A 115,343-nucleotide genomic window follows, 5' to 3' on the forward strand; every position below is an offset into this window, starting at 1 on the left:
ATCGGGTAATATTCATCTAAGTTGAAGGTGATTACATTTTTGAAGCTTAATCCTTCTTCCTTATGCATTCGGATTAACTCTTGATACACCTTTTTAGGGGAGGAACCCGTAGCTAATCCTAAGACAGCAGGTTTCTTTTCTTTGGCTCTTTCACGAATCAGTGAGGCGATTTCCTGCGCTACGGCTTTGGAAGCTTTTTCTGAATCTGAATAAATACGTGTGGGTACTCTTTCAAAACTTATGGCCTGTTCCATGGTTAAAAAATTAAGGTTTAGAGGCTATGACGATTAAATCTAGTTCCAGTATGTCAAACAAACGGAGAATGGTTTTGATGGCGGGATTTCCTTTTCCCAATTCGATGGAATGTATTGTTTTAATGGCTACACCGCTTTTTTCACTCAATTCGTCTTGGTTCAGTCGAAGTGCGCTTCTTTTTTCTCGGATGATTTCGCCAAAAATTTTCAAGTCCATCGATTTTTCTCTTGATTGTGATGTAAAAGTAGTACAAAAAATTAAAATAAAAATTAATCGGTAATAAGTTACTGATTAAATATAAAAAAATTAAATATGTCGATTATTCAGATTATCAGTTTTTTGAAACTTTCTTATCACATATTGGGTTTATCTTTGTGCTCATTATCATACTCAAGTGTTCAATCATCTAATTCAATGAAATTTCGACATCTCATTATCATCATATTTAGTCTGTGTTATACGACTTTATATGCTCAAAAAGCTACTTTAAGCGGTTATATCAAAGATAGTTCCAATGGTGAAGGATTGATCGGAGCCAACGTGTTTGTTAAAGAGCTAAAAGTTGGAAATCAAAGTAATACTTACGGATTTTACAGTTTGACCCTAGCTCCAGGAGAATATACTTTAGTTTTTTCCTACACAGGTTATGAGCGAGTAGAGAAGAAAATTCAATTTTCAAGTCAGGCTCAGCAATTTTCAGTGGAATTGAAACCTGCCGACAGTGAATTAGCCGAGGTTCGTGTAACAGCCAAGGCGGTGGATGAGAATGTCAAGAGTATCGAAATGTCGGTCAATAAGATTGATATAAAAACGATCAAACGAATTCCTGCCTTATTAGGTGAAGTGGATTTAGTCAGAGCTATACAGCTATTGCCAGGGGTTAGTACAGTCGGAGAAGGAGCCTCAGGATTCAATGTTCGAGGGGGAGGAGTAGATCAAAACTTGGTTTTGATGGATGATGCCCCGGTATATAACTCTTCCCACTTATTTGGTTTTTTCTCAGTCTTTAATCCAGATGCAGTAAAAGACGTAAAGCTTTTTAAAGGAGGTATTCCTGCTCAATACGGTGGTCGAGTTTCGTCTATTCTGGATGTGAAAATGAAAGAAGGAAACACGAAAAAGTTAGAAATTAATGGTGGAATTGGTGTTATATTTTCCCGACTTTCCATTGAAGCACCCTTGATTAAAGATAAAGCTTCTTTTATTGTGGCGGCTCGTAGATCCTATATTGATATTTTGGCCAAGCCATTTCTAACAGGTAATAATGCCAATGCCCAATTTAATTTTTATGATTTAACGGCCAAAGTTAATTACAATATCAATTCAAAAAATACCGTGTTTTTGTCTGGTTATTTTGGGCGAGATGTATTTGGTACGGGATTTGGATTTAATTGGGGTAACGGTACTTTATCAGCAAGATGGAACCATGTATTTTCTAATAAATTGTTTTTAAATGCGACCAGTTTCTACAGTAATTATGATTATTTGTTGGACTCTGATCTAGAAAATAAAAGACCGAATGATTCCTTTCGGTGGACGTCCAACATTGTTAATTTAAGTTTTAAACCAGATTTCACCTATTATATTACTCCCGATAATACCTTAACCTTTGGAGGTCAAATTCTATCTTATGAATTTAAACCAGGGAAAGCAGTTGCTTCGTCCATAGGTGAAAAGAGAGAGTTTGGTCAAGCCAATAAAAGAGGATTAGAAACCTCTTTTTATGTGGGAAATGAATTGAAATTTTCTCCGCAATTTTCAGCACAATACGGATTACGCTACTCTCATTATGATTATCAAAGTCTTGATGGAGAATATTATAATCGAATTTCCGTACCGATGTCGGCGCAAAATCCATCTGGATATGTTTTGCAGATTAATAAGGTAAATCCAGATCAAATTATTGCGTCCTATGGAAATTTTGAGCCACGTTTGGCTTTGAATTGGACTTTGAATGAAGCCTCATCGTTAAAAGCTAGCTTCAATCGATTATCACAATATGTTCATTTAATGTCAAACACAGCTGCATCCACCCCATTGGATGTATGGACAAGTTCAACGAACAATATCAAACCTCAAATTGCTGATCAAGTAGCCTTGGGATTTTTTAAGAATTATGGAGAGAGTGGAAATGATTATGAGGCATCTGTAGAAGTATATTACAAAAAGATGCAAAACCAAATCGATTATTCAGATCGGGCAAATTTGTTTTTAAACCCTTATTTTGAAAAGGACTTATTATTTGGTGATGGACGGGCTTATGGATTAGAGATCTTTGTGAAAAAGAATGTAGGTAAACTGACAGGATGGCTGAGCTATACATTAGCAAGAACAGAGCGTAAAATCGATGGTATTAATAATAATGAGTGGTATACAAGTCGATACGATAGAACACATACCCTAAATTTAATAGGACAATATGCTTTAAATGAAAAGTGGTCATTTGGAGCCAATTTTGCCTACATCACAGGAGTGCCTTATTCTATCCCCGTACAAAAGTATGTTTATGAAGGCATTGCCTATCCGCAAACAATACCTGGAACACGTGGCAATATTCGTGTGCCAGATTACCATCGATTGGATATTTCAGCTACTAAGAAAAACAAAAAGGGCCTATTTGGTAAAGGAAGCTCAGAATGGGTATTCTCCGTGTATAATTTATACAATAGAAAAAATCCTTTTTCAGTTTATACTCGTCCAAATGAAACAAATTCAGCTCAAACTGAAGCGGTACAATTATCAATTATTGGTTCATTCGTTCCAGCAGTAACTTATAATTTCTCGTTCTAATATGAAAATCAAAGCTATTTATATCTTAAGTATTCTTCTCACGGTAGCATTAAGCTCATGCGAAGATATTGTTCAGTTGGATAGTCCAAAGTCCAACAATTATTTAGTGGTTGAAGCTACTTTGACCAATTTGCCTGGTCCACAAAAAATCATGCTGACTAAATCTCAAGCCTATTTTGACAATTCAGCTGTTCCCCAAATTAGTGGTGCTGAAGTCAAAGTTCGTGACAATATGGGTCAAGAATATGTTTTTGTGGAAGAAAAAGATCAGGCTGGAATCTATATTTGGCAACCTAAAACAGCGACAGACATATTAGGTAAAATGGGTATGACTTATCAATTATCTATCAACTGGTCCAACGAGCAATTTAGCGCCTCTGCAACCATGAGGAGAGTTCCTACCATTGATTCCTTATTATATCAATTTGATGAGGCTTCTGGTCGACAGAGAGGAGATGAAAAGCCAAAAAATGGTTATGATGCTCAATTCTTTGCCAAAGATTTTTTAGGTTTAGGGGATTGTTATCGAGTTAAAACCTATAAAAATGGTAAATTATACAATAATCCTTCCAATATATCAGTCATTTATGATGGTGCATTTCAGCAAGGAGCAGCTTCTGATGGATTAACCTTTAACTTACCTATCCGCCGATCAATTTCTCCAGAATTGTATTTGGAAAATGATTTGATTAAGGTAGAGTTATATTCTATTTCTCAAGATCAATTCAATTTTTATTCTCAAGCTCGACTGGAATTAAATAATGCGGGTCTATTTTCAAGACCAGCAGCTAATATCCCAACTAATATTCAAAATTTGAATAGCAATTCATCCATACAGGGAGCAGGATGGTTTGGAGTTTCAGCCCTTAGTGTTTTTGAAACGAAAGTTGACCCGAAGCTGGCTAGAAAAGGCTTGAAGTAATTATTCGAAATTAATGTACAGCGTAACATTGTGGGTATTAATCCGACTCACTTTGAAATAAGGATTAGTGTTGACAGAAGGTGCTGAATATAGATTGGCTATGCCATGTGAAAATCTAATTTCAGGAGTGAATTTGAAATATTTAAAAAATCCTTCAAATCCGAAACCATATTCTAAAGCAAAATCAACTGTTTGTGCACTCAGTGCAGCACTATTTTTCTTTACATTCGCCTCTACGCCAAATTTCGAACCTGCTAAAACATACATCCGATGGTTCATGCGTCGGATGGATTTAAATTTCAATAAAACAGGGATTTCAAACCAAGTAGATTCCCTAGCTATATTGATATCTTCCGCCGGTTTAGGTTGGATAAAAGTGATATCTCGATCATAAAGAGCTATGTTAACCCCAGATTTTAATTCTAAAAACCGATTAAAGGAATAATTTGCCAATCCCCCAATTTGAAATCCAAAATTTCTAGGTGATATACTTGGTTCGAGCTTTGGATCAGCCTCCATGCTAAAATTGCTAGAGCTTAAGCCAAAAAGGAATCCAAAGTGAACCCTTTTATCGTCATAATATTCATTATTGATGCGAATGTATTTATTCCCCTGAGCTAAAGAACAAAAGCCCATCAGACTGAAAACAATAAGAGCCAATAGCTTTTTCAAATTCCTATTTTGATTTTTGGCCCAGATAAATAGAACAAATACCTCCAGTCATGGGAATCCATTGCGTATTTACATAACCTACTTGGTGAAAAATAGCTAAGAAATTTTGACCATCTGGAAAGGCTTGTACTGATTCGGGTAAATAAGTATATGCAGCTGGATCCTTGGAAATCAATTTTCCCAATAAAGGAAGAATGAATTTGGAATAAAAGGCATACAAATGTTTCATTGGGAATTTTCTTGGATTCGAAAATTCAAGAATCAAGCAATATCCACCCGGTTTCAGCACACGCAACATATCGTTCAAGCCTTTTTCTAGGTTTTCGTAATTCCTAACGCCAAAGCTTACGGTAATAGCATCAAAGCTTTGGTCTGAAAAAGGTAGTTTTTCTGAATCACCTAATTGCAAGTGTATTTTATCTTCTAAGCCAAGTTTTTTGATTTTCTCGATACCGAAATCTAACATACCTTGCGAAATATCCACACCAATAATTTTTTCTGGCTGAATCTTTAAAGCTTCTATTGCAAAATCACCTGTTCCTGTAGCAATATCAAGCAAGGATTTAATACCCTTGTTCTTCAATAAATTAATCGCTTTTTTTCTCCAGATAATGTCGATTCCTCCACTAAGTAAATGATTTAAGAAATCATACTTAGGTGAAATGGAATTGAACATTTCTGCTACTTGTTCCTTTTTTCCTTGCGATTGATTTTTGTAGGGTACTACCATTGTCGATTGTTTGCTTTATTCCCAAACGTAAATTAGGGGCATTTGTTTCTGCAAATTACCAAAATTATTTGGTTAGGCGGTAGCCATTTGGAATACTCCTACCAATATCCACATGAGAGCAAAGCTTATTAACATGGAAAAATTAACCAATGCACCTGCAATGGAGGTATCAAAGTTTAGTTCATCAGAATAGGTGATGAGCGTCATCCCTACCGGTAAAATGATGCAGATAAGCATCATGTTTCTAAAATAGGTATCAAAGGGAAGGCTATAATATAGAAATAAGCCAATTGCCAAACCCAATAGATAACGAATGCCAAGTACTTGAAATACCTTTATGATGGACTTTTTAGGCAAACGCACACTAAAATATATTCCCATTAAGAGTAAAACCAAGGGTTTATTTCCTTGTGCGATGGTATCCACAATGCTCGTTAGAAATAGGGGTAAAGGAACTTCCAGTAAATTTACGATTAATCCAATCACCATGGCCTGAAAGGGAAAAAGTGACATGATTCGCTTGAACACATGCTTCCACATATTGCCTTTTTTGGTTTGAGCCGATAAATAATTCCCCATACCATAGGTCAAAATGAAGTTGATAAAAGAATTACCAATGTCAAACATGGCTGCATAAGTTAATCCTTTCCAACCCCAAATACCTTCAATTAAAGGGTAAGCAAATAAACCTAAATTATATCCTGAGCATCCCATGGTTAGGATTCCTCGATATTCTGAGCCCTCTTTTTTGAAAATATGAAAACCTACAAATGAACAAAGTAAGGCAAACAAGATGCAAATTAAAGGTAGCCACAATAATTCAGTGGAGAATTCGACCTTAATCATGGTACTAAACACCAAAGCCGGAAAAGTGGTATGCATCAAGAATTTCGAAATATTTTTAGCATCATGAGTTGTTACATAACCTAGGCTTTTTAGGATGTAACCAATGGAAATGACAACAAGAGCTGAACCAAAAACAAAATTGGGGGAATTCATGCGTGAATGGGTGGCTTAGGCAAGGAAATACGGAAAGTACTCCCTTTGTTTATTTCAGTAGATTTTAAAATGAGTTTACCCTCATGATAATTTTCAACGATCCTTTTTGCTAAAGTAAGCCCTAATCCCCATCCTCTTTTTTTGGTGCTAAATCCCGGAGAAAATATTTTGGACATATTTTTATTGGATATCCCCTTTCCTGTATCAGAAATATCAATGTATATGAGATTATTTTTCCCTTCTGATAGGACAATTTGGATATTCCCACTACCACTCATTGCATCCACTCCATTTTTACAAATGTTTTCAATGACCCATTCGAACAGGTAACGATTGACTTTCGCCTCTTGGTCTGGGGCCAATAGGCTAATGACTTCTATGTGAACTTTGCTGGAAATTCGATTCTTCAAATACTGTAAAAAGGTACTGATTAACTCTTCTAGATTCTCTTCTTTTAGAATAGGGGCAGAGCCGATGTTGGAAAACCTCGTGGTAATGGTCTCTAGGCGTTGAATATCCTTGCTTAATTCGATAACTATATTCGGATCAATACTAGGTTCATTTCGGAGGATCTCAACCCATGCAGTCAAGGAAGAAAGCGGAGTTCCTAATTGATGGGCCGTTTCTTTGGCTAATCCTACCCAGACACGATTCTGTTCAGCGCGTCTGGAATATGAGAAAAAGATATACCCAAGGAAGCCGATAATCAAGACAACAAGAAGCTGAGAAAGTGGATAGTACCTTAGTAATTTCAATAATTTAGAATTCCCATAATAGATGTATTCTTTTTGGAATCCCATATCCATTTCAATGGGCTTGTTGTTTTCTGAAATAATTTCAGTCAGCTTTTGATTGAGAATTGATTGCTTTGCCTCGGTCGAAAGCTGGCTGGGCATGGGGATATTGATGGAATTTAAATGCCCAGAGCCATCTTTCCATATCACTGGAATAGTATTGTTTTCATTGATTTTTTTAATCCTTTCAAAAAAGAAATTAATATCGGCATTTTCATCACTCGTCATAACGTAGCGTATGGTCTCTGCATATAATTCAATTTGTTGCTTTTCTCTTTCCTCTAATTTAGTCACTAAACCATCTGTAAAGTAGAGCGAAAAGCCTGCCATGAAAATACAAACCGCAAAAAAAGCCACCTTAAGCCATGTGTCGCGGTTGTAAAAGGCTAGAGGTAAGGAGACTTCTTTGAACATGGGGATATTTTTCGAACCTAAAAAAGGCTATTCATCACAAAATAGTCACCGTTTATCCAAAAATCAAAAAAAAGTTTCTAAGGTACTATGTAATGCAAAGTACCTTACGTAGTTTTGTATCACATTAAAACACAGAAACCGATGGATATTGAAAATGCCAAGGTACAGATGAGGAAAGGAATTTTGGAATTCTGTATTCTGCAGATTATTTCGCGAGGCGAGGTTTACGCATCCAACATGTTGGAAGAATTAACCTCTGCAAAAATCATGGTCGTGGAGGGAACCTTATACCCTCTTTTAACCCGCCTTAAAAATGCTGGGTTTTTAGATTACAAATGGGTGGAATCTTCCTCAGGCCCACCACGTAAGTATTACGTATTAACAGAAAAAGGAGGAGAATTTTTAAAAGAACTTCATTTAACATGGGATGAGTTACAAGGCTCTGTACTTCAAATAACGAATCCCACCACCCCCAATTCATAAATCTATCATTGTATGAAAAAGACCCTTTCAATTAATATCGCAGGGATTATCTTCCACATCGAGGAGGATGCGTTTGCCACATTGGATGCATACATCAAATCCATCCATGCTTACTTCGAGAATTTCGAAGGTTCAAAAGAGATTATTGCTGACATTGAAGCAAGAATTGCCGAGAAATTCTGGGGCATTCGGGAAGACGAAAAAACAGAGGCCATTTCATTAGAACATGTAAATGCCTTAATCGCTTCTCTAGGAACAGTAGCTGATTTTCAAGCTTTAGAAAGCGAAGAAGATAAGAAGGAAAGTAATTCATCTCAGACTCATTCCACGCATTCAGAAAAGTCTGCTCCCCATCAAAAAGTATTTAGACGTGATTTGTCGAGGAAAATGATTGGTGGTGTGGCTTCAGGTTTGGCACGTTATATACATGCTGATCCAATCTGGGTACGTTTATGTATGATTGTTGGATTCTTTGGATTGATTCCATTGTTCCACGTAGCCAATGTCATCTTCTGGGCTTATGTCATCTGTTGGATTGCCATCCCTGGAGAAATCAATTTAGAGGAAGATAAATCCTTCCGTAAATTTTATCGTGATCCTGAAAAGAAAGTCATTGGTGGAGTGATCTCCGGATTTTCTGCCTACACAGGATGGGATTTAGGTCTATTGCGTGTGTTAGCTGTACTCTCTGTACTGTTTTTTGGAACAGGAATTGTAGCCTACCTGGTGATATTAATCATAGCACCAGAGGCTAAAACCCTGACCGATAAAATGGAAATGACAGGAGAACCAATCACACTTGAAAATATTGAAAACAACATTAAGAAGAACTTCCAAAAGGAAGGGGAAGCTGAAGAAAGTGCTTTAACTCGTATCTTATTGGTACCTTTTCGACTAATTGCTGCTTTCTTTGGCGCATTTAAAGGCTTTTTTATAGCTCTTCGTTGGATTGTTCAAATAGCATTTGGTATCATTTTAACCGTTATTGGTTTAAGTAGTATCATCGCCTTAATAACGGTTTGTTCAGTAGGATTCTCAGGATTAGATCATGGTCAAGTTCAAATTGCCTTTGGTGAAGCAATCCCCTTATATTTGTTAGCTAATGATTTGCCATCGTGGACTTATTTAGCTTTCATTGCAGCCATTCTACCTATTTTGGTTTCCATTATTATCTCAGGAGTTTCTTTATTAGCTAACCGTAAATTCTATAATAGAACCTATAAATACATCGCTACTACCTTATGCATCATTGGTTGGATTGGTTTATTTGTGGCCTTACCAACCGTGGGAAGAAATTTTTCTAGAACAGCTTCTATCAATCAAGTAAAAGACATTAGTGTTCCAGCAAAGCCATTTGTATTTGATATCAAAAAAGAATCGCAAGAGTCGATTTGGGAAAAAATGTTGGGTAGTAGAGAATTGGTTGATGAAATCTTAGATGATGAGGATATGCATGATTATAACCGTGAAGGATTTACGCGGACTCAAATCACCATTGAAGGGTATTCAGGTACAACGATTCAGGTCATTGAATTTTCAAAGTCAAATGGAAGAGACCGTTTGGATGCTGAGAAAAATGCAAGAAGCATTAAGTACGATTACTCCGTTCAAAATGATAAAATCATATTTGACAGTCATTTTGGAATCACGAATCAAAAGTTTAGAAACCAACGTATGCGTGTGAAGGTGTTGATTCCATTTGGCCAAAGCTTTGGTATGACGCGTGATTTTGCTTCTTATATTGAAAATGAAATTCATGGAGGGTATTTTAACGAGAGCACTGGCGACTTATTTGTTGGTTCCATGTGGAATTTTACTCCAGAAAAAGGATTGACATGTATTAATCGTGAACCGATTGAAGAAAAGGAAGAGTCTTTCCATGAAGATCGTTCTTCTTCTGATGAAGTAGGTGTAAACTTCTCTATCAGTAAGGATTTGGAAAACTTTCAAAGCATTGAAGCCTTAAATACAGAAGGAGCTAGCATTCGAATCGTACCTGGAGATAAATATATCATCCGATTCGAAGGAAATGATAAACCAAGTTTTGTGACGGAAGCCAAAGTGGTGAACGGTGTATTGAAATTGGACAAAGTACAATCAGGTGTTCAGATAGAAATACAATCTCCTAAGCTTTCTAAAGTAGAATTGGGAGGAAACGCCAGAACGGAGATCAAAGGATTTAATCAGGCTAAATTGGAAGTGGTCTTACATAATTTCCATAGTGTCAATATCGATGGAAATACGGAATTATTAATCGCTTCATCCGATCAAAATGCGGAGCTTATCGCCCCTAATTTGGTTGTTCAAAAGGCTATTGTATCCTTGAAGGATCAATCTAAAATGGATTTGCAAGTGATTAAGAGTATTACTGGAAACAAATCCATGGATGCTGATTTAAGTTATCAAACCATGTCTAATTTACAAGTAAACATTAAAACCCAAAAATAATAGGTAGATGATGCAACCTTTTGTTCATTCGTTTCATCTTCTCTACATTCCAAAAATATAACAATCATGAAAACAAAATTCAATTTATTCATTTTCCTGGGAGCTTTATTGATGTCCATCGTGGCATGCGCATCTCCAGAAGATTATTCAAAAAAGTTTAAAGTATCCGGTTTTCAAAATTTAGACATAGGTCAAGCTTTTGAAATTAAAGTGAGCAAAGGAAGTTCTTTTTCTATGGCAGCTTATGGACGTCAAGAAGACGTTGATGATTTAGAAGTGGACATCGATGGTAATACCTTGAAGGTATCTTATAAAGATCGCAATTGGGGTTTCAACTGGGGTAAAAATCGTAAAAGAGTACGTTTAGTTATCACCATGCCTCGTCTAGCTAATGCCGATTTTTCAGGTGCCTGCCGTGTTGATGTGGATGGGTTCGCCAATGAAGAACAAATGAATTTTGTGTTTAGTGGAGCATCTAAAGGTCAATTAAATCAAATTAGTGCCGATAAATTAAATGTGGAATTATCAGGAGCTTCTCATTTGAATATCAGTGGACATGCTGGGAAATTAAATGTGGATGCTTCAGGTGCGAGTCACTTAGATGGTTCTAATTTGATGGCCCGTGACACGGATGTAGAGGCAAGTGGAGCAAGTCATGTTAGCGTGCAAAGTCAAAAGACATTACGCGTTGATGCTTCTGGTGCATCCAAAGTATCTTATAAAGGAGTACCTACTATCAGCAAAGATCTGTCAGGTGCTGCTTCCATAAACCAAGTAAACTAGTTTTTTTCCCCAGCGGGTATGCTAAAGTTTAATAGGTTACTCGCTGGCGGAACTGGACAAGCATATTCCGGATTGTAAGCACAAAAAGGAAAGTAAGCTAAATTAAAATCCGCCTTAAGTTTTTTACCGTTTAGATTTATTAGGGGTATATCTAAGTACCTACCGCCTCCATAGGTTTCTGTGGGGGCGGTTTTGTCTTTAAATGGGAGGAAGAAATCCCCATTGTCATGTTGATATAACTTTAAACGTAGCTCTTGTCCATTGATTTGAGCTTTAATATCTCCAATATATAGTATGTCTTCTTTTGTACCATCACTCATGGGCATAGCGATTTTATCTACTTTCGAATTTTTCTCTAATTCAAATTCTATTTGCCAAGCACTTGAAAAAGGAAAATAGTGCAAGCCCTTAAAATTTTCTTTATTCTTGATGGGTGAATCTTCCTGCTCTTTCATCGAAATGTCTTTTTCTTTTCGATGTTTTATGACTGCTAAAGAATCTTCTTGCGTTTTCCTTAGGCTAACAGAATTGTTTTTTGGTAGACTAATAATCACCAAGGAGATAGCACCAAGAATAAGAATCAAAATCCATTTATTGAATTTCATAAGATTGGGTGTAATTTTGAATTTAGGCAAAAATATAAAATTTAATTCGATGTTTACAGGCATTGTGGAGGCCATGGGCACCTTAGAGAATAGATTAGTTCAAGGAACAAATATCGACTTTTGGTTTAGTTCCCCTTTTACCCATGAATTAAAGATAGATCAATCTTTGGCGCATAATGGTGTTTGTTTAACCATTGTCGAAATTAAGGATAAACAATACCGAGTAACTGCCATTGAAGAAACCCTCAATAAGACCAATTTAGGAGCGCTAAAACTGGGTCAAAAAGTAAATTTAGAACGTTGTCTAGCGGCTACAGGTCGATTCGATGGACATATCGTTCAAGGGCATGTTGATACCACAGGAGTTTGTACACAAATTATAGCTCATGAAGGTTCGTGGGAATATTATTTTGAATATCCACTTTCTAAAGAACACATAACTGTGACAAAAGGCTCTATCTGTGTTAATGGAACCAGTCTAACGGTTGTTCATTCTGGCCAACATGATTTCTCCGTAGCCATTATTCCATATACCTATGAACATACAGTCTTTCACCAATTGAAGGTCGGAGATACTGTTAATGTAGAATTTGATATCGTTGGAAAATATGTCCAAAAAATGCTAGCTAGCAATTAATTGAGCAATGGCTTGATTAACCTTTTCAAAACCAAATCGTTGAAAAGCAATGTCTTTTTGCGATTGGATTTGATCTAAACCTAAATTTCCAATACTTCCTAAATGGGTATGATTCAGGTTTCTTTGACTTCCATCAAACTGTTTATCTTCAATCATTTTACCAATTTGTTGATAAGCTTCCCGAAATGGAACACCCTGAACTACGAGTCGATTCACCTCTTCTACACTGAACAGTAAATCATATTTCTCCTGATTTAATAAATCAGATTTTACTTTCATGTGTTCTACTAGGTAGTGAGTAATTTCCAAACCATCTAAAATTTCCTCAATGGCTGGCATTAACAGTTCTTTGGTTAGTTGGAACTCGCGATGGTAGCCTGATGGTAAATTGCTGGTTAATAAGTGTAATTGATTCGGTAGGGCTTTGAGTTTATTGGCTTTGCCTCGTAATAATTCAGCTACATCAGGATTCTTTTTATGAGGCATGATGGAGCTCCCAGTGGTAAGAGCATCAGGTAATTCAATGAACCCAAAATTTTGAGAGTTGTATAGACAAACATCCATGGCCAATTTGCTCAAGGTACTAGCAATCTGGCTGATAGCTGTTAATACATAAAACTCCGTTTTTCCACGGGATAGTTGGGCATTGACCACATTGACATGCGGGCTTTCAAAGCCTAATAAATCCGTGGTTAATTGACGATCCAAGGGGAAGGAAGATCCATATCCAGCACCTGATCCAAGTGGGTTTTTATTGGCTAAGCGAAAAGCGGCTTCTAATAATTCTACATCTTCTACCAAACTTTCAGCGTAGGCACCAAACCATAATCCAAAAGAAGAGGGCATGGCGATTTGCAAGTGGGTATAGCCAGGAAGTAAATCTTTTTTATGAGCCTCACTTTTGCTTAGTAATAAATTGAAAAGTTTTTCAACAGCTTCCGCAATTTCTTGAATTTCTGCGCGCATGAATAATTTCAAATCCACTAAAACTTGGTCGTTTCTTGAACGGCCCGCATGAATCTTCTTTCCTAAATCACCAAGTTTTTGAGTTAGCAAATATTCGATTTGAGAATGAACATCCTCCATGCCAGGTTCAATTTCAAATTCACCAGCATCAATGGAGGCTAAAATAACCTTCAATTCTAGGCATAAAGGACTAAGTTCTTCTTTTTTTAATAGGCCAACTTCTGCCAACATGGTAATATGGGCTAAGGAACCCAATACATCGTAACGGGCCAATTGTAAATCATAGATGGGATCATTTCCAATCGTAAATTTTTCAATTTTAGCATCTGTAGTCTGATTCGCTTTTTGCCAAAGTTTTGCCACGTTTCTTATGATTTATGTTGGTATTGAATAATTGTTTGAGTTAATAATTGTTGGTAGGTTTGAATTCCTTGTTTGATTTCATCTAAGTAGATAAATTCATCGGCTGTATGGGACCTACCTGAATGCCCTGGGCCAATTTTAACGGAGGGGCAAGTTAATAAGGATTGATCAGAAAGGGTAGGAGACCCAAACGTACTTATTCCTAAAGCCTTGGCTGCTTGACAAATCACATGATTTTCATCGATACGGCTTGGCTGTAATCGGATGGACCTAGGATTTAAGTCAGAGCTTAGTTCGTGTTTTAATATATCAAGGATTTCTTCCAAGGTATAACATTCGTTCACTCGGCAATCAATGCTGTATTCACAGATATCGGGTATTACATTGTGTTGTTTACCCGCATGAATGATAGTGACTGTCGTTTTAACAGGTCCTAAAACAGGAGATATTTTTTCAAATTGAAAGTTTTCGATTTTTTGAATATCCTTCATCGCGACGTAAATCGCATTTATTCCTTCATTTCTTGCTGCATGCCCAGCTTTTCCATGAGCTACAGCATCTATAACCATGAGCCCTTTTTCTGCAATGGCTAATTGGCAGTCGGTAGGTTCTCCCACCATAGCCCAATCAATTTTGGGAAAATTGGGGGCATTGATTAAGGCTTCAATGCCATTTTTCCCTGAGATTTCTTCTTCTGCCGTAGCAGCTAACACGATATTGAAAGGTAAGTTTTCCTGATGATAGAAAGAACAAAATGTTTGTATCAGACAAACCAAACTAGCTCCAGCGTCATTGGAGCCTAGGCCAATGAGTTTTCCATCCATTTCCGTAGCTACCCATGGGTCAAAAGTCCATGAAGCATTAGCTTTGACAGTATCGTGATGCGAATTTAAAAGTATACTGGGTTTATTGGGGTCAAAATGAGCATTTTTTGCCCAAATATTATGTAAATATTGCTCGGATTGTACGCCCTTATTGCTTAGGAAATCTTGAATAATTTTAGCTGTACCCGCTTCTTCTTTACTCAAGGATGGACAAGCGATCAATTGAGAAAGTAAAGAGCGAGCTTCTAAAAAATCAGATTCTTTATGCATTATGCGGTTATTCTGGTGCCACCTTCTTGGATTAATACTTGACTCGCATGACAGAGTTTAACGGTATTAACACCTTGAGAAATGGCTTTTATGGCATTTTCTAATTTAGGGATCATTCCTGCAGTGACAATTCCATTTTCTTTCAAAGCTATAAATGAAGCTTGATTGATGTGTGGAATGACAGAATGATCGTCATCGGGATTATTTAAAACCCCATTTTTTTCGAAGCAATACGTCAAGGTAACTTCGAAAAACTCACTTAATGCGATTGCGATGGCTTGTGCCATGGTATCTGCATTGGTATTTAATAAATGACCTTCTTTATCGGCAGTGATCGGTGCAAAAATGGGGTAATACCCTTGGTTGATGAATCCACTTAATGCTTCCCCATTGACTTCTTCAATATCTCCTACCCAGCCATAATCAATGGGCGATGGATTTCTTTTTTTACTGATGACCAAACCAGCATCTGGTCCTGTAAAACCGATTGCATTTTTCTGTTTGGATTGCAGCTGGGCTACCATGGTTTTGTTAATCCAACCTGCATAAACCATGGTTACAATACGTAAACTAGCCGTATCGGTAACTCGGCGTCCTTCGATCATTTGACTTGTAATACCTAGCTCTTTCGCCATTTCTGTGGCTATTTTACCACCTCCATGGACAAGAACAAAGGGTTCTTTTATGCTAGCAATATCATGTAAAAATGCCTCCAACAAAGGAGGATTGTCGATGACATTTCCACCAATTTTAATGACCTGAAGCTTAGGCAGATTTACACGCATATTTTTAGAATAAGTAAGGACTTTCTTTTTTGGCAAGTGATAATAACATCTCCTTTAGCACAGTTTGGGCTGCCCAAACACGATTTCCAGCTTGTTGAACGACGATGGAATGATCAGAATCTAATACTGCGTCTTCTACTACTACATTCCTGCGTACGGGTAAGCAGTGCATGAATTTGGCAGTATTTGTCAACTTCATTTTGTCCATAGTAACCATCCATGCAGGATCAGAGTTTAGTATTTTACCATAATCTTGGTAGGATGACCAGTTTTTGGCATAGATAAAATCAGCTCCTTCAAAGGCTTCCTTAGGGTCGTAACAGATGTTCGCATTTCCACTAAATTCTGGAGCTAGTTCATAACCTTTGGGATGTGCAATAGTAAAATCCACCTCGGAGTGATTCATCCATTCTGCAAAGGAATTGGGTACACATTGAGGTAGGGCCTTAACGTGAGGAGCCCAAGTTAAAACTACTTTAGGACGGGCCGTTTTTTTATGTTCTTGGATGGTGATCAAATCCGTTAAAGACTGTAAGGGGTGTCTGGTAGCAGATTCTAAACTTAAAATGGGTCTACCAGTATATTTCATGAATTGATTTAGTACCAATTCTGAATAATCATCCTCGCGATTCACTAAACTTGGGAAACTTCGAAGCCCAACAATATCGCAATATTGCCCAATGACGGCAGCGGCTTCAGACACGTGCTCTGCTTTATCGCCATTCATAATGACACCTTCATTCATTTCTAATTGCCAAGAATCGGCACCTACATTCATGACCATGACATTCATTCCCAGATTTTGAGCTGCCTTTTGGGTAGATAATCGGGTACGTAAACTGGAATTAAAGAACAACAATCCTATGGTTTTATTTTTACCAATGAAACAATCGGAATAAGGAGCTCTTTTCATTAAAAGGGCTTCATTGACCAACTGAGGGATGTTGTAAGCGTCATGGATGGAAGTGAAATGATGCATATGATTGGGTCCTTAGGGACTTTAGGCATTTATAATTCAGTAAAATTACCGAAAATTGCTCGAAAGGAAATAAAATCCCAGAATTAAGTTCTTTTGGATTGGATTGGACGTTTCCAAGTAAACACTTCCATGCCTTCGGGTTGTTGTAATATTTTTTGTCCCGTTTGAATGAATCCATTCTTGGTAAGGACAGATTGGGAAGCTAGATTTTCGATGGGTGTTTCGGCAACTAAATAGTGTAGATCTTGATCTTGACTAGCCCATTCTATTAGGTATTGCAAAGCCTCGCTGGCATAACCATGTCCTCTGAATTTTTTGTCTAAGCAATATCCTATTTCGGTAGAACCTTGGTCATTGGGTAAACCTGCCAGCCCTATTCCCCCTATAGAACAGGACTTTTCTGTTAGGATTATTTCCCAACTTGTATACCAAATAAAATCGAAGGGAAATTTTTTTGTCATAGGAAGCCAAAAGTCAAGTAAGGCCATTTGCGTTTCTTCTTGAAAAAATGCTTCTATTTCCCAAGTATTATGTTGTAAGCCCAGTTGGATTTCTAGGGCATCACGTCCTTGATCTGCCCAAGTCCTCAATAATGAATGGTCCAGTGGTATTAATTGTAAACGTGGTGTTTTGATAGAAATCATGTTTTATTGACGTTTTGCATCTTTGAAATTGACCTACAAATTATGACTATTGGTCGCAAAAAAGAAATTACTCATTAGAATTACAACAGTTTTGCATTCGATTTTAATATAAAATCAATTTGCCAATTTTAAAATAACTATGAAAAAATTATTCGCTCTTATTGCCTTAGTAGTATGCACCATGCAAATGAACGCTCAGGTTCCTAGTGGAGCAGGTGCACCCGCACGAAGAGAAGCTGCAGCCCCAGTTGTAGCAGCCCCTAAAGGTTCAGCCAAAATTGTTGGTTATGCGCTAGATTCCACAGATAATAAGCCTGTTGAATTTGCTTCTGTTGCTTTAATTAACAAAGCAACTAATCGCCCAGTGGATGGAACGTCTGCTGATCAGGTAGGAAAGTTTACCATGAACAAAGTGGCAATAGGAAGTTATAAAATTGTTATATCATTCATAGGCTACGAAAGTAAAACTATTTTCATTGATATCACAGATAAAAAAGATAACCATGATTTAGGGGTTATTAAAATGCAATCTTCGGCCAAGATGTTACAAGAAGTAACGGTAGAGGGTCAAAGAGCCATGATTGAAGAAAGAGTGGATCGTACTGTTTACAATGCAGAACGTGATCAAACCAATCGTGGTGGTGATGCAACAGATGTTTTAAAGAAGGTGCCCATGTTATCTGTTGATTTAGATGGTAATCCTTCGCTCCGTGGTTCTACTAATATTAGAGTATTGATTAACAATAAGCCATCATCCATTATGGCATCCAATGTGGCTGATGCCTTGAAGCAAATTCCTGCTGACATGATTAAGACCGTGGAGGTGATTACTTCTCCTTCTGCTAAATATGATGCAGAGGGTTCAGCGGGTATCATTAACATTGTCACGAAGAAAAACACCCTGCAAGGTTTGACCTTGGGTTTTGATTCAAGTGTAGGTGTTAGAGGTTCAAACTTATCTTTGAATGGTAATTTCCGTAATAAGACTTGGGGTATGTCCTTAGGTGGTTTTGGCCGTTCTCAGTACAACGTAACGGGTAAATACGAAAATACACAAACTACAAGAAGCCAAGGTGTAGAAACGGTTAACTTCCAAACTGCGGAGAGTAGAACCAGTAATTTATTTGGTAACTATCAAATAGGTTTTGATTGGGATATTAACAAATATAATTCCATTACTGCATCATCAAGATTTGGAGTAAGAAATGGAAATAACTACCAAGATAACTTACAACAGATTCGTAATGGCTTGCTTACTAGTTTACGAAACACTAATTCTTCTGATGTTTCAGGCAATGTTGATTTGAATTTTGATTATTCTCATACCTATGATACGCCTCAAAAAGAGTTCAGTATCTTGTCAATGTATAGCCGCAGTAACCGTACAAGTGATTTCTACAATGATATCATGAATCCGAACGCGACAATGAGCCAAATATTGAGTTCAATTAAAAATGAGAACTTGGCGTATAATGAAGAAGCTACTTTCCAATTGGATTATCAGACGCCTATTTTGAAAAACCAAATGTTGGAGTTTGGAGGAAAAGGAATTTTAAGAAATGCATCCTCTGATTACAAGTCATTTATAAACCCAACTGGAAATAATGCAGCGGGTTACAATCAAGTTAATTTAGCTACTTTACCAACCAACGTTTTTGATTACAATCAAAATATTTGGGGAACCTATGCATCATATACCTTGACCACTAAAAATAAATGGAGCGTAAAAGCGGGTGCTCGTTATGAGCACACGGACATTTCTGCTAGTTTCTTGAAGAAAGAAGGCCAAAATTTGACCATCCCTCCGTATGGAGTCATTGTTCCAAGTTTTAATATGTCCAAAACATTCAAATCAGGAACTTGGAGATTTAGTTATAATAAGCGTATTCAGCGTCCATCCGTTCAATTCTTGAATCCTAACGTGAATTCGACGAATCCATTGAACATCTCTACAGGTAATCCAAATTTAGCGCCAGAGTATACGAATAACTTTGAAGTTGGATACAGTAAGTACATTAAGTCGTTCTACATATCTTCAGCTGTATTTGTTAGAAATACGACAGGTGCGATTAACCAAATTCGTGAAGTGATTGGTGATACGGTAAAGACTCGTTCAGTGAATATTGGAAATGAGGATGCTTATGGTATGAACTTGAATATCAATGCCAATTTGACGAATCGTTTGATGATCGGTGGTGGTGCGGATTTCTCTTATTTGAAATTGGCTAATAATGTACCTGATCCTTTGTTGAATGCGAAAAACGAAGGCTTGGTTTCTAACTTCCGTATTTTTGGTAACTATAATTTAGGCGGAGGCTGGGGAGCTCAATTGTTCTCTTTCTACCGTGCTAACGAGATTCAGTTGCAAGGAAAGCGTGGAGGATTTGGAATCTATAGTTTAAGTTTCAAGAAGGATTTCAATAATAAGAAAGGAAGTATTGGATTTGGAGCGGAGAACTTCTTCACTTCCGAAATGATAATACGTAGTGAAACAGTTACCCCAATCATTACTCAAGTAGGGTACAATACCATGCGTAATATGAACTTCAAGATTAATTTCTCTTACCGAATTGGTAAAATGAGTTTTACAGGAACGAAGAAAAAGAAATCAGTTAACAACGATGATCAAAAGGATAGTGGAGGAGATGCTACACCTCAACCAGTTCAAGCTCAACCGATGGGAATGCCAGGTGGTGGTGGAAGACAAGGTGGTTCTGGTGGTGGCGGAATGGGAGGCGGCCGTCCAAGATAGATTTTGTTTTAAAGTAGTTTAGTGCTTAAAGCTGGAAACCGATGGTTTCCAGCTTTTTTTGTGCTCGCGAAAATAAGATAATTTATCGAAAGAGGCTATTTATTTCTTTCGATGGTATATCCTAGTAAATCGTGAAGCGAGTTACGGTAGGTAGATTCGGGAAATTTATTTAGGATTTCTCGGGCCTCCTGAGCATACTCATGCATCCGTTGAGTGGCATATTCTAGTCCACCTGTATTTTTGACAAATTCGATAACTTCACGTACACTTTGGGGATTATCAGAATCATTTTTAATCAAATGAATGATTCTCTTTTTCGTGCTAGAGCTAGTATGTTGTAAGGAGTAAATCAAAGGCAAAGTCATTTTTTTCTCTTTGATATCTATGCCCAATGGCTTACCAATTTCGGCATCACCATAATCAAAAAGGTCATCTTTGATTTGGAAGGCTACCCCAACTCGATCGCCAAATTCTCTTGCAATTTGTACATATTCTTCACTAGCGCCCACAGATTGAACACCAACGGCACAGCATGCTGAAATCAGTGTAGCCGTTTTTTTGCGGATGATATCAAAATAGATGTCTTCGGTGATGTCGAGCTTACGCGCTTTTTCTATTTGGAGTAATTCGCCTTCCGACATTTCTCTAACTGCTGTAGAAACTGATTTTAGCAAATCAAAGTCGTCGTTTTCAATGGAAAGTAAAAGTCCTTTTGATAATAAATAATCGCCGACTAAAACAGCAATTTTGTTTTTCCAAATGGCATTAATGGAGAAGAAACCTCGGCGGTAATTGGAGTCATCGACCACATCATCGTGAACGAGGGTTGCTGTATGTAATAATTCTATCAGTGCAGCGCCACGGTGAGTTTTTTCGTTAATTTCACCCATTACCCCAGCAGAAAGGAATACGAACATCGGTCGCATTTGTTTTCCTTTGCGTTGAATGATATAATTCATGATGGTATCCAACAGCATTACTTTGGAGCGCATGAATTGGCGAAACTTCCCTTCAAATGCTTTCATCGGTTCCGCAATGGGCAATTGAATGGATGAAAGCGAATAGGACATAATATTGATAGTAGAAGCTTTAGGCTTATTAATTTTGTAAATTTAAGACAATTTGGGACAAATAGTCCTTTCAATATTCAAATTTATGAGTAAGATATTGGCATTATCTGGAGGCTCGGTTAAAGGAGCTTTTCAAGCGGGAGTCATTCGAGCATTATTTGAAAGGGGCTATGAACCCGATTTGATTTATGGGATTTCTGCGGGTAGTTTAAATGCAGCCTATTTAGTGAATCAATTGGGCCGACAAAAATTGAATGGGGAGCTCTTGAATTTTCCACAGGCTGGACAGGATTTATGGGATTTTTGGGAAACGAGAATCACGCATCCCGAATGTTTGTCAAAGCCGTTGAGTTTATGGGAATTAGGCTGGACAGCATTGACAAAGAATTTTAGAGGTTTAGTTAGCACCAAGCCTTTGAGGGATTTGGTGGAAGGTGTCTTAGACATTCGGAATTTACAAGCCAGTCCTGTTGAGATGCGTATAGGGGCAGTCAACATCATGGAAGGAGGTATCCATTATGTGGATCCCAGTTATGACCATTTTTACGACTATTTATTAGCATCCTCGGCTATTCCCATTTTGATGCCTGTGGTTCGAATTAATCAGGAAAAGCGGCGTAGTTTTTTGGATGGAGGCTTAAGGGATGTTGCACCTTTACAGAAAGCGATTAAAGATGGAGGAAAACACATCGTTTGTATTAGTTGCCATACCCAAACCATAGAAGGTGGGATTTTCGAACCTGGGGATTTGTTGGCCTTAGTAGACCGTGTCATGGACATTGCAGTTAATGAGATATTAAATGCAGATTTGAAGGAGGCCTTGTTGATTCAAAACCAACGGAGTGATTTGGCAATTTATTCCATTCGACCTATTCAGCCTTTATCGATTGATATCCAACATTTTAATAAATTGGATATTCGTAGAATGTTGGAAATTGGCTATGCTATGGGTAAAGCTGAGGAGTATTTTTAAATCGAGGTAATTTGATGGATCAAAGGGTATAAAAAAAGCCGATCGTGCAGATCAGCTTTTTTATCTTATTGGGCATAGAATTAAACCGACATGATATCTTTTTCTTTGTCTAAAAAGATTTGATCAATTTTAGACACAAAAGCATCCGTTAATTTTTGAATTCTATCTTCTGAAGCTTTAATATCATCCTCTGCAACACCTTCACCTTTTAGTTTTTTGATACTATTGTTTGCATCTTGGCGAGCATTACGAATGTTAATTTTTGCTGTTTCTATTTCTTGTTTTACGCGTTTCACTAAATCTCTTCTACGCTCTTCTGTCAAAGGAGGAATGGATAAACGGATTAATTCACCGTCATTCATTGGATTTAAGCCTAGGTTTGAATTACGAATTGATTTTTCAATTTCTCCAAAAATACCTTTTTCAAAAGGTTTGATGGCAATAGTTCTGGCGTCTGGTGTTGTAATCGATGCTGCTCCAGTTATAGGTGTAGGCACACCATAGTACTCAATCATTAATCCATCCAACATACTAGTGCTGGCTTTTCCTGCTCTAATTTTTGAAAGTTCAATGTTCAAGTGCTTGATAGCGCCTTCCATCGTTTCCTGTCCGGCTTCAATATAAAATTCTAACTCCTCCATTTAATATAATTGCTGATTAACTAATTAATGTTCCTACATCTTTCCCAGAAACTAAATCACATAAGTTTCCGTTTTTGTTCATGTTAAATACAATGATCGGTAATTTATTCTCTTGGCATAAGGTAAATGCTGTGGTATCCATGATTTTCAATCCTTTACCAATTGCTTCTGAAAAACTCAGATGGGTATAACGAGTAGCACTTGGGTCTTTTTCCGGATCTGCTGTATAGACGCCATCAACACGTGTGCCTTTCAATACTACATCTGCTTCAATTTCAATGGCACGAAGTGAGGCGGTAGAATCTGTTGTGAAATAAGGGTTACCTGTACCTGCACCAAAAATAACGATTCTACCTTTTTCTAAGTGACGCATGGCTCTTCTTCTGATGAATGGCTCGCAGACGGCTTCTACTTTAATCGCTGTCATCATGCGGGTATACAATCCATGTTTTTCTAAAGAGGCTTGTACTGCCATACCATTAATGACTGTGGCTAACATGCCCATATAATCACCTTGTACACGATCAATGCCTGCTTTTGCCGCGCTGGCACCGCGGAAAATATTTCCTCCTCCAATTACGATGGCTACCTCAACTCCCAAATCATGGACTTTTTTAATTTCTGTTGCGTATTGATCTAAAATACTGGGATCAATAATTTCCGTAGGCGTGGAAAGGGCTTCTCCAGAAAGTTTTAATAAAATTCGCTTGTATTTGGGTTCTGACATTGGAATGTGATGGGACGATTATGTGCGTTGCAAATTTAGAAAAAATATTCATCTATCTGCTAGAAATTTGGCTGTTTTGCTCCTTTGCCTCGGCTAATTTCCACCAAGGTAAATAGGGTTTATCGTGATGTTCAAAATGATAGCCAAAATTATAGCAGGAAAGAAATGCCCAAAGATGATTTTTTTGTTGGCTTCTAGATTGGTGCTTGTTGCCTGGCTCATGCTCCCCTCGGTGAGGTAAGTAAGTGCCAAAATAAAATAATTGAAGTGTGGCTAGTATAGCGGGCAGTTCCCAAAGAAGTATGATATTCTCCATGGGAAACCAAATTTTTAATAGGTTGTACGTGATGGCCATGGCCAAAATTTGGGTCCAGTGCACATATTGAAACATGAACTTAAACCACCAGATAAAGAAGTTGCCTTGGTGTACATCAGGGTCTTCTGATGTGTTGACATAGGCGTGATGATGGTGATGCTTTTTTCGTAATATCGTATAATTATTGAAGGCAAAAAGGGTAGCACAGAATCGCCCTATCGCATGGTTTAGGTGAGGATATTCTTTCGATACAACACCATGAATAGCGTCATGCGAACTAATGAATAAACCTGTATATAAATGAGTTTGGATTAGAATGGCCAAATACAAAAATGGATTTTTCCAATCCAGAGGCATTTGAATCCAAAAGGCTAGATGAAGCATCCAGAGTAATATGATTATCCCTGCACTGAATATACCGGTATATTTTTTCATAGGGGATTAACGTGTTATTGTCTTTGTAAAATTGGTATTTTTATCGGGATCAATGTGTATTTTGGACAATAATTTCACTTTGAAAGAATGAAAACTACTTACCTAACTTGGATTTTTGCCATTTGTTTGGCTATGAGCTCTGGAGATATTTCGGCTCAAAATACCTATTGTAATCCCATGAACCTGGATTATGGATTTACACCTATACCCAATTTTTCAGAAGCAGGTCGACATAGGGCTACAGCTGATCCCGTCATCAGCTATTTTAAGAATAAGTATTACTTATTTTCGACCAATCAGTGGGGTTATTGGTGGAGTCAGGATATGTTAAACTGGAATTTTGTTTCTCGACGCTTTCTACAACCTTACCATAAAGTATATGATGAACTATGTGCTCCTGCGACCTTTGTGATGGGTGATAGCTTGTATGTTATTGGCTCAACCTATGCTAAGGATTTCACACTCTGGTCTAGTCATTCGCCAGAAACAGATACTTGGAGAGAGTCGGTACATGCTTTTACTGCTGGGGCTTGGGATCCAGCCTTTTTTTTAGATGATGACGGTCGACTGTATTTGTATCATGGATCCAGTAATTTTTATCCGATGTATGGTCAGGAAATTGATCGCAAGACCTTGCAACCCATAGGTGAAAGAAAGGATTTAATTCGACTGAATGATGACTTGCATGGTTGGGAGCGTTTTGGGGAATATCAGGACAATACCTTTCTAAAACCCTTTATGGAAGGTGCTTGGATGAACAAATATAAGGGCAAGTATTATCTCCAATATGGTGCTCCTGGAACGGAGTTTTCGGCTTATGGAGATGGGGTTTATACCGCGGATAAACCTATGGGCCCATTTACTTATCAAGCCCACAATCCATTTTCATTTAAACCAGGTGGATTTACACGTGGAGCTGGACATGGTGCCACTTTTGAAGGTCAATATGGGAATTGGTGGCATGTTTCAACCATTACGATAGCGGTTAAAAACAGTTTTGAGCGTCGATTGGGATTATGGCCCAGTACATTTGATCAGGATGGGATTTTGTATACGGAGACGGCTTATGGTGATTATCCATATCGTATGCCGACATCTAAATTTGACAAGCCAGCTGAATTATTTACGGGTTGGATGCTGCTTAATTATAATAAACCCGTGAAAGTTTCCTCGAGTTTGGCCGGATATGGTGCTAATTATGTAGTTGATGAGCAAATGAAAACTTATTGGTCAGCTAAAACATCAAATAAAGGCGAATTTATTCAATCGGATTTAGGGGAATTATCGACCATAAATGCTGTTCAAATTAATTATGCTGATCAGGATGTAGACTCTAGTTTTTTAGGAAAAATACCTGGGATATATCATCAGTATCAAGTATTTGGTAGTAAGGATGGGAAAAATTGGCAGTTAATCATCGATAAATCAAAGAATAAAAAGGATGTTCCTCATGACTATGTAGAATTGGTTAAGCCAGTGGAGGCAAGGTATATTAAATTGGTCAATGAACATATGGCCGCAGGAAAATTTGCCATCAGTGGATTACGGGTATTTGGCAAAGGACATGGTCCATTGGCAAATGAGGTTAAGAATTTTTTGGTGCTTCGTGGTGAACATGATAAACGATCAGCTTGGTTGAAATGGCGACATGAGCCATTGGCTACAGGTTATGTGATTTACGCTGGCATTGCCCCAGATAAATTGTACACATCTATTCAAGTTTTTGGTGCCAATGAGTATTATTTTAAATCCATGGACAAGGATAAGACGTATTATTTTCAAATTGAGGCATTCAATGAAAATGGTATAAGTAAGCGAGGGCCAGTCTTAAAATCAGAGTAAGATGTGCTTGCCAACTTGACAATTGAGGCATTTTTTTGTTTGACAGTAATTTTTGTACCAGTGTAAACAAGCTTGGGAATCATGAGCATTTTTGATTTCTAAACCTATTTGGGTATAAACTCGAGAAATTACATTGTTTTCTGCATCCATTTCAAAAAGCCATCGATAGGCTTTGTCTGCATATTTTGTTTCTCCTTTACAGTGCGCATAGGCCAACAATACAGGAATTAAGGTGTTGATGCACAATGAATAAAAGGTGGATTTACCTAATTGCCCCAGAGGTTTATGGCTAATTTTACCAAAGTGGTAATGCTTTTGCCAATAGTTGGAAGGATTAATTTCAAAGAGCGTTTGTATGACTTTGAGTTCTTGGATTTCTAATAAAATGGAGAGCAAAGAGCAATTATTTCGAATGACTTCGGCAAATTGTGCCATGCGAATGGTAGGGAAGTTGGCCGGTCTTAAACGGAGAAATTTCCAGTCGGACATCTGTAAATAGGCATTTTCCCATTGATGTTTTTTTCTTAGGTGGATAAATTCTCTTCTTAATTCCCATTGGTATTCATCTTTGATAGGCTCTTCTAACATGCCAGCTAGCCCCATCATGGCAGCTTCAATGCCTAAGGGGCGATCTCTATTTCTTAAAATGAGTTTAAGTGGGATCGCTTGGGTCAGTCGGAGCATGGGTTCGGCATTGAGTCCAAATCCAAAACTTTTACCCAAGGATTGGTAAAATGTTTCATCCCAGTCCTGCTTATTTTTATTCCATAAGTTGATGATGGATTCATATTTGATTTGCATTCTTTGTTCAGCACATAAGGTCAACATTTGTGTTTTGATCTCATGGGGTATTTCCTGAAAAAAGGATTGACAAGCTAGTGAGTTACTGGATGGAGAATTCGAATCTAGGAAATTAATTTCTTGAACGCGATGGCAAAGTTCGAGTGTGGGAATTTCTCGCCCATCTTGGTAATATATGGGTAGATCAGCTTTCCAAACTACATGTAAAATCACATTTTCAAAGGAGGTATCTTCATGGTGAGCGTGTCGCAGCCAGTCAGAGGCCAATACGTGTAGTTCTACGGATCCAATCCAAGCAAAATCACTAATCAGGATGTGAGCTTCTTGAAAATCTGCCCCGGCATGTTTATTTAAGAAACCAGGATGAATGATTTGAAGATATTCACCTTGTTGGCTACGTAAGCTTTTATGATCAAAAAGCTGTTTACTCCAAATTCGACTTAGGATTTGTTCGTTCATAGGTAGGAGATTTAGACCTATTTAAAGTTCTAAGCAATCTACCATCCATTCTTAAAAGTTATTTGATAATCTCTAATAGGACTTTGGAGATTCAAATTTTATCAAGATTTTGAATTGTTAACTTGGTATACTCCCCAAAGTAAGATGAACATAAATACGATTTGCGACCAATAAATGGTTTCTCCATCAAAAAGCCCCCATGCGACAGCCACAATTGGGATTAAGTAGGTAACTGAACTAGCCACAATGGCACTTGTCCATTTGATTAATTGATTAAATAGGACCATCGCCAAGGCAGAACCAAATAGACCCAAGGCAATGGCAGCTACTAATGGCCACATTTGAGCGTGATCAGACCAAGGGCGATTGAAGAAACCTGAATAGGCTAAAAGCCCTAGCGCCAGTGGTCCAATCATCATAAATACCCCAGCGGTGGACGTAAGAGGGTGTAGGTCAGCAAATTTTGATTTGACTGTATGTAAATTTATGCCGTACAAAAAGGTTGCTAAAATCACCCAAAGTGCATGGTAGTTGAATTGAAAAGAAAAGCTTTTACCAGCAACCAATAAGCCTATACAGCCAATTAATCCTAAAATAATACCACCTGTTTGCTTTAGAACAAACTTTTGATGAAATAATGCGACTCCGATAATCAATGTAAAAAGAGGTGTAAAAGCATTTAACATCCCAGAAAGGGCACTTGGGAGATGTTCTCCAGCGATGGAAAATAGAATGGCTGGAAACAAATTTCCTGTTAAACCTGCCAGTAGGAATGATGGCCAGTGTTGTTTTTGGATGTATTTTCTCCTTTTAAAAAAGAATGGACAAAAGAAAAGTGCAGCTGAAGCGATACGCAAGGCACCTACTTCCATAGCAGAATAAGTGCTCAGGCTTTTTTTTACCAAAATAAAAGAGCTACCCCAGATTAATGAAATGGCCGCTATGGCCAGAATAATCCAAAGTGCAGGTGTTTTCTGTGTTGATGTCATGAGTTATGCCTGTAAAATTCCTTGATAATGCTCGGCAATTTCCTGTAAAATTTGATTGATTTCCTCGTAAGATAGTGATGTAACTAATCGGCTTCTAAATGGTTTGAAATGATCCATGCCACGGAAATAATTGGCATAATGACGGCGCATTTCAACGATTCCCCCGTGATTTCCTTTCCATTTGATGGAAAAGTCCAAGTGACTTTGACAAACACGGATACGTTCTTCTAAAGTAGGAGGAGTTAAATGTTTTCCAGTTTGAATAAAATGTTTGATTTCATTGAAAATCCATGGATAGCCGATGGTGGCTCTACCAATCATTACACCATCAACCCCGTATCTGTTTCTATATTCCAAGGCTTTTTCGGGTGTATCAATATCGCCATTTCCAAAAATAGGTATTTTGATGCGGGGGTTATTTTTGACTTTGGCAATTAATTCCCAGTTGGCTTCTCCTTTGTACATCTGTACTCGAGTTCGCCCATGTATGCTTAATGCCTGAATTCCAATATCTTGCAGTCTCTCAGCTACATCTTCAATGTTTTTGGTAGACTCATCCCATCCTAATCTCGTTTTGACAGTCACGGGTAAATGAGTGGCATTGACTACGGCTTTGGTCATAGCAACCATTTTGGGAATATCTTGTAAAAGAGCCGCTCCAGCACCTTTGCAGGCGACTTGTTTTACGGGGCAGCCATAATTGATATCAATTAAATCGGGGCCAGCTTGTGTGGCAATTTCAGTACAAGAAGCCATGGTTTCTATGGATGATCCAAAAAGTTGAATTCCAATGGGGCGCTCATATTCAAAAATGTCTAATTTCTGGACACTTTTAGCAGCATCTCTAATTAGACCTTCGGATGAGATAAATTCAGTATACATCAAGTCTGCTCCATTTTCTTTGCATACTGCACGAAAAGGAGGGTCGGATACATCTTCCATGGGAGCTAAAAGCAGAGGGAAAGAGCCTAATTCGATGTTGCCTATTTTTACCATTCTCATTAAAAATTCAGTAAATTTACGACCATTATGGAAGAAAACTACATTTCTGAACCCGCGCGTTGGTTTGGTCTTTTTTCGAAGTTGCTTAGTTTATTTGGATTTTTTCTGCTTGGAAGCTTTTTAGGGCAGTTTTTGGGTCTAATAGCGGTCGTTTTAATCATGGAATTTCCTTCGACAAATGTGGCGGAATTTCAAAAATTACTTTTGGATTTTATGGCTAATCCCGAAAAATACCATGGAGCATTTAAGGGAATGATGGCTTTGCAGTGGTTTGTTTCTTTGTTTACGTTTTTAGGAGGCTCATGGGCTTATTTAAAATTTATGGAGAAACGTACTTTATACGAGTTAAGTCCTCTAGAAGCTCCCTCTTGGCGGATTTTTTCTTGGGCTATCATCGCATTATTGGTTTCCATTCCCTTGATGGAATACATCATTCAGTGGAATCAATCCATTGTACTGCCAGCAGGATATGAAGAAGTGGAGGCTTGGATGAGAACTTCGGAAGATAGTATGGCTCGATTAACCAAGTTTTTATTGCATTTCGAAACACCCTTGGATTTTTTGACGGCATTGGCTGTGATAGCAGGCATGGCAGCCATAGGAGAAGAATTGTTTTTCCGTGGGGTATTGCAAAATTTGTTTGAAAGGTATTTAGTCAATGTTCATGTGGCTGTTTGGTTATCTGCGGCTATATTTAGTTTTATCCATTTTCAATTTTATGGATTTCTTCCTAGGATGTTATTGGGAGCCTTTTTTGGGTATTTATATATTTGGTTTAGGAATATTTGGGTACCCATTTTAGCTCATTTTTTTAATAATGCATGGACATTAACATTGAGCTATTTGCATCAAGAAAAGGTAATTGATATAGATCCAGAGCAAGTTGGTGAGATGATTCCATGGTGGTCTGCAGCTATTTCATTGCTGTTCCTTATATATTATATTCGTTTAATGTATCAACAAAAAGAGGAAATATGATTCAGGATTGGACTTTATTAGGTAGTTCTCAGCAAGGTATTGATTTGGAAATTCAAAAATCGATGCTTATTGAAAGGTATGAAATACCTGCAGTTGTGATTAATAAGAAAATAAGTCCTTATGACTTAGGTGTATTTGAATTGTATGTGCATCAAGATAATTTTGAGAAAGCGAAGTTAGCTATCATCGAATTCAAGAATTAAAATCAAACTATGGGATTATCCAATTTGAGTAATTTATGGCAAAGGGTCATTGCAGCATTGATTGCTATTCCATTTTTGTTATTCTGTATCAATTTTAATGACTATACTTTTTTGGGCTTATTTCTGTTGATTGGCGTTTTAGCCCAATTGGAATTTTATAAGTTAGTGGGGAGTTTAGAAGGTAATTTACCTTTAACTTTTTATGGGACTTTTTGTGGTGTGATACTTCATTTGCTCACTTTTTTTATTGAAAAGGGAATGATAGGATACCATAATTATTATATTTTGTCGCCATTATTAACCATCATCTTTTTTATTAAGTTGTATAAATCAAAAGATGGTAAACCATTTCAAAATATCGCCTTTACATTTTTAGGTATTATCTATGTGGCACTCCCATTTGCCTTGTTGACCGTATTAGCTTTCATGAGGTCAGGCTCTTATGATGCGAACATTATCATGGGTTGTTTGTTTTTATTGTGGGCTAGTGATTCTGGAGCTTATTTTGCTGGAACCTATTTTGGAAAAACAAAATTATTTGAGAGAGTATCGCCCAAAAAATCATGGGAAGGATTGATGGGGGGCTTATTTAGTGCTATGATTGCGGCCTATATTATTTCGAGGTATTTTACTAATTATGAAGTATGGGAATGGTTTGCCATTGGAGTGATTATCGTGGTAGCAGGTACCTACGGAGATTTGGTAGAATCGTTGTTTAAAAGGAGTATAAATATTAAGGATTCGGCAAATACCATTCCTGGCCATGGAGGATTTTTAGATCGTTTTGATGGCTTACTTTTGTCCATTCCTTTTATTATTACATTTTTGAAATTATTTTAATTTTCATTCGTTTAACGAAAAGCAGAATCAATTTATTTAAAAAAAACATTATTTGCAGCTCAATGAAAATTTGCAAACGAGTCATATTGGGACTTTTCTTTTTAGTTGCATGTATGAGCCAAGATTTATTGGCTCAAGGGCAGGATAAAACAGTATTATTTCTTGGAAGGGTCGTTACTGCGACAAAAGCAGAAGATTTACCTTTGGCATATGTATATAATCCAAAGGCGGGTAGAGGGGCATTGAGTGATAATTTTGGAATGGTAGAGATGTATGTCTTTCCAGGAGATAGTTTGGTGTTTACCTATGTAGGCTATCAGAAAAAATATTACATTATTCCTAAAAATACAGATCAGGTTCATCGTGCTATTATTTCTTTATCAGAAGAATCGAAAATGTTGTCTGAGGTAAAAGTCTTTCCCCACAGTTCTGAGGAAGAGTTTAAACAGGCATTCTTAAATATGCGACTACGCGATGAAAAGCAAAGGGGGATATTGGCCAATAATTTGGAGCAGTCCAAGCTCAATGTTTTTGCATTACAAGCAGGTATGGGAGCGTCTTCTAATTTTAGGAATTTTTCAGATCAAATGGTTTCAGCTCAAGCAAACAAAACATTTTATGCGAGTCCTATTTTATCTTTAACGAATCCTTTTGCTTGGATCAACTTCATTCAATCCATTAAAAATGGAGAATTAAAGAAGAAAGAATGGAAGAAAGCGTATGAATTTTTGCCTAAAGAAAACATTTCTCGACAACAGTTTTTAAGGGAGTCTAACGCTAATAAATAGGATTACCATCTCAGTTGTAAACCTATGTAAATCACTCGTTTTTGAAAATATTCTTGAAAGGATTGTTGATAGTCCCTAGTGTAATTGATGGATTTGACATTATCTCGGTTCAATAAATTGCTTATGGATATATAGGTAATCCAAGAGACTTTATTTGATTTATGGATCATTTTACTAAGCATAGCATCTATTCTCATATATGGAGACAAGGTTTTACTAGCATTTGGTTCAAACTGAGGAATATATAATTGTATTTCGGAGGAATAGGTAGATGAATTTAATGGTCTGTAATAATTCCCTGTTCTCCATATACTACTCAAACTTAGGTCAAAATATTTCCATTTCCATTGTGAGTTTGATCGTAAGAAAAAAGGAATTTGATAAGGAGAGTTTTGGGTGAATTGTCCGTTCTTCAATTGACTCCAATGGCTTCCGATACTCCATTCATGTTTAGATTTAGATTTGATAAGACTCAAATTAAACTCTGCTCCATATGCTTCTCCTGTATTCACCATGGAATTTTCCAATTTATAGAATACTTGAAAACTCCATTTTTGTAGTTCTTGTTCCTGAACTAAATCAAAGGATACTTGCTGATTATTGACCTGTAGGTAACCATTTTCTGGGGAAAATAGACTAGCTATTTGTTTACTCCAAGCAAGATTAACATATGTTTCGGAATCTTTTAGATACCATCGAGAATGAATTTGATGAGTAAAATGAAAATCATTTAGCTCTGGAAAATGTATCAATTTTAAGCCAAATCCAATTCTGAATGGCTTGAAAAGCGTATAATTATTGGAAAAAAATAATTCCTGCTGTGATATGGACGTCATGTTTGAAAACAGAATATATTGGGATTTTGGGCGGTAGTCATAGTAATACGAGGGTTTACGAATATGATAAGATGTTTGAGTTTGAAACCATTGATACCCCGTTTTTATTGTCCAGTTTTCCTTTGGAAATAATTGTAAGTCAATCCCACTAAATAGTTGATATGATTTAGGGTGATATGCATAATTTCCTGTGCTATCGTGTTGGGTGGATTCATGGTATCCAAACTTAATAGTCCATTGAGCATGTTCCACTAGTTTGGATAAATTGATGGTTTGAATGTGTCTATATTTTTGATAATCAAACGGGCCTTCAAAGGAAGGGTGCCTAAATTGGCTAGTATATTTTTCATTCATAAACAGGCAAAATAACTTCAAGCGCCATAAATTTTTTGTTTGAAAATAGCCATTTACACCCCAGTCGCTTTCGCTAAAATGAGGTAAATCACTTAATGAGTTTGGGTTAAAGAATTTAAGTATTGGACTGAATTGATGGTGTCCAAATATGCTGATTCCGTTTTTTTCTTTAGCCCAAGGTGTCCAATGTATACCAGCTTGTCCAAGGCTAGCATCAATTTCCAGATTTTGCTTTTGGAATGATTCATTGCTCTGAATTTGGACTACTCCAGTACTGGCATTCAATAGCTCTATTGGAGGGTTACTTGGGAAGACAAGTAAATCCTTGATGGTGTTGATGGGGATAAGACTGAAGGTTCCCAAACTGGACATTTGGGTAAATTTAATGGGTTCAGGAATGGGTATATCGTTGATGTATATTTGAGTCAACTGTGGATTGCTTCCTCTAAAACTAATGGAGGCGGATTCTCCAAACGGACTAGCTGAAGAGCTGGATTGAACGGCCAAAAGCGGGTCAGCTTTGGAAGAAGCGTTTACAACTATGTCCAAGAAGTTGATTTTTTGATTGACAAAATCCTCCGACATAGGTACACTTGCTTTAACTTTTACTTCTGCCAAGGCACTGGGTTTATCTAAGGATAATTGGATATCCTGAGTATGGTATTCTCTTATTGGAATATATTGTTTTTTGTAACCTAATATGGATACGATTAACGTATCAGGAAGCCCTTTGGTTAATTTTTGAAAATGAAATGAGCCTGTAGAATCACTTCGTTCAAGTAGTTTATGTTGAACTAAATAGAGGCTAACGTTTTCTAATTTTATTTGATGATAAGCATCCATAACACGTCCTTTTAGGCTAGATTGAGCCATCGATCTAGTTGATAGGAATAAGAAAAATAGGAAGAGGCTAGTTCTAATCATGGTATGAAACGAATGAAATATGGGAGAATAATCCACAGTGCCATCAAGCAGTAATAAGCTGATATAAAGCAATAACTCATCAAGATATAGCCAACAAACAGGTAATCTTTGGGCTTAAGAGTATTTACATTCAATTGAAATAGGGCTGATTTGAATTTTTTTATAGATCGGCTTGCCTCATGAAAAAGTGCTGGTTCATGTAAATACTCTGAAAGGAGAAAATAGCCATCTGTACCTGGGATAAATGGAATTGCATTAAAGATGATTCGGAATGCAATAAAGCATTGCAAAAATTGCCAATGTGATAGCCATATTTTCTCCATCTCCCAATCCATGAGGATATTAATACCTAGGACCAATGACATGTCTAAGAAAATCCCTGCAAATATGACTTCAACTCGATGTCTTTGATTATCCCAAAAATGAAGTGAATTGGTATTGATATGGACAAATGGAATGAAGCCTAAAACGAAAGAAAACCCCAAATCAGCCACTAAACCTCCATGTTTCAAATAAATCAAGTAATGAGCAAATTCATGTAAAAAAGTAGAAACAAGTAGTCCACTAATCAAGAAAGGGAGAAGAATGGGACTATTTATAAATTCAAAATCTTGCCATTGTTTTATGAATTGTGGATTATATATAATTTGACCTATTCCTATGATCATAAGTAAAATGACCAAAATTTGAAATAATTTTTGTGCAATTTGTTTTTTTGCCCAAGATTCCATCCAAGTTTTTTCAAGGGGGATTTTGGCAACTTTATAAAAACGAAGATTTCCTCTACCTATAAATTCAATAGGTATGGATACATAGGAAAGCAATTGACTTATGACTAATTTCCAATTCGATAGACTTTGGTTTTGAAATAAAGATTTCTGTTTTTGGTGCGCTTCTAATGCATCCTCAAATAAAATCAATTCGGTTTCAAGTGAATATTGAATTAATTGATTAAGGATACTGCGGTCTGCATCATAGCTTTGCATTAGGTAAATAAGGGTTTTGTTTTCATCTTGATTCTTCACCAAATGACTTAGAATATTCCATTCGCATTGACTGATTTGGATAAGCGTATCTTTCCAAGTGTGTTTGAAATAGAGTTCTTCTGTACTCTCTTTCGCATAGATTAATTTATAATCTGGATTGAATATGTAATTCATTTTATTTACCTAAGGCTAGAGCTAAGAGGGTAATCTGACTTGGATTCTGGAAATTGATTAATCGCGCGAGCGCCTCATCATTGAATCCACCAATGGCACAAATGCTCAATTCTAATCCTGCACTAGCTAAGTACATAGAATGGACAATTTCCCCAGCTTCTAACATCGCCCACCGGATACCTCTATCTAAATATTTAAAGCAGGATCGTTCTAATTCGGCACCCAATACCATAAATACACTAGCATTTATATATTCGATATCATTTTTTTGCTCTGCAAATAATGTTCTATTGAGAACTACTTTTAATTCCTCTCGATTTTTGAATGCATGAATTAACTTGAGTTTATTCGTAAAGAGATCATAGATAAAGACTCCTAAAGGGAGCTCAGGGATATGTTGATTAATGACATAAACATCGATGGGGTATAATCCACCACCCGAAGCAATATTTCTACGAGGAGGAATGAATAAGGCGGGATCAAACCTTTGGGTGATGGAATAGCTTAACTGGAGAAAGCGAGATAAATCTTGAAATGAAATAACCTCATCTGAATCATAATTTCTTTGGCTATTTCTTTCTTGGTTTAATTGATTTAAGGCTTCAGCCAAAGGAGGTAACTGGTCAATAGTTAATAAGTCATATTCATCACAAAACCCTAATTCAATGCTGTGCTGACTTATGTTTTTCATGAAATAGTCGCTAGACATGACCGCATTGAGACGTTCACTGTATTCTTTAGCTTGGTAGCTATATAATTTACTCTGTTCAAGAAAATCAAAGGAAATATCCGAGATGCAGGGTTCAAATAATAGATTTCTCGTCTTAGCCATGGAATTAGAGTTTATATTGAATAAAAGTGAGATTCTCAGGGAATTTTATTTTAGCCTCTTGTAAATACTGATGAGCTTTGTTTCTTTGATTTTCTTCTTTAAAAAATCGAATTAGAAATAAGTAGGATTCGGATATGCCCCAATTTGGTTCTTTGGAATTTTCGGATATTATGGTGGATAAAGAAATAGCTTTAACCAAGTTGGATTCAACCACTTTTCTACCTCCATACATTTTTGGGGTATAAAAATCATAAATGGCTAAAGCATAATAGGCACGGGGATTTTTAGGGTTTAAATCAATCGCTCTTTCGGCTAGTTTGCCTACTTTCCCCGCTTTGATTGGCAAAAGGAAAACATTCGTAAAGTTGAGTTTGAGTCCATCTATCAGTGATTGTAATGCTAAGGTTTCCGAATTTGGCTTGGTGATTTTGCTTAGGATTTTGGATGCTTGGTCTAAACAATTTTTCGCTTTTTTCTCTTCAGATGGGATAGATAATTTGTAATTGAAGTATTCCATATAATGGGCATAGGCATTCCAATACAAATAGTGATAATCGTTAATGGGGTGATTATTCATATAATTGATGATTTTTTGCAAACTATCCTTGGGTGTTTTCCAAGTGATTTTTTGTGCTTCATGTAGGATATTTTCCATACTTCCTTGTGCCCTAATGAGGGTAGGTAAAAGAAGGGTAGCCAATAAAAGAATTAGATTTTTTTTCATGATTTATGGGAAAGGATGTGGATATGAAAGAAATAAATTTTCACTCGATTGAGCCTTTAGGTATTTTAAGAAGGGCTGGGAATGTACTCCTGTAAGTAAATTCCAATAGGGTACAATCACTCGGACTACTTCAAATCCTTGTGATTGTACATCTTCCGTACTTATTGGCACGACTAAAATTTGGCCTATATTTAATTGATTTATTTCATCCCAAGAATGAATCTTATCGGGGCATATTTCTTGGTTTGGAAAATAGGATTCTTGGCTTAAAGCTGCCTGGAGAATAGGTGATTTTTTTCTCCATTGAGGAAATCGATTGTAGAATGCAAAATGCTTGTCAAAACTATTGATATTTTCAAACCTTGGCATATTTTGGATCCAGTCTTCTGGTTTTTGACTAAGACCAATGGCATATTCAACTCCTTGATAAGCTTCCAAGCAAGCTTTAATGATGGAGTCTTCTTTCGAGAATCGACTAGCGCAACCCATGGATTGGAAAAGTTGTCCTTTATATGGAAAAAAGAGTATTACCACATGTGTTTCTATGGGGCTTAGAGCGGATAAATCAAAAAGCATTATTTGAACTCGGTTATTTTCAAATAATTGCTTGATTTTAGGATGATTGTTGGAAGAAAGTACATCTTTTTGGTTCAACATGGGAATTCGTTTTATCCAATGATCTTGGCGGTACCAGAACTCCGCAAAAGCATTTCTTTCGGCACATTCTAAAAAGCCTCCAACCGAGGCATCGTGAATGTTTTTCCCAGCTGCAATGCCTGTTGAGGTTTGAAGAACATAATTCTTTTTTTGATCCCATTCCGTATTATGGGGTAAATGAACAGTAAATGCAGGTACCCAAACAGATTCTTGATTGAGTATGTTTTTACTTTCTATCCAACTTATTACATCCTCTTTTTGCCATGTTTGATAGGGAAAATTTGAGTCATATTGCTCTTGAATAAATGGGATACATGTTTCAATTGGCAAGAAAACTTTACCTTGGTTTCTCATGTCGGTTTCACTTGCAAAAATGAAATCCTTGAGATTCTGATGTGATGCCGCATATCTTTCTATCCATTCGCCTATGGCCGAATTATCGGCCTCTATTTGGCTGAATCCTATTCCGGAACCTTGAATCATATGGGTATTGGAAGCTAAGATGTCTAGGTGTGCGGCCTCTACATAGCTTTGGTATAAACCCAGCGGTAAACACCTTCTTGTAGGAATCTGATATCGATTTCCGTGGATTAAATCATGTTTTAATGGAACCATGGGTTACTATTTATATATTGAATGTCATGGATTGATTCCTTTGGCTGCAAATAGGGCAATGGGGAACTTTAAGGATTTTGAATTTTTGTACTTCAATAGGACTGCCTGTCATCACAAAACTTTGGCCTATTAATGGGGAATACGTAAAACCCGATAAAATATATTGGTGTAATTCTTCGTGAATGAAATTGGCCAATGCGGTGAAATACTTCTTATTCTTGACTAGGGGAGTATAGATATACTCTTGATTTTGTTTTTTTTGTAGAATTGAAAAGGCTTTTGGATTTTTCAATTGTACTTGTTTTCGATCTGCATAGCAGTTCAAGCAAGGGCTTAATAATTCAGGAGAAAAAATAGGCCCAAGGGTAAAGGATGAGCTATCTATGTCAACGTATAATAGGGGTATTTTAGCTTCATAACTTAGCTGGGCAAGTTCTTTTATACTATTACGGTGAGTAAATAAGGAACCCCAAAAGAGTATTAAATCCGCCGCCTTTACATTGTCCTCTAGGGTGTATTCTATCGATTTTTGGCTTACTTCATTCAGTGAGCTAATGAGGGAAGGAGATTGATCTGAAAACTTAGCGTCAATGAGGACATGAATTTTTATTGTTTGAGAATTTTTAGATTGTAGGATTACTTGTTTTTCCTTCATCCAAGAAATTAATTCTTGAAATGTTTCATTATCATGCCCAAACTCTGCTTGATGACTTTGGTAAATACTTTCCAAAGAAACTTTTTGGTGTATCCCTTTCAGTATTTCTTTAATCAATGGAGTAGATTCACCATGAATCTCAATCAGGTTCTGATCTCCATTTACAATGTATAGCGTATCTGGACCACAAAATATGGCTTGGTGGGGTATTGTCGTTTTCATATGTGGGTAGGTATTTTTGTAAAATGGGTAGAGAATCTCTCTACCCATTTATCCAATTAGGCTGTTGCTTCCGCTGGAGCATCATTGTTTGATTTGCAGCAGGTACAAGTACAAGTGCATGTCGAACCAGCTAGGGCGACCTCGTTTGATCCTCCGAAAGAAGCATCTCTGTTTTCTAAAACAGTCAGGGTTAATTTTAACTTTTTCATTGTAATTAGGGTTAGGGTGATTGAATTATTTCGAAGGCAATTTCAAAAAAATGTCCTAATTACAAAAGGAAAGTCAATAGCCTAAGATTACATTATCAGTTTGTAGATAATTTGTAGAAATAAATGGGCATAAGAGCTCTATAGGGACGTATATTTGATTTATTTCAAGTTTTGAGATTCCAAATACTTGATTAATAATTAGGATTTAAATCCAACAAAAGCTAACATTCTACCCGTCAAACCTTGCTCTTTTCTATGGGAGAAAAAATGTTCATTGTGCTCAACTGTGCACCAAGGTGAAATTTCTATTTGAGAAATACCTAATTCAGCTAACTGCAAAGCTTGGTATTGCTTTAAATCCACATGCCATTTATCAGAAAACTTTTGTTTACAAGTCTCCGGAAACTGAGCTGCTACTTCATCTCCCACTTCAAAATGTTGTAGACTAATGCAAGGGCCTATATAGGCCAATAGATTTTTGGCTTGACTTTGGTATTTGCTGAGTAATAAATTGGCTGTTTTGGGAACGATTCCTAATAAGGAACCTTTCCATCCCGCATGAATGGCTGCGGTAATTTTTTGCTCAGGATCCACTAGAATAACGGGGCAGCAATCGGCTATGCCTACTGCTGAATAAATATTTGCTTGCGAACTGATGATGGCATCATATCCACTTTGATAATCAGGTTGTTGGCATTCCCAAATAAGATCTTGATGGGTCTGAAAAGACCTAGCTAAATACTGGGGCTTTATGCCTAATGATTGGCATAAAAGAGTAATATTTTCTAGAATGATTTCTGTTTGGTCGTCTGTATGTACTCCTAGGTTTAGGGAATGATAAGGAGCTTGACTTTTTCCTCCGTGGCGGGTACTGACACCCGCCACTAATTGAGGAATATGTTTGAAAATGTCCGGTTTAAGGTATAAATCGGAGTGTTTAATCATCGTAAGATAAACCGTATTGCTTTAAAACTTCATCAGGAACACCTTTCCAATCGTTGGGTGTATTTCCTTTATAAGCTAAATCATCTAAACCAATTCTGGAGGTATAGAAACCTGTAGCAGTTAAATTTCTCATCAAAGTGAAGAAATTAACTCCTTGGGAAAACTGAGGTTTTACTTTTTCAGGATAAGCAATGTCTTCTACAATTTCGATGCGTTGTTTGGGAGTAATTTCGGTAAATAATTTACTGAAACGACGCTTGGATTCTCCGTCTAACCATCTTAGACCACCACGCATAGGTGTTTTAAATTCTGGTTTATCTTTAACAATAAACTCAATGAATTTAGTGACCCCAGCTTGTGAAGCACTTCCCGATTTACCATCCGTAGGAATGATGATATCAGACAAGACGGTAATGGTAGCCAATTCATGTACGTTTAAGAACTTTTCTGCCATCAATTTGGCATCACGTTCTGCTTCATCCATGGTTCTACCATTGGGAACTTTTAACGGAGCTACTTTTTTTGGATCGAGTGCTCCTTCTAAAGCCTCCATGGCTTTTACTTGAGGATTCAATGCAGCTAAGCCCAATGAACTTAAGCCGATATTTTTTAAATAATCTCTTCTTTTCATTATAAATTGGCTTTTTTACGTTGATCAATAATATATTCTGAAGTACGCATCGAAAGAGCTAGGATAGTCCATGTGGCATTCTTATCTCCTTGAGAAACGAATGGCGCCGCATCGGCTAAGAATAAGTTCTTCACATCATGTGCTTGGCAGTTGGAATTGACGACAGAAGTACTCGCATTATTACCCATACGAGCCGTTCCTACTTCGTGGATAATACGACCCGGATCGGCTAATCCATAATTGCTATCTGCGCCTGGTTTTTTACCCATTGCCTTTCCACCCATGGCATCAATAATTTGCTCAAACGTGTCTTGCATGTGCTTTGCCTGCTTGATTTCGTAATCACTCCATTTGTAATTAAAACGTAATACAGGAATACCATATTTATCAACTACATTCGGGTCTATTTCGCAATAGTTATCTTCTCTTGGTACAGGTTCTCCACGACCAGCAAAGCTGACATAAGAACCGTAGAAACGACGGTAATCTTCTTTCAAGGTTGCTCCATATCCACCAGCTGCTTTTTTCAAACCATCACGGGTGAAGTTTTCACGACCATTTAATCCCTCAATTCCCCAACCAAAACCGTAGCTAGGCATACCCATACCACCACCGTATTCGATGTGGTAACCTCTTGGGAAATCTAATTTACTATTGTCTCCCCACCATGGTGAGTAAATATGAGAACCACCTACTCCGTCTTCATTGTATGTTTTACGATCAAATAAGGATGGAATAATAGCAGAGCGAGAAGCACCAGTTGAGTCATTGATGTATTTACCAACTACACCACTCGAGTTGGCAATACCATTCGGGAAACGAGAACTTTTTGAGTTTAATAATAAACGAGCAGTTTCTCCAGCTGATGCTGCTAAAACAACAATTTTACCTTTTACAGAATACTCTTGTAAAGTACCTGTATGAACGTAAGAAACTCCTGTTGCCAATCCTGAGATTGGATCAGTCATTACCTCTCTGGCCATCGCATAAGGCAATAAAGTCAAATTTCCTGTGGCAGCTGCCGGCTTGACTAAAACTGAGGATGAAGAGAAATCGGCATAAGCCTGACAAGCTCTAGAACATTGTGCACAGTAGAAACACTGGCCACGTTCATTATTTATGGGCTTAGTTAAAATAGAAAGACGAGAAGGATAGGTTGGGATACCAATGGCCTTATTCGCTTTTTTAATCATTAATTCGTGCAAACGAGCTTTGGGAGGAGGTAAGAAAATACCGTCTGGATTATTTCTTAAACCTTCATTGGTGCCAAATACACCAATTAAGCGATCTACTTTATCGTAATATGGCTTCACGTCATCGTAGCCAATTGGCCAATCGTCACCTAAACCATCAATACTTTTTCTTTTAAAATCATCTGGTCCAAAACGCAAAGAAATACGTCCCCAGTGATTCGTTCTACCACCCACCATACGAGATCTGAACCAATCAAATTTAGTTCCTTCTTTACGCGTGTAAGGTTCACCCTCAATATCCCAACCACCGTAGGCAGCATCAAAATCACCAAATGGTCGTGTGGTATTAGCCCCACGGCGAGGAGATTCATATGGCCATTTTAATTGGGTAATGTTTTTCGGATCAGCGGGGTCATAAGGTTGACCTGCTTCTAATAAACAGACTTTAGCTCCAGCTTTGGTTAGCATATGGGCAGCCATACCACCACCAGCACCTGAACCAACAATCACCACATCAAAAACCTCTTGCTGAGATTTGATGTATATGGAAGAATTAATCATAGTTATGGGTTTCGAATTTATTTGGCAAAATAGGTAAATATTTTTTCAATTTCTAATTTTCTTATCCTGAAAATAGCGTTAATACGGATTTTGACGCGTTTATTGCCACATTGTTTTTCCTGGATTTATTAAGCGGGAAATGAAAAATGAGCAAATGGGTTGATTTATAACAAAAATGATTTTTTTGTCATTGTTTCGTTCAAATTTTGATTTTTTCCTTGGCCTAATTCCGAGAATAAGCTGTCATAATTCGGGCAAAATTCTTATTTTTACAACCTTTATATCATTCTAGTTTGGCCAGAAAAGCAGCAGATGGACAAGAACCTTTGAAAAAAGGGGAAACTCCACTTTCCCGACAATTTAATCAGATAAAAGCCAAGTATCCTGGAGCAATTTTGCTATTTAGGGTAGGGGACTTTTATGAAACTTTCGGGGAAGATGCCGTCAAAGCCTCCAAAATATTGGGTATTGTTTTAACGCGCCGAAACAATGGAAATGCGGATGATCACTTAGCCGGTTTTCCCTATCATTCCTTGGATGTATACTTGCCTAAATTAGTTCGTGCTGGTCAGCGAGTAGCAATTTGCGATCAATTAGAGAACCCTGCTGAAGCGAAAGGTATCGTGAAACGCGGGGTAACTGAATTAGTTACACCCGGCGTATCGTTTAATGATCAAGTATTAGATAATAAAAGAAATAATTATGTGGCTTCAATGGCCTTTCCATCAAGTGCGCAAAACGTGTATGGATTGGCTTTGTTGGATATTTCTACGGGAGAATATATGTGCTCTCAAGGGCCTTTGGCCTACATTCAAAAGTTAATTCAAAGTTTTTTGCCCGCTGAAATTCTGTACCCCAAAAAGTTCAGAAATCAGTTTGTAGATTCATTTGGAGATCAATTTCACACCTTCAGTTTAGAGGAATGGATATTTACCTATGATTTTACCTATCCATTATTAACGCAACATTTTAAAACCCAAAATCTAAAGGGTTTTGGCATTGAAGAAATGCCTTTGGGCATCATTGCGGCAGGTGTTATTCTTCATTATTTGGCAGAAACCGAACATAAACAAGTGGCCCATATTTCTTCCATTCAGCGCATTGAGGAAGATAAATTTGTTTGGCTAGACCGATTTACCATTCGAAATTTAGAATTGATTCATCCATCCCAAGAGGGCGGTGTACCTTTGATTTCCTTAATGGATCAAACGCTGACTGCCATGGGTGCTCGTTTGCTTCGAAAATGGATGGTACTTCCACTGAAGCAATTGAGTGAAATTCAAGATCGTCAGTCAGGTGTTGGCGAATTAGTCCAAAACCAAGATTTACTGGATTTATTGCTGAGCTATTTAAAGCCTATTGGCGATTTAGAGCGCTTAATTTCCAAAGTGGCAGCCAGTAGAATCAATCCGCGCGAGCTGGTACAATTGAAAAAAGCCTTACAACAAATACCTTTAATCAAGGAGTTATTGTGGGATAATAGCCAAGGAAGTTTAAAAAAATGGGCCGATCGATTAAACCCTTGTAGCACATTAGTTGATAAAATAGAGCTAGCGCTACGTGATGATGCTCCTATGTTAGCACATCAAGGAGGTATTGTTAAAACAGGTTTTCTCGCTGAGTTGGATGAACTCCATTTGTTATCCTCCCATGGGAAAGAATACTTACAAGACCTACAAAAAAGAGAAATAGAGCGTACAGGTATATCTTCTTTAAAAGTAGCTTACAATAAAGTTTTTGGTTATTATTTAGAAGTAACCAATTCCCATAAAGATCGGGTTCCCCCAGAGTGGATCAGGAAGCAAACCTTAGTGAATGCCGAACGCTATATTACCGATGAGCTGAAGGTTTACGAAGAAAAAATTCTAACGGCTGAGGATAGGATCTCTCAAATTGAGTATGGGATTTTTCAAGAGTTGATACGTGAAGCGATGGAGTATTTGGAACTGATTCAAGTGAATGCTCAAGGTATAGCTACTTTGGATGTCTTGCAGAGTTTTGCGACCACCGCACAAAAAAATCATTATGTCAAGCCTGAATTGCTCGATACTGATATTATTGATATTAAAGAAGGTCGTCATCCTGTGATAGAACAGTACTTGCCAGTTGGTGAAGCATATGTGCCTAATGATGTATATCTGGATAATGAGTCCCAACAAATCATCATGATTACTGGGCCCAATATGGCAGGAAAATCTGCTTTACTTCGTCAGACCGCTCTGATCGTATTAATGGCCCAAATGGGATCTTTTGTTCCTGCCAATGCCGCAACAATCGGATTGGTTGATAAAGTTTTTACAAGAGTCGGGGCATCAGATAATTTGTCCAAAGGAGAATCTACCTTCATGGTGGAGATGACGGAGACGGCGGCTATTTTGAATAATTTGTCGAGCAAATCTCTGGTATTGTTGGATGAAATTGGTCGAGGAACTTCTACGTATGATGGGGTTTCAATGGCCTGGGCCATTGCCGAGCATTTGCACAATCATCCTAAGAGTCGCGCTAAGACGCTTTTTGCTACGCATTACCATGAATTAAATCAATTGGCAGATGATTTCCCTCGGATAAAGAACTTCCATGTATCTGTGAAGGAAATGGGGAATAAAATCATCTTTTTAAGGAAGTTATTGCCAGGTGGTTCAGCTCATAGTTTTGGAATTCATGTGGCTCAAATGGCAGGAATGCCTACCCCATTGGTGCTTCGTGCCCATGAAATATTAAGGCATTTGGAAAAAGATCACATCAAGGAAGACCATGATCAAAAACTCAAAGATATGCCCAAGGTAAATTATCAATTAAGCCTTTTTGGTGCTGAAATTCCAGCTGGACTAAAAGAGATTAATGATCAATTAGAAAAATTGGATGTTAATTCACTTTCTCCGATTGAAGCTTTGTTGAAATTAAATGAGCTAAAGAAGATGATAAATTATAAATTATAAGGTATAAATTATAGATTATAAAGACTTTATGAATATGCTCAATATACTGTGTCAAATACTAACTTAAGCAATGTTTGACACACCCCATTTATAATTCATAACTTATAATTTATAACTTATCATTTAATTCCTAGCGTCCAATCCCCAATTCAACTTATTTCTGAGAGTTTGAAGGAAGTCGTCTCCCGGGATTTTAATTAATCTAGCAGGAAATGGAGCTTTTTGAACTTCAATACTAAACTGGCTATCCACCACTTTCGAACGGGAATCGATGGAAATCAAAAAGTTTTGACTTCGGCTACTTACTTCAAATCGTAAATGGGTATTACTTGAAACAACTAATGGACGCACATTTAGGTTGTGTGGACTCATAGGTGCAATGATGAAGATGTCAGACGTGGGCATTACTAATGGGCCACCGACAGACAAAGAATAGCCTGTAGAGCCTGTAGCCGTAGATACGATTAAACCATCTGCCCAATAGGAGTTTAGGTATTTTCCATCTACATAAGCTTTTATAACGATCATGGATGAGGTATCTGTTTTCATAATCCCTACCTCATTGAGTCCAAAAGATTTATTTTCAAACAAATCTACGTCAGATTTTACTTCCACCAAACCGCGTTCCTCTACGCGGTAATTACCTTCAATTAAAAAATCCAAGGCTTGAGAAACTTCTTGAGGGGAAATGGTAGCTAAAAAGCCCAATCTACCTGTATTGATACCCAATATGGGTGTGGTTTTATGGCCAATATGGGTTAAGGTTTCCAATAATGTCCCATCTCCACCAATACTCCAAGCCATATCCACTTGATCGGGTCCCTCTGTGGAATCATATGTGGGAATGGAGTTTACATCAAACCCATGCTCTAATAAGTGCGCTTTAAAAACTTCGGATAAGGTAATTTGGCAATTTTTTGACTGAATGTCTGCCCATAAGTTCTCCATCAGGCTTTTGGTTTCACCTGTAAATGGTTTTCCGTGTATGGCGATTCGTAGACTCAAAACTAAGGGTTTAAGTATTTTAAAAGTAAATCAAATCGCATTTGATCTACATCTTCTTGTTGTCCAAACGCAAACGCTTTTTCAATGGCAATATCATGACGTTCAAGACTCTTTACCATTTGAGAAAATTGATCAGTCTGTACTTGTATTACCCATTCAGGCAAGGATTGCGGATTTTTTTCGGAACGATGAAAAAAACTACGCACCAGGAGGCCTTTATTTTCTTCAATGATACGCATGATAACACTCATGGAATCCCGTTGAATATGAAAAGGAATACGTAACATGCCTCCATTTCTTCCCGAAAATCCTGATTGGATGAACATGGTGGTTATCACATCCTGATGAATATAACCCATCCAATTCCCTTCATCATTAACTACAGGAAGTAAACTAAATCCTGTACTTTCAAAGAGAGGTAGGCTGGCTAAAATATCTTCTTCCAATTCCAATTTATCGCTTTGAAATTCCGATTGAATATCTTTCAATTTGGCTGCTTGGCTTAACTGCTGAGAAATTTGTAAAGCAGTAGTGTTACCTACCCATTTTTTACCATCTAATACACTTAATGCGGGAACTTTGTGCCCTTCAATTACCTTTAAGGCCTTTTGAAGGCTATCTTGCAAGGAAAGCGTGGGATAGTCAAAGGATAAATAGGATAAGACTAGCATAGCTAAACTTTCGTTTTTTGTAACCATTTATCTAAAATGGCATTGAATTCATCAGGTCTTTCCATCATCGGAGCATGACAACATTGATCAATGAATTGAAGTTCTGAACCTTGAATTAATTGATTGAATTCGTGTCCAACTTGCGGAGGCGTAATAGTATCGTTTAATCCCCAAATTAACAAAGTAGGGGTGTTAATACGGACAATATCTTTGGCCATATTATTCCTTTGCGCTGATTTAGCAATGGCAATGATGCGCATTACTTTAGGTATGCTATTGGTAATTTCAAAAACCTCATCGACCAATTCTTTACTGGCCGTTTTAGGGTCATAGAAAGTATATTCTACTCGTTCTTTGATGTATTCGTAATTCCCACGCTTGGGATAAGATCCTCCCATGGAATTTTCAAAAAGCCCCGACGAACCGGTTAAAATGAGTCTTTGTACTTTCTCTGGATGCCTAAGTGTGTAAATTAAAGCCACATGTCCTCCCAAAGAATTTCCTATCAAGCTGAATTTATCCAATTGTTTGAATGCAACAAAATCTTCTATAAATTCGGTTAAGCCTTCACATCCAGCCTCTTTGATGGGCATGTCATGAATCGGCATAAGCGGTATAATGATGCGGTAATTAGATTTGAAGTAAGATATGACACCTTCCCAGTTACTTAATGCTCCGAAAAGCCCATGTAACATCAATAAAATTTCCCCCTTACCCTCGTCGATGTAGTGATAATCGTTTTCCTCCTTAATTTTGTAATTCATTCCAGGGAATCATTTAATATGCAAAGTAATAAAAAAGACTTTAAACTTTTGTAAGTTCAAAGAGTTTGTTTAAATATAAATTTATCATGAAACCAATCGTCATAATAGGAGCGGGTATTGCAGGCTTACAAGCAGCGAATGTGTTGCATGAGGCAGAAATTCCATTTGTCTTACTTGAAAAACAAGCTCATGTAGGGGGTAGAGTGCAAAGTGAACATTTTCAAGGTTTTATATTGGATCATGGATTTCAAGTTTTGCAAACTTCTTATCCAGAAGTTCAACAAAGTCTACGCTTACCTGATTTGGATTTATCTTATTTTGATTCTGGTGCATATGTATGGAAAGAAAATACTTGGCATCCATTTTACAGTCCATGGCATGATTCATTCTCTATTCTTAGAGCCTTAGGTGATGGCATGATCAATATTCCAGATGTAGTTAAACTAGCAAGACTTTGGTTAAAAATTCAATTGGACTCAAAACCTTTATCAAAGAGTACAATGACAGCCATGGAGTATATCCATTCGCTTCATTTTTCTCCAACATTCCAAGATGGATTTTTAAAGCCATTTTTTTATGGAATTTTCCTCGATGAAACACTATCTCAGCCGGCTTCTTTATTCGTATTTTATCTAAAACAATTTTTGGAAGGTAGAGCTGCCATCCCAACAGCAGGTATGGGAGCTATTTCAAATCAATTGTTGAAAGCTTTGCCAGAGGACTCGGTGCACTTGAATATGGAAGTGGAAAGTCTTCAAGAAGGGAAAGTAGTTTTGAAAAATGGGGAAACAATTGCTTGTTCTAAAATCATTTTGGCAGCCAATCCAACAGCCGCAGCGTATTTATTGGACATTCCATTAGCGAAAGGAGCGATTTTGCAAAGTAAGACCTTTTATTTTTCTGCAGATTCTTTTCCAAATGAAGGGAAACTTTTGCACTTGGTCCCTAAGGGAGAGGGTTCAAATATTTTGCATTTCGCTTGTTTAAGTAAGGTTAATCCAAAATGGGCTCCAGCAGGAAAGGAATTGATTTCTGTTACAACGTTGAAAACAGAAATTACAGAAAATGAGGTCTTAAAGGAATTAGGACAATATGTAGGTCAGGAAAAATTGAATTGGAAATTTTTAAAGGCTTATTCGATACCAGAATCTCTACCCAAGCAAGGTTTTTGGAAGTTTATCAAGCAGAAAGCTCATAAAAAAGGTATTATTCTAACGGGAGATTATACCCAATATCCTTCCTTACAAGCTGCATTTGCCTCGGGTCGGATGGCAGCTGAAGCAGCTATTAGCTGATTTTGGTCAATGTTTCCATTCTAATTATAAGTATTGGTATATTTGTCCTTTGAAAAATAAGCCCAATGAAGAGATATGTCGTTTTGTTTGTTGCTCTATGGTTTACTGCTTGTAAATCGGACAACTTGAATTATCAAGAGGAAGCTGCTAATCCAGATTTTTTGATTCGTTCAGAAATTATGCTCACGGAGAGTATCATACATGATATTTTTGCTCCGCCTGTATCAGCTAGAATCTATATGTATGCCAGCATTGCGGGTTATGAAGCAGCAGTTCATGGAAATAAGGGTTATAAATCGTTCGTAGGTCAACTCAATGGCTTTGAGAAAGTAGCCCAACCAAACCCAGGAGAGGAATATTGCTTTCCTTTAGCATCAGTGAGGGCCTATTTGGCAGTGGGTAAAAAATTGACATTCGCCCAAGAACTTTATGATGAATTTGATAAAAAACTAGAAGCAGATTATAGGAAAATTGGTATTCCAGATGATGTATATGATCGTTCGATCGCGTTTGGAGATTCTGTGGCAGAATCGATTATGAAATATGCGTCAAAGGATAATTACAAACAAACCAGGGGATTCCGATTTACAGTGACTAATTTGCCAGGAACATGGACTCCTACTCCACCAGCTTACATTGATGCCGTAGAACCCTATTGGACTAAGATTCGACCAGCGGTTTTAGATTCATCTGCCCAATTCAGAGCTCCTGAGCCCAGTAAATTTGATTTGACTAAAGGAAGTCCTTATTACAAGGAAGTCATTCAGGCTTATGAAACAGTGAAGAATCTGACGAATGAACAACGTGATATTGCTAATTTTTGGGATTGTAATCCATTCAAAATGAATATTACAGGGCATGCCATGTTTGCAACCAAAAAGATGTCCCCAGGTGGGCATTGGTTGGGAATTGCTGGGCAAGTATCCAAGCAATTAAAGAAGAATTACATCCAAACAGCAGAAGCTTTTGCCTTAACTTCCATTGCTATTTTTGATGGTTTTATTTCTTGCTGGGATGAAAAGTATCGCTCGATTCGAATTCGACCAGAAACGGTCATCAATGCTTCGATTGATAAAACATGGATGCCTGTCTTACAAACACCTCCATTCCCAGAATATACATCTGGTCATAGCACTATTTCTCGTTCAGCTGCGGTGGTTTTAACCAAACTTTTTGGAGAAAATGTGGCATTTAATGATTCCACAGAAATTCCTTATGGATTACCACCAAGAAAATTTACATCTTTCATCCAAGCTTCAGATGAAGCCTCGATAAGTCGACTTTACGGTGGAATTCATTTTTGGCCAGCTTTAGATGAAGGGGCAAAACAGGGACAAAAAGTAGGATCTTGGTTGATTCAAACCATCAAGACACATGAGTAAAAGCGATATTACTACTAAAGAAGATATAAAGACATTTGTCAACGCTTTTTATAAGAGTATGACATCGGATGATCTGGTAGGGCATATATTTCTAGATGTTATGCAGGTAGACTGGGATCATCATTTGCCTAAAATGTATGACTTCTGGGAAATGCTTTTGTTGGATGGTCATTCCTATAAAGGGGCTCCCATGCAACCACATTTAATAGTGAATCAAATAGTTCCACTCACCAAGGCCCATTTTGAACATTGGATTTTATTATTTACTCAAACGATTGATACTTTATTTGAAGGTCCAAAGGCTGAGGAAGCCAAAATCAAAGCTTTCAATATTGCGCAAACGTGGGCATATAAGTTTGATTATATGAACAAGTTGGATAAATAAGAAGATTATCAACTAGTAGAAGCTAATGAAGGGATTTTTTTTGTTTTTTTGGGGTAGTTTAAAACAACGTTGGCAAGGTTTTAAACCTTGACAACGTTGTTCGTTACTACAAAGAAATATAGATTTTATGCTTGTCTAGCCAAACAGCAATTCCTCCAATGATACCTAAAACTACCAGAGAATTCACTAATTCAGCGATATTTTCAGTGATATGAATTTTCTCTAAAAAACCACCAACAAATACAAATGAAGCTTTATTTAGCCATTGGGGACCTACCGATTCAAAAAACAAATAGATGAAGATGGAATTCTTACCGAAGGATAAAATATATTCTGGGGCAGGTAAGATAGGTTTACTTCTTTCCCAATTCAAGTAAAAAGCAGCCATCATCAAAGATATCCACCCACCAGAGGCCAATGTGAAGGAAAGCGTTGCTGTTCTTTTGATAATCGGTATACCGGCAAAATCAAGCCCATAACCAACGAAGATGCCTAAAATGCCTAGTCCAAGTAAAGTTCGGATTATAATTTGATGGGAAGTGCTTCGATGAATGATTCTTCCAATTAATGCGCCCCAAATGGTATGCGCCGCGGTGGGAATGCAATTAATAGCGATCCAATGTCCACCACTTAATTTCCCCATTAATAGCATATCCATATACGATCCAAAATTCTTGTCGGGAGTATAAGGTTCATTGTATCCAGGAATATCACTAAAGACGTATAAACTATGTGAAAGTAAAAGTAAAAGTAATGAAGCGGCGATTTGTAGAGGAATAGAAAAACGTAAAAGGAAAAAGGCAATGATGGTGGTTACAGACAGCTGAGTAAGCACATTCCATAATTCAAAAACGAGCTTCTCTTTTCCTAGGCAATGCAAACCTGTACCAAACAAGAATAACAATAAGGAACGTTTTAACACTTTTGGCCAAAGCGTCAGGTAGGTATCTCCATTGTCTAATCTTTTGTAGGTAGAAAAATACAAGGCTGCCCCAGCAATCATCATAAATCCGGGTTGAATTAAGTCCCAGAAATGCAAGCCCTGCCATTTAACATGGAAAAACTGGGTAATGAGAAAGTTATCAGGGAATAGATTACCCAGATTATGGTATAAATCAGTGCTTTCCGCAGCAAGAAGAAAGAGGATAAAGCCTCGGAAATAATCGACGGATGGGATGCGCTTCGTAATCATCGATAGTATTTAAGTGTTTCAAAGGTAAGGTATTTTTTTAAATCTAATTTGTACTTTTGTTTTACATTAAATTTAAGCATGATTGTTTCTACTCCCGGTCGGATTTGTTTGTTCGGCGAACATCAAGATTATTTAGGATTACCCGTTATTGCCGCTGCCATTTCAAAAAGAATACAGATGAAAGGTCAATTTCGACCTGATAAGACAGTACGATTTTCCTTGCCGGATATTGATTCAGTTGAAGAATTTGAATTGGATTTCCCTTTGGTTTATACTAAAGAACGGGATTATTTTAAAAGCGTTTGTAATGTCTTACATCGAAAAGGGCATTCTCTTGCTAAAGGCCTAGAGATTGAAGTGAGAGGCAATATTCCGATTAACTCAGGAACCTCAAGTTCCTCTGCCATGCTTGTTTCTTGGGTGAAATTTTTGTGTGAAATGTACCAAATACCTGCCACACAGAAAGAAATTGGGGAAATAACTTACGAAGCAGAGGTGTTGGAATTTACCGAGCCTGGTGGCATGATGGATCAATATTCCACAGCAGTAGGTAATGTGATTTATTTGGAAAGTAAACCTAAAATTGCTATTGAAACCTATGCCCGAGATTTAGGTACTTTTGTTTTAGGAGATTCTTTGGAAGCGAAAGATACCTTGAAGATATTAGCTCACGTGAAGTTTGGCATGTTGAGTGGATTGGAAAAAATCCAAGAAGTAAACCCTGAATTTGATTTAGAAAAAGCGAGTTTGGAGGATTGTTTAGCTTATCAATCTATTTTGACAGCAGATGAATGGATCTTATTACAAGCCAATATCTCTGATCGTAATATATTATTGGAAGCCAAAGGTATGTTTGAAGGGAAATCAAAATGGAGCGATGAAAAATTAGGGGACTTATTGAATCGACATCAAGTAAATTTGCGCGAACACAAGAAAATTTCTACTTCAAAAATTGATCGAATGATTCAAGCCGCTTTGGATGTTGGTGCATTAGGGGCGAAAATAAATGGATCGGGAGGCGGAGGTTGTATGTTTGCTTATGCACCCAATCATCCAGAAAAAGTAGTAGAAGCTATTGAAAAAGAGGGAGGAAAGGCCTACATCATTCGAGTTGACGAAGGTACTAAAGTAGAAAAAGAAAGTTTGTTTTATTAATACAAGACATGAAAAAGAGATTATTGATTTTAGCAGGTGGAATGGCTTCACGCATGAAGAAGGCTCTTTCCGAAGGTAGTGACTTAGATCCTAGTTTGGTGGCTCAAGCCAATTCGGTTACCAAAGGAATGATTCAAGTAGGGAAAAATGGAAAGACATTAATTGATTACCAATTGTATAATGCTCATTTAGCAGGGATTGAGGAAGTGTTGTTATTATTGCATCCTACAGATCAAATTACGCAGGAGTATTGCGAGGATTTAATGTCTCGTGATGTTTGTTGGGGCTTAAAAATCGTATTTGCTCGTCAACAAATTCCTGCTGACCGTGAAAAACCTGCTGGAACAGCTGATGCGGTTTACCAGGCCTTAATGCAACATGCTAATTGGCAAAATGGTCGAGTGATTGTTTGTAATTCAGACAATTTATATTCTGTTAATGCGCTGAAAACACTTTGGTCCACAGACCATGCTCAAGCTTTGATTTCGTATCATCGAGATAGTTTATTGTATCCAGCTGAAAGGATTTCAGCTTTTGCCTTGATTCGTACGGATGAAGCAGGGTATTTGTTGGAAATTATTGAAAAACCTACGGCACAACAAGCCGAGGAATTAATGGCCCAGCAAGGTCGTTTGGGGGTGAGTATGAATATTTTTGTTTTTGAAGCAGCTACATTTTTGCCTTATTTAGCAAAAACACCATTTCACTCAGTCAGAAACGAAAAGGAATTACCTACTTCGGTCGCTTTATTTGGAGAAGGAGAAGGCCAAGGGTTTTTTGCCATTCCATTGGCAGAAAATGTACCTGATTTAACTTCTAAAGAAGACATTCTCGTGATGCAAAAATATTTGGAAGATACTTATGGCGATTTTTAAAAGAGGATTTTAAGAAAGATAGGTTTGATTTCGCGGCATTCTAGGCCAGCATGCTGAAATATAGGAAGCATTCTATATATTTGGAATTAAATGGAGTATTTTGAAGAAAAAATAAGCTTTTGCTAATAATTCAATGACTCCATTTAATCACTCCATAATCATACCTTATGACTATCGCCATTGTCGTTTTATGTATTTGCCTTTTGGTTTTTTTAATTACTTATCAAAAGATTAATGCGTTTATTGCATTTTTAATCATCAGTTTAACTACCGGCTATTTACTCGGTTTACCTCTTGGTGAATTAGCCAAATCTGTTCAAAAAGGAATAGGGGATACCCTAGGCTCATTAGTTACCATCATTGTTTTGGGAGCTATGTTAGGGAAACTGGTAGCGAGTAGTGGAGCAGCTCAGCAAATTTCAAGCAGTTTAATCCAAGCTTTTGGTCAAAAAAACATGGCTTGGGGCTTAATGCTTACCGGATTTATCATTGGAATTCCCTTATTCTACAATGTAGGCTTCGTATTAATGATTCCATTGATATTTGCCTTGGTGCATCAATTCAAATTGCATCCCTTAGTGACTGGAATACCTATGATGGCCTCCTTATCGGTGGCCCATGGTTTTCTGCCTCCGCATCCTTCCCCTGCAGCTTTGGTGGCTCAGTTTGACGCTAATATGGGAACTACTTTATTTTATGGAATCATTGTTTCCATTCCAGCTATCATATGTGCAGGACCGATATTTTCTAAAACCTTAACTCATTTACCCATACGTTCATTAAAAGCATTTCAAGGGGAACCGATTCCTGAATCTCAATTACCTAGCAGAGCTTCCAGTTTCATTACGGCCTTATTTCCTGTATTTCTGTTGGTTGTAACCACTTTAGCGGATTTAAAAATCGATAAAAGTTCGGCTCTGACTCCATTGATACATTTAATTGCCGACCCATCCATGGTGATGTTGATTGCGATTTGTGTGGCAACCTATACTTTGGGTTTACGCATGGGTAAAAAAATGGAAGAAATCATGCTCATTTATACCGATGCGGTAAAAGATGTAGCCATGATATTATTAATTATTGCAGGTGCTGGATCTTTGAAAGAAGTATTGCTGGTTTCTGGTGTAAGTAAGGAAATAGCGGGCTATTTACAAACTTTACCTTTTCCTCCTTTGGTATTAGGTTGGCTCATGGCAGCCATTATACGTGTTTGTGTTGGTTCTGCTACCATTGCAGGATTAACAGCAGCCGGCATGATTTATCCAATTGTTTCTACGGGTTTAGTCAATCCTAACTTAATGGTATTGAGCATAGGTGCAGGAAGTCTCATGTTTTCACATGTCAATGATACGGGCTTCTGGTTATTTAAAGAATACTTTAACCTTTCAGTCAAAGAGACAATTCGCTCTTGGTCACTCATGGAAAGTATCGTTTCTATTGTTGGGCTCATCGGAGTCCTTGTTTTGAATCAATTTATTTAATGGAAATTTTGTAATTTTTTAATATAAAATAGAGTAGAATTAATTATCCTCGGAAAAATTCAAAATCTAATTTTGTCAAATTGCGCTCTATAACGCTTTTTAGCTTGTAAAGTTGTGTTTGTACGCAATTTTCTTTGGTATCTATTGGAAAATTTATAATTTGCCAATGTTTTCAAATTATTTTTTCATTAAATAAACTAATCAACATGAAAAAACTCTTACTAGTGATGGCACTAGTAACGACTGCGTGCAGTTCGTTACTAGCCCAATCAAGGGTGGTTACCGGTAAAGTAACTGCTTCAGAGGATGGCACTGCGCTACCAGGCGTTAGTGTTAGCCTTAAAGGTACCTCGCGTGGTGTTACAACCACCGCAGACGGTTCTTACAAAATCAGTATTGACAACGGAGCGGCTCTTCAGTTCTCCTTTGTTGGTTACAAGCCTCAAACAATTTCTGTAGGAAGTCAAAGCGCAATCAACGTTGTGTTAGTAGCTGATGCAGCAGAATTGAGTGAAGTAGTTGTAACAGCCTTAGGTTTAACACGTACTAAAAACTCATTACCTTATGCTGCTCAGCAGGTAAAAGGAGATGAATTAACTCGTGTTAGAACAGGTAATGCATTTTCTGCATTGTCAGGTAGAGTAGCAGGTCTTCAAATTACTCAAGGTAACGCAATCGGTGGTTCAACCAACGTGGTTATTCGTGGTAATAAGTCCTTAACTGGTAATAACCAGGCTTTATTTGTAGTAGATGGTGTGCCAGTAGACAATACCAATAAAAATACGACTAACCAACAGACTGGTCGTGGTGGTTATGACTACGGTAACGCGGCAGCGGACATTAACCCAGATGATATCGAGTCAATGACGGTATTGAAAGGTGCAGCTGCAACAGCTCTATATGGTTCTCGTGCATCGAACGGTGTTATCATGATTACATCGAAGAAAGCTAAAAAAGGTTTGGGATTGACTGTTAATGCAGGTTTAACTGTTGGAACTATCGACAAATCTACTTTTGCTACTTACCAAAACCAATATGGTGCTGGTTACTCAGATCCATATCAAAAAGATGGTTTCTTGTATTTTGATGCCAATGGTGATGGAACTAAAGATTTAGTAATCAATACAGCAGAAGATGCTTCATATGGTACTAAGTTTAATCCTGCTTTAATGGTTTACCAATGGGATTCATTTGATCCAGCTGGTCCAAACTACTTGAAAGCGAAGCCTTATGTAGCTGCTAACAATACTCCAGCTAAATTTTATGAGACAGCTATTTCTAATAACGTCAACGTTCAATTAGATGGAGCTACAGATCAAGGTACATTCAAATTAGGTTATACGCGTAATGATGAGCGTGGTACTTTACCCAACTCAAACGTGACTAAGAATATTATGAACTTAGCTGGTTCTTACAATATCTCGAAGAAAGTGACAGCATCTGCTGCAGCTAACTTCTCAGTTATTGAAGGAAAAGGCCGTTATGGTTCTGGTTATAGTGGATTGAACGTTAACCAAAACTTCCGTCAGTGGTATCAAACTAACGTAGATATCTTAGAGCAAAAAGAAGCTTATTTCAGAAGTCAACAAAACGTAACTTGGAACTGGTCTGATCCATCATCAGCAGCAGGTTTGAAGCCTATCTATACAGATAACTACTATTGGACTCGTTACCAAAACTACCAGAACGATACTCGTTCTCGTCTTTTCGGAAATGCTATGGTAAACTACAAAGCAGCTGACTTCTTGAATTTCATGGGTCGTGTTACTGTAGATACTTATAATGAATTCCAAGAGGAGCGTATTGCAGTTGGTAGCCAAGGTGTTCCAGCTTACAGCCGTTTTGATCGTACTTTCCAAGAGCTTAACTACGATTTGATGGGTAACTTTGATAAGGACATTTTGACTGGCTTGAATTTGAAAGCATTAGCTGGTTTGAACTTACGTAAATCGTATATCCGTTCTATCTCTTCCGCTACCAATGGTGGTTTGATCGTGCCGGCTTTATATTCAATCGCAAACTCAAGAGGTACCGTTTCTGCTCCGACAGAAAACTACAACCCACGTGAGGTATTTGGTGTTTTTGGAGGTTTAACTTTCACTTACAAAGATTTCTTGACCCTAGATGGAACTATCCGTCAGGATAAGTCGTCTACTTTGCCAGTGGCAAACAACGCGTATTTATACTATGCAGGTTCAGCTAGTTGGTTATTCTCACACCACATTGAAGATCTTCCTTGGTTGACTTCAGGTAAATTGAGAATGAACTATGCAACGGTTGGTAATGATGCTCCTTGGGGATCAATCAAGAACGTATATGACAAACCAGATCCATTTGGTTCAACTATTTTGTTCTCGGCTCCATCGACTCAGAATAATCCATTCTTGAAACCAGAGCAAACTCAAAGTAAGGAGATTGGTGTGGAAATGGCATTCTTGCAAAATCGTTTAGGTTTTGACTTTACTTATTATCACACGAATACATTGGATCAAATCTTACCGGCATCCGTTTCATCTGCCACAGGTTTCTCTAGTACTTATGTAAACGCAGGTAACATTGAAAACAAAGGTTTTGAAGTTAGCTTATACGCTAGCCCAATCAAAACAGCTGATTTCTCCTGGAATGTGAATGTGAACTGGACTAAGAATTCTAGTCTAGTATTGAGCTTGTACAACGATAGCAAGAACTTGCAATTAGCGACTTTCCAAGGTGGTGTTAGTTTAAATGCTTCTGTAGGTCAACCATATGGTATTTTACAAGGTAAAACTTGGAAGTATGTAAACGGTCAAAAATTAGTGAAATCTAATGGTCGTTATGATGTAACTGCTACAACAACGAACAATATTGGAAACGTTAATCCAGATTGGATTGGTGGTATCAACAACTCATTCAAGTATAAGAATGTTACTTTGAACTTCTTGATTGATATGAAGCGTGGTGGTAGTGTATTCTCTTTGGATCAATACTACGGTCAAGCAACAGGTGTTTATCCTGAGTCAGTGGTTGTTAATGATAAAGGAAACCCATCTCGTTCTCCAGTTGCAGAAGGTGGTGGTGTTATTATGCCAGGTGTTTTAGCGGATGGTTCTGTTAACACGATTCGTGTTGAGAATGATTACGGTACTTTTGGTTATGCACAAAATCCAGCAGCTGCTTTCGTTTACGACGCTAGCTACATCAAGTTAAGAGAAGCAAACATTGTTTACTCTTTACCAAGTTCAGTTGTACGTAAATTAGGTGGTGTTAAAGGAGTTGATCTTTCAATTTTCGGAAGAAACTTATGGATCATCCAGAAATATGTTCCTTATGCTGATCCAGAAGAAAACCTTTCTTCAGGAAACCTACAAGGAAATCAATCGGGAGCTTACCCAACTACTCGTTCGATTGGATTTAACATCAAATTATTATTCTAATTATCTTAAAATTTGATAAAGATGAAAAAAATATTTTTAATTTTTGTGCCACTTTTGCTCCTTGCATCGGCTTGTACAGAAGATATTTCTCAATTAAATATTGAGACTAAAAGGCCAGCTGCAGTACCTGCACCTACCTTGTTCTCGAATGCGGTTAAGACCATTTCTGGTTCTTTAGCTTCTCCTAGTGTGAATACGAATGTATTCCGTTTTACCGTGAGTCATTGGGCTATGTCAACATATCAAGATGAGGCTCAGTATGATTTTGCAACTAGGGCTATTCCACAAGCTTGGTGGACATCGATGTACCGTGATGTGATTGCGGATTTACGTGAGTCTGCTAAATTGATCAATGCGGATGCTTCTTTACTTCCAGCAGAGAAAGCAAATAAATTAGCGATTATCGATATCATGGAAGTGTACACTTATAGTATTTTAGTAAATACTTTCGGTAATATTCCTTACTCTGAGTCGTTAAATCCCGCTATCTTATTTCCTAAATACGATGATGCAAAAACTGTTTCTACAGATTTAATCAATCGATTGAATGCAGATATTACTAAAATCAATACATCTGCTGCTGGTTTTGCAGCGGGTGAGGATTTGATTTACAAGGGATCTGTAGCCAAATGGTTGAAATTTGCTAACACACTTCGTATGAAGATTGGTATGGTACAGGCTGATGTAGATGCATCTGTTGCAAAATCTGCAGTAGAAGCTTCTGATGCAGGTGCTATCTCTTCTGCGGCAGATGATGGTTTGTTTACTTATATGGCTGCTTCCCCTAACCAAAATCCATTATATGTGGATATCGTATTAGGTGGTCGTTCTGACTATATCGCTGCCAAAGATTTGATGGACAAATTATTAGGATGGAATGATCCACGTACAAGTGCTTTCTTTACTCCAAACAATGCTGGTGTTTACGCTGGTGGAATTGTTGGAAAAGGAAATACATATGTTGATTTCTCTCGTGCTGGTACTAAAATCATTGACGCTTCGGCTCCATGTGTTTTAGCTGATTATGTTGAAACTGAATTCTTACGTGCTGAGGCAAAAGAAAGAGGATTTAACGTAGCAGGAACTGCTGAATCTCACTACAACAACGCCATTCGTGCTTCCATCATCTATTGGGGTGGTACAGCTGCTGATGCTACGGCTTATTTAGCTCAAGCTTCTGTAGCTTACACGACAGCTGCAGGTGATTGGAAACAAAAAATTGGTACTCAAAAGTGGATTGCTTTATACAACAGACCTTACGAGGGATGGGTAGAGCTTCGCCGTTTAGACCAACCTAAGATTGCTGCTCCAGTAGGTGCAAAGTCTGGTTTCCCAACGCGTTTAACTTATGCAGCTAATGAGCAGACATTGAACGGAGCTAATTATACAGCTGCTGCTTCTGCCATTGGTGGAGACGTTGTAACCACAAAATTGTATTGGGATAAATTCTAGTCGAATTTAGATTATTCCTATTTTAAGAGGGGGTTTCGAAAGAAGCCCCCTCTTTTTTGTTTAAAATTCTTGAAAACATTTTTTTATATGAGCGTTGTGATATAATTTATGAGCGGATTTTTACGCTTTTAAGTGGAAAGTCTTTAACTTATTTCTCATTTATCAAACTAAAAAAATGAAAAAACTACTACTCATTGGGGTATTAGTGACTACTGTGTTCAGTTCACTTCTAGCTCAAAACAAGCAAATTACGGGTAAAGTTACCTCATCCGACGATGGGAGTGCCTTACCTGGAGTGAGTGTGAGTGCTAAAGGTTCCGCACGGGGAACAACCACCTCCGCTGACGGTTCATATAGTATTCAGGTCGCCGATGGAGCGTCCTTGGTGTTTAGTTTTGTTGGCTATTCTAGCCAGACAATTCCCGTTGGAAATCGTGCGGTCCTAAATGTTCAATTGGCATCCGATAACAAGCAATTAAGTGAGGTAGTCGTAGTCGGTTATGGTACCAAGAAAAGAACGGAATTTACGGGTTCTGCTTCGACCATTAAAGCAGCTACCATTGCGGAAAGACCAGTGCAAAGTTTTTCTCAAGGGCTTACTGGTCAAGCAGCTGGTGTGAACATCACGCAGCCTAACGGTTTGTTGAATAATCCTCCAGTAATCCGTGTACGTGGTCTTAGCTCATTATCATTGAGCTCGTTCCCATTAGTGGTGATTGATGGTATACCTATCAGTACGGATAACGTTTCTTCAAACTCAACAACCAATAACCCCTTGGGCGATATTAACCCAGCGGATATTGAGTCCATCGACGTATTAAAAGATGCGGCCTCTGCTGCCATTTATGGTTCTCGTGCAGGTGCGGGTGTTTTATTGATTACCACGAAACGAGGTAAATCAGGAAAAGCTAAAGTTTCTTTTGATTCATGGGCGGGAATTAGCGAAGCGGTTCGTTTACCCGATGTGCTAAATGCACAACAATACATGGATCATAAAAATATGGCGATTGGTAATGCCTTATTATTGAATCCTAATGCGGTTACTTCTACACAACGTAATTCAGAGAACAAATCATTCTTACCGAATTATAATCCAGATGGAAGCTTAATTGATACGGATTGGTACAAGGAAGTTTACCGAACTAGTGTGTCTCAAAATCATAATATGACCATTTCTGGTGGGAATGATAAAACGACTTATTACTTTTCTGGTGGATATTCTGATCAAGATGGTTTCTTGAGAAATAATAGCTTTCAACGTCGCTCTGGTCGTTTTAATATGGACCACCAAGCTACAAAATGGTTGAAGTTAACAGCTAATTTCAATTATGCGAATACATATAACAAGGCCCCAATGTCTGGTTCTAATGCAGGTGGTGCTTTCAATACATCAGGTTTAGGTCGTATTGCAGTGGCTCAGGTTCCTAACCTACCCGCATATTTACCAGATGGCACTTATAATTTAGAAAACAATACAGTAGGTCGTTTAAATAATTTATTACCAGCCCAGTTTCCTAACGCGGCAGTAGTTAGAGATTTAGATAAGATTTCCTCCGAAAACACTCGTTTGATCGCCAACATTGGTGCAGAAGTTCGTTTGGCAGAAGGTTTAAATGCTAAGACTTCTTACTCATGGGATCGTAGAAATACAGAGAACATTCGTTTCTTTAACCCATACAATGGTGATGGTTGGTCAACTTCTGGTGATGCATACAATAATACAGCGCGCTCGGATAACTGGAACTGGATTAATACCTTACAGTATAATGTTACTTTGGCTGAAAAGCATAATATTTCGGCTGTTGTGGGTTCAGATGTGCAAAAAACGCGAGTTCTGACTTGGGGTGCTCAACGCCAAACCTTAGCCGATTTCTTCTTTACTGATTTCCAAGGAAACTTCGGTACTAACTTGGCTGCTGGGAATGCTATCTCTCAAGTGTCTTATGAAGCATATTTCGCTAACTTAAGTTATAACTTCAAAGGCAAGTATTTTATCAGTGGTAACCTTCGTCGTGATGGAAACTCAGCCTTATCTTCTGAAAACCGTTGGGGTGACTTTGGTGGAGTATCTGTTGGTTGGACAGTTTCTGAGGAGGAATTCTTCAAAGGCATGGACTTAGGAAACACTATTTCTAATTTGAGATTAAAAGCGAGTTATGGTAAAGTAGGTAATGGTAACGTACCGAATGCCTATGGTTCTTATTCTACCTTTGGTTCTGGTTTATATGGTTCTGTTCCTACATTGTCATTTAACCAAGCTGGAAATAAGGACTTGAAATGGGAGACTTCAGCACAAACCAACGTAGGTATTGATGTAAGTTTCTTAAACGATCGTATCACATTAGAAGCTAACTACTACTATAAGGATATCAACAATTTGATTTTGAACGTGCCACAGGCGCCTTCAAAAGGTATTCCTGGCAACTCCATTTTAGCTAACGTAGGTGCGATGTATAATAAAGGATTTGAGCTTGCTATTACTGCTACTCCAGTCAATACTGGTAAATTCAGCTGGAATACGAATTTGAACTTTGCAACTAACGAAAACTTGGTAACTTCCTTAGTAGATGCTAATACACCAATTTTGACGAATACTTCAGGTTTGGAGGCAACTTCTATTACGAAAGTGGGATATTCTGCAGCGCAGATTTATGGTGTTAAAACGGGAGGTGTTAACCCTGCCAATGGTCGTCGTATTTTTATCAAGAGAGACGGTACTAAAGTACAGTATCAACACTTAGGGGGTGCTTTGGCTTGGACTACTTTAGATGGGAAGGCTACAACTTCTCCATCTTCGGAGCAACAAATCTTAGGCAACACCTTACCAACATTCTACGGTGGATTTAACAACACCTTGAAATATGGTGGCTTTGATTTAGGATTGAACTTTACTTTCTCTGGAGGAAACTACATCTACAACGGATCTCAGGCGGGTTTACGTGACCAACGTGTTTGGAATAACTCAGTGGATGTGTTGACTTCTTGGAAAAAAGAAGGGGATATCACAGAAATTCCTCGTGCAGTTTATGGAGATAACGTATCCAATGGTTCTTCTTTCTTGATTGATGCGAACATCCAAAAAGGAGATTTCTTACGTTTACAAACAGCTACTTTAGGTTATAAAATCCCAGCTGATTTGAGTCGTTTAGGAATCACTAGTTTACGTCTTTATGCACAAGCAACGAACTTATTCCTATGGACACCTTACAAAGGTGTTGACCCAGAAATCTCAACCAATGGAGATTCAAACTTAGCTTCAGGTATTGAAAGAAATACTATCCCTCAAGCTAGATCATTCACATTTGGTATTAACATCGGTTTATAATTTTAAAGAATATATAACATGAAATTATTCACAAACAAAATAGGATATCTGACCATCGCTTTAGCTTTGACAGTATCCTCTTGCAGTAAGGATTTTCTTAGTGCAGTTCCTGAATTGGATTTGTCGGATGCGACAGTATTTAATTCCCCAGCTCGCGTGCTTTCTCAAGTTAACGGATTATATGGATCAGCTAAAAATGGTAGTTTATTCGGTGGTCGTTATTTGATTTACAATGATATTCGTGCCGAAGAATTTGTTAACCGTACAACTAACTCGGTGACAGGTTATTCCACTTATCAGGGTAACCAAGATCCTTCGGATACCTATTTAGCAGGATTCTGGATTCAAGGTTACTTGACCATCAACCGTGCCAATTTGTTCTTAGAAGGACTAACAGCTAATCCTAATGCGGTTTCCTCTGCCTTGGCAGCAAATTATCGTGGTGAAGCTAAATTCATTCGTGCTTTGACTTACTTCTCCTTAGTTCAGTTCTTTGCTAAGCCTTATATCTTAGACAAAGGTGCTTCGGCAGGTTTGCCATTACGTTTGAAAGGTGAAACTTCCTCCGCTGGAAATAACTTAGCTAGAAGTACCGTTGCCCAAGTCTATGATCAAATCTTGAAAGATTTGAATGAAGCAGAAACGGAGTTGCCAGATAGCTATGCATCTGCCTTATTGAACACAACACGTGCACATAAGAACTCGGCTATTGCCTTGAAAACTCGTGTATTGTTAGCTAAAGGAGATTATGCAGGTGTGATAACTGAAGCAAATAAAATAGTTTCGACAACAGCTCCATTTAGATCGAATGCACGTGTTGCTCATACTTTGCAATCAGACGTATCAGCGGTTTTCAAAGCACCATACACAACTACTGAGTCTATTTTCTCTTTCCCAATGGATGCAACGAATGCTCCTGGAACTCAAAACCAATTGGGATTTTACTTCAATGCTGGTAACGTTGAGTATTATTTAAATACGGGTTCTACAGGTATCTACAGCAATCCACAGTTTGCTGCTACCGACGACCGTAAAACGAAGTTGACCGTTGCAACAACGACTATCGCTAAATTCCCTTCGTCTACTAAGTTTAGTGGTATTTCTCCGTTTATTGACTATGTACCCAATATACGTTATGCTGAGGTATTATTGAACTTAGCTGAGGCTGAAGCAGAAGGTGGAAATATCAATCGTGCTATTGACATCTTGAATGCTGTTCATAAGCGCTCTGATCCTTCTTTTGTATTTACAGGATTGGATTCTAAGGCTAATGTGGTGAAGGCTATCTTAACGGAGCGTCGTATCGAATTCTTAGCCGAAGGTTTCCGTGCAAACGATGTGTTGCGCCGAGGTGAGTCTCTTAATTCATTTGGTGCAGGAGCATTGATTCCACCATCTGACCCACGTTATATTTATGGAATTCCATTGGTAGAGACACAAACTAACCCGGGTATCGGAAACTAGTTTTAAACTCTATTTAGTATCAGAAGGGCTTGCCATCGGCAAGCCCTTTTTTTTGAAATTATCAGTTTTTTGTTTAAAGTATTATTGATACGTTAATATATTTATTTTTTAATCACTAAAAGAATAATAAAAATGGACATTTTAAAATTTTCTGTATTTGACTTATTATGGCAATTATTTCTACTTATTCCAATTATTGCCTTTTTTGTTTTTATTTACAAAAAGATATTTACTTTAATCATTAAATTCTTTAGGAATTTTAGGGAAGTGATATTGTTGTCATTTGCTTTATTTAGTTGTGGTTAATTGGTAGGAGATTTAATTAAAACAGGAATGTTTATATAGGTAATATCATTGCCCATTTTTCATTACTTTCAAGTCACATGGATTTTCTTTTTTTTCATAAAAAAAGAAACAAAAAAAACAGAAGAAGGACGGTTAATCCTAAGACGAATTCTGCTGCGCAGAACCGATGTTCACTCCGCATACGGCTTTAATCTTTGACGCTTAGCTATTCCAAGCGCACGGGGTCAAAGATGCGCCTACCGCTTCGCTTTTGCTACGTTTACATCTTTCGTTGGGATTAACCTTTTAGTTATTAGGATTTATGGATTAGTTACTAAAATTTAGATAGAAAATGCCGTCGGTCAGCACGAGCGAAATGTGATGAATGCAGCGGTAGACGGGGTTTTGACCTTAGCATGTGCGATGTGCGTCGGCGTCAAAAGTATAGGCGATAGCGGAATGAATCACGGTTCCGCGAAGCGGAATTCGCCTTTGCTGGACGACAAAAACGAAGTTTTTTTGTTTCTTTTTTTTCAAAAAAAGAAATGCCTTGGTAATTGATGATTCTTTAAAAGGATAGGATTTCATCAATTTAATATCCAAATACATTTTCCAGTTATAACTATTCATAGATATTTCTTTTTTTTCAAAAAAGAAAATCCATATGACATGATGAAAAGAAAACTGAAAGGGTTAATGATTAATCGTAATTAATTGGATTAAGGTCTTTCAGTTATGATTGTTTTTGTCTTTTACATTCTACATTCTTCATTTGTTTTATGCATAGTTAATTTAGCAGCATAAAAAAATAGCCCCTGAGTTTTCAGGGGCTATTAAATTCAAGAACCTATATCAATTACCAAATCTTAATTCGGTCTTCAGGTTTCTTGTATAATTTGTCTCCTGACTTGATGTTAAAGGCATCATACCAAGCATCCATATTCACTGGTGCACCTATTGTTCTGTATTGATTGGGTGAATGTGGATCTGTGATGATCAACTGTGCCGCTGTTTCTGGTAAGGTAGTACCTCGCCATACTTGTGCCCAGGATAAAAAGAATCGTTGGTCTGGTGTAAATCCATCTATTTTCTTTTTCGACTTTCCTTGCTCCGTCAATTTAAAGGCTTCATAGGCCATATTTAAACCACCCAAATCTCCAATATTTTCACCCATAGTCAGTTTGCCATTCACATGAATGGTGTCAAGTATGGTATAAGCATCAAATTGGGCACCTAAAAGAGCTGTTTTCGCTTTGAATTTATTCAAATCATCATCTGTCCACCAGTTTCGTAAGGTTCCATCCTTATCGTATTTACTACCTGAATCGTCAAAACCATGGGACATCTCATGGCCAATGACCGCGCCAATACCACCATAATTCACGGCATCATCTGCTTTAGGATCAAAGAATGGGAACTGTAGAATTCCTGCGGGAAATACAATTTCATTCATTACTGGGCTATAATAAGCATTCACCGTTGGAGGTGTCATTCCCCAGCGGCTACGATCCACCTTTTTGCCTACTTGACTTACATTTTCTTTAAAGCCCCATACACTGGCATTACGTAGATTTTGAAAATATTGATCTCCTGAAATTTCTAAACCATCGTAATTTCTCCATTTATCAGGATAACCAATTTTAGGTGTAAAGGCGTGTAATTTATCCAATGCTTTTTGTTTGGTGGCATCACTCATCCAATCCAATTTTTGAATACGGATTTCAAAGGCTTTTCTCAAATTCTCAATCAATACCTTCATGCGTTCTTTGGCCTCAGGTTTGAAGTAATTCTTCACATACAACTGGCCCAATAATTCACCAATGGTGCCATCCGTTAGGCTAGACATGCGCTGCCAACGAGGAGTTTGAACTTTTTGACCTGTTAATAATTGGCTGAAACTAAAACTAGCTTTGACAAAAGGACTACTCAAATTTGGTGCAGCACCTTTTAAAATGGACCATTGTAAATATACTTTCCATTGGTTAATGGGTGTTTCTTTGACTAGTCGATTTACCTCTTCGAAAAACTTAGGTGCTGAAACTAAAATAGAATCTTGCTTAGGTACATTCAGTTGAGCAAAAAATGTAGTCCAATCTATTTCATTGGTTTTTTGCTGAAATTCATTCCAAGCGAACTTATTGTAAGTCTTATAAGGATCACGCATTTCTACGCGTGACATTTGCGCATTGGCTAATTGCTTTTCTAAACCAAACACCAAGTCAGCATTAGCTTTTGCTTGTTCTGAAGAATTTCCAACGAGTTCAAATAATGTTTTAATGTAAATTTTATAAACTTCTTGAACCTTGGCACTCCTAATGTCTGATTTTAAATAAAAATCACGATCAGGGAGTGTGGTGCCTCCTTGTGCTAATTGAGGTACCATGTTTTCTACATTTTTTCGGTCTTGAGCTACGCCAAAACCAAATAATGGAGAGCCAATTCCTGAAATTCTGAATTGAGCCAAGGCGTCCAATACTTCTTTCTTAGTTGAAATAGCATTTACTTGATCTAAATCTGCTTTGATGGGGCTAAAACCTAGTTTTTCAATGGCTATACTATCCATAGCCGCAGCATAAAAATCGGCTACACGTCTTTCTATACTCCCTGCAGGATAGCTTTTTTGATTTAATTTAACTTCTTCTAAAATTGTTTTAACGGCATTGATGTTGAAATCCCTTAATTGATTAAAACTTCCCCAGCGAGTTTCTTTGGCAGGAATTGGATTATTTTTCACCCAAACGCCATTGGCATATTCAGCAAAATCATTTCCAGGCTTCACTTTTGTATTCATGTTCGCCTTATCAATGAATTTTTCTGGACTTTGTGCTATCAGATTATCCGCACTTAGGAGTAAACCTGATAATACCAAACAACGGTAAATTGTCTTCATATTCTGTTTAGTTTATTGATTTTTTATAAATTCACTTTAAATTAATATAACTTCCTCAATGAACAAATTGTTATCACTCTCTTTCTTACTGATCTTTTCAGTAGGCTCAACCTTGGCGCAGCAGCCAGTTTTGAAACCTTTAAGCCACGAGGCGATGATGTCCATGAAGCGCGTTGGTGCTCCAAAGATCAGTCCAGATGGGCAATGGGTCATATATTCCCAGCAATCGGTATCGTATGATGCAGAATCTAGCCAGAGTGATTTGTGGTTAGCCTCAGCCGATGGGTCTCAGCCTCCGAGAAAAATTACACAGACTAAATCAGGGGAGGACAACTATTTTTGGCATCCTTCTGAGAAAAAAATCTTTTTTACCGCCAAGAGGGAAGGAGATGAATCAGCACAATTGTATTCACTGGACTTATCTTTAGGAGGAGATGCCCAACGACTAAGTAATTTTTCTTTGGGAATTGGAAGTCCACAAATAAACGCAGATGGAAATAAAATTTTGTTTTCAGCCAAGGTTTTCCCTGGAGTTTTTACCGATTCCCTGAATAAAAAACAAGCGGAAGAGAAGAAGAAATTAAAATATAAAGCCAGAGTCTACACCTCCTTTCCCATTCGTTATTTTGATACTTGGTTGGATGAAAAACAGTCACACGTTTTTGTGCTTGATTTAATAAGTCAGAAAGTTGAAAATGTTTTCACAGGTATCAGCTTAATTCAATCCAAAGGTTTTCAATTGGGATCTTTTTCTTGGGCTCCAGATCAACAAACCGTTGTTTTTACGGCAACCATTGACCGTCATACGACGGCCTATCAAAATGCTATCTCGAAAATTTATCAAGTAAGTATCCAAGGTGGGAAAGAGAAACTTTTAGTGGATGATCAGGGTGATTATAGTTCCGTTGAATTTTCTAAAGACGGGAAATATGCCTTGGCTTTAGGCGCTCCTCTAAATCAAACAAAGGTTTATCAACTGAATCGCTTATATCGTTTTTCATGGCCCGAAATGTCCTATAAAACGGAATTAGTAAGCACCTTGGATCGTCCTATTAATCAAATGGAGGTTTCGAAAGCTTATATTTTAGCTAGTATAGAAGATCAAGGGGTCGATCGTCTGATTCGAATATCCTTACAAGATGGATCTTATCAAGCGGTATTAGGAGGAAAGCAAGGATCATTTAGTCAAGTATCCTTATCCAATCAAGAAAATGTATTTGCCTATCAATACAATAGTATGGCAAGTCCTGCTGAGGTTTTTGTACATCATGCGGATAAAGAAGTAGCTATTTCAAAGGCCAATTTGGCATTATTGAAAAACTATGATATAAAAGATCCAGAGGAATTTTGGACGATGAGTCGGGGCAAAAAAATCCGTAGTTTTCTAATGAAACCAGCCTCTTTTGATCCTACTAAAAAATATCCGCTATTAGTTTTAATGCACGGTGGGCCAGCCTCATCATATAAGGATATTTATGGCTACCGTTGGAACCCGCATGTTATTGCAGGGACAGAATATGTCATTGTCATGACGGATTATACGGGTTCAGTAGGTTATGGTGAAAAATTTGCTCAAGATATACAGTTTGACCCTTTTAAAGGTCCAGGTCAAGAAATTTTAGATGCTGCCAATGATGCCATCAAGCGATATCCCTTTATTGATGGAAGTCGGCAAGCAGCTAGCGGAGCCAGTTATGGAGGGCATTTAGCCAATTGGATGCAAGCCACCACAAGTCATTTTAAATGTTTGATATCCCATGCAGGTTTAGTCAATTCAGAAGCTCAATGGGGGACTTCAGACTTTGTTTATAGTAGGGAATTGATGAATGGTAGTGCACCTTGGGTTCCATCTAAAACATGGAAGGAGCAAAATCCCATGCGCTTTGCTGCTAATTTCAAAACACCTATACTATTGACGGTGGGGGAAAATGATTTCCGCGTTCCCATCAATAATACATTAGAAAACTGGAGTATTTTACAGCGACAAAAAGTGCCCAGTAAGTTGATTGTGTTTCCAGAAGAAAATCACTGGGTATTAAAAGCTGAAAATTCTCGCTTTCATTACCAAGAAATTCGAAACTGGTTGGCGACTTATTTAAATTAAAAGAAAAAGCCCAAGCGTGCTACCATGCTTGGGCTTTTTAATTAGTATTGTTTTTGGCAATTAATTGAGTTCAATCATTTTACCCGTTTTGACGGATTCATCACAAGCAAAGGCTATTTTTAAGCTATTGACTGCATCTGCCACATGATCTGTCAAATCCCAATTTTGAGTTATCGCATCATAGAAATAAGCCTGCTCTCGATCGCATAATCCTTGATGATCAGGTTCATCCAATAAATTCACCCATTCGTCTTCCTGGGTAAATTCATTTTGTGCATTGATGTTGGCCTTGTGTACTCGAAGCGATTCCGTTTTAGTATGTGACTCCACAGAATCCGATTTTCCTTCTCCACCCGCTTCTTTAGCCACAATAGAAACCGAACCTTTGGGGCCAAATACATCTTTAACAAAATAGGCCGTTTGAGAAATCATAGGACCCCAGCCTGCTTCATACCAGCCTACAGAACCATCCTCAAAATGGATTTGAAGTTGACCGTAATTATAATTATCTGTGGGTATATCATTTGTCAATCGAGCACCTATCGCAGATACACGGATTGGCTTAGAACGCGTCATTTGGCACATGACATCAATGTAGTGTACGCCACAATCGACGATGGGACTTAAGCTTTTCATTAAGTTACGGTGGACATCCCACATGTATCCATGGCTTTGTTGGTTTAAGTTCATCCGCATCACCAATGGTTTTCCTAAATCTTTAGCGATTTCAATGAATTTCATCCAAGAGGGATGGTGACGAAGGATATATCCTACTACGAGTTTTTTACCAGTTTTTCGAACAACTTCCGCCACTCTTTCTGCGCCAGCCAAAGAATCAGCTATGGGTTTTTCTAAAAATACATGACAGCCAGCTTCCAAGGCAGCAATGGCATAAGCCTCATGGGTATCTGGATATGTTGAAATACAAACTGCATCAGGTTTGGTAGCTGTTAAAGCTGTAGCATAATCCGAAAACAGATCATATTGGCCGCCTAAATCTTGATTTAATTTTTCCTTACTAGCTCCGGTAGAAACTAAACCACAAATTTCAAAACCCTCATGGGTATGAAAAGACATGGCATGTGAGGCTCCCATATTTCCGCAACCTACCACTAATACACGTAATTTATTTGTTGAACTCATTGGTCTTCCTTATTTGAATCGTGAAATTATAAAGAAAGGGGGATAAATAGTAAGGGGCTGTCGGGTTTTCTCCCTTCAAACTTTCATTCGAGCCTGATATCGCAAAATCATGTGCAATAAATTTTATTGTATCAAAACAATACATTATACTTGTGGAAATAAAACCCATCCATCATGAAAAGAAGACAGTTTATTCAGCAATCCAGTACCTTGTTAGCCTCCTCTATGTTTTTATCCAGAAAGGCTTCTTGGAATAGTATGTTGACCACTAAACCTTTGGGTCTTCAATTATTTACTTTGTTCAATGTCATTGATCAAGATGTACCTGGAAATCTGAAGAAAGTAGCTGATTTGGGAATTAAGGAATTAGAATCTGCCTTCAGTTTTAAGCCCATGTTTTATGGTTATACGGGTAAAGAATTCAAATCACTGACCAATAACTTGGGATTAAATTGGGTTTCTCATCACGTGATGGGAGCTCCTTTAAAACCTCGTCCAGGTTTTGATGTGAGTAAAATGCCTAAGTTTTTGACCTTAAAAACAGATGCTAGCCAGATTGTGGACAATGCAGCTGAGGCAGGTTTACGTTATTTAGTTTGTGCCAACATCCCGATAGAGTCAAAATCAGAAGTTTCAGAAGCAGTAGATGTTTTAGGAAAGTCTGCTGAATTAGCCAAGAAAGCAGGACTAACTTTTTGTTACCATAATCATGATGCTGAATTTAAAGTAATCGATGGACAAAGGGCATTTGATGTTTTTTCTAGTCAAATTTCCGCTGATTTATTGAAGTTTGAATTGGATTTAGGCTGGGCAACCAAAGCTGGGGAGAACATCATTGAATTATTCAAAAAGCAACCTGGTCGATTCCCGCTTTGCCACATTAAAGACTTTGATGCCGATTTTAAAAATATAGTACCTGTAGGACAAGGCATCGTGAATTATGAGCCCATCTTTAAAGCCGCTTCTATCGGAGGCTTGCAACATTATTTCCTAGAGCATGATATGCCGAAAGATGCATTTGAGAGCATCCGTTTAGGGAAAAGTGCTTTGGATAAAATTTTATAAAATACCTAGAAATCCCCTAAGAATCCGCCAAGATATAAAACTGGTACGGTTGAAAAAGTAAACTGCCTTTCTCTAAAGAAACTTGTTTCTTGGACCAAAGGCAGTTTTTATTTTGCTTGTTTGGTTCTATGGCATGCACAGGAATATTTTGTTCCAAGGATGAGAAATTAAACAAGAAATAGATACGCTCATTTTCAATATAGCGTACATATCCTACAATGGATTTATTGGTACAAGGTAGCCATGCTATGTTTTTCAAATCGGCCACGACTTTCAGCTTTTTTCGAAGTGTAATTAATTCCTTCAGCGAGGTATAGACCTTATTTTCTACGGTTCCTTTTTTCTTTACCAGTGAATTTTTCTCCCAATGAATGATGGGGCGGTGCATCCAGCGGTTATCATAACTTTTATTCGGGTCCTCGAGGTAAGAATAGTCGTTGATATAAGCGGCTTCATCTCCATAAAATAGCATAGGAATTCCACCTAAGAATAAGCAATGAGCCTCCATCAAAAGAATTTTTTGAATGGATTCCTCTATCCACTTCGAGTCTTTGGCTGCTATGGCTTTTTCCAAACCACATAATGAGGCTAATGAGCCAGAAATGCGCGCATCTTGTGTTTTTGGGTTAATCGCAAAAAGAGCCCCTGCTGCTGGAGAGTCTTCTTGTATGCCGCCATAATAATTTTTTAAATAATAGCGATGCAAGTAAGGGGTAAATCCTACATTAGCAATCATGTAATCGTCGTAACCCAAGCCAATATCATCATGACAGCGGGTATAGGTAATCCATGAACTTCCTAGTGGTTTTTTCGCCAACTCATGTTGGGCTTCTAACATAATTCGGGTATCACCAGTTGCCAAGGCATCCCATTGCAATGCCATGTGCGTGGCATTGTAGGCAAAATCACATTCGTGGGTGGTGTAGCGTCCTTTTCCGAAATATTCCATGATTTGGGCAGGGGCTACTATGGCCTCTCCCAATATTGCCATTCCTGGTGTAGATACTTCAGTACATAATTTTATCAATTGGAGTAATGCATGTGCTTCGGGTAAATTTTGACAAGTAGTACCGAGCTGTTTCCAGATGAAAGCAGGTGCATCAATACGAACAATATCCACACCTAAATTTCCATAAAAAAGTAAGTTGTCGAGCATTTCAATCAAGACTTTGGGATTGCGGTAATTTAAATCCCATTGGTATTGATGAAACACCGTCATAACCCATTTTTGTATGGATTCCTGAAAGGTGAAACTGCCAGGGGAACTTTCTGGGAAAATCTCGGGCATGCTTTCTTCCATTTGATCTGGAATGGATCTATCATCATATAAATAATAATATTCTTGAAATTCAGGATTACCTGCTTTGGCTTTTTTAGCCCATTCGTGGTGGTGAGAAGTATGATTGAGTACTATATCAATCATCAGGTACATATCCTTTTCTAATAATTGAGCTTGAAGTTTCTTTAAATCTTTAATTGTTCCCAGTTTTTCCTCAATTACCCGAAAGTCCTCCACCGCATAACCGCCATCACTTTCACCCTCCGGACTTTTAAATAAAGGCATCAAATGCAGTAAATTGACTCCTAAATCTTCTAAATACGGTAATTTACTTGCTAACCCTTCTATATTTCCAGCAAAGCGATCTACATACAGGCTCATACCTGTTAACTCATTACTCAAAAACCATTGTCCTTTTTTCTCTTTGATTTCATCCCTGTTTTTTAAGGCGGGACTTCTATCCAGATGTGCTTGAAAAAGGACTTGGATCAATTGTCCAAATAGGTCTTTTGCCTGAGGTAAATGGCCATATATACGCGCATATATGGCATGTATATCATCTATATTGGCAATTAAGCGATGCAGAAAATATTGATCTTGTGTCGAATTTTTAAATTTTTTCGACGCAATAATGGAATCAATGAAAGGTTGTAATGTAGGATTATACACGTTAATTAGTAAAAATAGCTGAACTTAAATGACGAAAAGCTTCCATAGCTCCCATGTATTCACAGGTGCGTGCTCCTGCTTTATTGGCATTGAGGATAATTTTGGTCCATTCATCTAGACTTAATTGAACAAGATCTTTAACCTGCAATTGATCTAACTGATATAGAACGGCACCCACGAAGGCATCTCCAGCACCTGTGGTATCTGTCGGTTTAATGGGGATACTAGAAATGTTCCATGTTTTACCCTTCATACCTAACAAGGTTCCCTCTTTTCCTAGGGTAATAGCAAATACTCCTGGACATATTTCTAGTAATCGTTCAGTTGCCTTGGCTAAAGTAGGCGTACGGGTAATCAACATGGCTTCCTCATCGCTCAACTTCGCGAAGTCGGCCTGCTGAAGAAATATCATGGATTGTTGAATGAAGCTTTCTTGTTTATCAGCAAACAATAGATGTCGGTAGTTTGGATCAAAACTAATGAGCTTGCCCGAAGCCTTGGCTTCTTTCAATAAATGGTAATAGGCTTCTTTCAGTTTTCCATCTAAAAAGGCAGTTGCCGATCCAAAATGAATAATTTGTTGTTGCTCTAAATCAATGGCCTTAATATCCTCCATACTTAAATGAGCATCTGCTCCCCGATTAAAAACAAAGTCCCTTTCTCCGTCCAACATTAAGGAAACAAAGGCAAATGTAGTAAAGTGATGATCGTCTAAATGAAGGTGTTGGGTATTTACGCCAAAGCTATTCATGACTTCTTGTAATTGCTTACCAAATGGATCATTTCCGACTTTGGCACTCAAAAAGACTTCTCCACCCAGTGCAGCTATGGCCGCCGCTACATTGGTAGGAGCACCACCTGGTTTTTTAAGAAAATTTTCACCAGCCGACAAGGTAGATCCTTTATCGGTACAGATCATATCTATCAGGGCTTCACCGATACAGAGTACGCTCATGATTTGGGGATTTTAGATTCTTGGGTAGGTATAAAAGCGGTGGCTATAGCGGCTATGGCTAACAAAACCCCCGCAAAGGAAATGGCATTTCTTGGGTCTGAACCCAATATATTTTCAAAGATAGCGCCAAAACTTAAGGTTTGAATGATCATAGGAATCACAATCATCATGTTGATGATACCCATGTAAACGCCATAACGTTCCTTGGGTAAACTTTCAACGACTAATAAGTAAGGAATGCCCATCATGCTGGCCCAGGCCACCCCAAAACCTATCATGGGAGCAAACAATAAATATTTATCATGAATGGTGGGTAAAATGAGTAAGGATACGGTAGCGGCTAAAAGACATACAATGTGTACCCATTTTGGCCCAAATTTTTTGGCTAGGCCCACTAAGAAAAAGGCGGATAAAAAAGTGATGACATTATAAAAACCATTGACTAGACCTGTCCAGGCTGCGGCCTCTTCATATAACTGGATATTTTCCTCTGAGCTAGTATTCCAAACCGAACGTGCAATACTCAAGGGGACATATTGCCAATAAATGAACAAGGCATACCATTGGAATAAATAAACTAAGGCCAGTTGCCACATGACACGGGGCATATTTCCTATGGCTTCAAAAATCTCAAAAAAAGGATCTAAGTAATTACGTTTTTGGGCACGCATCAGAATTAATTCTTCGTCGGATGGTGGAATCTCTGGGGTTTTCATCACAGACCACAGGACGGAGGTGATGGAGCAAAAGCTGCCCACAAAGAAGGATCCATATACCCAATAGGGTATCCCAACTTCACTTTGCCCTTTGATGAAACTTTGAAATACAAATAAGGAAACATTGGCTAAGGTGATTCCCAGACCAGTGAAAAAACTCTGGGTGAGAAAACCTGTGGCCAATTGCTCACTCGGTAATTTATCCGCAATGAATGCCCGATAAGGCTCCATAGCCGTATTATTTGCTGCATCCAAAATCCATAATAAGCCGGCAGCCATCCATAAACTCCGACTAAATGGAAAAGCGAATAAACAAAGACTGCAAGCAATTGCGCCAATTAAAAAGAAGGGTTTTCTACGGCCATATTTGGGATGCCAAGTTTTATCACTTAAGGCTCCAATGATGGGTTGAATGAGCAATCCCGTGACGGGACCAGCTAAGAACAAGAGAGGAAGCTCACCTTCATGAGCTCCTAAAAAGCTGTATAGTGGACCGACAGCCGTTTGTTGTAATCCAAAACTGTATTGAATGCCAAAGAATCCAACATTCATGTTGATGATTTGCTGGAAGCTTAAACTAGGTTTTATTAGGGACATAATGTATTTATTGCAAAAATAAATATAAATAATACCATGTATAAAACCTGATTTTTAAGGGAAATAAATGAATAAAATTTTAATATTCCTGAGACAAAGGGTGAACCATTAACTCATCGATTACTACATGTGGAGGTTGATTCATGATAAAATAGATGCTATCTGCCATATTCTCACAAGTCAACCAAGCTTTATGGCTTTGGTCTCCTTGAGGTTCTGGGTGAAACATGGTATCGACCAATCCTGAATAAACGGTTGAAACTTTTATCCCATCTTTTCTTACTTCTTTTCGAAGAGCTTCGGTGAAGGCATGTTGGGCATATTTAGAAGAACAGTACAAAGATCCTCCATCAAAAACGCGTTTGGCTACATCCGAAGCAATGGAAATGATGTGACCTTTTTTCGCCGTTTTCATAGCACTTAAAACCGCTTTAGAAAATAGAAATGTCCCTTTAACGTTGGTATTGTAAACTTGATCCCAATTTTCAACAGTATAGCTTTCTATAGGTCCAAAAACTCCAGAACCAGCATTGTTGATCAGAAAATCAATTCCTTGGAAGGTATGTGCCGTTTTTTCGACCGCGTAATTCACAAAATTTTCATCTGCTACATCGCCTACAAAATACAAGGGGCGATGCCCAATCTCGGCGATGCGTTCAGCTAGGTCCTTTAATTCTCCTTTACTTCTAGCAATAAGGCCTAATTGAAAATTATGTTCCGCTAATAATAAGGCTAGGGCTTTACCTATTCCTTTGGAGGCACCTGTGATGATAGCAACGGGAGATTTTTGTGACATGGTTTTATTTTTTTTCTAAGATAAGGAATTGAGCTGAAATGGATATCGACATAATTATTGATTTCGACTTTTTCTTTTCAGAGTTGACCGATTAGTGAAATTATTCCCATGTCCTTTCCTTTATTTTAGAACCTAGTTCTACACAACCCTAAAAAGATCAAACATTGAATAGAAAAGATTTTTTATTAAAAGCAGGCGCCACCGTGTTGATGGGGCCTGTTGCCATGGTAGCTTGTAAATCAGATGAAAGCTTAAGTCCATCCACGAGCTCAAGTTCAGCTAGTTCTTCTTCTAGTAGTTCAACTAGCACCTGTCAAGTAGGGGATACCGAAACCGATGGGCCGTATCCATTGTACAATAAACGGGATGCCACTATCACCCATGCGGATATCACTGAAGGTAAAACGGGTATTCCCTTAAATATGATGATAGCCGTTAAAAATGTCAATGCAAACTGTGCTTTATTACCTAATGCTCGAGTCGACGTTTGGCATTGTGATAAAGATGGATATTATTCAGGTTATAACAATACGGGTTATTTGGGTACCCAAGACAATACAGCGAAAACCTTTTGTCGAGGAATTGCCACCACCGATGCCAATGGGATTGCCAAATTTACCACCATTTATCCGGGATGGTACCAAGGCCGTGTGACGCACATACATGCTCAAATTTATGTCAACAATGTATTGAAATTAACGACACAAATAGCTTTTCCTGAAGAAATCAATACGGCGGTGTATAATTCTGATTTGTATAAGGCACATGGTCAAAATTCGACTAAAAATACCACGGATTCCATCATTCGGGATTCTTTGTCCAATGAATTGGCCAGCGTAAAACCCAATGCATCAGGAGGATATGATTTAGATCATACTATTTTTATCGCTGTGTAAACATGTTCCTATAAAGAAAGGAGGCTTTGGCCTCTTTTTTTATGTTCAAAGCTTTTTGTTTGTAATATTTTTGATTTAACTTGAATTATTCCAACACATAATTAAAGCTATGAAAAAAGTCAACGACATTTTATCGCAAAGAAAAAGGGACACGATTACGGTGGGACCGGATACGCATGTAATTGAAGCATTAAAAATAATGCAAGACCAAAATATTGGTTCAGTGGTTGTGATGGAAGGAAATCAATATTTGGGGATTATGACAGAACGTGATTATGCCCGTAAAGTAATTCTTTTGGGCAAAAGTTCCATTGATGCTTCTGTCAAAGAAATTATGTCCACTGATTTGCCTCAAATCAATCGGGAAACCACATTGGAGATGTGTATGATCATCGTATCAGAAAAAAACATTCGCTATTTGCCGGTATTAGAAAATGGACATTTTGTAGGAATCATTTCAGTTAATGATTTGATTACAGCTACGATTCAAGACCATTTGGATACGATTGAGCATCTGAAAAATTACATTCAAATGTAAGGTTTGGGTGTGGAAATAAGTCATATCGCTTTTTTGATAAATCCATTTTGTTCAAAAAGAACGAAGTCTTATGCCCTTTGGGTAGAGGAACAAGTGGAATTAAGAACGCTTGGAACACTACGCTTAGACCTATTTTTTCAAGAGTGGCCTGCAAGTTTAGAGGGCTTTGATCAAATTTGGGTATTGGGTGGTGATGGTACCTACAATTTTTTTGCTAATGCCTATCCGAATTGTCAAATCCCCATTGCCTTTTTCAAGGGAGGTACAGGAAACGATTTTTATTGGAAGTTATACGGTGATATTTCCAAGGAAGCTCATTTGAACATCATCCTATCTGGTAAAAAACAGGCCGTGGATGCAGGAATATGCAATGGACAATTGTTTTTAAATGGAGTGGGCATGGGTTTGGAAGGAGAGATTTTGGAATCGATGAATGCCATAAGAGCGATAGGAGGACTAATTGGCTATTTTTTGGCAGCAATACCTCAAATCTTCACCTTTAGATCTTTTCCCATTCGCATGAGTTTAGGTAGTGAATGGATTGAACGCCGCGTTTTTTTATGTATGGTTTTTAATTCTTCTAGAGCGGGTGGAGGCTTTCATTTTATCCCCAATGCTTCTATTTGGGATAATCAACTCGATATATTGCTTTGTGAACCATTATCTATTTTTAAACGAATATGGTATTTGCCCAAAATTCAACAAGGGAAGCATGAACACATTTCTTTTCTTCATTTTCAACAAGCGAAGCAAGTTACTATACTTTCCGAAAGGAAACTGAAAGCCCATATTGATGGTGAACTAATCGTTTCTAATCGATTTGAGTTTCATGTTTTACCAGGTCATTTTCAAGTTATCATTCCTTAATTTTTATTAGACCTTTTTAAATCTATTTATATTTATCGTAATATTGCGATATAAAAAATGATCATCCATGTATCCAGGATTAGAGCTTTCAATTCAAGCCCTTCGAGAACGACCTATTTCGGCAGAGAGAAAAGAACAGATTGATGTGTTGGTGACCTATATGAAAGAATGTTTGCAACAAGGAAAGCCTTTGCGCTTGAATTTCATATGCACACATAATTCTAGAAGGAGTCAGTTTTCACAGATTTGGGCCCAAACGGCAGCTGATTTTTTTGGTATTCCTTTGCAATCATATTCGGGTGGAGTGGAAGAAACGGCGTTCAATGAGCGGGCGGTGGCTTCCTTACAGCGCTTTGGATTTCAAGTCATCAAGCGAGGTCATTCGAATCCTGTGTATATCATTTTTCATACGGAAGATGCTCAACCGATGATTGCATTTTCAAAAAATTACGATAATCCCATCAATCCACACCAGCAATTTGCTGCCGTGATGACTTGTTCGCATGCGGATGAGAATTGTCCATTTATACCTGAAGCTTCCGCTAGGATTCCACTTAGATATGAAGATCCAAAAGCATTTGATGATAGTCCTGAGGAGACCTTTCAATACGATGAACGATCCGCACAAATAGGTTCTGAATTGTTTTATGCCTTTGAGCGCCTTAGCTCGTATGGTCTCTGAAAATAAACCATTTCCCTTTAACTTTTTTCAGGAGTAGGGTGAAATACCCACCTACATCTCCTAGTTTGGGTCTAACTAAATTCCATTTACCAATAACCCAAGCTGTTTTAGCAGCTGTTATATCCACTTCCAAAATATCAAAGGTCAATTGCCCCATAGCCTCTTGGTTGGGATAGCTTTTTTGGTATCGAGCTAGGGTAGCCTCCCAGCCTTGGGTTATTCCATTTTTACTGATGAATTTTAAATCATTTGAATGGTGATAATAGGCCATAAAGCCAGGTATATCGCCTTGATTCCATAATTTATTCTGTGTCGCTAAAATGGCACGAATAGCTGCTTCATCTGAATTTGTTTGAGCCAAACCGCTGAAAGTGATGAATAGAAGGATGCAAATTTTACCTTTCATGTGAATCTGTTTTTTGAAAATTAGGTATTTTTTTCAGGATTTAGGCAGGAATTTTACCGCGATTTCAACCTTTGTCGACAAATAGTGCGTATTGGTAGCAAAAGCTCATGAGCATTTTTTTCATTCGACTTATTGTATCATTTTTGTAAAATGAACAACCTTACATATATGAAACACTTTACAATGGGCAGGTTAACGCGCCTTTTTATGCTCTCTTGCGTTGCTCTTTGGTCATTCCAAGGAAAAGCACAGGCTCCAGATGAGAATAGATTCGTCAAGTCTGTATTAATGGAAAAATTAGATGAACCCATGGAAATGGCTTTTTTGCCTGATGGTCGCATTTTATTTGTGGAAAGAAAAGGGGATGTCAAACAATATAATCCAAGTACTAAGGAAACGAAAGTAATAGGTCACATTGTCGTTAATACGAAATACAAGAACCGAGTAGGGATGGTACGTGAAGCGGAAGAAGGCTTAATGGGTATTGCAGTAGACCCGAATTTTAAAGTAAATCATTGGTTGTATTTATACTATGCACATCCAACAGAAAGTAAGCACATTTTGGTGCGTATGGAGTTGAAAGGGGAGGAATTGTTAATTGACCAACAAAAAGTGGTTTTAGAGGTTCCTACTCAGCGCGAGGAATGTTGCCATACAGGTGGAGGCATGGTTTTCGACAAGTCGGGAAATTTATTCTTAACTGTGGGTAATAACACCAGTAACAGTAATTCAGATGGTTATGCTCCTATAGATGAGCGTGCTGGCCAAGCTTATTGGGATGACCAACGTGGAGCGGCAAACACCAACAATTTATTAGGTAAAATTTTACGTATTCATCCAGAAAAAGATGGTTCATACACCATTCCAAAAGGAAACTTGTTTCCAGTGGGAACACCAAAGACTCGTCCAGAAATCTATACCATGGGACATCGTAATCCTTGGAGAGTTAGTATAGATTCCAAAACTGGGTATATTTATTGGGGTGAAGTAGGCCCAGATGCATCTAATGATTCAGATAGAGGACCTCGTGGGTATGATGAATTTAACCAAGCTAAAGGTCCAGGATTTTTTGGATGGCCATATTTTATTGGAGACAACAAAGCTTATGCCGATTATAATTTTGAGAATTCTACGGTAGGACCTCGTTTTAATCCAGCTAAACCATTGAATGAATCTCCAAACAACGATGGTTTAAAGGAATTGCCTACTGCTCAAAAAGCATTTATTTGGTATCCATACGGTACTTCAGAAGAGTTTCCATTAGTAGGAGCTTCCGGTAGAAGTGCAACCGGTGGTCCAGTTTACCATCGTTCTGATTTCCCTAGCACAGCAAAGCGTGCTTTCCCTTCGTATTATGAAGGCAAATGGTTGATCGTAGAATTTATGCGTGGATGGATTATGTCGGTTACCTTAGACGAAAATGGTAACTACAAATCCATGGAGCGTTTCTTGCCAAACCAAAGTTTTGGTAGTGCCATTGATATGAAGTTCAGTCCAGATGGAGATTTGTATGTCTTAGAATATGGTTCTGCTTGGTTCAAAGGAAATGATAATGCTAGATTAGTAAAGGTCGAATACCAAGGAGGAAATAGAAAACCATCTGTGGAGGTAAGTGCAGGTAAATTAAGTGGTGCTGCTCCTTTCAAAACAACCTTGTCGGCTGAAGGAACAAAAGATTATGATGGAGATAAATTAACCTATACTTGGACCATAAAAAAACTAGGTAAAGTGGTAAAAACATTGACAGGCTTATCTCCTGAATTAGCATTAAGTCTACCAGGCAAATACCAAGTTAGCTTAAAAGCGACAGACCCTAAAGGTTTGAGTAATACGGCTTCTTTAGAAGTTCAAGTAGGAAATGAATCACCTAATGTGGATATCGTAGTTCCAAGTGGTAATAAATCATTCTATTTCCCTGGTCAAAAATTGGCATACCAAATTAAGGTAGAAGATAAAGAAGACGGGGTTTTAGGAAAAGGTATTGCTCCTGAGTCAGTAGCTGCTACTATTGACTACATTTCTTCAGGATATGATCCTATTGAGATGTCTCAAAGTCACCGTAAGGCAGACAGTGATTTATTTGCTTCTGCTGGTTTGAAATTAATCAACCAAAGTGATTGTAAATCTTGCCATATTTTAAATGTGCGTTCTGTAGGACCTAGCTACCAAGAAGTAGCGGCCAAATATAAGGGACAAAACGTAGTGGATCAATTAGCCGCGAAAGTGATTGGTGGAGGAATGGGTGTTTGGGGAGAACATGCCATGAGTGCTCACCCTCAAATTTCCAAAGCGGATGCTAAATCCATGGTTACTTATATATTGAGTTTAGGAGATAAAAAAGCCAACAATAACATTCCATTGGCAGGTGAAATTGATGCTGTTATTCCGAAAGAGAATGTAGGTTCTAAAGGAGTATTTGTGGTAAGGGCGACTTATTTAGACAAGGGGAATAATAAAATTTCTCCTGCACAATCAGAGAAATGGTTACTGTTGCGTCATCCATCGTTAGATCCTGAAAAAGCTGATTTACGCTTTGGAATCCAACAATTGATTACTCCAGCTCGTGCAACCAACATGGTGGGACAAAATCCTTACATTGCATATAGACAATTGGATTTGACTGGAATTAAATCCATGGAAATTGCGGCTTCAGCTCAAGCCCGAACCAATGCTACAGGTGGTGTAATCGAAATCCGTTTGGATTCGCCAACGGGAACCTTAATTGGGAAAACGACACCCATTGCTGTTTCGCAAGCTACTGGTTTTGGCCCGCCTCCAGCGGCAGCTAATGCACAACAAAAAGGTGCGCCTTTAGGCACTCCAACTACAGCTCCAGCCGCGGGTGCTCCAACAGGCCAAGGTGGTGGACAGCGAAGAATGGGTGGTCCAGCTCCTATTAAAGTAGATGTTCAAGCCGTAAGTGGCACACATGATGTCTATTTTGTAGCAGTAAATCCGCAAACAGCACCTCAACAAATTGTTGTTCAGATTTCAGGAATAGAAGTGAAGCAATAAGCTCGCAATAAATCCATATAAAAGGAGTTTTCTAGACGTTTACAGCGGAAGAAAACTCCTTTTTTTTGTCTGTTAATGCGTAGATTTGTGAGCCATTGGACTTTATTCAAAGTGTAAAATATTGAATATGAAAAAAGTAATCTTGATTTTAGGAGTTTTCTTTACCTTCATCGGTACGGGTTTAGCTCAAAAAAATATCACCGCAGCTTCGGATGCCAATGCCCCTTTGCATGCCCTTCAGCCTGATTATCCTACACCCTATGTCGTTCCCAATGAGGCCCAAATCAAAGCCACGGTGGATAAGGTTTACGTGTATTTAGAAAAGGCTACTCCTGCTAATTTAATTCATAAAGCTTCTGGAGAAGGTTGGAATCCATACCAAATTTATTCCGATCAATTAGTCTTTGCCAAAGGGGATTTTAGACCTGTTTCCTATGAGTTTGGAGTAACATACAATGGAATGTTGGCCTTAGAAAAGGTTAGTGGTGATGCCAAATACAAAGAGTATGTTTTTAAACGATTGAAATTTATCCTAGAGACTTTACCCAAGGCCTACCAATATACGCAGCAAAATCCCACTAAATCTCATGTGTTGAGTGGTTTAATTAATCCAAAAGCATTGGATGATATCGGAGCTATGTCCATGGCTTTTTTAAAAGCAAAACGTGCTGGATTTGATGGAGATGATTCTTTAATTACCCAAAAGGCATTGAACTTTATCTTAAAAGAAGAGCATCGCTTACCAGATAAGACATTGGCCCGAATGCGTCCACTACCCAATACCATTTGGTTAGATGATTTATATATGGCTATTCCGTCCTTATTGCAATTAGGTAAGGATTCTGTGAATGTGAATTGTTTTAATGAAGCAGTATTTCAGTTTGAATCTTATCAGAAGCGTATGTTTAATCCTAGTTTAGGGTTGTTTATGCATGGCTATCTTGAAGGATCTGAGGAGCATCCTGAATTTCACTGGGCCAGAGCCAATGGCTGGGCATTGTTAACCAATGCAGAATTATTGGAGTATTTGCCTGCTAATCATCCTGCCCGACCAGCTTTATTAATTCAATTAAAAAAGCATTTGAAAGGCTTAATGGCGTTTCAAGATGGTACAGGTTTTTGGCATCAATTGATTGATCGAAATGATTCATACTTAGAAACTTCAGCCACTGCTATTTATACCTATGTTTTAGCCAAAGGTATAAACCAAGGCTGGCTAGATCCTAGAACTTATGGTCCGGCAGCTATTTTAGGTTGGCAAGCCGTCGCCTCCAAAGTGAATGCACAAGGTCAAGTAGATGGAACTTGTGTAGGTACTGGATTGGCTTGGGATCCAGCTTTTTATTTTAATCGGCCCATTTCTCCTTTTGCGGCGCATGGCTATGGACCTGTATTATTAGCAGGAGCGGCCATGTGGGAAATGATGAAAAATCACTCGTTTGAAGTCAAAGATTCAGCGATTCATTTGCGATAGGTAGTCCGATGCATGCACTCCGATGCTTCATATCCGATGCATGCATCGGGTCAACCCAGACCCAACAGTTTTTTTCCAAGCTCGTTTAGCTCTGCTATTGGCTGTGTTTTTTCTTTTCCTCTGGGGTCTCCCGGAAAAGCATAACCTTCTGGCGCGATTTTATTTTTCCAAGAATTAATCCGCCAATCAATCAAAACTTGGTTATTGGGTTCTGCCGGCATCATGGAAATATATTGGGCTACACGTACTTTATCTTGAGTTAAATTAGGTCGGATTCCATGAGCTAACAGGCTATTAAAAATAAGTAAATCTCCGGCTTCCATTTTTATTTTGGTCAGTTGAAACCCCGTCGTGTCTGGCTTAAATCGATCTCTATCTTCGGGTTGACTTAATTTCCAAGTATCATAGGTACGGTACAATTCGGGAATGCATTGAAATCCTCCCATATTTTCGTCTGTTTGGTCTACTAAAGCCAATACCCCTTGTACATTCACGGGTTTTGTTTCTGGATCATAATCCCAGTGAATAAATCCTTTAAATGGTTTATCGGCTTGAACAGGAAAATTGAGGTTGCAACGATCGATGGTCACCCATAAATCTTCAGTTCCCCACACATCCACAAAAGCATCATATACTCGTTGACTTTGTCGATTAGCCCAAAGTAAAGGATGGTTGTACATTTCTACCATGCCTGAACCAATCAGTTCTTTCATTTGCATTTCTGACCTAGGAGGAGTATACCAAGTGCTTTTGTCAGCAGGGTCTTTTTCTTCAAAGTCCCAAATAGCTTGCGCTGTTTGAGCAGCTTGTTCTTTGGAGATGGCATTTTTTACCACGATATAGCCTTCCCTTTTCCAGAATTTGAATTCTTCCTTGCTTAATGCTCGTAGTGGTTCAGAAGAAGTTCCATTATTCAATTGACTGATGCTGCTTTTGGCGAGAGACGGATTTCCTGGAATGTCTAAATGAGCATTCATGGTTACCATGGTGATCTGGGTTGGGTTTTTTGTTAACATGTTTTGATTGAAATTTGAATGATGCAAGTTAGCCCATGTCAATTTCTGGTCTTAAGATGGAATTAACCAATTTTGTAACAATATTGATATTTATTGTGTAGTATAGGGAATTATTTATCAATTTGATTAAAATGAAAGTTCAATTTGAAGCCATACAAATTCAGGAAGAAAGTTCATTTCGGATTTTGCAGACTCCATATTTGCAGGATTTTTATATGTGGCATTCTCATCCAGAATATGAATTACTGTACATCGAAGCGGAGGCAGGGCCTCGAAGAGTAGGGAATCATGTGAGTCTGTACCAGCAAAGTGATTTGGTGTTTATTGGGCCACACATTCCACATTTAAATTTTGATTATGGCTTAAAAGTGCCCTATCGTAAAATTGTGGTACAGATGAAGGAAGATTTTTTGGGGAGGACTTGGGCAGAAGTACCAGAATTAAACGCAATCAAGGAATTATTTGAAAGGGCAAAAACGGGAATCGTTTTTGAAGGAAACAGGAAAGAGGAAATGGGTCAACGATTAATCGATTTACCAGACAAGTCACATTTTGATCAGTTTATAGAGATTTTGTCGATATTTCAAGTGTTGGCTAAGGAAATGAAACCCATTTATTTGAATGAAATGGCGACTTGGGAAAATCCTTCACAAAAGAATCAGCAGCGTTGGAAAATCGTGAAGGAATGGGTTGAAAATCACTACATGGAATCTATTCCTTTGGATGAAATAGCCGAGAAATGTCATTTGTCTAAAGAAGCCTTTTGCCGGTATTTTAAATCAAAAACGCAACTCACCTTTAGCCATTATGTGAATCAGTACCGCATCACCCAAGCGAAGAAAATGCTGGTACAGGATCATAGCATAGGCGATATTGCCATTGCCTGTGGCTTTGAGTCTTTGTCTTACTTTACTAAAATTTTTAAAAGAACGATTGGTGAAAGTCCGAATCAATATAGGAAAAGGATGAATTGTTAGTTTGAAGTAAAATTAATTAAAGCTTTCATTATGGATTCAAATAATCTTTTATTTCTTGAATATACTCTGGAATGGTTATGTTTTGAATGCTATCCAATGCTAAACTTTCCGTTTTAAATTTGGTTAACTGTTCTTCATATAACCATGCGTTGAACTGCATAAAATCATCTAAAGTTTTCTGTGGGGGATCTTGCTTTTTTATCCCTAAAGTTTCACTAAACCACGAATATAGGCATATAAAAAGCTCTTTTAGTTCATTTTTGTGGGCTTTTGTATCAAGACCATTTATGTCAGATAAAGCTTTCATATAATCATGCTTTTTTGCCTCTAGAATCAAAAATTGTTTTTCACCCAGTGGTTTAACTTCAGAGTTTCTTAGGCCATAATCAATGCCGAGTTCAAAAGGCATATTCATTCTAGCAAATTCATTTGCTTTTGTTGATTTTACTTTTGATAGGTCATGAATACTAAATTTACAGTGCTTAATAATTTCAGTTATTTTTAAAAGCCGAGATTGTCCAGAATCGGATACTTCAAGAGAAAGTCTTGGATTGAAACCATTTTTTAAAACTATATATATAATTGGCTTTAACATATCATTTATAAATGTTTTATCGAATGGACAATTAATGAAAATATTCTTTTCAAAATCCATTATTTTTTATCTTTAGGAGGATTTGGATCATTTCCATAAGAATTTTTATTTTGAATAATTCCATTTTTTTTGTGAATATAAAATTCGGTTTTTTCATGTATACTTAATCTCCGGCCATATTGGATAGCTTGTTCTTGCCTATCGAAATTTCTTGATGCTTTAGTAGCCCCTGATTTTTTTACTGACCAGCCTCCTGAAAGAGACGGTACAACGTGATTAGATTTCTTAGCCATTTCTACAAAATTTAATTACTCAAAAATGCAAATTTTATTTTAAAAGCATAACCTAATCTAAATAAAATTTGAGGAATATTTTCTTTCATTTAAAGTAGATTAATTTTGATTCAGTTGAATTTATTATTGAGTAATTTTAACTAAGATTCAGCTTTTGAATGTAAAATTGAAACTAAGATGTTTGACTTAAGTGGAAAAGTAGCTTTAGTAACTGGATGTAAGCGAGGTATAGGTAAGGCTATGGCCATAGGTTTGGCAGAAGCTGGTGCCGACATTATTGGTGTATCAGCTAATTTGGAATTACAAGGATCTGAAATCGAGAAAGAAATTCTTTCTCTGGGACGAAAATTCAAAGCCTATCAGGCCGATTTTTCCAATCGAGAATCTTTGTACCAGCTCATCAAAAATGTCAGCTATGATTTTCCTAGAATTGACATATTAGTCAATAATGCAGGAACGATTTTACGTGATCCTGCGGCAGATCACTCCGATGAATATTGGGATGAAGTGTTAGAAGTGAATTTGACCTCGCAGTTTATTTTGAGTCGGGAGATTGGTCGCATCATGTTGAAACAAGGCTCTGGTAAAATTATTTTTACCGCTTCCTTATTGAGTTTTCAAGGAGGAATTAATGTTCCGGGCTATGCAGCAAGCAAAGGGGGCATTGCCCGTTTGACCATGGCCTTGGCCAACGAGTGGGCATCCAAAGGAATCAATGTCAATGCCATTGCTCCTGGTTATATTGCTACGGATAATACGGCTGCGCTTCGTGATGATCCGGATCGTAGTTCGTCTATTTTAAGTCGAATCCCGGCGGGAAGGTGGGGTAGCCCGGATGATTTTAAAGGGCCATTGGTGTTTTTAGCTTCGGAAGCTTCTAATTATGTTCATGGAACTATCCTGACAGTAGATGGAGGCTGGATGGGCAGGTAATTAAATTATAAATGATAAGTTTTAAATTATAAATGGGGGTTTGTTTTAAATCTTTTAAACCTATTGAAATACCATACGGAACTATGAAACATGTCTATTTAATTTTGTGCTTCATTAGCACAGGACTTTTTGCTCAGAAAATTGATGTCAACCAGCAGTTTGCTTTGGCAGGTCAGCAGTATCAACGAATGTTGGCGGATCATCCAGATACGAGCACGACAGTTCATTCTGCTCGACCCGATGGAACATATCGAAATATGCCCTCTAGTTGGTGGTGTTCTGGTTTTTTTCCAGGTAGTCTTTGGTTCTTGTATGAGAAAACCAAAGATCCGCAATGGGAGAAGGCTGCTAGGCTATGGACTGCCGCTGTAAAGAAAGAACAATTCAACAAGGGTACTCATGATTTGGGATTTATGATGTTTGATTCTTTTGGAAATCAATTGCGATTAACCAAAGACCCCCAAGCTAAACAAGTATTAATTCAATCTGCTAAATCCCTATCCACTCGATTTGATCCCAAAGTAGGTGTTATTAAGTCTTGGAATAGCTTCAAAGGAGGCTTTAAATATCCGGTTATTATTGACAATATGATGAACCTAGAGCTATTGTTTTGGGCCTATCGTGAAACAGGCGACAAGCGTTTTCATGACATTGCTATTACCCATGCAGAAAATACGATCAAACATCATTTTCGCCCTGATTATTCCAGTTATCATGTTGTGTTGTATGATGAAGAAGGAAAAGTCTTAGCCAAGAAACAGCACCAAGGTTACCAAGATGAGTCAACATGGACACGTGGCCATGCTTGGGCTATTTATGGCTTTACCACCATGTACCGTGAAACCAAGAATAAAAAGTACTTAGATTTTGCACAAAAGATTGCCGATTTTTATTTAAACCATCCTAATTTGCCAATAGATAAAATACCCTATTGGGATTTTTATGCCCCCAATATCCCCAATGAAGAGCGGGATGCTTCAGCAGGAGCGATTACTGCCTCGGCTTTGTTTGAGTTGAGTACATATTCTGGTGCCAAGGGGAAGCGATACTACCAAGACGCAGTAACCATGTTAAGTGCTTTATCAAGTCCAGCTTATCGGGCTGCATTAGGGGAGAATAATAATTTCTTGATTAAGCATTGCGTTGGGGCTAAATCTTTGAATTCTGAAATAGATGTTCCATTAGTTTATGCAGATTACTATTATTTAGAAAGCTTATTGCGTTATGAGGCTTTGAACAAGAAAAGTAAAAAGTAAATCTCATCGAATTGAATTTTGGGAATCCATGCAAATTATGGATTCCTTTTTTTATGTCCGAGAATGGCGTATGGATTTTATTTAACTAATTGTAGCCATCTATTCCAATAATCACTCGCATTTACATTAGTCGATTTTTGTTTTAATTCGTACCTTTGTGGCTTCATTTATTTCCAAGCTCCATGTCGATTAAAAAAATTCAATCAGCCTTAATTTCTGTTTATTATAAAGATGGTTTAGCGCCCATCATTCAAAAACTTCATGAAGAAGGAGTTACCTTGTATTCAACAGGTGGAACTCAATCTTTTATCGAAGAATTAGGTATTCCTGTTGTTGCCGTTGAGGACTTAACGGGCTATCCTTCCATTTTTGGAGGTCGTGTGAAAACCTTACATCCCAAAGTATTTGGAGGTATTTTGTACCGACGTGATAACGCATCTGATGTGGAAGTGGCTAAACAATATGAAATTCCTGCTTTGGATTTAGTTATGGTGGATTTGTACCCTTTTGAAGAAACAGTTGCTTCAGGCGCCTCTGATGAAGATATTATTGAAAAGATTGACATTGGTGGTATTTCATTGATTCGTGGTGCGGCAAAAAACTTTGCCGATGTATTAATTGTATCTTCAAGAGATCAGTATGCAGATGTTTCTTCCATATTTGATGTAAACGGTGCAGGTACAACGTTGGAACAAAGAAGAAGTTTTGCTCAAAAGGCATTCGCTGTTTCCTCTCACTATGATGGAGTTATTCAGCGTTATTTTGTAGGAGAATCGGATGATTTGGCCAATTATACGTTATTGCCATCGCATACCTTACGTTATGGAGAAAACCCTCACCAACAAGGGAAGTTTTATGGAGATTTGGCTGCATTGTTTGATAAATTACATGGTAAAGAGTTGTCTTATAACAACTTAGTGGATGTAGATGCTTGTTTGTCCTTATTGGATGAGTTTGAAGAAACGGCCTTTGTTATTATCAAACATATGAATGCGTGTGGTGTGGCGACAGGTACATCGGTGAAAGAAGCATATGATAAAGCTTTGGCTTGTGATCCAGTGTCGGCATTTGGTGGGGTATTAGCAACCAATCAAGAGGTGGACAAGGCTGCGGCTGAATCCATCAATCCATTGTTCTGTGAAATTTTAATTGCTCCATCCTTTACGGAGGAGGCATTAGAGATATTAAAAACAAAGAAGAATCGTATTCTTTTGAAGAGAAATCAAGTGGAGTTTCCTGCAGTGATGTTCAAGACATTGTTGAATGGGGTTTTGGAACAGGATAAAGATTTGGTGATGGAAGGAGTGGCTGATTTCAAAACGGTAACAAATTGGGCTCCTACTGAAGAGCAAAAAAGAGCTTTAGCCTTTGCTTTGAAGATTTGTAAGCATACTAAATCCAATACCATTGTATTAGCCAAAGAAGGCCAGTTGTTAGCATCAGGAGTAGGACAAACTTCTCGGGTGGATGCTTTGAAACAAGCGATTGAAAAAGCCAAAGAATTCGGCTTTGATTTGCAAGGTTCGGTGATGGCATCTGATGCCTTTTTTCCATTCCCAGATTGTGTAGAGATTGCAAGTAAAGCAGGCGTTGTGGCAGTTACTCAGCCAGGAGGATCTATCAAGGATCAAGATTCCATTAATTTCTGTGATGCCAACCAAATGGCCATGGTCATGACAGGAATTCGCCATTTCAAACATTAAGAATTTGTGCATTTTTTCCCTGTTGAATTATAGTTTTTCAGGGAAAAAATCCTTATTTTTAAAAAATTAATTCAAGATTTTTTAGAGGACTGCCCTATGGAAATAGGGAGTTCTTCATTTAACCCTTTTACACATCATTATGTCAGAAGCACAAGATTCGGCGGCTCTAGATAGAGCAAATTACGGTGCAGATAATATCCAAGTTTTAGAAGGTTTAGAGGCGGTTCGTAAGCGCCCTTCCATGTACATCGGTGATACTGGATTTAAAGGCCTTCATCACTTGATATGGGAGGTGGTTGATAACTCCATTGATGAGGCATTAGCGGGTCATTGTGATATGATCAAAGTAACCATCAATACAGACAATTCCATCTTGGTAGAAGATAATGGTCGGGGTATCCCAACGGGCATGCATACCAAGGAGAAGCGTTCTGCTTTGGAAGTGGTTATGACGGTGCTTCACGCTGGGGGTAAATTTGATAAAGATACTTACAAGGTTTCTGGAGGTCTTCACGGGGTCGGTGTATCCTGTGTGAATGCTTTGTCGACGGATTTGAAAGTTACCGTTCAAAGAGAAGGGAAGGTTTTCCAGCAAGAATATAAAATCGGTGTGCCGCAGTATCCCGTAAAGGAAGTGGGCACTACCGATAAAACAGGTACTTCCGTGTTGTTTAAACCAGACGAAAGTATTTTTACTGTTACCGAATACAAATATGAAACGGTAGCTGGTCGTTTACGTGAATTATCCTTTTTAAATGCCGGTATTCGCGTATTTTTAACGGATTTACGTGATTTAGATGAGCATGGCGTAGCCAAATCAGAAGAGTTTTTCTCAGAAGGCGGTTTACGCGAGTTCGTATCCTATTTAGATGCTACCCGTGAGCCATTATTTGCTGAGCCTATTTATATGGAGGGTGATAAAAATGGTGTTCCGGTTCAAGTAGCTATGTTGTATAATACATCCTATTCTGAAAATGTGGTTTCTTATGTAAATAACATCAATACCATAGAAGGAGGTACACACGTAGCTGGTTTCAGGGGAGCCTTAACGCGTACTTTGAAAAATTATGCAGATAAATCAGGAGCCTTAGAAAAGCTAAAAATCGATATTGCAGGGGATGATTTTAGAGAGGGTCTAACAGCCGTTATCTCTGTGAAAGTAGCAGAGCCTCAATTTGAAGGTCAAACCAAAACCAAATTAGGTAATGGAGAGGTGTCTGGAGCTGTTTCTTCGGCTATGTCAGACATGTTAGAGTCTTGGTTGGAAGAACACCCTAAAGAGGCTCGTCTAATTGTGGCTAAGGTTATTTTAGCAGCTCAAGCGAGACATGCGGCTCGTAAGGCTCGTGAAATGGTTCAAAGAAAGACAGTGTTAGGTTCTAATTCTTTGCCTGGTAAATTGGCCGACTGCTCTGATTCAGATCCTGAAGTTTGTGAATTATACCTAGTCGAGGGAGATTCTGCGGGTGGTACAGCCAAGCAAGGACGTAATCGTGCTTTTCAAGCTATTTTGCCATTGCGTGGTAAAATTTTGAACGTAGAAAAAGCGCAGGAATACCGCATCTATGAGAACGAGGAGATCAAAAACATGATGACCGCTTTGGGCGTCTTTTTTGGTAAAGATGGAGATGAGAAGGCCTTGAATATTGATAAATTACGTTATCATAAAATCATCATCATGACGGATGCCGATGTGGATGGAAGCCACATTCGTACCTTGATATTAACTTTCTTCTTCCGTTATATGCGTCCATTAGTGGATAATGGTTATATCTACATTGCTCAGCCTCCTTTATACCAAGTGAAAAAAGGACAAAATGTGCGTTATGTTTGGACAGAAGTACAACGAGATCAAGCCGTTCAGGAATTAGCTGGAGGGGGTAAAGAAGATAATGTAGGAGTACAGCGTTATAAAGGTTTAGGAGAGATGAATGCCGAGCAATTATGGGAAACAACTATGAATCCTGAATCTAGGACTTTGAAACAAGTGACCATTGATTCCGCCATTGAGGCAGATTTATTGTTCTCCATGTTGATGGGTGATGAAGTAGCTCCACGTAGAGATTTCATTGAAAAAAATGCTAAATACGCAAAAGTAGACGTTTAGAAGCATGCAGTTTGACTTTAAATCGTATCATGTCAGAGCCATTAATGCGGCCGATGAAGCTGAGAAAAAGGTCATCAATCAAGAATTGAAGGACTATTATGCGAGCTTAAATGAGGAGGAAAAGAAGGTTTTTAATATTGAGCTTCAGCGATACCTCGTTCAAGAAGTAGGACGCTTGGGTTCAGATTATGAAGCTATTAAACAATCAAATGCCTAAATAAACAATGGATCATTCGAATAAAGCAGTCAAACATAGCGATACAAAAGATTCCTCCACAGGGAATCTTTTGTCATTACTAAAGCCTAAGAATTGGAAGATCAATTTGGTCGCCCCTAAGGATTCTTCGTGGAAAATTGAGAAGGCGATGCAAAAGTCGAAGGACATCATTGCAAAGTCGAAATTTATCTCCAGGGATTTGTCTTGGTTAAAGTTTGATGAGCGAGTTTTAGATCAGGCGAGAGATGATCAACGAACCTTATTTGATCGTTTAAAATTCTTAGCTATTACGGCTTCAAATTTGGATGAGTTTTTTACGATTCGCATTGGGTCCTTGTATAATTACATTGATTTTGGAAAAGAGAGGACGGATTATTCTGGTTTGAGAGAAGTACCATTCAAACAAACCTTGATTGCTTCTGCTCAAGAGTTTAGTCAGGAGAAACACCGCCTGTTTGTTGAGGAAATACTACCTCTTTTTCCTGAAAATGGTTTATTATTGGCTAATTTGGATGATCTAACATCGGAAGAAATGCAAGAAGTGGAGACCTATTTCCACCGGACCATTTACCCCATGTTAACTCCCATGGTTTTTGACCATACCCATACTTTCCCCAGTTTATTGGCCAAAACCTTGATTTTTGGGGTAGTGACCATAGGGGCTTCCGATAAAAAGACCCATGGAAAGCACAAGTCGGAGAAAGATAAAAAGATCTCTTTTGTTCAAATTCCTTTAAATTTGGCTCGTTTTTATGTGATTGAACGAGATGAGAAAGTCCTTTTCTTACCGATAGAACAATTAATCCGCCATCACCTTCAAGTGCTGTACCGTAATGTTGAAATAGAGTCGACTACCTTATTCCGAATTACCAGAAATGGTGATTTTGACGTGGTAGAACATGAAGATGCCGAAATCGATTTTGTGGATGAGATTAAAAAGAAAATTAAAGATCGCCGATTAGGACGAGTGACACGCGTGGAGGTGGAGAAGGAACATTCTGAATTTCTGTTGGAAGAAATGTTGAAACGCTGGTCATTGGAGAAATCTGATATTTTCATCAAGTCGTCCATTTTAGATTTTACTGCCTTTTGGCAAATCGTCAAACACCCTGAGTTCAAAGGGAAAATGGCGGCCAATCCTCCTGTAGTTCCTGCTTTAGGATTGAAGTCGGTGAAGATTGATGATATTTTCGAGACGATGAAAAGAGGTGATATTTTACTACATCACCCCTATAATAATTTTGACCCTGTGGTTCAATTGCTTGATCAAGCTGCTGATGATCCGCATGTATTAGCGATCAAAATCACTTTGTATCGTATTTCAAAAAATTCTCGCATTTCACACGCATTATTAAGGGCAGCCGAACAAGGAAAACACGTTTCGGTATTGTTTGAGGTAAAGGCTCGTTTTGATGAGGAAAATAATATACGAGAAGCAACTAAATTACAAAAGGCAGGATGCTTTGTGATTTATGGTATTCCAGGTTTAAAAACGCATACCAAATTATTGCAAGTGATTCGGAATGAAGGAAATTACGTCATGAGTTACGCGCATCTTTCCTCTGGTAATTACAATGAAGATACAGCCAAATTGTATACGGATATTGGATTATTAACGACGGATAGCCGCATTACTCAAGATATTTCGGAATTTTTCAATGTTATCACGGGGCATTCTATGCCGACTCATTATGAGCATTTGATAACGGCCCCACGCGATATGAGAAATCGTTTGCTGGAAATGATTAGAACCGAAATGGAAAATCATCAGAATGGTTTGCCATCAGGTATCTGTTTGAAAATCAACTCATTGCAAGATACTCATACCATGGAGTTGCTGTATGAAGCTTCTCAAGCGGGAGTTCCTGTACTGTTAATTGTTCGAGGAATTTGTTGTTTGAGACCTCAAAGAAAAGGATTATCCGAAAATATCTACATCAAATCCATCGTAGGTAATTATTTGGAACATACGCGAGTATTTTATTTTCACAATGCAGGAGAGCCAAAAGTTTACGGTGGTTCTGCGGATGTCATGGTGCGTAGTTTTGACCGTCGAATTGAATCTTTATTTGAATTGGTTAATCCAAGAGCGAAAAACATGGCCATTACCATTTTATTATGGAATTTGAGAGATACCGTAAATTCCTACGAAATGCAGGAAGACGGCTCCTATTGGAAGGTGGAAAGTAATGATCCATTCAATATTCATCAGGCATTTTATGAAATAAAAGAGGATGATTTGGTTAGTCAATTGCCATTTGATCAATTTACAGTTACATTGGAAGGTAAAATTTAGGCATACACGAACATCAATATAGTATTATGGAAAGATTTACGGGGCTATTGGGGATTGTTTTAATTCTGGGAGTTGCATTTTTAATGTCCAATAATCGGAAAGCGATTAATTACCGCACAGTAGGGGTGGGTTTGCTTTTACAAATATTTTTGGCTGTATTTATCCTAAAAACAGATACTGGTCAAGCCATTTTCCAATGGTTGGGGGATTCCATCAATACCTTGTTGGGGCAAGCTGATAAAGGAGCTCAATTTGTGTTCGGGTCCTTGGTGAATCGCGACTTGATGTCGCGTGCTTTTGGTTCTGGCAATGATTATATCTTCTTTTTTAAAGTAGTGCCAACCATCATTTTTGTGGCAGTATTAGTGAACATGTTTTATCATTTGGGAATATTACAACGCGTTGTAGCAGCCATCGGAAAGGTGGTTCACTGGTTGATGGGTGTTAGTGGTGCGGAGGCGCTATCTAATGTGGCATCCACTTTTGTTGGACAAGTAGAGGCTCAGATTATGATTAAGCCTTATCTGAAAAACATGACAAACAGTGAGTTGATGGCATCCATGACAGGGAGTTTTGCTTGTATAGCAGGAGGTGTTATGGCAGTATATATTTCATTGGGAGTTCCAGCTGCTTATTTATTAGCAGCCAGTTTAATGGCAGCACCTGGGGCCTTGGTGATATCCAAAATTATTTTCCCAGAAACGGAGAAGTCAGAAACAGAGGGAGCTGTTAAATTAGAAAAACAAAAATCGCATGCCAATTTGGTCGATGCCATTGCTGCTGGTGCCAGCGAAGGATTAAAAGTAGGTTTGAATGTGATTGCGATGTTAATTGGTTTCATCGCCTTGATTGCTTTAGTAGATTTAGGCTTAGGTCATATTGGGAATTGGATTGGTATGCCAGCGCTTTCTATGAATTTACTATTAGGCAAGGTCTTTTCCGTTTTTGCATTTGCTATGGGTGTTCCTTCTGTTGATATCGAAGTAGCTGGAGCGTTAATGGGTAAAAAAATGGTGGTAAATGAGTTTGTTGCCTATTTAGATATGATGAAGGTAAAAGACACATTAGACCCTAAAACTGTTGCCATTACGAGCTTTGCCTTGTGTGGATTTGCTAATTTTAGTTCAGTGGCCATCCAAATTGGAGGTATTGGGGAATTAGCACCTTCTCGTCGTAGTGATTTAGCCAAATTAGGATTTAAAGCCTTAATCGCAGGAACATTAGCGAGTTATTTATCAGCCACTTTAGCGGGTTTATTATTGTAATTTCATGCGCATTGATCCTGAAACCGTTGAACGAATCAAACAAGCGGCTGCCGTAGCGGACGTGGTAGGAGATTATGTGACGGTGAAGAAGAAAGGTGCCAACTATTGGGCATGCTGTCCATTTCACGGGGAAAAGACTCCTTCTTTTTCCATTTCGCCAAGTAAGGGAATCTACAAATGTTTTGGTTGTGGTAAGGCTGGGGATTCTGTCCGGTTCATCATGGATATTGAGGGTTTGGGATATGGTGAGGCATTACGGCATTTGGCCAAAAAATATGGCATAGATATTCAGGAAGAAGAATTAACAGATGATCAAATCGTTCGACAGAATGAGCGGGAGAGTTTGTTGATTATTTTAGAATTTGCCAAAGAGTTTTTCAAAAAGCAGTTAGTTGAGTCAGAGGAAGGTAAATCCATTGCCATTCCTTATTTCAAAGAACGTGGATTTTCAGATACAACCTTGCAAACCTTTGATTTAGGATATAGTCCAGAATCTTGGGATATTTTTTATAAAACGGCTATTAAGCAAGGATTCAGTCAAGAAATCATTGAAAAAGCTGGTTTAGTGACTCAAAAAAATGAGGAAGGTAAAGTGTATGACCGATTTCGAAATCGCGTCATCTTTCCCATTCATAGTGTAGCAGGGAAAGTGATTGCTTTTGGTGCTCGAATTTTAAAATCGGATGCCAAAAATCAGGCTAAATACCTGAATTCTCCTGAGACTGAGGTTTACCATAAATCGGCCACCTTATATGGTATTTCGCAGGCTAAAAATGAAATTCGGGCTAAGGATATTTGTTACTTAGTAGAGGGATACACGGACGTAATCTCTTTGCATCAAGCAGGAATAAAGAATGTGGTGGCCTCTTCAGGAACTTCCTTGACAGTGGAACAAATCCGATTGATCGGTCGATTTACCCAGCATGTAACCGTTTTATATGATGGTGATTCCGCTGGAATCAAAGCAGCCTTGCGTGGGATGGATTTAATTTTGGAAGAAGGGTTGCAGGTTAATTTAGTGGTGTTCCCAGAAGGTCAGGATCCAGATAGTTTTGTCAGGAAGGTGGGATATGAAGCATTTTTGGAATACATCAAATCAGAATCTAAGGATATTATTTCATTTCAGGCTAATTTGTTTTTGAAAGAAGCGGGTGATGATCCTTTCAAGCGAGCAGAATTAATTAAGGAGATGGTTCAAAGTATCTCCAAGATTCCAGACGCGATTCAACGCAGTTTATTTGTTCAAAAAACGGCGTCCTTGATGCGTTTGGACGAAGATGTATTGATCGCTGAATTAAATAAAATCCATTTAAAAAATTTGAAGCAAAGAGGTGGGGCAGGAGCTAACGTTTCTGAATCTATTTCCAATCAGCAGTGGCAGGAGATTCAGGAAATCATGGAACCTACGGGCCAAATGTCCACTGAAACTCAAACTAATTTAGCCTATTATCAAGAGTCGGAATGTATACGGTTACTTGTTAGTTTTGGTCATTTGGAAATTAGCCCATCCAAGGCTCCAGGGGTTACGTTGATGCAGTATTTGATTGAAGAGTTGGAAGGAACTCATTTTCAAACCCCACTTTTTGAGGAGATTTTAGAAATTTGTAAAGCTCAATTTAACCAGCATCGCTTTCCTGCTCCTGAGTTTTATTTGCATCATCAGAATGAAGATATTCAAAAGTTTGCCATTGATATCAGTGCGGGCAAGCATAGCTTATCAGATGTTTGGAAGGATAAGCATGATATTCGTGTAAAGTTGGAAGATGAGATGCTAGAGGATTTGGCATTTAAAAATGTCTTACGTTTACGCAAAGTATATAATGACCAGCATTTGCATGAGACATTGGAAAAAATGGAATCATTTCAAGGAGATGCTGAAGCTATGAATGCACTTTTATTGGATTTTATACATTATAAGGAAATTCAGAAAAATATTTCCCAAGAATTGGGAACTGTGATCGAAAAATAGCTGATTTTTCCCTAAGGCTGGCAGCGTTCCAAACGCTGACAGCCTTGCCGAAAGCTAGGGGATTTTTTCCAAAAATGACTTTTTATGATTGATAATTAACGGAGGAAATCAGTTAATTGGTAATTCTAGGAATATGACAATTTTATTCCTTTTGAAATCGTTCATGCTTTTACAACGCTGTCAAGGTTCCAAACCTTGACAGCGTTTAAGCAAAAAGCTGGTAAAAGCATGAATAGTTATATTCTTATAATCCTAATACACGCTTGTTGAATTCTTCATCAGCGCCGCCGCCAGCAAAATCATCAAATACCTTTTCTGTGGCTTTGATAATGTGGTTAGCAATGAATGGCGCACCCTCAGTAGCGCCTTGTACTGGATCTTTAATGCAGCATTCCCATTCTAAAACAGCCCAACCTTCATATCCATATTGGGTTAATTTAGAAAAGATACTTTTGAAATCCACTTGACCATCTCCTAATGAACGGAATCTACCTGCACGGTTTACCCATGATTGATATCCGCCATAAACACCTTGCTTACCTGTTGGGTTAAACTCAGCGTCTTTCACATGGAACATTTTGATTCGCTCATGATAGAAATCAATGTATTGCTTATAATCCAAAGCCTGTAATACAAAGTGAGATGGATCATATAATAAATTGGCACGTTTGTGTCCTTTTACAGCATCCAAGAACATTTCGTACGAAACTCCATCATGCAAGTCTTCACCTGGATGAATTTCATAGCAAAGGTCTACGCCGCACTCATCAAATTTATTCAAAATAGGTGTCCAACGACGAGCCAATTCGGCAAAACCTTGCTCAACTAATCCAGCAGGACGTTGTGGCCAAGGATATACCGTATGCCACATCAAGGCACCAGAAAAAGTAGCGTGTGCATTCAATCCTAAGTTTTCAGATGCCTTAGCTGCATACATCAATTGCTGAACAGCCCATTCTGTTCTAGCTTTTGGATTGCCTTTCACTGAGTCTGGTGCAAATCCATCAAACATGATGTCATATGCAGGATTTACCGCTACTAATTGGCCTTGTAAGTGAGTAGAAAGTTCGGTGATTTGCAAGCCTTTCGCAGCCAGCATACCTTTCAGTTCGTCACAATATGTTTTTGATTCTGCTGCTTTTTGTAAATCAATGCAGCGAGGATCCCAAGATGGAATTTGTACTCCTTTATATCCCAATCCTGCTGCCCAGGTAGTAATTCCGTCTAATGTATTAAATGGAGCCACATCACCCAAAAATTGGGCTAAAAAGATGGCAGGTCCTTTGATGGTTTGCATAGTTATTAAATTTTAACCCACGCTTGCTTGCGGGTACTTTCAAGAATTTTTTCACAAATTAATAATTCACGGTATCCGTCTGCAAAGGTTGGATAGCTAGGCTTCTCCGGTTGTTTTCCTTGTTCAATAGCCGCATAAACTTCCTTAAATAACTGTTTTGATGTATCTGGGAAACCTTCATTATGTCCTCCAGGGAAGGTCATAATCGCAGAGGCTTCAGGATATGCCAAAGATGGATCACGCATTAAAACTTGGTTCGCTTGATCTCTATTACCTAACCAAACTTCGTTAGGAGCTTCTGAATTCCAAGCAAAGGTTTTCTTAGAACCAGAAATCTCTAATTTCAATTGGTTTTTACGTCCAGCCGAAACTTGAGATACTGTAATCGATCCACGATTGCCATTGTCAAAACGTAATAATACATTGGCATGATCTTCCGTCGTAATGTTGACATCCGCATAATCTTCTGGTTGAAGCATTTTGCCAGAATAGGTTTCAATGGCTTTCAATGGCTTCTTACGTGTAGGGTGTACCGTATTAAAATCAGCCATCACTTCTACCGTTTTTAAGCCTGTGATGTATTCAATGATATCCATTAAGTGAGATCCAATATCGGCAATCGCACGAGAATCACCTGATTTATCTGGTTCCAAACGCCAATTGTAATCTGTTTCATAAAACAACCAATCTTGTAAATATGAACCAATGATCGAGTAAACCTCACCTAAATCACCTTTTTCACGCATGGTTTTCATTTGGCGTACCAAAGGATAATAACGTAAATTAAAGTGGACGGCATTCACTTTACCTGATTTGGCCGCTAATTCCACTAATTCTTCCGCTTCATGCAAGTCTTTCGCCAACGGTTTTTCACAAACCACATGCTTGCCAGCTAATAAGGCCGCTTTCGACTGAGAATAGTGTAGGAAGTTTGGTGTACAAATATGTACGCATTCGATGTCATCTTGTTTCATTAATTCATCGAAAGTATACCAACGAGGGATTCCCAATTGTTTCGCTTTTGCTTCAGCTAATTCAATAGTAACTTCACAAAGTGCAGCTACTTCTACATTCGGTAATCGTCTTAATGCCTCAATATGAGCAGGTCCAATAAAGCCTGTACCTACGATTCCAACTTTAATTTTTGTCATGTTGTTCTATATTAAATTTCAAATTTGGTCCACTTATTTGTATTATCCTTAGATGATCTAACCACATTTTCGATGAATGCCATTCCTTTAATTCCTTCATCGATTCCTGGGAAATCGTACATAGAATCTTGCTCTTTACCTTCCCAACGAGCGCGAAGGGCAAAAGCAAAATTACGGTAAATATTAGCAAAGGTTTCAACGTATCCTTCTGGATGTCCAGCTGGTTGACGCGTATGAGCTTGTGCTTGAGCAGAAAGGGTACCCACATTGGTACGAATAGTTCTACTACCTCCATCTCTCGACTTGATAATCAATGTATTGGGGTCCATTTGGTGCCAAACAATTCCAGCTTTTGAACCATAAACACGGATGTTTAAGTCGTTTTCTTCTCCATTACATATTTGACTGCAATGCAAAACGCCTCTAGCACCATTATTATAATGGATCAAAATGTTTCCATCATCATCCAATTGACGGCCATCTACAAAAATGGTTAAGTCGGCACATAATTCATCAATATGTAATCCAGTGATATATTCTGCTAAGTTTTCAGCATGAGTACCAATGTCACCAATGGCTCCAGCAGCGCCACAACGCGCCGGATCTGTTCTCCATGCTGCTTGTTTTTGGCCAGTAGCCTCTACTAGATCGATTAACCAACCTTGAGGATATTCCACAATGACTTTACGGATTTCTCCTAATTCACCAGAATCAACCAAATGCTTGGCTTCCTTAATCATCGGATATCCCGTGTAATTATGGGTCAAAGCGAAGATAAGTCCCGAAGCATCAATGATTTTCTTTAATTCCTTAGCCTCTGCTAGGTTTAACGTTGCAGGCTTATCACAAACGACGTGAAATCCATTTTCTAAAGCCATTTTGGCCGCTGGAAAATGCAGGTGGTTGGGTGTAACTATGGATACAAAATCCATCCGCTCACCTTCCGGCAAGGCCTTTTCCTGTAGAATCATTTCTTCGTATGATCCGTATACACGACTAGGTTCTAAATACAAGGCGGCGCCTGTTACCTTCGATTTTTCTGCACTTGAGCTGAATGCTCCGCAAACTAGTTCTATTTCACCATCTAATTGGGAACCACGGCGATGTACTGCCCCAATAAATGCTTCTAAACTACCACCAATCATCCCCATTCGGATTTTTCTGCCTTGACGGTTTTTAGCCTGTGTGGAAGATCCTCCCTGAATCATATCTTTATTGATTTAGATTTTTTTAAAAAATTGACTCTAAATATACTAATTTGAGCCAAAAGCGCTGTAGAATTAATGAAATATTAAAAATATTTTCAATTTAATAGGAAACTTTGAAAATCTTTTCGTTTTTTTGACATGATTTTTCTAATGTTAATTTTTAATTTTTCAAGAAAAAACGTTGTTTCACCCTTTAACTAAATCTAAACAACTATGAGTCAAACCATTAATGCAAATCGTCTGTTTTATGCTAGCTGTTTTGCGCTTATTACGACGGCCTTCTCTTTTAGCATTAGAGCAGGTATCCTAACGCAATTAGGAGCAGAATTAAACTTAGATACGGTCCAATTAGGCCATATCAATCAAATGTGGTTCTTAGGTTTCCCGATATCCATGATTCTTGGTGGGGTTTTTTATTCGGCCATTGGACCAAAATTGATCATGCAAATTGCCTTGATCGCACACACCATTGGTATTCTTTTAACTATTTATGCCACAGGTTATGATACTTTGTTGATTTCAACACTTTTGATTGGTTTAGGAAACGGTTGTACTGAAGCAGCTTGTAATCCGATGATTGCTGATTCTTATTCAGGATTGGATTTTAACAGTAAATTGAATCGTTTTCACATGTGGTTCCCAGGTGGTATCGTGATTGGTTCATTGATCTCTAAATTTATGACCGATGCGTCTATGCCTTGGCAAGCGCAAATTTGGGTTATTTTAATCCCTACAGCTATCTATGCCGTATTATTCTACGGTCAAGCTTTCCCTAAGCCTCGTGCTGGTGCAGAGAATGCTTTGGATAGTTTCAAGGCAATGTTAAATCCATTGTATTTATTTATGGCAGCTTGTATGGCTTTAACAGCTATTTCTGAATTTGGTCCTCAGCAATGGGTTGGTCCAATCTTAGCAAAAGCGGGTGCTAGTCCGATGTTGATCTTAGCTCTTGTAACTGGATTAATGGCGGTAGGTCGTTATTTTGCTGGTCCAATCATCCATAAATTAAACACTGTAGGTGTTCTTTTAGGTTCTGCCATCTTTGGTGTTATTGGTTTATACATGATGTCTACGATGGACGGTTCTATGTTATACGTAGCAGCTGTATTCTTTGCATTAGGTATTTGCTACTTCTGGCCAAACATGTTAGGCTATGTAAGTGAAACTATGCCTAAAACGGGTGCTCTGGGATTATCTATCTTGGGCGGTATCGGTATGTTCTCCTCTTCCATGTTCCAACCTATCATCGGAGCTTGGATTCAAGAAAACAAAGTGGCTGCTGAGGCGACAGGTTTAGCGGGTGATGCAGCCGATTTAGCTGCTGGACAAGCTACACTTTCTAATATGTTGATTTTCCCTGCCATCTTAATCGTAGCATTTATCGGATTATACTTCTTTGGAAAGAAAGTAAACCATTCTGCATAAATCAGATATTTGAATTAAATTAGGGGGCTTTTAGGCCCCCTTTTTTATGCGTATACTTATTTTACTAGTTACCTTTTGCCTTTTTTCTTGTCAAAGCAATTGGAATATGGACCCAGTTCACGTGAAGGAATCCTTGCAAAAAGGGGCAGATCAATGGACAGAAAATAAAGTACTTGTCACAACACGACTTGGGGATTTTGAAATGGAATTGGATGCTAGAACTCCTTTGCACCGACTGAATTTTATCCGTTTAGTTAAAATGGGTTATTTTGAAGACCGCTATTTTTATCGAATCGTTTATGTTACAGGAATTCAGGGAGGAGGAGAATACCGAGATCGATTGAATTACTTAGTTCCAGCGGAATACATCGATGCATTAAAACCTGTGCGAGGAAGCTTAGCCATGGCACGATATGACGAAGGAAACCCCGAACAAGCATCTTCCCCTAGCGAATTCTTTATCGTTACAGATACTGAACAAGCCGCTCGTTTTTACAAGAAATACGTGGTTTTTGGAAAAGTCACCAAAGGAATGGCTGTTGTTGATTCCATCTTTAACTCCAAATCCTATGACGAGAAACCCGTCATTCCTGTCAAATTTGATATTAAGGTTTTGCCTTAGTTAGTTGACCGATCCCTTGGAATATAAAAGCTAAAGAGACAACCATGACACAACCCAGCACGTTTAGCCATAAGAAAGCCATTAAGTCTATTTTCCAAGCATATATCACAAATGCCTCGGCAATAATGGCTGCCCAAAATACATGCGAACCTTGAGTTTTAGGTAAATAAAAAGCGCAAAGAAAGACACCTAAAATGGTGCCATAAAACCAAGACCCTAAAATATTTACTACTTCGATTAAGCTGCCCATATTGACTGAAAATTGGGCCACGACTAAGCAGAAAATACCCCAACCTAAAGTAACTAATTTGGAGGACCACCAATAATGTTCATTACTGGCATGTTGGTTGATGAATCTTTGGTAAATATCCACCATGACAGTGGAAGTCAAGGAGCCAAAAGCGGATGCCATAGAACCCATGGAAGCCAATAAGATCATGGCTATTAAAAAGCCAACCAAACCAATGGGCAAATGATCAACTATGAAACGGAGGAAGATATAATTGGTATCTTGACTTTCAGCTTTCAGGTTTTGAGATTTTAATAAGGTTACTGCTTTTTCTTTGACCTTAGCTTGCTGCTCATGCAAATCCATGATTTGAGATTTCAAAAAAGGAATTTTAGCTGTTTCTTCTTGTGAAATTGCTTGAATTAAGGCCGTTTCTGTCTGTTTTTTCTGATTGAAAATTTGTTTGTTTTCTTGATCTATGGCTTCATGCCCCTTGGCAGTACTCCAGCTCAGTTCGGTTGTTTTGTTGAAAAACAGCGGAGCCTGATTGAATTGGTAAAAAACAAAAACTAAAATTCCGACCAACAAGATGAAAAATTGCATCGGAATTTTAAGAAAACCATTCAATAATAAGCCCTTTTTACTCTCATTAGCCGTTTGTCCTGTTAAATAACGACCCACCTGGCTTTGGTCAGTACCAAAATAAGATAACTGTAAAAAGAATCCACCAATGATACCTGACCAAATGGTATAACGATTGTTGATATCAAATTTCCAATCGATTAAATTGATTTTCCCCATTTTCCCAGCAAGTTGCAAGGATTCCTTCATCCCTATTTCTTGAGGTAATGCCTGAATGATGTAAATGGCAGCAATGACCATGCCCGCTAATACTACGCCCATTTGTAATAATTGGGTATAGGAAATGGTTTTGGAACCTCCGAAAATACAATAGAAGGTTACCACGGCGGCAGTGACACAGTTGGTCCAGGTTAAATCCCAGCCTAATAAAGTAGATAAAATAATGGATGGCGCTGCAATCGTGACCCCAGTAGAAAGAGCCCGCGGAATCAGAAACAGAAAACTAGTTAAAATACGTGTTTTGGAATCAAATCGTTCTTCCAAAAATTGGTAAGCGGTAAATATCTTTAGTTGATAATATTGAGGAATAAAGGTGACGGAAAGTACTATCATGGCAATAGGTAAGCCCAAGTAAAATTGAACAAAACGCATCCCATCCGTATAGGCTTGTCCTGGTACCGATAAAAAAGTAATGGCAGATGCCTGAGTAGCCATGACCGACAAAAGAATGTGGTACCAAGGAAGTTCTCGATCAGCTAATAAAAAGCCTTTCAATGAGTGTTTAGCTTCTCTTCCTTTCCAACTTCCATAGAGCACAATTCCTCCAATGGTCAATAGTAAAACTATCCAGTCTAATAGATGCATGTTTATTGGAATATGGCGCTAAAAATCACAAAAAATAGAATGATGAATACCACGAATAGGCCCATGGATAGATACCAAACTTTCCAATTGGTGTGATGGTACGGAGTTTCTTTTTTCATGGTTGAATTGAATTGCTAAAAATAGCTTAGAAAAGCTTACAATAATCGCATTTAATCTTAAAAGCTGTTAAAATATGCGATTTCTTTTTTGATTATTGAGACGAAATATGGGGACCTAATATAAATTTTCCAAGTGTTTTGGAATACTTGATTTTGCTAATTACCTTTGCACCTCCAAATGCAAGCGGGCGTGGTGGAATTGGTAGACATACCAGACTTAGGATCTGGCGCCGCGAGGCATGGGGGTTCGAGTCCCTCCGCCCGTACCATAGGCAAGCCCTCAAGACCATAAGGTATTGGGGGCTTTTTTTAATTAAAAAATTTAAATACTTCTATATGAATATTTCGCTCAACCATTCAAATGATTTAGAAGGTCGTTTGACTGTTGTCGTTTCAGCTGCTGATTACCAAGAAAAAGTAGAAACTAAATTAAAAGATTACCGCAAAAAGGCGAGCATCAAGGGTTTTCGTCCGGGTATGGTACCTATGCCATTAATCAAGAAATTGGCAGGTCAATCCATTTTAGTGGAAGAAATCAATCATTTATTGGGTCACGCGGTTAGTGATTATATCAAAGAAAATAAATTAAACTTAGTTGGCGAGCCAATGCCTGCAGTTGAAGAAGCAGACTCGATCGACTGGGAAAAAGATACGGAATTTACCTTCCATTATGACTTAGGTTTTCATGGAGAGTTTTCAGTAGATTTAGATCAAATCAAAACGGTGAGCTCTTACGAAATCAAAGCCGATAAAAAAGAAATTGATGAAACGATCGAGAACTTGAAGAAGCAATTTGGAGAGCAGACTCATCCTGAGTCAGTAGAAGATCGTGATTTGGTTTTTGGAACTTTCACTCAAGGTGACTGGATAGAGAAATCAGCCATTCCTTTGCATTCCATCAACGACAAATCGAAAAAGATTTTCTTAGGTGCCAAGGTAGGAGATACGTTGAAATTTGCTATCGATAAAGTATTTATTGATGCTAAATCATTGGCATTAGCCACAGGCAAGAAGGAAGAGGAAGTAAGTGAGTTGACAGGTGAGGTTTCTTACGTCGTAGAAGATATCACTCGTTCGGTTCCAGCTAGCTTGGATCAAGCGTTTTTTGATAAAGTATTAGGTGCTGATAAAGCAACAGATGAAGCATCTTTCCGCGAGCAATTGGTTGAAATTGTGCAAGATAACTACAAGCGTGAAGCCAATTATTTGTTGCGTATCGATGCCGAAAAAGCCTTGTTAGATCAAGTTAAAATTGACTTACCAGAAGCATTTTTGCGTAATTGGTTAGTACGGATCAACGAAGGAAAATTCACTCCAGAGCAAATTGATCAAGATTTTGATAATGTGAAAAAGGATATCCGTTGGAACTTAATCAAAAATGAAATTGCTGAGAAATTTGAAGTAAAAGTGGAATATGCTGAGGTAGTAGAAAAAGCGAAAGACATGGTTCGTCAACAATTTGGCGGTTATTTGTCGGCTGATCAACCAGGCATCGAAGAAATGATTGAGAAAATAGCCATGGGTTATTTGAGCGATAAATCGAAGTCTGACAATTTCATGAATTTATACAATCAAGCTTTTGCAGATAAAGTATCTTCGGTCATTGTCGAAAAAATTCCACATAAGGTTTCTAAAATCGATGTGGATAAATTCAAAGAAATCGCTGCAGCTATTTAGTACAGGATATTTGTTGGAATTTTCAAAACCCCGTTTTTACGGGGTTTTGTGTGAACTAAGCATTTCTAAATTTGGTTTACCAGCTAATTGCTCGCAATTAATCCGACATTTATTTTAATTTTGAATCTTAAACTAAAAATTATGTATCCCAAGGAATTATCAGGAGACGAGTTTCGCAAATATGCGGTACACCATAAAGGCTTAAACGGTTTAGCGGTTGACCAATACATGAATCAAATGGGAAGCCAAGTGAATCATCGTATTGATGACATGACCCAATACATCATAGAGGAGCGTCCGATGCGTTTTGCTCAGATCGACGTGTTTTCACGATTGATTATGGATCGCATTATTTTCATGGGTGTGCCTGTGGATGATTATATGGCCAACATCATTGTGGCACAATTATTATTTATGGAATCCACGGATGCCAAAAAGGACATCGTGATGTATATCAATAGTCCAGGAGGATCCGTGTATGCAGGTTTGGGTATTTATGATACCATGAATTACATCCGTCCAGAAGTAGCGACTGTATGTACTTCATTAGCGGCCTCCATGGGTGCTGTATTATTAGCCGGAGGTGCTGCAGGAAAACGTTCAGCTTTAGAGCATGCACGTGTGATGATACACCAACCTTCTGGTGGAGCTCAAGGTCAAAGCCGTGATATCGAAATCACAGCTCGTGAAATCGTTAAAATTCGTCAAGAATTATACGATATCTTGGCCAAGCATTCAGGTAAGTCTTTTGAAGAAATTGAGCGTGATTCCGATCGTGATTATTGGATGAAAGCAGCAGAGGCGAAGGAGTATGGTTTGATTGATGAAATTTTAACCCGTAATGTGTAAGGATGGCAAATCCCAAAAAGAATCAAATTAATTGCTCATTTTGTGGCCGTAATAAATCGGAAGTCGGAATTTTATTGTCCGGTATCGATGGCCACATTTGTGATCAATGTTTGCAACAAGGCTACGAGGTCATTAAAGAAGAATTAGGGGCTCCTGTAGTCAATAAAAAGAATTCGAAACAACAATTTGAATTAGTTAAACCTAAGGATTTAAAGGAACATTTAGACCTTTATGTCATCGGTCAGGAAGAAGCTAAAAAACATCTTTCGGTAGCGGTGTATAATCATTACAAACGCTTGATGCAGCCTAACCATGATCAGGATGTGAAAATTGAGAAATCAAACATCCTAATGGTCGGAGAAACGGGTACTGGCAAAACCTATTTGGCACGTACCTTGGCACAAAAACTTCAAGTTCCTTTCTGTATAGCAGATGCTACCGTAATTACGGAAGCAGGATATGTAGGGGAAGATGTAGAAACCATTTTGACTCGCCTTTTGCAAGCGGCTAATTACGATGTGGCTAAAGCAGAATGCGGCATTGTTTTCATTGATGAGATCGACAAGATTGCCCGCAAATCAGATAATCCATCCATCACACGTGATGTATCAGGTGAGGGGGTTCAGCAAGCATTGTTGAAATTATTAGAAGGCTCCATCGTGAATGTTCCACCACAGGGAGGAAGAAAACATCCCGATCAAAAAATGATTGCCGTGAATACCGAGAATATCCTATTCATTTGTGGCGGTGCTTTTGATGGAATAGGTCGACATATTTCAAAGCGTTTAAATGCGCGTCCCATTGGATTTTCTGGAGATGACACTTTCCATGATTCCTTTGAAAAGGATCAAATCATGAAATATGTGACAGCTCAAGATTTAAAATCATTTGGCTTAATTCCTGAATTGTTAGGTCGTCTTCCAGTGATTACCTACCTTAATCCATTGGATCAAGTAGCATTGTTAGCCATTTTGACTAAGCCTAAAAATGCGCTTGTCAAGCAGTATGAAAAATTGTTTGACATGGAAGGGGTGCAGTTGACTTTTACGGAAGACGCTTTGACCTACATGGTAGAACAAGCCATGCAATATAAATTGGGTGCGCGTGGTTTGAGATCCATCATGGAAGCCATCATGACCGATGCCATGTTTGATATTCCTTCTCAAACAAACATTTCAAATTTTGAAGTGGACTTAGCTTATGCTAAATTGAAATTCGAAAAAACAGTATTCCATCAAATGAAAGTTGTAGCCTAATTTACTTATGAAAAACAATCTAATCGTTCTCGCATTAACGTTATTCATTGCTTCTTGTTCACATCAAGGAGCGTATTTTGCTGTTTACAAGCAAGCTCAGCCTGTCACCAAGGCCATTGTTAGCCCAGTGAAAGAAGAAGAACCCAAGCTATTGGTTAGTCAGTCCAATCAACTTGTTGAAGAAATTACTCCTGAAGTACCTAATTCGCCCGAAGAAGCGAAGCTAGTTTCGGAATTGAATTCTTTACATCAGGAAGTGAAATCCATGAAACACATGGAGAAAAAGGAGTTGATTCATCATAAAAAAGCATTCAAAGCTCAGCTGAAAGCTCAAATCAAGGAGTATAAAGCACAAGCTAAGAAACAAAAACAAGCTGCCGGTCCTTCATCTTGGGATTCCAAAGTGAAAATTGGAGTTATTTTATTGATTATCGGTATCATTCTTTCCATTTTTGGATTGGGAGCCATTGGAGCGGTTTCTGCTTTCATCGGTTTGATATTTGTACTCTTAGGTCTTTTGCATTCGTTTTAATATGAAAGAAATCATCGTCTGTTTACACGGATTTGGTGAAGATCACCGTGTTTGGGATGATTTCATACCCGCGTATACGTGGCCATTTCCTGTTATTTCACCTGATTATGCAGGCTGGAAGGATTGTCAAAATATGTCGGAATATGCTCAAAAAATTGCCTTAGACCTACCCAAGGATCAAGCTTGGCATCTTATTGGGCACTCGATGGGTGGTTATGTTGCCTTGGCCTTAGCTAAAGATTTTCCGCAACATGTAAAATCCGTGGTGATGTTGAATTCGACCGCCATGCCTGACTCAGAAGAGAAAAAAATAAATCGTAATAAAACCATCGAGTTTTTGCAAAAATTGGGAACAAGAGCCTTCATTGGGCCTTTTGTTCCCAATTTGTTTTCACAGGACTACGCACAACAAAATCCTGAACTTATTAAAAGCTTAGTAATTCGATACCAAGAATTGCCCGCTTCAGGTTTGGTGGCAGCATCGCTTGCCATGCGTGACCGAGCAGCAGGATTGGACTTATTGGCATCAACAACCATCCCTTTTTTATTTATTCATGGGAAAATGGATACAATAGTCCCTTTGGAAGATGTGGAAAAAGCGGTGTCCATGTCTTCTCTTCATCAAGTAAATTCCATACCCTATGTTGGACACCAAGCCGCATATGAAGCCCCTAATGAAGTATATTGGGCTATTAATTCGTTTTTAAACTCTGTTCATGTCTAAAATCATTATTGCCCTTGATGGCTTTTCTTCTTGTGGAAAAAGTACTACTGCCAAGCGTGTGGCAGCACAATTGCATTATGCCTTTGTTGACACCGGTGCAATGTATCGCGCAGTAGCACTCTATTTTCATCGCAATCAAGTGGATTGTGAAAATTTGGAAGCCGTTGAAAACGCCTTGGATGAGGTGCATATTACTTTTGAATTTAATCCAGAAAGACAAGCTTCGGATACTTTTTTGAATGGTGAAAATGTAGAGAATGAAATCCGAAAAATGTACATTTCTGATATTGTGAGTCAAGTAAGTGCTATTCCTACGGTGCGTCATGCCATGGTTGCGCAGCAGCAAAAAATGGGGAAGAAGAAAGGCGTAGTCATGGACGGAAGAGACGTAGGTACCGTGGTATTTCCTGATGCAGAAGTGAAAATTTTCATGACAGCTGACCCCAAGATTAGGGCGCAAAGAAGAAAATTAGAATTAATGCAGAAAGGAGAGGATTTGCCCATAGAGCAAATTGTGGAGAATTTGAAAATTCGGGATGAAATTGATTCCAATCGAAGCGAAGGACCACTTAAACGTGCCGACGATGCCATTGATTTAGATACTTCTTATAAATCCATGGATGAACAAGTTGCTTTTGTTTTAGAACAAGTTCGACGAGTTCAACATGCCAATAAATAAGCATTCACTTCCTGTATTAATCGTAGGACAAGGTTTGGCAGGAACCATTTTGGCCCATACCTTGGACCAAGCTAATATGGCTTTTAATATGGTCGATGCCCCCAAAACCTATTTCACCTCTTCTTATGCGGCAGGAGGGATTTTCAATCCAGTTACTGGGCGAAAATTAGAGAAATCTTGGTTAGTGGATGAGCTATTTAGCTACCTTTTTCCATTTTACAGGACTTTAGAAAAAGCTCTAGACATTTCATTTTTTCATCCCATGCCCTTGTTTAGGCCTTTTGCTAATGAAGAGATGAAAGGATGGCTGTTAGATAGAAAAGAGGCTATTCACAATGAATACCTTCGCTGGGAGGAAGAAGGAGTTTGGATAGAAAATGCAGGTTGGTTAGATGTGGAATGCTTGCTGAAGTGCTCCAAACAGTATTTTCAGTCTAAAAATTTAATCAAGGAAATAGCCATTAACCCAAGCATCGATTTAACTATTTCCGTAGATGAGGTTCATTTTCAGGGTCAAGCTTACGCTTGTGTCGTTTTTTGTGAAGGTTTTCATGCTCAGAAACATAATCCATTTTTTGGACATTTGAATTTTTTGCCTGCCAAGGGAGAGTTGATGAAAATTAAATCAGTAGAACCTTCTCAAGAATATATTCTAAATAAAAATGGATTTCTGCTTCCTTTAGGAAATGACGGATTTAAAGTAGGTGCTACTTACCGTTGGGATGATTTTTCAAATCAGCCTAGTTTATCAGCTACCTTGGATTTGAGGAATAAGCTAACATCATTGGGTGTAAATTCTTATGAAGAAGTAGAAATGTCTACGGGTGTCAGACCAGCCACCCAAGATCGTAGGCCTTTGGTGGGTTTTCATCCCCAATTACCTTTGGCTATATTTAATGGATTTGGTTCCAAAGGAGTTTCATTGAGCCCTTATTTTGCCCAGCAATGGCTAGCGGAATGGAAAGGTGAGGGGCAGATAAATTCCGAAGCATCAATTCGTCGATTTTACCATTTATTTTCCACATAAATCATTAAATTTGGTTTTATTGAAATTGCCTATAAATCTGAAAACAGGATGAAAAGATTTTTGCTTTTGTTTTTGCTGCTTTTTTCCTTCATGCTATCCGGGCAAGACTTCTATCCAAGTCAAAAGAAATTCGATAAAACCCGAATACAGTATCAAAAATTTGTTTGGAAGTTTTTTACCAGCCAAAACTTTGAGGTGTATTATTTCGGTAAGAATGAAGCTTTAGCTCGTAATACCATTCAAATTTTAGAATCTGAGTTTCCCCGAATCACGGATATTTTGGGCTACAGTCCATTCAACAAAATCAAACTATTTGTTTATCCCTCCCATCAAGATTGGATACAATCCAATACTGGAATTAGTTTAGATAATGCAGAAGAAGCTAAGGCTGAAAATTATGCCAAATTCAAAGTTGAAATAGCCTTTCAAAATAATACCTCAGAATATAAAAAGGAGTTGATCAGAGAGGTTACTAAAGTGTATGTGAATGATATGCTTTTTGGCGGGAGTATCAAAGATGCACTTCAAAATTCATTATTACTTTCCGTTCCAGAATGGTTCTCTGAAGGAATTGCAGCTTACGTTGCCGAGGGCGATTCTCCA

The 115,343-nt window shown here is 38.1% G+C and carries 98 protein-coding genes and 1 tRNA gene (2 of these 99 cut by a window edge); 52 read left to right on the top strand and 47 right to left on the bottom strand.

Annotation, left to right across the window (positions count from 1 at the left end; genetic code table 11):
• On the bottom strand, positions 1-254 hold the 5' end (the start) of the coding sequence (gene nagB / locus U0R11_RS03610; RefSeq protein ID WP_406749841.1) for a glucosamine-6-phosphate deaminase. The gene continues 1,648 nt to the left of window position 1, outside the view; 254 of the gene's 1,902 nt are visible here — the first part of the coding sequence; it begins with the start codon at positions 252-254; its stop codon lies beyond the left edge, outside the window.
• A gap of 10 nt (positions 255-264) precedes the next feature.
• Entirely contained in the window at positions 265-471 is a 207-nt protein-coding gene (locus U0R11_RS03615) for a helix-turn-helix transcriptional regulator (protein ID WP_166374357.1), read from the bottom strand.
• Between the two features lie 198 nt (positions 472-669).
• Between U0R11_RS03615 and U0R11_RS03620 the strand changes: the two genes are divergently transcribed.
• Together U0R11_RS03620 and U0R11_RS03625 are read left to right on the top strand one after the other, a co-directional pair.
• Positions 670-3,045: a TonB-dependent receptor gene (locus U0R11_RS03620; protein WP_406749842.1), complete on the top strand. Its 2,376-nt coding sequence runs from the start codon at positions 670-672 to the stop codon at positions 3,043-3,045.
• Between the two features lies 1 nt (position 3,046).
• A complete protein-coding gene (locus U0R11_RS03625) occupies positions 3,047-3,967 on the top strand; it encodes a DUF4249 domain-containing protein (RefSeq protein WP_406749843.1) in 921 nt (306 codons plus the stop codon).
• Here the strand turns inward: U0R11_RS03625 and porT are convergent, their stop codons facing one another.
• From porT to U0R11_RS03645, 4 genes are all read right to left on the bottom strand, one after another.
• A complete protein-coding gene (porT, locus tag U0R11_RS03630) occupies positions 3,968-4,639 on the bottom strand; it encodes a type IX secretion/gliding motility protein PorT/SprT (RefSeq protein WP_406749844.1) in 672 nt (223 codons plus the stop codon). It abuts the gene before it with no gap.
• Positions 4,640-4,643: 4 nt separating this feature from the next.
• On the bottom strand, positions 4,644-5,369 hold the full coding sequence (ubiE, locus tag U0R11_RS03635; protein ID WP_406749845.1) for a bifunctional demethylmenaquinone methyltransferase/2-methoxy-6-polyprenyl-1,4-benzoquinol methylase UbiE: 726 nt from the start codon (positions 5,367-5,369) through the stop codon (positions 4,644-4,646).
• Between the two features lie 72 nt (positions 5,370-5,441).
• Positions 5,442-6,368, bottom strand: a complete 927-nt coding sequence (locus U0R11_RS03640) for an AEC family transporter (protein ID WP_406749846.1) — start codon at positions 6,366-6,368, stop codon at positions 5,442-5,444.
• On the bottom strand, positions 6,365-7,576 hold the full coding sequence (locus U0R11_RS03645) for a sensor histidine kinase (protein WP_406749847.1): 1,212 nt from the start codon (positions 7,574-7,576) through the stop codon (positions 6,365-6,367). The genes U0R11_RS03640 and U0R11_RS03645 overlap by 4 nt, the downstream gene beginning before the upstream one ends.
• Before the next feature lie 141 nt (positions 7,577-7,717).
• Between U0R11_RS03645 and U0R11_RS03650 the strand changes: the two genes are divergently transcribed.
• The 3 genes from U0R11_RS03650 to U0R11_RS03660 all read left to right on the top strand — a co-directional run bounded on the left by U0R11_RS03650 (position 7,718) and on the right by U0R11_RS03660 (position 11,290).
• Entirely contained in the window at positions 7,718-8,059 is a 342-nt protein-coding gene (locus tag U0R11_RS03650) for a PadR family transcriptional regulator (RefSeq protein WP_406749848.1), read from the top strand.
• 12 nt (positions 8,060-8,071) lie between these two features.
• Entirely contained in the window at positions 8,072-10,507 is a 2,436-nt protein-coding gene (locus U0R11_RS03655) for a PspC domain-containing protein (protein ID WP_406749849.1), read from the top strand.
• Positions 10,508-10,573: 66 nt separating this feature from the next.
• Complete coding sequence (locus U0R11_RS03660; RefSeq protein WP_406749850.1) at positions 10,574-11,290, top strand: head GIN domain-containing protein; 717 nt, start codon at positions 10,574-10,576, stop codon at positions 11,288-11,290.
• Here the strand turns inward: U0R11_RS03660 and U0R11_RS03665 are convergent.
• Positions 11,287-11,895, bottom strand: coding sequence for a DUF1684 domain-containing protein (locus U0R11_RS03665; protein ID WP_406749851.1), 609 nt, complete (start codon positions 11,893-11,895; stop codon positions 11,287-11,289). The two genes, U0R11_RS03660 and U0R11_RS03665, sit on opposite strands and share 4 nt — an antisense overlap.
• A 49-nt stretch (positions 11,896-11,944) precedes the next feature.
• Here U0R11_RS03665 and U0R11_RS03670 point away from each other — a divergent pair, with 49 nt between their 5' ends.
• The gene (locus U0R11_RS03670) at positions 11,945-12,532 is read left to right on the top strand and encodes a riboflavin synthase (protein WP_406749852.1); all 588 of its coding nucleotides are present in this window, start codon (positions 11,945-11,947) and stop codon (positions 12,530-12,532) included.
• On the opposite strand, the gene argH is transcribed toward U0R11_RS03670, so the two are convergent.
• The 5 genes from argH to U0R11_RS03695 all read right to left on the bottom strand — a co-directional run bounded on the left by argH (position 12,518) and on the right by U0R11_RS03695 (position 17,363).
• Entirely contained in the window at positions 12,518-13,861 is a 1,344-nt protein-coding gene (gene argH, locus U0R11_RS03675) for an argininosuccinate lyase (protein WP_406749853.1), read from the bottom strand. The two genes, U0R11_RS03670 and argH, sit on opposite strands and share 15 nt — an antisense overlap.
• A 5-nt stretch (positions 13,862-13,866) precedes the next feature.
• Positions 13,867-14,955, bottom strand: coding sequence for a M20 family metallo-hydrolase (locus U0R11_RS03680; protein WP_406749854.1), 1,089 nt, complete (start codon positions 14,953-14,955; stop codon positions 13,867-13,869).
• Positions 14,955-15,740, bottom strand: a complete 786-nt coding sequence (argB, locus tag U0R11_RS03685) for an acetylglutamate kinase (protein WP_406749855.1) — start codon at positions 15,738-15,740, stop codon at positions 14,955-14,957. The genes U0R11_RS03680 and argB overlap by 1 nt, the downstream gene beginning before the upstream one ends.
• Before the next feature lie 4 nt (positions 15,741-15,744).
• Complete coding sequence (locus U0R11_RS03690; RefSeq protein ID WP_406749856.1) at positions 15,745-16,719, bottom strand: Rossmann-fold NAD(P)-binding domain-containing protein; 975 nt, start codon at positions 16,717-16,719, stop codon at positions 15,745-15,747.
• A gap of 83 nt (positions 16,720-16,802) precedes the next feature.
• Positions 16,803-17,363 carry a GNAT family N-acetyltransferase gene (locus U0R11_RS03695; protein WP_406749857.1) on the bottom strand — a complete coding sequence of 187 codons (561 nt, stop codon included), beginning with the start codon at positions 17,361-17,363 and terminating at the stop codon, positions 16,803-16,805.
• Between the two features lie 139 nt (positions 17,364-17,502).
• On the opposite strand from U0R11_RS03695, the gene U0R11_RS03700 reads away from it, so the two are divergent.
• Complete coding sequence (locus U0R11_RS03700; protein WP_406749858.1) at positions 17,503-20,115, top strand: TonB-dependent receptor domain-containing protein; 2,613 nt, start codon at positions 17,503-17,505, stop codon at positions 20,113-20,115.
• Between the two features lie 95 nt (positions 20,116-20,210).
• Here U0R11_RS03700 and U0R11_RS03705 read toward each other — a convergent pair whose 3' ends face one another.
• Positions 20,211-21,185 carry a polyprenyl synthetase family protein gene (locus U0R11_RS03705; protein WP_406749859.1) on the bottom strand — a complete coding sequence of 325 codons (975 nt, stop codon included), beginning with the start codon at positions 21,183-21,185 and terminating at the stop codon, positions 20,211-20,213.
• A gap of 85 nt (positions 21,186-21,270) precedes the next feature.
• On the opposite strand from U0R11_RS03705, the gene U0R11_RS03710 reads away from it, so the two are divergent.
• Positions 21,271-22,158 (top strand): patatin-like phospholipase family protein, encoded by an 888-nt coding sequence (locus U0R11_RS03710; protein WP_406749860.1) that lies wholly within the window; start codon positions 21,271-21,273, stop codon positions 22,156-22,158.
• Between the two features lie 80 nt (positions 22,159-22,238).
• On the opposite strand, the gene frr is transcribed toward U0R11_RS03710, so the two are convergent.
• The 3 genes from frr to U0R11_RS03725 are packed head-to-tail and all read right to left on the bottom strand — an operon-like array spanning position 22,239 to position 24,277.
• Positions 22,239-22,799 carry a ribosome recycling factor gene (frr, locus tag U0R11_RS03715; RefSeq protein ID WP_406749861.1) on the bottom strand — a complete coding sequence of 187 codons (561 nt, stop codon included), beginning with the start codon at positions 22,797-22,799 and terminating at the stop codon, positions 22,239-22,241.
• A gap of 16 nt (positions 22,800-22,815) precedes the next feature.
• On the bottom strand, positions 22,816-23,526 hold the full coding sequence (gene pyrH / locus U0R11_RS03720) for a UMP kinase (RefSeq protein WP_406749862.1): 711 nt from the start codon (positions 23,524-23,526) through the stop codon (positions 22,816-22,818).
• Between the two features lie 52 nt (positions 23,527-23,578).
• Positions 23,579-24,277, bottom strand: coding sequence for a fatty acid desaturase (locus tag U0R11_RS03725; protein WP_406749863.1), 699 nt, complete (start codon positions 24,275-24,277; stop codon positions 23,579-23,581).
• Between the two features lie 87 nt (positions 24,278-24,364).
• Between U0R11_RS03725 and U0R11_RS03730 the strand changes: the two genes are divergently transcribed.
• Positions 24,365-26,119 carry a family 43 glycosylhydrolase gene (locus tag U0R11_RS03730; protein ID WP_406749864.1) on the top strand — a complete coding sequence of 585 codons (1,755 nt, stop codon included), beginning with the start codon at positions 24,365-24,367 and terminating at the stop codon, positions 26,117-26,119.
• On the opposite strand, the gene U0R11_RS03735 is transcribed toward U0R11_RS03730, so the two are convergent.
• The 3 genes from U0R11_RS03735 to dusB all read right to left on the bottom strand — a co-directional run bounded on the left by U0R11_RS03735 (position 26,111) and on the right by dusB (position 29,364).
• A complete protein-coding gene (locus tag U0R11_RS03735) occupies positions 26,111-27,379 on the bottom strand; it encodes a DUF2851 family protein (protein ID WP_406749865.1) in 1,269 nt (422 codons plus the stop codon). The genes U0R11_RS03730 and U0R11_RS03735 overlap by 9 nt on opposite strands.
• Before the next feature lie 101 nt (positions 27,380-27,480).
• A complete protein-coding gene (locus tag U0R11_RS03740; protein WP_406749866.1) occupies positions 27,481-28,368 on the bottom strand; it encodes a DMT family transporter in 888 nt (295 codons plus the stop codon).
• 3 nt (positions 28,369-28,371) lie between these two features.
• The gene (gene dusB / locus U0R11_RS03745) at positions 28,372-29,364 is read right to left on the bottom strand and encodes a tRNA dihydrouridine synthase DusB (protein WP_406749867.1); all 993 of its coding nucleotides are present in this window, start codon (positions 29,362-29,364) and stop codon (positions 28,372-28,374) included.
• Positions 29,365-29,397: 33 nt separating this feature from the next.
• Between dusB and U0R11_RS03750 the strand changes: the two genes are divergently transcribed.
• The 4 genes from U0R11_RS03750 to U0R11_RS03765 all read left to right on the top strand — a co-directional run bounded on the left by U0R11_RS03750 (position 29,398) and on the right by U0R11_RS03765 (position 32,179).
• The gene (locus U0R11_RS03750) at positions 29,398-30,348 is read left to right on the top strand and encodes a CPBP family intramembrane glutamic endopeptidase (protein ID WP_406749868.1); all 951 of its coding nucleotides are present in this window, start codon (positions 29,398-29,400) and stop codon (positions 30,346-30,348) included.
• Positions 30,345-30,551 (top strand): hypothetical protein, encoded by a 207-nt coding sequence (locus U0R11_RS03755; RefSeq protein ID WP_406749869.1) that lies wholly within the window; start codon positions 30,345-30,347, stop codon positions 30,549-30,551. Before U0R11_RS03750 ends, U0R11_RS03755 begins: the two co-directional genes overlap by 4 nt.
• Positions 30,552-30,560: 9 nt before the next feature.
• Positions 30,561-31,391, top strand: coding sequence for a phosphatidate cytidylyltransferase (locus tag U0R11_RS03760; protein WP_406749870.1), 831 nt, complete (start codon positions 30,561-30,563; stop codon positions 31,389-31,391).
• Between the two features lie 62 nt (positions 31,392-31,453).
• On the top strand, positions 31,454-32,179 hold the full coding sequence (locus U0R11_RS03765; RefSeq protein ID WP_406749871.1) for a peptidase associated/transthyretin-like domain-containing protein: 726 nt from the start codon (positions 31,454-31,456) through the stop codon (positions 32,177-32,179).
• A 2-nt stretch (positions 32,180-32,181) separates the two neighbouring features.
• Here the strand turns inward: U0R11_RS03765 and U0R11_RS03770 are convergent, their stop codons facing one another.
• The 10 genes from U0R11_RS03770 to U0R11_RS03815 all read right to left on the bottom strand — a co-directional run bounded on the left by U0R11_RS03770 (position 32,182) and on the right by U0R11_RS03815 (position 42,697).
• Positions 32,182-34,242, bottom strand: a complete 2,061-nt coding sequence (locus U0R11_RS03770; protein ID WP_406749872.1) for a carboxypeptidase-like regulatory domain-containing protein — start codon at positions 34,240-34,242, stop codon at positions 32,182-32,184.
• A gap of 47 nt (positions 34,243-34,289) precedes the next feature.
• Entirely contained in the window at positions 34,290-35,453 is a 1,164-nt protein-coding gene (locus U0R11_RS03775) for a hypothetical protein (protein ID WP_406749873.1), read from the bottom strand.
• A gap of 1 nt (position 35,454) precedes the next feature.
• Positions 35,455-36,285: a SagB family peptide dehydrogenase gene (locus U0R11_RS03780; RefSeq protein WP_406749874.1), complete on the bottom strand. Its 831-nt coding sequence runs from the start codon at positions 36,283-36,285 to the stop codon at positions 35,455-35,457.
• Positions 36,286-36,289: 4 nt separating this feature from the next.
• Positions 36,290-37,009: a hypothetical protein gene (locus U0R11_RS03785; RefSeq protein ID WP_406749875.1), complete on the bottom strand. Its 720-nt coding sequence runs from the start codon at positions 37,007-37,009 to the stop codon at positions 36,290-36,292.
• Positions 37,010-37,012: 3 nt separating this feature from the next.
• Entirely contained in the window at positions 37,013-38,281 is a 1,269-nt protein-coding gene (locus tag U0R11_RS03790) for a YcaO-like family protein (protein WP_406749876.1), read from the bottom strand.
• A gap of 10 nt (positions 38,282-38,291) precedes the next feature.
• On the bottom strand, positions 38,292-39,158 hold the full coding sequence (locus tag U0R11_RS03795) for a TOMM precursor leader peptide-binding protein (protein ID WP_406749877.1): 867 nt from the start codon (positions 39,156-39,158) through the stop codon (positions 38,292-38,294).
• A 56-nt stretch (positions 39,159-39,214) separates the two neighbouring features.
• On the bottom strand, positions 39,215-39,367 hold the full coding sequence (locus tag U0R11_RS03800) for a hypothetical protein (RefSeq protein WP_161566853.1): 153 nt from the start codon (positions 39,365-39,367) through the stop codon (positions 39,215-39,217).
• 198 nt (positions 39,368-39,565) lie between these two features.
• A complete protein-coding gene (pgeF, locus tag U0R11_RS03805; RefSeq protein WP_406749878.1) occupies positions 39,566-40,312 on the bottom strand; it encodes a peptidoglycan editing factor PgeF in 747 nt (248 codons plus the stop codon).
• The gene (locus U0R11_RS03810; protein ID WP_406749879.1) at positions 40,305-40,943 is read right to left on the bottom strand and encodes a gluconate 2-dehydrogenase subunit 3 family protein; all 639 of its coding nucleotides are present in this window, start codon (positions 40,941-40,943) and stop codon (positions 40,305-40,307) included. Before U0R11_RS03810 ends, pgeF begins: the two co-directional genes overlap by 8 nt.
• On the bottom strand, positions 40,943-42,697 hold the full coding sequence (locus U0R11_RS03815) for a GMC family oxidoreductase (protein WP_406749880.1): 1,755 nt from the start codon (positions 42,695-42,697) through the stop codon (positions 40,943-40,945). Before U0R11_RS03815 ends, U0R11_RS03810 begins: the two co-directional genes overlap by 1 nt.
• A gap of 293 nt (positions 42,698-42,990) precedes the next feature.
• On the opposite strand from U0R11_RS03815, the gene mutS reads away from it, so the two are divergent.
• On the top strand, positions 42,991-45,636 hold the full coding sequence (mutS, locus tag U0R11_RS03820; RefSeq protein ID WP_406749881.1) for a DNA mismatch repair protein MutS: 2,646 nt from the start codon (positions 42,991-42,993) through the stop codon (positions 45,634-45,636).
• A gap of 123 nt (positions 45,637-45,759) precedes the next feature.
• On the opposite strand, the gene U0R11_RS03825 is transcribed toward mutS, so the two are convergent.
• Genes U0R11_RS03825 through U0R11_RS03835 form a run of 3 tightly spaced genes read right to left on the bottom strand, consistent with a single transcriptional unit; the run spans position 45,760 to position 48,076 of the window.
• Complete coding sequence (locus U0R11_RS03825) at positions 45,760-46,641, bottom strand: NAD kinase (RefSeq protein ID WP_406749882.1); 882 nt, start codon at positions 46,639-46,641, stop codon at positions 45,760-45,762.
• 2 nt (positions 46,642-46,643) lie between these two features.
• Entirely contained in the window at positions 46,644-47,312 is a 669-nt protein-coding gene (locus U0R11_RS03830; RefSeq protein ID WP_406749883.1) for a hypothetical protein, read from the bottom strand.
• Between the two features lie 2 nt (positions 47,313-47,314).
• Positions 47,315-48,076 (bottom strand): alpha/beta fold hydrolase, encoded by a 762-nt coding sequence (locus U0R11_RS03835; RefSeq protein WP_406749884.1) that lies wholly within the window; start codon positions 48,074-48,076, stop codon positions 47,315-47,317.
• A gap of 86 nt (positions 48,077-48,162) precedes the next feature.
• Between U0R11_RS03835 and U0R11_RS03840 the strand changes: the two genes are divergently transcribed.
• The 3 genes from U0R11_RS03840 (at position 48,163) to U0R11_RS03850 (ending at position 51,138) form a co-directional block, all read left to right on the top strand.
• Complete coding sequence (locus U0R11_RS03840) at positions 48,163-49,371, top strand: NAD(P)/FAD-dependent oxidoreductase (protein WP_406749885.1); 1,209 nt, start codon at positions 48,163-48,165, stop codon at positions 49,369-49,371.
• 65 nt (positions 49,372-49,436) lie between these two features.
• Positions 49,437-50,753: a vanadium-dependent haloperoxidase gene (locus U0R11_RS03845; RefSeq protein ID WP_406749886.1), complete on the top strand. Its 1,317-nt coding sequence runs from the start codon at positions 49,437-49,439 to the stop codon at positions 50,751-50,753.
• Positions 50,746-51,138 carry a group III truncated hemoglobin gene (locus U0R11_RS03850; RefSeq protein WP_406749887.1) on the top strand — a complete coding sequence of 131 codons (393 nt, stop codon included), beginning with the start codon at positions 50,746-50,748 and terminating at the stop codon, positions 51,136-51,138. The genes U0R11_RS03845 and U0R11_RS03850 overlap by 8 nt, the downstream gene beginning before the upstream one ends.
• 106 nt (positions 51,139-51,244) lie before the next feature.
• On the opposite strand, the gene U0R11_RS03855 is transcribed toward U0R11_RS03850, so the two are convergent.
• On the bottom strand, positions 51,245-52,330 hold the full coding sequence (locus U0R11_RS03855; RefSeq protein ID WP_406749888.1) for a DUF5009 domain-containing protein: 1,086 nt from the start codon (positions 52,328-52,330) through the stop codon (positions 51,245-51,247).
• 78 nt (positions 52,331-52,408) lie between these two features.
• Here U0R11_RS03855 and U0R11_RS03860 point away from each other — a divergent pair, with 78 nt between their 5' ends.
• The 7 genes from U0R11_RS03860 to U0R11_RS03890 all read left to right on the top strand — a co-directional run bounded on the left by U0R11_RS03860 (position 52,409) and on the right by U0R11_RS03890 (position 65,495).
• Positions 52,409-53,485, top strand: coding sequence for a GHMP family kinase ATP-binding protein (locus U0R11_RS03860; protein ID WP_406749889.1), 1,077 nt, complete (start codon positions 52,409-52,411; stop codon positions 53,483-53,485).
• A gap of 8 nt (positions 53,486-53,493) precedes the next feature.
• On the top strand, positions 53,494-54,360 hold the full coding sequence (locus U0R11_RS03865; protein ID WP_406749890.1) for a sugar phosphate nucleotidyltransferase: 867 nt from the start codon (positions 53,494-53,496) through the stop codon (positions 54,358-54,360).
• A gap of 167 nt (positions 54,361-54,527) precedes the next feature.
• The gene (locus U0R11_RS03870) at positions 54,528-55,841 is read left to right on the top strand and encodes a gluconate:H+ symporter (protein WP_406749891.1); all 1,314 of its coding nucleotides are present in this window, start codon (positions 54,528-54,530) and stop codon (positions 55,839-55,841) included.
• A gap of 206 nt (positions 55,842-56,047) precedes the next feature.
• Positions 56,048-59,254, top strand: a complete 3,207-nt coding sequence (locus U0R11_RS03875; protein WP_406749892.1) for a SusC/RagA family TonB-linked outer membrane protein — start codon at positions 56,048-56,050, stop codon at positions 59,252-59,254.
• Positions 59,255-59,275: 21 nt separating this feature from the next.
• Entirely contained in the window at positions 59,276-60,706 is a 1,431-nt protein-coding gene (locus tag U0R11_RS03880; RefSeq protein WP_406749893.1) for a SusD/RagB family nutrient-binding outer membrane lipoprotein, read from the top strand.
• Between the two features lie 175 nt (positions 60,707-60,881).
• Positions 60,882-64,031 (top strand): SusC/RagA family TonB-linked outer membrane protein, encoded by a 3,150-nt coding sequence (locus U0R11_RS03885; RefSeq protein WP_406749894.1) that lies wholly within the window; start codon positions 60,882-60,884, stop codon positions 64,029-64,031.
• A gap of 18 nt (positions 64,032-64,049) precedes the next feature.
• A complete protein-coding gene (locus tag U0R11_RS03890; RefSeq protein ID WP_406749895.1) occupies positions 64,050-65,495 on the top strand; it encodes a RagB/SusD family nutrient uptake outer membrane protein in 1,446 nt (481 codons plus the stop codon).
• Positions 65,496-66,636: 1,141 nt separating this feature from the next.
• Here the strand turns inward: U0R11_RS03890 and U0R11_RS03895 are convergent.
• Entirely contained in the window at positions 66,637-68,670 is a 2,034-nt protein-coding gene (locus U0R11_RS03895) for a M13 family metallopeptidase (protein ID WP_406749896.1), read from the bottom strand.
• 58 nt (positions 68,671-68,728) lie between these two features.
• Here U0R11_RS03895 and U0R11_RS03900 point away from each other — a divergent pair, with 58 nt between their 5' ends.
• Positions 68,729-70,774: a S9 family peptidase gene (locus U0R11_RS03900; protein WP_406749897.1), complete on the top strand. Its 2,046-nt coding sequence runs from the start codon at positions 68,729-68,731 to the stop codon at positions 70,772-70,774.
• A 60-nt stretch (positions 70,775-70,834) separates the two neighbouring features.
• Here the strand turns inward: U0R11_RS03900 and U0R11_RS03905 are convergent, their stop codons facing one another.
• Positions 70,835-71,917, bottom strand: a complete 1,083-nt coding sequence (locus U0R11_RS03905; protein ID WP_406749898.1) for a Gfo/Idh/MocA family oxidoreductase — start codon at positions 71,915-71,917, stop codon at positions 70,835-70,837.
• 174 nt (positions 71,918-72,091) lie between these two features.
• Between U0R11_RS03905 and U0R11_RS03910 the strand changes: the two genes are divergently transcribed.
• The gene (locus U0R11_RS03910) at positions 72,092-72,982 is read left to right on the top strand and encodes a sugar phosphate isomerase/epimerase family protein (RefSeq protein WP_406749899.1); all 891 of its coding nucleotides are present in this window, start codon (positions 72,092-72,094) and stop codon (positions 72,980-72,982) included.
• 16 nt (positions 72,983-72,998) lie between these two features.
• Here the strand turns inward: U0R11_RS03910 and U0R11_RS03915 are convergent, their stop codons facing one another.
• The 4 genes from U0R11_RS03915 to U0R11_RS03930 form a co-directional block, all read right to left on the bottom strand.
• Entirely contained in the window at positions 72,999-74,930 is a 1,932-nt protein-coding gene (locus U0R11_RS03915; protein ID WP_406749900.1) for an amylosucrase, read from the bottom strand.
• A 1-nt stretch (position 74,931) separates the two neighbouring features.
• Positions 74,932-75,885 (bottom strand): carbohydrate kinase family protein, encoded by a 954-nt coding sequence (locus tag U0R11_RS03920; protein WP_406749901.1) that lies wholly within the window; start codon positions 75,883-75,885, stop codon positions 74,932-74,934.
• Positions 75,882-77,198, bottom strand: coding sequence for an MFS transporter (locus U0R11_RS03925; protein WP_406749902.1), 1,317 nt, complete (start codon positions 77,196-77,198; stop codon positions 75,882-75,884). Before U0R11_RS03925 ends, U0R11_RS03920 begins: the two co-directional genes overlap by 4 nt.
• 79 nt (positions 77,199-77,277) lie before the next feature.
• The gene (locus U0R11_RS03930) at positions 77,278-77,994 is read right to left on the bottom strand and encodes an SDR family oxidoreductase (RefSeq protein WP_406749903.1); all 717 of its coding nucleotides are present in this window, start codon (positions 77,992-77,994) and stop codon (positions 77,278-77,280) included.
• A 164-nt stretch (positions 77,995-78,158) separates the two neighbouring features.
• Here U0R11_RS03930 and U0R11_RS03935 point away from each other — a divergent pair, with 164 nt between their 5' ends.
• The 4 genes from U0R11_RS03935 to U0R11_RS03950 all read left to right on the top strand — a co-directional run bounded on the left by U0R11_RS03935 (position 78,159) and on the right by U0R11_RS03950 (position 80,977).
• Positions 78,159-78,890: a dioxygenase family protein gene (locus U0R11_RS03935; RefSeq protein ID WP_406749904.1), complete on the top strand. Its 732-nt coding sequence runs from the start codon at positions 78,159-78,161 to the stop codon at positions 78,888-78,890.
• Positions 78,891-78,999: 109 nt separating this feature from the next.
• Complete coding sequence (locus U0R11_RS03940; protein ID WP_166375294.1) at positions 79,000-79,428, top strand: CBS domain-containing protein; 429 nt, start codon at positions 79,000-79,002, stop codon at positions 79,426-79,428.
• Positions 79,429-79,461: 33 nt separating this feature from the next.
• The gene (locus tag U0R11_RS03945; RefSeq protein WP_406749905.1) at positions 79,462-80,295 is read left to right on the top strand and encodes a diacylglycerol/lipid kinase family protein; all 834 of its coding nucleotides are present in this window, start codon (positions 79,462-79,464) and stop codon (positions 80,293-80,295) included.
• Between the two features lie 67 nt (positions 80,296-80,362).
• On the top strand, positions 80,363-80,977 hold the full coding sequence (locus tag U0R11_RS03950; RefSeq protein ID WP_406749906.1) for a low molecular weight phosphatase family protein: 615 nt from the start codon (positions 80,363-80,365) through the stop codon (positions 80,975-80,977).
• Here U0R11_RS03950 and U0R11_RS03955 read toward each other — a convergent pair.
• The gene (locus U0R11_RS03955) at positions 80,958-81,383 is read right to left on the bottom strand and encodes a YybH family protein (RefSeq protein ID WP_406749907.1); all 426 of its coding nucleotides are present in this window, start codon (positions 81,381-81,383) and stop codon (positions 80,958-80,960) included. The genes U0R11_RS03950 and U0R11_RS03955 overlap by 20 nt on opposite strands.
• Positions 81,384-81,551: 168 nt before the next feature.
• On the opposite strand from U0R11_RS03955, the gene U0R11_RS03960 reads away from it, so the two are divergent.
• Both U0R11_RS03960 and U0R11_RS03965 read left to right on the top strand, forming a co-directional pair.
• Positions 81,552-84,398: a PQQ-dependent sugar dehydrogenase gene (locus U0R11_RS03960; protein WP_406749908.1), complete on the top strand. Its 2,847-nt coding sequence runs from the start codon at positions 81,552-81,554 to the stop codon at positions 84,396-84,398.
• A 127-nt stretch (positions 84,399-84,525) separates the two neighbouring features.
• On the top strand, positions 84,526-85,872 hold the full coding sequence (locus tag U0R11_RS03965) for a glycoside hydrolase family 88/105 protein (RefSeq protein ID WP_406749909.1): 1,347 nt from the start codon (positions 84,526-84,528) through the stop codon (positions 85,870-85,872).
• A gap of 50 nt (positions 85,873-85,922) precedes the next feature.
• Here U0R11_RS03965 and U0R11_RS03970 read toward each other — a convergent pair whose 3' ends face one another.
• Positions 85,923-86,888: a phytanoyl-CoA dioxygenase family protein gene (locus U0R11_RS03970; protein WP_406749910.1), complete on the bottom strand. Its 966-nt coding sequence runs from the start codon at positions 86,886-86,888 to the stop codon at positions 85,923-85,925.
• Positions 86,889-87,019: 131 nt separating this feature from the next.
• Here U0R11_RS03970 and U0R11_RS03975 point away from each other — a divergent pair, with 131 nt between their 5' ends.
• A complete protein-coding gene (locus U0R11_RS03975; protein ID WP_406749911.1) occupies positions 87,020-87,865 on the top strand; it encodes an AraC family transcriptional regulator in 846 nt (281 codons plus the stop codon).
• Between the two features lie 28 nt (positions 87,866-87,893).
• Here the strand turns inward: U0R11_RS03975 and U0R11_RS03980 are convergent, their stop codons facing one another.
• Both U0R11_RS03980 and U0R11_RS03985 read right to left on the bottom strand, forming a co-directional pair.
• On the bottom strand, positions 87,894-88,520 hold the full coding sequence (locus U0R11_RS03980; protein WP_406749912.1) for a hypothetical protein: 627 nt from the start codon (positions 88,518-88,520) through the stop codon (positions 87,894-87,896).
• A complete protein-coding gene (locus U0R11_RS03985) occupies positions 88,520-88,753 on the bottom strand; it encodes a DUF2188 domain-containing protein (protein WP_406749913.1) in 234 nt (77 codons plus the stop codon). The genes U0R11_RS03980 and U0R11_RS03985 overlap by 1 nt, the downstream gene beginning before the upstream one ends.
• 177 nt (positions 88,754-88,930) lie before the next feature.
• Between U0R11_RS03985 and kduD the strand changes: the two genes are divergently transcribed.
• The 8 genes from kduD to dnaG all read left to right on the top strand — a co-directional run bounded on the left by kduD (position 88,931) and on the right by dnaG (position 100,499).
• The gene (kduD, locus tag U0R11_RS03990) at positions 88,931-89,686 is read left to right on the top strand and encodes a 2-dehydro-3-deoxy-D-gluconate 5-dehydrogenase KduD (protein ID WP_406749914.1); all 756 of its coding nucleotides are present in this window, start codon (positions 88,931-88,933) and stop codon (positions 89,684-89,686) included.
• A gap of 83 nt (positions 89,687-89,769) precedes the next feature.
• Complete coding sequence (locus U0R11_RS03995; protein ID WP_406749915.1) at positions 89,770-90,942, top strand: glycoside hydrolase family 88 protein; 1,173 nt, start codon at positions 89,770-89,772, stop codon at positions 90,940-90,942.
• A gap of 182 nt (positions 90,943-91,124) precedes the next feature.
• Entirely contained in the window at positions 91,125-92,645 is a 1,521-nt protein-coding gene (purH, locus tag U0R11_RS04000) for a bifunctional phosphoribosylaminoimidazolecarboxamide formyltransferase/IMP cyclohydrolase (RefSeq protein WP_406749916.1), read from the top strand.
• A 139-nt stretch (positions 92,646-92,784) separates the two neighbouring features.
• Positions 92,785-94,752, top strand: coding sequence for a DNA topoisomerase (ATP-hydrolyzing) subunit B (gene gyrB, locus U0R11_RS04005; RefSeq protein ID WP_406749917.1), 1,968 nt, complete (start codon positions 92,785-92,787; stop codon positions 94,750-94,752).
• A gap of 4 nt (positions 94,753-94,756) precedes the next feature.
• The gene (locus U0R11_RS04010) at positions 94,757-94,969 is read left to right on the top strand and encodes a hypothetical protein (protein WP_406749918.1); all 213 of its coding nucleotides are present in this window, start codon (positions 94,757-94,759) and stop codon (positions 94,967-94,969) included.
• A gap of 7 nt (positions 94,970-94,976) precedes the next feature.
• On the top strand, positions 94,977-97,265 hold the full coding sequence (gene ppk1 / locus U0R11_RS04015) for a polyphosphate kinase 1 (protein ID WP_406749919.1): 2,289 nt from the start codon (positions 94,977-94,979) through the stop codon (positions 97,263-97,265).
• A gap of 26 nt (positions 97,266-97,291) precedes the next feature.
• On the top strand, positions 97,292-98,530 hold the full coding sequence (locus tag U0R11_RS04020; protein WP_406749920.1) for a NupC/NupG family nucleoside CNT transporter: 1,239 nt from the start codon (positions 97,292-97,294) through the stop codon (positions 98,528-98,530).
• Between the two features lie 4 nt (positions 98,531-98,534).
• On the top strand, positions 98,535-100,499 hold the full coding sequence (dnaG, locus tag U0R11_RS04025; protein ID WP_406749921.1) for a DNA primase: 1,965 nt from the start codon (positions 98,535-98,537) through the stop codon (positions 100,497-100,499).
• A gap of 244 nt (positions 100,500-100,743) precedes the next feature.
• Here dnaG and U0R11_RS04030 read toward each other — a convergent pair whose 3' ends face one another.
• The 3 genes from U0R11_RS04030 to U0R11_RS04040 are packed head-to-tail and all read right to left on the bottom strand — an operon-like array spanning position 100,744 to position 104,098.
• Positions 100,744-101,796, bottom strand: coding sequence for a sugar phosphate isomerase/epimerase family protein (locus U0R11_RS04030; RefSeq protein WP_406749922.1), 1,053 nt, complete (start codon positions 101,794-101,796; stop codon positions 100,744-100,746).
• A gap of 5 nt (positions 101,797-101,801) precedes the next feature.
• Positions 101,802-102,947, bottom strand: coding sequence for a Gfo/Idh/MocA family protein (locus tag U0R11_RS04035; RefSeq protein ID WP_166375277.1), 1,146 nt, complete (start codon positions 102,945-102,947; stop codon positions 101,802-101,804).
• A gap of 11 nt (positions 102,948-102,958) precedes the next feature.
• Complete coding sequence (locus U0R11_RS04040; protein WP_406750044.1) at positions 102,959-104,098, bottom strand: Gfo/Idh/MocA family protein; 1,140 nt, start codon at positions 104,096-104,098, stop codon at positions 102,959-102,961.
• 270 nt (positions 104,099-104,368) lie between these two features.
• Between U0R11_RS04040 and U0R11_RS04045 the strand changes: the two genes are divergently transcribed.
• Positions 104,369-105,580, top strand: a complete 1,212-nt coding sequence (locus U0R11_RS04045) for an MFS transporter (RefSeq protein WP_406749923.1) — start codon at positions 104,369-104,371, stop codon at positions 105,578-105,580.
• 106 nt (positions 105,581-105,686) lie between these two features.
• The gene (locus tag U0R11_RS04050) at positions 105,687-106,202 is read left to right on the top strand and encodes a peptidylprolyl isomerase (RefSeq protein WP_406749924.1); all 516 of its coding nucleotides are present in this window, start codon (positions 105,687-105,689) and stop codon (positions 106,200-106,202) included.
• Here U0R11_RS04050 and U0R11_RS04055 read toward each other — a convergent pair.
• A complete protein-coding gene (locus tag U0R11_RS04055) occupies positions 106,186-107,877 on the bottom strand; it encodes a sodium:solute symporter (RefSeq protein ID WP_406749925.1) in 1,692 nt (563 codons plus the stop codon). The two genes, U0R11_RS04050 and U0R11_RS04055, sit on opposite strands and share 17 nt — an antisense overlap.
• Positions 107,878-108,180: 303 nt before the next feature.
• Between U0R11_RS04055 and U0R11_RS04060 the strand changes: the two genes are divergently transcribed.
• From U0R11_RS04060 to U0R11_RS04100, 9 genes are all read left to right on the top strand, one after another.
• Positions 108,181-108,265: transfer RNA gene (locus U0R11_RS04060), tRNA-Leu, on the top strand.
• 67 nt (positions 108,266-108,332) lie between these two features.
• Positions 108,333-109,673: a trigger factor gene (locus tag U0R11_RS04065; RefSeq protein ID WP_406749926.1), complete on the top strand. Its 1,341-nt coding sequence runs from the start codon at positions 108,333-108,335 to the stop codon at positions 109,671-109,673.
• Positions 109,674-109,814: 141 nt separating this feature from the next.
• The gene (locus tag U0R11_RS04070) at positions 109,815-110,522 is read left to right on the top strand and encodes a ClpP family protease (protein WP_166375272.1); all 708 of its coding nucleotides are present in this window, start codon (positions 109,815-109,817) and stop codon (positions 110,520-110,522) included.
• Positions 110,523-110,524: 2 nt separating this feature from the next.
• Complete coding sequence (gene clpX, locus U0R11_RS04075) at positions 110,525-111,778, top strand: ATP-dependent Clp protease ATP-binding subunit ClpX (RefSeq protein WP_406749927.1); 1,254 nt, start codon at positions 110,525-110,527, stop codon at positions 111,776-111,778.
• A 7-nt stretch (positions 111,779-111,785) separates the two neighbouring features.
• Complete coding sequence (locus tag U0R11_RS04080) at positions 111,786-112,310, top strand: hypothetical protein (RefSeq protein WP_406749928.1); 525 nt, start codon at positions 111,786-111,788, stop codon at positions 112,308-112,310.
• 1 nt (position 112,311) lies between these two features.
• The gene (locus tag U0R11_RS04085) at positions 112,312-113,034 is read left to right on the top strand and encodes an alpha/beta fold hydrolase (protein WP_406749929.1); all 723 of its coding nucleotides are present in this window, start codon (positions 112,312-112,314) and stop codon (positions 113,032-113,034) included.
• Positions 113,027-113,713 carry a (d)CMP kinase gene (gene cmk, locus U0R11_RS04090; RefSeq protein ID WP_406749930.1) on the top strand — a complete coding sequence of 229 codons (687 nt, stop codon included), beginning with the start codon at positions 113,027-113,029 and terminating at the stop codon, positions 113,711-113,713. Before U0R11_RS04085 ends, cmk begins: the two co-directional genes overlap by 8 nt.
• A complete protein-coding gene (locus U0R11_RS04095) occupies positions 113,700-114,740 on the top strand; it encodes an NAD(P)/FAD-dependent oxidoreductase (RefSeq protein WP_406749931.1) in 1,041 nt (346 codons plus the stop codon). Before cmk ends, U0R11_RS04095 begins: the two co-directional genes overlap by 14 nt.
• Positions 114,741-114,788: 48 nt before the next feature.
• Positions 114,789-115,343: the beginning of a BamA/TamA family outer membrane protein gene (locus U0R11_RS04100; protein ID WP_406749933.1), read on the top strand. It continues 2,508 nt past the right edge of the window; only the first 555 of its 3,063 coding nucleotides appear in the window; the start codon lies at positions 114,789-114,791; its stop codon lies off the right edge, out of view.

The sequence above is a fragment of the Aquirufa salirivi genome (assembly GCF_045310485.1).
Taxonomy (GTDB): Bacteria; Bacteroidota; Bacteroidia; order Cytophagales; family Spirosomataceae; genus Aquirufa; species Aquirufa salirivi.

Bases quoted from the DNA above. Each gene is read 5' to 3' on its own strand.
- U0R11_RS03905 (WP_406749898.1), bottom strand. From the start codon at position 71,917: ATGAGTTCAACAAATAAATTACGTGTATTAGTGGTAGGTTGCGGAAAT.
- U0R11_RS03890 (WP_406749895.1), top strand. From the start codon at position 64,050: ATGAAATTATTCACAAACAAAATAGGATATCTGACCATCGCTTTAGCT.
- frr (WP_406749861.1), bottom strand. From the start codon at position 22,799: ATGGAGGAGTTAGAATTTTATATTGAAGCCGGACAGGAAACGATGGAA.
- U0R11_RS04095 (WP_406749931.1), top strand. From the start codon at position 113,700: ATGCCAATAAATAAGCATTCACTTCCTGTATTAATCGTAGGACAAGGT.
- U0R11_RS03870 (WP_406749891.1), top strand. From the start codon at position 54,528: ATGACTATCGCCATTGTCGTTTTATGTATTTGCCTTTTGGTTTTTTTA.
- U0R11_RS03975 (WP_406749911.1), top strand. From the start codon at position 87,020: ATGAAAGTTCAATTTGAAGCCATACAAATTCAGGAAGAAAGTTCATTT.
- U0R11_RS03865 (WP_406749890.1), top strand. From the start codon at position 53,494: ATGAAAAAGAGATTATTGATTTTAGCAGGTGGAATGGCTTCACGCATG.
- U0R11_RS03920 (WP_406749901.1), bottom strand. From the start codon at position 75,885: ATGAGCGTACTCTGTATCGGTGAAGCCCTGATAGATATGATCTGTACC.
- U0R11_RS03885 (WP_406749894.1), top strand. From the start codon at position 60,882: ATGAAAAAACTACTACTCATTGGGGTATTAGTGACTACTGTGTTCAGT.
- U0R11_RS03930 (WP_406749903.1), bottom strand. From the start codon at position 77,994: ATGTCACAAAAATCTCCCGTTGCTATCATCACAGGTGCCTCCAAAGGA.
- U0R11_RS03750 (WP_406749868.1), top strand. From the start codon at position 29,398: ATGGAAGAAAACTACATTTCTGAACCCGCGCGTTGGTTTGGTCTTTTT.
- U0R11_RS03895 (WP_406749896.1), bottom strand. From the start codon at position 68,670: ATGAAGACAATTTACCGTTGTTTGGTATTATCAGGTTTACTCCTAAGT.
- clpX (WP_406749927.1), top strand. From the start codon at position 110,525: ATGGCAAATCCCAAAAAGAATCAAATTAATTGCTCATTTTGTGGCCGT.
- U0R11_RS03735 (WP_406749865.1), bottom strand. From the start codon at position 27,379: ATGAACGAACAAATCCTAAGTCGAATTTGGAGTAAACAGCTTTTTGAT.
- U0R11_RS03855 (WP_406749888.1), bottom strand. From the start codon at position 52,330: ATGATTACGAAGCGCATCCCATCCGTCGATTATTTCCGAGGCTTTATC.
- U0R11_RS03900 (WP_406749897.1), top strand. From the start codon at position 68,729: ATGAACAAATTGTTATCACTCTCTTTCTTACTGATCTTTTCAGTAGGC.
- U0R11_RS03790 (WP_406749876.1), bottom strand. From the start codon at position 38,281: ATGGTTCCATTAAAACATGATTTAATCCACGGAAATCGATATCAGATT.
- U0R11_RS03725 (WP_406749863.1), bottom strand. From the start codon at position 24,277: ATGAAAAAATATACCGGTATATTCAGTGCAGGGATAATCATATTACTC.
- U0R11_RS03925 (WP_406749902.1), bottom strand. From the start codon at position 77,198: ATGTCCCTAATAAAACCTAGTTTAAGCTTCCAGCAAATCATCAACATG.
- dusB (WP_406749867.1), bottom strand. From the start codon at position 29,364: ATGGTAAAAATAGGCAACATCGAATTAGGCTCTTTCCCTCTGCTTTTA.
- U0R11_RS04085 (WP_406749929.1), top strand. From the start codon at position 112,312: ATGAAAGAAATCATCGTCTGTTTACACGGATTTGGTGAAGATCACCGT.
- U0R11_RS03705 (WP_406749859.1), bottom strand. From the start codon at position 21,185: ATGTCCTATTCGCTTTCATCCATTCAATTGCCCATTGCGGAACCGATG.
- U0R11_RS03780 (WP_406749874.1), bottom strand. From the start codon at position 36,285: ATGGCTAAGACGAGAAATCTATTATTTGAACCCTGCATCTCGGATATT.
- U0R11_RS03840 (WP_406749885.1), top strand. From the start codon at position 48,163: ATGAAACCAATCGTCATAATAGGAGCGGGTATTGCAGGCTTACAAGCA.
- U0R11_RS04020 (WP_406749920.1), top strand. From the start codon at position 97,292: ATGGAAAGATTTACGGGGCTATTGGGGATTGTTTTAATTCTGGGAGTT.
- U0R11_RS03765 (WP_406749871.1), top strand. From the start codon at position 31,454: ATGAAAATTTGCAAACGAGTCATATTGGGACTTTTCTTTTTAGTTGCA.
- ppk1 (WP_406749919.1), top strand. From the start codon at position 94,977: ATGGATCATTCGAATAAAGCAGTCAAACATAGCGATACAAAAGATTCC.
- U0R11_RS04045 (WP_406749923.1), top strand. From the start codon at position 104,369: ATGAGTCAAACCATTAATGCAAATCGTCTGTTTTATGCTAGCTGTTTT.
- purH (WP_406749916.1), top strand. From the start codon at position 91,125: ATGTCGATTAAAAAAATTCAATCAGCCTTAATTTCTGTTTATTATAAA.
- U0R11_RS03910 (WP_406749899.1), top strand. From the start codon at position 72,092: ATGAAAAGAAGACAGTTTATTCAGCAATCCAGTACCTTGTTAGCCTCC.
- U0R11_RS04040 (WP_406750044.1), bottom strand. From the start codon at position 104,098: ATGGGGATGATTGGTGGTAGTTTAGAAGCATTTATTGGGGCAGTACAT.
- U0R11_RS03700 (WP_406749858.1), top strand. From the start codon at position 17,503: ATGAAAAAATTATTCGCTCTTATTGCCTTAGTAGTATGCACCATGCAA.
- U0R11_RS03830 (WP_406749883.1), bottom strand. From the start codon at position 47,312: ATGCTAGTCTTATCCTATTTATCCTTTGACTATCCCACGCTTTCCTTG.
- U0R11_RS03875 (WP_406749892.1), top strand. From the start codon at position 56,048: ATGAAAAAACTCTTACTAGTGATGGCACTAGTAACGACTGCGTGCAGT.
- U0R11_RS03850 (WP_406749887.1), top strand. From the start codon at position 50,746: ATGAGTAAAAGCGATATTACTACTAAAGAAGATATAAAGACATTTGTC.
- U0R11_RS03755 (WP_406749869.1), top strand. From the start codon at position 30,345: ATGATTCAGGATTGGACTTTATTAGGTAGTTCTCAGCAAGGTATTGAT.
- U0R11_RS03835 (WP_406749884.1), bottom strand. From the start codon at position 48,076: ATGAATTACAAAATTAAGGAGGAAAACGATTATCACTACATCGACGAG.
- U0R11_RS03860 (WP_406749889.1), top strand. From the start codon at position 52,409: ATGATTGTTTCTACTCCCGGTCGGATTTGTTTGTTCGGCGAACATCAA.
- U0R11_RS04080 (WP_406749928.1), top strand. From the start codon at position 111,786: ATGAAAAACAATCTAATCGTTCTCGCATTAACGTTATTCATTGCTTCT.
- U0R11_RS03980 (WP_406749912.1), bottom strand. From the start codon at position 88,520: ATGGATTTTGAAAAGAATATTTTCATTAATTGTCCATTCGATAAAACA.
- U0R11_RS03985 (WP_406749913.1), bottom strand. From the start codon at position 88,753: ATGGCTAAGAAATCTAATCACGTTGTACCGTCTCTTTCAGGAGGCTGG.
- argB (WP_406749855.1), bottom strand. From the start codon at position 15,740: ATGCGTGTAAATCTGCCTAAGCTTCAGGTCATTAAAATTGGTGGAAAT.
- U0R11_RS03785 (WP_406749875.1), bottom strand. From the start codon at position 37,009: ATGAAAAAAAATCTAATTCTTTTATTGGCTACCCTTCTTTTACCTACC.
- U0R11_RS03880 (WP_406749893.1), top strand. From the start codon at position 59,276: ATGAAAAAAATATTTTTAATTTTTGTGCCACTTTTGCTCCTTGCATCG.
- cmk (WP_406749930.1), top strand. From the start codon at position 113,027: ATGTCTAAAATCATTATTGCCCTTGATGGCTTTTCTTCTTGTGGAAAA.
- U0R11_RS03695 (WP_406749857.1), bottom strand. From the start codon at position 17,363: ATGATTTCTATCAAAACACCACGTTTACAATTAATACCACTGGACCAT.
- U0R11_RS03995 (WP_406749915.1), top strand. From the start codon at position 89,770: ATGAAACATGTCTATTTAATTTTGTGCTTCATTAGCACAGGACTTTTT.
- U0R11_RS03690 (WP_406749856.1), bottom strand. From the start codon at position 16,719: ATGCATCATTTCACTTCCATCCATGACGCTTACAACATCCCTCAGTTG.
- U0R11_RS03970 (WP_406749910.1), bottom strand. From the start codon at position 86,888: ATGTTAACAAAAAACCCAACCCAGATCACCATGGTAACCATGAATGCT.
- U0R11_RS03845 (WP_406749886.1), top strand. From the start codon at position 49,437: ATGAAGAGATATGTCGTTTTGTTTGTTGCTCTATGGTTTACTGCTTGT.
- U0R11_RS04035 (WP_166375277.1), bottom strand. From the start codon at position 102,947: ATGACAAAAATTAAAGTTGGAATCGTAGGTACAGGCTTTATTGGACCT.
- U0R11_RS04070 (WP_166375272.1), top strand. From the start codon at position 109,815: ATGTATCCCAAGGAATTATCAGGAGACGAGTTTCGCAAATATGCGGTA.
- U0R11_RS03760 (WP_406749870.1), top strand. From the start codon at position 30,561: ATGGGATTATCCAATTTGAGTAATTTATGGCAAAGGGTCATTGCAGCA.
- U0R11_RS03810 (WP_406749879.1), bottom strand. From the start codon at position 40,943: ATGAAAAGAAGAGATTATTTAAAAAATATCGGCTTAAGTTCATTGGGC.
- U0R11_RS03640 (WP_406749846.1), bottom strand. From the start codon at position 6,368: ATGAATTCCCCCAATTTTGTTTTTGGTTCAGCTCTTGTTGTCATTTCC.
- U0R11_RS03710 (WP_406749860.1), top strand. From the start codon at position 21,271: ATGAGTAAGATATTGGCATTATCTGGAGGCTCGGTTAAAGGAGCTTTT.
- U0R11_RS03615 (WP_166374357.1), bottom strand. From the start codon at position 471: ATGGACTTGAAAATTTTTGGCGAAATCATCCGAGAAAAAAGAAGCGCA.
- U0R11_RS03960 (WP_406749908.1), top strand. From the start codon at position 81,552: ATGAAACACTTTACAATGGGCAGGTTAACGCGCCTTTTTATGCTCTCT.
- U0R11_RS03815 (WP_406749880.1), bottom strand. From the start codon at position 42,697: ATGATTAATTCTTCCATATACATCAAATCTCAGCAAGAGGTTTTTGAT.
- kduD (WP_406749914.1), top strand. From the start codon at position 88,931: ATGTTTGACTTAAGTGGAAAAGTAGCTTTAGTAACTGGATGTAAGCGA.
- U0R11_RS03940 (WP_166375294.1), top strand. From the start codon at position 79,000: ATGAAAAAAGTCAACGACATTTTATCGCAAAGAAAAAGGGACACGATT.
- U0R11_RS03620 (WP_406749842.1), top strand. From the start codon at position 670: ATGAAATTTCGACATCTCATTATCATCATATTTAGTCTGTGTTATACG.
- U0R11_RS03660 (WP_406749850.1), top strand. From the start codon at position 10,574: ATGAAAACAAAATTCAATTTATTCATTTTCCTGGGAGCTTTATTGATG.
- U0R11_RS04050 (WP_406749924.1), top strand. From the start codon at position 105,687: ATGGACCCAGTTCACGTGAAGGAATCCTTGCAAAAAGGGGCAGATCAA.
- U0R11_RS03965 (WP_406749909.1), top strand. From the start codon at position 84,526: ATGAAAAAAGTAATCTTGATTTTAGGAGTTTTCTTTACCTTCATCGGT.
- U0R11_RS03730 (WP_406749864.1), top strand. From the start codon at position 24,365: ATGAAAACTACTTACCTAACTTGGATTTTTGCCATTTGTTTGGCTATG.
- U0R11_RS03795 (WP_406749877.1), bottom strand. From the start codon at position 39,158: ATGAAAACGACAATACCCCACCAAGCCATATTTTGTGGTCCAGATACG.
- U0R11_RS03770 (WP_406749872.1), bottom strand. From the start codon at position 34,242: ATGGCTCAATCTAGCCTAAAAGGACGTGTTATGGATGCTTATCATCAA.
- U0R11_RS03740 (WP_406749866.1), bottom strand. From the start codon at position 28,368: ATGACATCAACACAGAAAACACCTGCACTTTGGATTATTCTGGCCATA.
- U0R11_RS03650 (WP_406749848.1), top strand. From the start codon at position 7,718: ATGGATATTGAAAATGCCAAGGTACAGATGAGGAAAGGAATTTTGGAA.
- U0R11_RS03955 (WP_406749907.1), bottom strand. From the start codon at position 81,383: ATGAAAGGTAAAATTTGCATCCTTCTATTCATCACTTTCAGCGGTTTG.
- gyrB (WP_406749917.1), top strand. From the start codon at position 92,785: ATGTCAGAAGCACAAGATTCGGCGGCTCTAGATAGAGCAAATTACGGT.
- U0R11_RS03665 (WP_406749851.1), bottom strand. From the start codon at position 11,895: ATGAAATTCAATAAATGGATTTTGATTCTTATTCTTGGTGCTATCTCC.
- U0R11_RS03645 (WP_406749847.1), bottom strand. From the start codon at position 7,576: ATGTTCAAAGAAGTCTCCTTACCTCTAGCCTTTTACAACCGCGACACA.
- U0R11_RS04010 (WP_406749918.1), top strand. From the start codon at position 94,757: ATGCAGTTTGACTTTAAATCGTATCATGTCAGAGCCATTAATGCGGCC.
- U0R11_RS04055 (WP_406749925.1), bottom strand. From the start codon at position 107,877: ATGCATCTATTAGACTGGATAGTTTTACTATTGACCATTGGAGGAATT.
- U0R11_RS04030 (WP_406749922.1), bottom strand. From the start codon at position 101,796: ATGCAAACCATCAAAGGACCTGCCATCTTTTTAGCCCAATTTTTGGGT.
- pgeF (WP_406749878.1), bottom strand. From the start codon at position 40,312: ATGATTAAACACTCCGATTTATACCTTAAACCGGACATTTTCAAACAT.
- U0R11_RS04065 (WP_406749926.1), top strand. From the start codon at position 108,333: ATGAATATTTCGCTCAACCATTCAAATGATTTAGAAGGTCGTTTGACT.
- U0R11_RS03800 (WP_161566853.1), bottom strand. From the start codon at position 39,367: ATGAAAAAGTTAAAATTAACCCTGACTGTTTTAGAAAACAGAGATGCT.
- U0R11_RS03950 (WP_406749906.1), top strand. From the start codon at position 80,363: ATGTATCCAGGATTAGAGCTTTCAATTCAAGCCCTTCGAGAACGACCT.
- U0R11_RS03625 (WP_406749843.1), top strand. From the start codon at position 3,047: ATGAAAATCAAAGCTATTTATATCTTAAGTATTCTTCTCACGGTAGCA.
- U0R11_RS03680 (WP_406749854.1), bottom strand. From the start codon at position 14,955: ATGCATAAAGAATCTGATTTTTTAGAAGCTCGCTCTTTACTTTCTCAA.
- U0R11_RS03670 (WP_406749852.1), top strand. From the start codon at position 11,945: ATGTTTACAGGCATTGTGGAGGCCATGGGCACCTTAGAGAATAGATTA.
- pyrH (WP_406749862.1), bottom strand. From the start codon at position 23,526: ATGTCAGAACCCAAATACAAGCGAATTTTATTAAAACTTTCTGGAGAA.
- U0R11_RS03775 (WP_406749873.1), bottom strand. From the start codon at position 35,453: ATGAATTACATATTCAATCCAGATTATAAATTAATCTATGCGAAAGAG.
- U0R11_RS03655 (WP_406749849.1), top strand. From the start codon at position 8,072: ATGAAAAAGACCCTTTCAATTAATATCGCAGGGATTATCTTCCACATC.
- dnaG (WP_406749921.1), top strand. From the start codon at position 98,535: ATGCGCATTGATCCTGAAACCGTTGAACGAATCAAACAAGCGGCTGCC.
- ubiE (WP_406749845.1), bottom strand. From the start codon at position 5,369: ATGGTAGTACCCTACAAAAATCAATCGCAAGGAAAAAAGGAACAAGTA.